General features: G+C 68.4%; 102 protein-coding genes, 1 tRNA gene and 1 pseudogene (2 of these 104 cut by a window edge). 61 read left to right on the forward strand and 43 right to left on the reverse strand.

The genetic code is table 11. From position 1 onward, the window contains the following. The 4 genes from ACT9AS_RS02225 to ACT9AS_RS02240 all read right to left on the reverse strand — a co-directional run. Window positions 1-56, reverse strand: the beginning of a protein-coding gene (locus tag ACT9AS_RS02225) for a DNA topoisomerase I (protein WP_445098486.1). 2,398 nt of this gene lie to the left of the window's left edge; 56 of the gene's 2,454 nt are visible here — the first part of the coding sequence; it begins with the start codon at window positions 54-56; its stop codon lies beyond the left edge, outside the window. 235 nt (window positions 57-291) lie between these two features. Further along, window positions 292-780: a DUF494 family protein gene (locus tag ACT9AS_RS02230; RefSeq protein ID WP_445098487.1), complete on the reverse strand. Its 489-nt coding sequence runs from the start codon at window positions 778-780 to the stop codon at window positions 292-294. 76 nt (window positions 781-856) lie between these two features. Next, complete coding sequence (gene dprA, locus ACT9AS_RS02235; RefSeq protein ID WP_445098488.1) at window positions 857-2,095, reverse strand: DNA-processing protein DprA; 1,239 nt, start codon at window positions 2,093-2,095, stop codon at window positions 857-859. A 140-nt stretch (window positions 2,096-2,235) separates the two neighbouring features. Continuing rightward, entirely contained in the window at window positions 2,236-3,387 is a 1,152-nt protein-coding gene (locus tag ACT9AS_RS02240) for a LysM peptidoglycan-binding domain-containing protein (protein WP_445098489.1), read from the reverse strand. Window positions 3,388-3,561: 174 nt separating this feature from the next. On the opposite strand from ACT9AS_RS02240, the gene def reads away from it, so the two are divergent. The 6 genes from def to ACT9AS_RS02270 all read left to right on the forward strand — a co-directional run bounded on the left by def (window position 3,562) and on the right by ACT9AS_RS02270 (window position 9,429). Then, complete coding sequence (gene def / locus ACT9AS_RS02245; protein WP_445098490.1) at window positions 3,562-4,074, forward strand: peptide deformylase; 513 nt, start codon at window positions 3,562-3,564, stop codon at window positions 4,072-4,074. A gap of 30 nt (window positions 4,075-4,104) precedes the next feature. Continuing rightward, window positions 4,105-5,028, forward strand: a complete 924-nt coding sequence (fmt, locus tag ACT9AS_RS02250) for a methionyl-tRNA formyltransferase (RefSeq protein ID WP_445098491.1) — start codon at window positions 4,105-4,107, stop codon at window positions 5,026-5,028. 126 nt (window positions 5,029-5,154) lie between these two features. After that, window positions 5,155-6,453 (forward strand): 16S rRNA (cytosine(967)-C(5))-methyltransferase RsmB, encoded by a 1,299-nt coding sequence (gene rsmB / locus ACT9AS_RS02255; RefSeq protein WP_445098492.1) that lies wholly within the window; start codon window positions 5,155-5,157, stop codon window positions 6,451-6,453. Window positions 6,454-6,533: 80 nt separating this feature from the next. Next, window positions 6,534-7,349: a glycosyltransferase gene (locus ACT9AS_RS02260; RefSeq protein WP_445098493.1), complete on the forward strand. Its 816-nt coding sequence runs from the start codon at window positions 6,534-6,536 to the stop codon at window positions 7,347-7,349. Then, a complete protein-coding gene (locus tag ACT9AS_RS02265; RefSeq protein WP_445098494.1) occupies window positions 7,346-8,413 on the forward strand; it encodes a CDP-glycerol glycerophosphotransferase family protein in 1,068 nt (355 codons plus the stop codon). Before ACT9AS_RS02260 ends, ACT9AS_RS02265 begins: the two co-directional genes overlap by 4 nt. Continuing rightward, a complete protein-coding gene (locus tag ACT9AS_RS02270; protein WP_445098495.1) occupies window positions 8,413-9,429 on the forward strand; it encodes a glycosyltransferase in 1,017 nt (338 codons plus the stop codon). The genes ACT9AS_RS02265 and ACT9AS_RS02270 overlap by 1 nt, the downstream gene beginning before the upstream one ends. 16 nt (window positions 9,430-9,445) lie before the next feature. On the opposite strand, the gene ACT9AS_RS02275 is transcribed toward ACT9AS_RS02270, so the two are convergent. Genes ACT9AS_RS02275 through ACT9AS_RS02285 form a run of 3 tightly spaced genes read right to left on the reverse strand, consistent with a single transcriptional unit; the run spans window position 9,446 to window position 12,467 of the window. Beyond that, window positions 9,446-10,966, reverse strand: coding sequence for a PH domain-containing protein (locus ACT9AS_RS02275; RefSeq protein ID WP_445098496.1), 1,521 nt, complete (start codon window positions 10,964-10,966; stop codon window positions 9,446-9,448). Beyond that, on the reverse strand, window positions 10,959-11,486 hold the full coding sequence (locus ACT9AS_RS02280; protein ID WP_445098497.1) for a PH domain-containing protein: 528 nt from the start codon (window positions 11,484-11,486) through the stop codon (window positions 10,959-10,961). Before ACT9AS_RS02280 ends, ACT9AS_RS02275 begins: the two co-directional genes overlap by 8 nt. A gap of 39 nt (window positions 11,487-11,525) precedes the next feature. Continuing rightward, window positions 11,526-12,467, reverse strand: a complete 942-nt coding sequence (locus ACT9AS_RS02285; RefSeq protein WP_445098498.1) for a lauroyl acyltransferase — start codon at window positions 12,465-12,467, stop codon at window positions 11,526-11,528. 44 nt (window positions 12,468-12,511) lie between these two features. Between ACT9AS_RS02285 and dtd the strand changes: the two genes are divergently transcribed. The 4 genes from dtd (at window position 12,512) to ACT9AS_RS02305 (ending at window position 15,864) form a co-directional block, all read left to right on the forward strand. Continuing rightward, window positions 12,512-12,952, forward strand: a complete 441-nt coding sequence (gene dtd, locus ACT9AS_RS02290; RefSeq protein ID WP_445098499.1) for a D-aminoacyl-tRNA deacylase — start codon at window positions 12,512-12,514, stop codon at window positions 12,950-12,952. Between the two features lie 103 nt (window positions 12,953-13,055). Then, entirely contained in the window at window positions 13,056-14,951 is a 1,896-nt protein-coding gene (gene rpoD, locus ACT9AS_RS02295) for an RNA polymerase sigma factor RpoD (protein ID WP_445098500.1), read from the forward strand. Window positions 14,952-15,034: 83 nt separating this feature from the next. Then, window positions 15,035-15,107: transfer RNA gene (locus ACT9AS_RS02300), tRNA-Ile, on the forward strand. A gap of 52 nt (window positions 15,108-15,159) precedes the next feature. Then, on the forward strand, window positions 15,160-15,864 hold the full coding sequence (locus ACT9AS_RS02305) for an alpha/beta hydrolase (RefSeq protein WP_445098501.1): 705 nt from the start codon (window positions 15,160-15,162) through the stop codon (window positions 15,862-15,864). A gap of 14 nt (window positions 15,865-15,878) precedes the next feature. Here ACT9AS_RS02305 and ACT9AS_RS02310 read toward each other — a convergent pair whose 3' ends face one another. The 3 genes from ACT9AS_RS02310 to ACT9AS_RS02320 form a co-directional block, all read right to left on the reverse strand. Continuing rightward, on the reverse strand, window positions 15,879-16,895 hold the full coding sequence (locus ACT9AS_RS02310) for a cupin-like domain-containing protein (RefSeq protein WP_445098502.1): 1,017 nt from the start codon (window positions 16,893-16,895) through the stop codon (window positions 15,879-15,881). After that, entirely contained in the window at window positions 16,879-17,601 is a 723-nt protein-coding gene (locus ACT9AS_RS02315) for a SapC family protein (RefSeq protein WP_445098503.1), read from the reverse strand. The genes ACT9AS_RS02310 and ACT9AS_RS02315 overlap by 17 nt, the downstream gene beginning before the upstream one ends. An 85-nt stretch (window positions 17,602-17,686) precedes the next feature. Continuing rightward, the gene (locus ACT9AS_RS02320; RefSeq protein WP_445098504.1) at window positions 17,687-20,758 is read right to left on the reverse strand and encodes a TonB-dependent receptor; all 3,072 of its coding nucleotides are present in this window, start codon (window positions 20,756-20,758) and stop codon (window positions 17,687-17,689) included. Window positions 20,759-20,871: 113 nt separating this feature from the next. On the opposite strand from ACT9AS_RS02320, the gene ACT9AS_RS02325 reads away from it, so the two are divergent. Both ACT9AS_RS02325 and ACT9AS_RS02330 read left to right on the forward strand, forming a co-directional pair. Beyond that, entirely contained in the window at window positions 20,872-21,723 is an 852-nt protein-coding gene (locus ACT9AS_RS02325) for a polysaccharide deacetylase family protein (RefSeq protein ID WP_445098505.1), read from the forward strand. A 50-nt stretch (window positions 21,724-21,773) separates the two neighbouring features. Continuing rightward, window positions 21,774-23,090 (forward strand): glucose/galactose MFS transporter, encoded by a 1,317-nt coding sequence (locus ACT9AS_RS02330; protein ID WP_445098506.1) that lies wholly within the window; start codon window positions 21,774-21,776, stop codon window positions 23,088-23,090. 10 nt (window positions 23,091-23,100) lie between these two features. On the opposite strand, the gene ACT9AS_RS02335 is transcribed toward ACT9AS_RS02330, so the two are convergent. Further along, on the reverse strand, window positions 23,101-24,126 hold the full coding sequence (locus tag ACT9AS_RS02335) for a substrate-binding domain-containing protein (RefSeq protein WP_445098507.1): 1,026 nt from the start codon (window positions 24,124-24,126) through the stop codon (window positions 23,101-23,103). Window positions 24,127-24,394: 268 nt separating this feature from the next. Between ACT9AS_RS02335 and ACT9AS_RS02340 the strand changes: the two genes are divergently transcribed. From ACT9AS_RS02340 to hemC, 3 genes are all read left to right on the forward strand, one after another. After that, window positions 24,395-26,983: a glycoside hydrolase family 3 N-terminal domain-containing protein gene (locus tag ACT9AS_RS02340; RefSeq protein ID WP_445098508.1), complete on the forward strand. Its 2,589-nt coding sequence runs from the start codon at window positions 24,395-24,397 to the stop codon at window positions 26,981-26,983. 126 nt (window positions 26,984-27,109) lie between these two features. Beyond that, on the forward strand, window positions 27,110-27,838 hold the full coding sequence (locus ACT9AS_RS02345) for a response regulator (RefSeq protein WP_445098509.1): 729 nt from the start codon (window positions 27,110-27,112) through the stop codon (window positions 27,836-27,838). A gap of 342 nt (window positions 27,839-28,180) precedes the next feature. Further along, window positions 28,181-29,086 carry a hydroxymethylbilane synthase gene (gene hemC, locus ACT9AS_RS02350; protein ID WP_445098510.1) on the forward strand — a complete coding sequence of 302 codons (906 nt, stop codon included), beginning with the start codon at window positions 28,181-28,183 and terminating at the stop codon, window positions 29,084-29,086. A gap of 234 nt (window positions 29,087-29,320) precedes the next feature. Here the strand turns inward: hemC and ACT9AS_RS02355 are convergent, their stop codons facing one another. The 3 genes from ACT9AS_RS02355 to ACT9AS_RS02365 all read right to left on the reverse strand — a co-directional run bounded on the left by ACT9AS_RS02355 (window position 29,321) and on the right by ACT9AS_RS02365 (window position 31,120). Continuing rightward, window positions 29,321-29,980: a DUF481 domain-containing protein gene (locus ACT9AS_RS02355; protein ID WP_445098511.1), complete on the reverse strand. Its 660-nt coding sequence runs from the start codon at window positions 29,978-29,980 to the stop codon at window positions 29,321-29,323. Between the two features lie 72 nt (window positions 29,981-30,052). Then, complete coding sequence (locus ACT9AS_RS02360; RefSeq protein WP_445098512.1) at window positions 30,053-30,793, reverse strand: DUF481 domain-containing protein; 741 nt, start codon at window positions 30,791-30,793, stop codon at window positions 30,053-30,055. Between the two features lie 105 nt (window positions 30,794-30,898). Continuing rightward, complete coding sequence (locus ACT9AS_RS02365) at window positions 30,899-31,120, reverse strand: hypothetical protein (RefSeq protein WP_445098513.1); 222 nt, start codon at window positions 31,118-31,120, stop codon at window positions 30,899-30,901. A gap of 99 nt (window positions 31,121-31,219) precedes the next feature. Here ACT9AS_RS02365 and ACT9AS_RS02370 point away from each other — a divergent pair, with 99 nt between their 5' ends. From ACT9AS_RS02370 to hslU, 12 genes are all read left to right on the forward strand, one after another. Continuing rightward, complete coding sequence (locus tag ACT9AS_RS02370) at window positions 31,220-32,197, forward strand: WYL domain-containing protein (RefSeq protein ID WP_445098514.1); 978 nt, start codon at window positions 31,220-31,222, stop codon at window positions 32,195-32,197. Further along, window positions 32,197-33,120, forward strand: coding sequence for a patatin-like phospholipase family protein (locus ACT9AS_RS02375; protein WP_445098515.1), 924 nt, complete (start codon window positions 32,197-32,199; stop codon window positions 33,118-33,120). The genes ACT9AS_RS02370 and ACT9AS_RS02375 overlap by 1 nt, the downstream gene beginning before the upstream one ends. A gap of 269 nt (window positions 33,121-33,389) precedes the next feature. Then, the gene (locus tag ACT9AS_RS02380) at window positions 33,390-33,707 is read left to right on the forward strand and encodes a hypothetical protein (protein ID WP_445098516.1); all 318 of its coding nucleotides are present in this window, start codon (window positions 33,390-33,392) and stop codon (window positions 33,705-33,707) included. 303 nt (window positions 33,708-34,010) lie between these two features. Then, a complete protein-coding gene (locus tag ACT9AS_RS02385; protein WP_445098517.1) occupies window positions 34,011-36,122 on the forward strand; it encodes a prolyl oligopeptidase family serine peptidase in 2,112 nt (703 codons plus the stop codon). A 195-nt stretch (window positions 36,123-36,317) separates the two neighbouring features. Then, entirely contained in the window at window positions 36,318-38,456 is a 2,139-nt protein-coding gene (locus tag ACT9AS_RS02390; RefSeq protein WP_445098518.1) for a prolyl oligopeptidase family serine peptidase, read from the forward strand. A 42-nt stretch (window positions 38,457-38,498) separates the two neighbouring features. Then, complete coding sequence (locus ACT9AS_RS02395; RefSeq protein WP_445098519.1) at window positions 38,499-38,897, forward strand: DUF454 family protein; 399 nt, start codon at window positions 38,499-38,501, stop codon at window positions 38,895-38,897. A 37-nt stretch (window positions 38,898-38,934) separates the two neighbouring features. Further along, window positions 38,935-39,285, forward strand: a complete 351-nt coding sequence (gene lptM / locus ACT9AS_RS02400; protein ID WP_445098520.1) for an LPS translocon maturation chaperone LptM — start codon at window positions 38,935-38,937, stop codon at window positions 39,283-39,285. Continuing rightward, the gene (gene dapF / locus ACT9AS_RS02405; RefSeq protein ID WP_445098521.1) at window positions 39,278-40,150 is read left to right on the forward strand and encodes a diaminopimelate epimerase; all 873 of its coding nucleotides are present in this window, start codon (window positions 39,278-39,280) and stop codon (window positions 40,148-40,150) included. The genes lptM and dapF overlap by 8 nt, the downstream gene beginning before the upstream one ends. Continuing rightward, window positions 40,134-40,808, forward strand: a complete 675-nt coding sequence (locus tag ACT9AS_RS02410; protein ID WP_445098522.1) for a DUF484 family protein — start codon at window positions 40,134-40,136, stop codon at window positions 40,806-40,808. The genes dapF and ACT9AS_RS02410 overlap by 17 nt, the downstream gene beginning before the upstream one ends. Window positions 40,809-41,171: 363 nt before the next feature. Continuing rightward, window positions 41,172-41,996 (forward strand): tyrosine recombinase XerC, encoded by an 825-nt coding sequence (gene xerC / locus ACT9AS_RS02415; RefSeq protein WP_445099013.1) that lies wholly within the window; start codon window positions 41,172-41,174, stop codon window positions 41,994-41,996. A gap of 179 nt (window positions 41,997-42,175) precedes the next feature. Further along, window positions 42,176-42,727, forward strand: coding sequence for an ATP-dependent protease subunit HslV (hslV, locus tag ACT9AS_RS02420; protein ID WP_445098523.1), 552 nt, complete (start codon window positions 42,176-42,178; stop codon window positions 42,725-42,727). 2 nt (window positions 42,728-42,729) lie between these two features. After that, window positions 42,730-44,127, forward strand: a complete 1,398-nt coding sequence (gene hslU / locus ACT9AS_RS02425) for an ATP-dependent protease ATPase subunit HslU (RefSeq protein ID WP_445098524.1) — start codon at window positions 42,730-42,732, stop codon at window positions 44,125-44,127. A 48-nt stretch (window positions 44,128-44,175) separates the two neighbouring features. On the opposite strand, the gene ACT9AS_RS02430 is transcribed toward hslU, so the two are convergent. Then, window positions 44,176-46,797 (reverse strand): DEAD/DEAH box helicase family protein, encoded by a 2,622-nt coding sequence (locus ACT9AS_RS02430; RefSeq protein ID WP_445098525.1) that lies wholly within the window; start codon window positions 46,795-46,797, stop codon window positions 44,176-44,178. Window positions 46,798-46,799: 2 nt separating this feature from the next. Beyond that, on the reverse strand, window positions 46,800-48,347 hold the full coding sequence (locus ACT9AS_RS02435; RefSeq protein ID WP_445098526.1) for a DNA methyltransferase: 1,548 nt from the start codon (window positions 48,345-48,347) through the stop codon (window positions 46,800-46,802). Window positions 48,348-48,505: 158 nt separating this feature from the next. Here ACT9AS_RS02435 and ACT9AS_RS02440 point away from each other — a divergent pair, with 158 nt between their 5' ends. The 6 genes from ACT9AS_RS02440 to ACT9AS_RS02465 all read left to right on the forward strand — a co-directional run bounded on the left by ACT9AS_RS02440 (window position 48,506) and on the right by ACT9AS_RS02465 (window position 54,646). Then, entirely contained in the window at window positions 48,506-48,892 is a 387-nt protein-coding gene (locus ACT9AS_RS02440; protein WP_445098527.1) for a helix-turn-helix domain-containing protein, read from the forward strand. A gap of 173 nt (window positions 48,893-49,065) precedes the next feature. Further along, a complete protein-coding gene (locus ACT9AS_RS02445) occupies window positions 49,066-50,118 on the forward strand; it encodes a prolyl oligopeptidase family serine peptidase (protein ID WP_445098528.1) in 1,053 nt (350 codons plus the stop codon). Window positions 50,119-50,174: 56 nt separating this feature from the next. Continuing rightward, window positions 50,175-50,945: a bifunctional demethylmenaquinone methyltransferase/2-methoxy-6-polyprenyl-1,4-benzoquinol methylase UbiE gene (ubiE, locus tag ACT9AS_RS02450; RefSeq protein WP_445098529.1), complete on the forward strand. Its 771-nt coding sequence runs from the start codon at window positions 50,175-50,177 to the stop codon at window positions 50,943-50,945. An 88-nt stretch (window positions 50,946-51,033) separates the two neighbouring features. Beyond that, window positions 51,034-52,977, forward strand: coding sequence for a leukotriene A4 hydrolase C-terminal domain-containing protein (locus ACT9AS_RS02455; protein WP_445098530.1), 1,944 nt, complete (start codon window positions 51,034-51,036; stop codon window positions 52,975-52,977). A gap of 324 nt (window positions 52,978-53,301) precedes the next feature. Further along, complete coding sequence (locus ACT9AS_RS02460; RefSeq protein WP_445098531.1) at window positions 53,302-54,018, forward strand: hypothetical protein; 717 nt, start codon at window positions 53,302-53,304, stop codon at window positions 54,016-54,018. A gap of 160 nt (window positions 54,019-54,178) precedes the next feature. Continuing rightward, window positions 54,179-54,646 (forward strand): YbaK/EbsC family protein, encoded by a 468-nt coding sequence (locus ACT9AS_RS02465; protein WP_445098532.1) that lies wholly within the window; start codon window positions 54,179-54,181, stop codon window positions 54,644-54,646. Between the two features lie 39 nt (window positions 54,647-54,685). On the opposite strand, the gene ACT9AS_RS02470 is transcribed toward ACT9AS_RS02465, so the two are convergent. After that, on the reverse strand, window positions 54,686-56,524 hold the full coding sequence (locus tag ACT9AS_RS02470) for a serine hydrolase (protein ID WP_445098533.1): 1,839 nt from the start codon (window positions 56,522-56,524) through the stop codon (window positions 54,686-54,688). A gap of 126 nt (window positions 56,525-56,650) precedes the next feature. Next, a complete protein-coding gene (locus ACT9AS_RS02475) occupies window positions 56,651-57,583 on the reverse strand; it encodes a PfkB family carbohydrate kinase (protein ID WP_445098534.1) in 933 nt (310 codons plus the stop codon). Between the two features lie 315 nt (window positions 57,584-57,898). Here ACT9AS_RS02475 and ACT9AS_RS02480 point away from each other — a divergent pair, with 315 nt between their 5' ends. The 5 genes from ACT9AS_RS02480 to rodA all read left to right on the forward strand — a co-directional run bounded on the left by ACT9AS_RS02480 (window position 57,899) and on the right by rodA (window position 63,725). Then, window positions 57,899-58,945, forward strand: a complete 1,047-nt coding sequence (locus ACT9AS_RS02480; protein ID WP_445098535.1) for a rod shape-determining protein MreB — start codon at window positions 57,899-57,901, stop codon at window positions 58,943-58,945. Window positions 58,946-59,113: 168 nt separating this feature from the next. After that, window positions 59,114-60,139 (forward strand): rod shape-determining protein MreC, encoded by a 1,026-nt coding sequence (mreC, locus tag ACT9AS_RS02485; RefSeq protein WP_445098536.1) that lies wholly within the window; start codon window positions 59,114-59,116, stop codon window positions 60,137-60,139. Continuing rightward, window positions 60,136-60,621, forward strand: coding sequence for a rod shape-determining protein MreD (mreD, locus tag ACT9AS_RS02490; RefSeq protein WP_445098537.1), 486 nt, complete (start codon window positions 60,136-60,138; stop codon window positions 60,619-60,621). Before mreC ends, mreD begins: the two co-directional genes overlap by 4 nt. Then, a complete protein-coding gene (gene mrdA, locus ACT9AS_RS02495; protein ID WP_445098538.1) occupies window positions 60,622-62,616 on the forward strand; it encodes a penicillin-binding protein 2 in 1,995 nt (664 codons plus the stop codon). Next, window positions 62,613-63,725, forward strand: coding sequence for a rod shape-determining protein RodA (gene rodA, locus ACT9AS_RS02500; RefSeq protein WP_445098539.1), 1,113 nt, complete (start codon window positions 62,613-62,615; stop codon window positions 63,723-63,725). Before mrdA ends, rodA begins: the two co-directional genes overlap by 4 nt. Before the next feature lie 124 nt (window positions 63,726-63,849). Here rodA and ACT9AS_RS02505 read toward each other — a convergent pair whose 3' ends face one another. The 4 genes and pseudogenes from ACT9AS_RS02505 to ACT9AS_RS02520 form a co-directional block, all read right to left on the reverse strand. Next, complete coding sequence (locus ACT9AS_RS02505; RefSeq protein ID WP_445098540.1) at window positions 63,850-65,214, reverse strand: hypothetical protein; 1,365 nt, start codon at window positions 65,212-65,214, stop codon at window positions 63,850-63,852. Window positions 65,215-65,273: 59 nt separating this feature from the next. Next, window positions 65,274-67,127, reverse strand: a complete 1,854-nt coding sequence (locus ACT9AS_RS02510) for a GMC oxidoreductase (protein WP_445098541.1) — start codon at window positions 67,125-67,127, stop codon at window positions 65,274-65,276. After that, window positions 67,124-67,600, reverse strand: a pseudogene (locus ACT9AS_RS02515) (hypothetical protein); the annotation flags it as partial. The pseudogene ACT9AS_RS02515 and the gene ACT9AS_RS02510, both read right to left, overlap by 4 nt. A 33-nt stretch (window positions 67,601-67,633) precedes the next feature. After that, window positions 67,634-69,037, reverse strand: coding sequence for a hypothetical protein (locus tag ACT9AS_RS02520; protein ID WP_445098542.1), 1,404 nt, complete (start codon window positions 69,035-69,037; stop codon window positions 67,634-67,636). Between the two features lie 378 nt (window positions 69,038-69,415). Between ACT9AS_RS02520 and mltB the strand changes: the two genes are divergently transcribed. From mltB to ACT9AS_RS02555, 7 genes are all read left to right on the forward strand, one after another. Beyond that, window positions 69,416-70,543, forward strand: a complete 1,128-nt coding sequence (mltB, locus tag ACT9AS_RS02525; RefSeq protein WP_445098543.1) for a lytic murein transglycosylase B — start codon at window positions 69,416-69,418, stop codon at window positions 70,541-70,543. Continuing rightward, the gene (locus ACT9AS_RS02530) at window positions 70,540-71,652 is read left to right on the forward strand and encodes a septal ring lytic transglycosylase RlpA family protein (RefSeq protein WP_445098544.1); all 1,113 of its coding nucleotides are present in this window, start codon (window positions 70,540-70,542) and stop codon (window positions 71,650-71,652) included. The genes mltB and ACT9AS_RS02530 overlap by 4 nt, the downstream gene beginning before the upstream one ends. 79 nt (window positions 71,653-71,731) lie before the next feature. Continuing rightward, window positions 71,732-72,946: a serine hydrolase gene (locus tag ACT9AS_RS02535; RefSeq protein ID WP_445098545.1), complete on the forward strand. Its 1,215-nt coding sequence runs from the start codon at window positions 71,732-71,734 to the stop codon at window positions 72,944-72,946. Window positions 72,947-73,012: 66 nt separating this feature from the next. Next, window positions 73,013-73,291 carry a DUF493 family protein gene (locus ACT9AS_RS02540; RefSeq protein WP_445098546.1) on the forward strand — a complete coding sequence of 93 codons (279 nt, stop codon included), beginning with the start codon at window positions 73,013-73,015 and terminating at the stop codon, window positions 73,289-73,291. After that, window positions 73,279-73,980, forward strand: coding sequence for a lipoyl(octanoyl) transferase LipB (lipB, locus tag ACT9AS_RS02545; protein WP_445098547.1), 702 nt, complete (start codon window positions 73,279-73,281; stop codon window positions 73,978-73,980). Before ACT9AS_RS02540 ends, lipB begins: the two co-directional genes overlap by 13 nt. A gap of 185 nt (window positions 73,981-74,165) precedes the next feature. Then, window positions 74,166-75,176 carry a lipoyl synthase gene (gene lipA, locus ACT9AS_RS02550; RefSeq protein ID WP_445098548.1) on the forward strand — a complete coding sequence of 337 codons (1,011 nt, stop codon included), beginning with the start codon at window positions 74,166-74,168 and terminating at the stop codon, window positions 75,174-75,176. A gap of 254 nt (window positions 75,177-75,430) precedes the next feature. After that, window positions 75,431-77,731, forward strand: a complete 2,301-nt coding sequence (locus ACT9AS_RS02555; RefSeq protein WP_445098549.1) for a carboxy terminal-processing peptidase — start codon at window positions 75,431-75,433, stop codon at window positions 77,729-77,731. Window positions 77,732-77,945: 214 nt separating this feature from the next. Here the strand turns inward: ACT9AS_RS02555 and ACT9AS_RS02560 are convergent, their stop codons facing one another. The 14 genes from ACT9AS_RS02560 to ACT9AS_RS02625 form a co-directional block, all read right to left on the reverse strand. Beyond that, window positions 77,946-79,307: an ABC transporter permease gene (locus tag ACT9AS_RS02560; protein ID WP_445098550.1), complete on the reverse strand. Its 1,362-nt coding sequence runs from the start codon at window positions 79,305-79,307 to the stop codon at window positions 77,946-77,948. Between the two features lie 10 nt (window positions 79,308-79,317). Continuing rightward, window positions 79,318-80,475, reverse strand: a complete 1,158-nt coding sequence (locus tag ACT9AS_RS02565; protein WP_445098551.1) for an FtsX-like permease family protein — start codon at window positions 80,473-80,475, stop codon at window positions 79,318-79,320. Window positions 80,476-80,498: 23 nt separating this feature from the next. After that, window positions 80,499-81,194 (reverse strand): ATP-binding cassette domain-containing protein, encoded by a 696-nt coding sequence (locus ACT9AS_RS02570; protein WP_445098552.1) that lies wholly within the window; start codon window positions 81,192-81,194, stop codon window positions 80,499-80,501. Between the two features lie 79 nt (window positions 81,195-81,273). Next, the gene (locus tag ACT9AS_RS02575) at window positions 81,274-82,545 is read right to left on the reverse strand and encodes an efflux RND transporter periplasmic adaptor subunit (RefSeq protein WP_445098553.1); all 1,272 of its coding nucleotides are present in this window, start codon (window positions 82,543-82,545) and stop codon (window positions 81,274-81,276) included. An 87-nt stretch (window positions 82,546-82,632) separates the two neighbouring features. Continuing rightward, window positions 82,633-83,214, reverse strand: coding sequence for a hypothetical protein (locus ACT9AS_RS02580; protein WP_445098554.1), 582 nt, complete (start codon window positions 83,212-83,214; stop codon window positions 82,633-82,635). A gap of 32 nt (window positions 83,215-83,246) precedes the next feature. After that, window positions 83,247-83,546, reverse strand: a complete 300-nt coding sequence (locus ACT9AS_RS02585) for a transcriptional regulator (RefSeq protein WP_445098555.1) — start codon at window positions 83,544-83,546, stop codon at window positions 83,247-83,249. Beyond that, a complete protein-coding gene (locus tag ACT9AS_RS02590; RefSeq protein WP_445098556.1) occupies window positions 83,543-84,115 on the reverse strand; it encodes a hypothetical protein in 573 nt (190 codons plus the stop codon). The genes ACT9AS_RS02585 and ACT9AS_RS02590 overlap by 4 nt, the downstream gene beginning before the upstream one ends. 627 nt (window positions 84,116-84,742) lie before the next feature. Beyond that, a complete protein-coding gene (locus ACT9AS_RS02595; protein WP_445098557.1) occupies window positions 84,743-86,113 on the reverse strand; it encodes a leucyl aminopeptidase family protein in 1,371 nt (456 codons plus the stop codon). Further along, window positions 86,110-86,847, reverse strand: coding sequence for an HAD-IA family hydrolase (locus tag ACT9AS_RS02600; protein WP_445098558.1), 738 nt, complete (start codon window positions 86,845-86,847; stop codon window positions 86,110-86,112). Before ACT9AS_RS02600 ends, ACT9AS_RS02595 begins: the two co-directional genes overlap by 4 nt. A 150-nt stretch (window positions 86,848-86,997) precedes the next feature. Further along, window positions 86,998-88,176: an AI-2E family transporter gene (locus tag ACT9AS_RS02605; protein ID WP_445098559.1), complete on the reverse strand. Its 1,179-nt coding sequence runs from the start codon at window positions 88,174-88,176 to the stop codon at window positions 86,998-87,000. Continuing rightward, the gene (locus tag ACT9AS_RS02610) at window positions 88,176-88,625 is read right to left on the reverse strand and encodes a hypothetical protein (protein ID WP_445098560.1); all 450 of its coding nucleotides are present in this window, start codon (window positions 88,623-88,625) and stop codon (window positions 88,176-88,178) included. The genes ACT9AS_RS02605 and ACT9AS_RS02610 overlap by 1 nt, the downstream gene beginning before the upstream one ends. Window positions 88,626-88,695: 70 nt before the next feature. Then, window positions 88,696-89,181 (reverse strand): phage holin family protein, encoded by a 486-nt coding sequence (locus tag ACT9AS_RS02615; protein WP_445099014.1) that lies wholly within the window; start codon window positions 89,179-89,181, stop codon window positions 88,696-88,698. A 153-nt stretch (window positions 89,182-89,334) separates the two neighbouring features. Next, window positions 89,335-89,697 carry a hypothetical protein gene (locus tag ACT9AS_RS02620; RefSeq protein WP_445098561.1) on the reverse strand — a complete coding sequence of 121 codons (363 nt, stop codon included), beginning with the start codon at window positions 89,695-89,697 and terminating at the stop codon, window positions 89,335-89,337. A 46-nt stretch (window positions 89,698-89,743) separates the two neighbouring features. Then, the gene (locus ACT9AS_RS02625) at window positions 89,744-91,174 is read right to left on the reverse strand and encodes a Do family serine endopeptidase (protein WP_445099015.1); all 1,431 of its coding nucleotides are present in this window, start codon (window positions 91,172-91,174) and stop codon (window positions 89,744-89,746) included. Window positions 91,175-91,705: 531 nt separating this feature from the next. Between ACT9AS_RS02625 and ACT9AS_RS02630 the strand changes: the two genes are divergently transcribed. The 4 genes from ACT9AS_RS02630 to ACT9AS_RS02645 all read left to right on the forward strand — a co-directional run bounded on the left by ACT9AS_RS02630 (window position 91,706) and on the right by ACT9AS_RS02645 (window position 96,070). Continuing rightward, window positions 91,706-93,862, forward strand: a complete 2,157-nt coding sequence (locus ACT9AS_RS02630) for an adenosylcobalamin-dependent ribonucleoside-diphosphate reductase (RefSeq protein WP_445098562.1) — start codon at window positions 91,706-91,708, stop codon at window positions 93,860-93,862. A gap of 112 nt (window positions 93,863-93,974) precedes the next feature. Then, entirely contained in the window at window positions 93,975-94,655 is a 681-nt protein-coding gene (locus ACT9AS_RS02635; RefSeq protein ID WP_445098563.1) for a histone H1-like repetitive region-containing protein, read from the forward strand. An 88-nt stretch (window positions 94,656-94,743) separates the two neighbouring features. After that, window positions 94,744-95,541 carry a TSCPD domain-containing protein gene (locus ACT9AS_RS02640; RefSeq protein ID WP_445098564.1) on the forward strand — a complete coding sequence of 266 codons (798 nt, stop codon included), beginning with the start codon at window positions 94,744-94,746 and terminating at the stop codon, window positions 95,539-95,541. A gap of 118 nt (window positions 95,542-95,659) precedes the next feature. After that, window positions 95,660-96,070, forward strand: coding sequence for a hemerythrin domain-containing protein (locus ACT9AS_RS02645; protein WP_445098565.1), 411 nt, complete (start codon window positions 95,660-95,662; stop codon window positions 96,068-96,070). Window positions 96,071-96,073: 3 nt separating this feature from the next. Here ACT9AS_RS02645 and ACT9AS_RS02650 read toward each other — a convergent pair whose 3' ends face one another. After that, window positions 96,074-97,123, reverse strand: a complete 1,050-nt coding sequence (locus ACT9AS_RS02650; protein WP_445098566.1) for an alcohol dehydrogenase catalytic domain-containing protein — start codon at window positions 97,121-97,123, stop codon at window positions 96,074-96,076. Between the two features lie 89 nt (window positions 97,124-97,212). Continuing rightward, complete coding sequence (locus tag ACT9AS_RS02655; RefSeq protein ID WP_445098567.1) at window positions 97,213-98,016, reverse strand: hypothetical protein; 804 nt, start codon at window positions 98,014-98,016, stop codon at window positions 97,213-97,215. Window positions 98,017-98,346: 330 nt separating this feature from the next. Between ACT9AS_RS02655 and ACT9AS_RS02660 the strand changes: the two genes are divergently transcribed. The 3 genes from ACT9AS_RS02660 to ACT9AS_RS02670 all read left to right on the forward strand — a co-directional run bounded on the left by ACT9AS_RS02660 (window position 98,347) and on the right by ACT9AS_RS02670 (window position 100,728). Further along, complete coding sequence (locus ACT9AS_RS02660) at window positions 98,347-99,102, forward strand: TerC family protein (protein WP_445098568.1); 756 nt, start codon at window positions 98,347-98,349, stop codon at window positions 99,100-99,102. Between the two features lie 85 nt (window positions 99,103-99,187). Next, the gene (locus ACT9AS_RS02665) at window positions 99,188-100,075 is read left to right on the forward strand and encodes an FAD-dependent oxidoreductase (RefSeq protein ID WP_445098569.1); all 888 of its coding nucleotides are present in this window, start codon (window positions 99,188-99,190) and stop codon (window positions 100,073-100,075) included. A gap of 128 nt (window positions 100,076-100,203) precedes the next feature. Further along, window positions 100,204-100,728 (forward strand): DUF1993 family protein, encoded by a 525-nt coding sequence (locus tag ACT9AS_RS02670; protein WP_445098570.1) that lies wholly within the window; start codon window positions 100,204-100,206, stop codon window positions 100,726-100,728. A gap of 45 nt (window positions 100,729-100,773) precedes the next feature. On the opposite strand, the gene ACT9AS_RS02675 is transcribed toward ACT9AS_RS02670, so the two are convergent. Continuing rightward, entirely contained in the window at window positions 100,774-102,060 is a 1,287-nt protein-coding gene (locus ACT9AS_RS02675; RefSeq protein ID WP_445099016.1) for an amino acid permease, read from the reverse strand. 190 nt (window positions 102,061-102,250) lie between these two features. Beyond that, the gene (locus ACT9AS_RS02680) at window positions 102,251-102,784 is read right to left on the reverse strand and encodes an outer membrane beta-barrel protein (RefSeq protein WP_445098571.1); all 534 of its coding nucleotides are present in this window, start codon (window positions 102,782-102,784) and stop codon (window positions 102,251-102,253) included. Window positions 102,785-103,014: 230 nt separating this feature from the next. Between ACT9AS_RS02680 and ACT9AS_RS02685 the strand changes: the two genes are divergently transcribed. Further along, window positions 103,015-103,782 (forward strand): N-acetylmuramoyl-L-alanine amidase, encoded by a 768-nt coding sequence (locus ACT9AS_RS02685; RefSeq protein ID WP_445098572.1) that lies wholly within the window; start codon window positions 103,015-103,017, stop codon window positions 103,780-103,782. A gap of 162 nt (window positions 103,783-103,944) precedes the next feature. Here the strand turns inward: ACT9AS_RS02685 and ACT9AS_RS02690 are convergent, their stop codons facing one another. After that, the gene (locus tag ACT9AS_RS02690; protein WP_445098573.1) at window positions 103,945-105,201 is read right to left on the reverse strand and encodes an MFS transporter; all 1,257 of its coding nucleotides are present in this window, start codon (window positions 105,199-105,201) and stop codon (window positions 103,945-103,947) included. Window positions 105,202-105,483: 282 nt separating this feature from the next. On the opposite strand from ACT9AS_RS02690, the gene ACT9AS_RS02695 reads away from it, so the two are divergent. Beyond that, a complete protein-coding gene (locus ACT9AS_RS02695; RefSeq protein ID WP_445098574.1) occupies window positions 105,484-106,062 on the forward strand; it encodes a hypothetical protein in 579 nt (192 codons plus the stop codon). 44 nt (window positions 106,063-106,106) lie between these two features. On the opposite strand, the gene ACT9AS_RS02700 is transcribed toward ACT9AS_RS02695, so the two are convergent. Together ACT9AS_RS02700 and ACT9AS_RS02705 are read right to left on the reverse strand one after the other, a co-directional pair. Then, on the reverse strand, window positions 106,107-107,282 hold the full coding sequence (locus ACT9AS_RS02700) for a PQQ-dependent sugar dehydrogenase (protein WP_445098575.1): 1,176 nt from the start codon (window positions 107,280-107,282) through the stop codon (window positions 106,107-106,109). Between the two features lie 10 nt (window positions 107,283-107,292). Beyond that, window positions 107,293-107,790 (reverse strand): hypothetical protein, encoded by a 498-nt coding sequence (locus tag ACT9AS_RS02705; RefSeq protein WP_445098576.1) that lies wholly within the window; start codon window positions 107,788-107,790, stop codon window positions 107,293-107,295. Window positions 107,791-108,242: 452 nt separating this feature from the next. On the opposite strand from ACT9AS_RS02705, the gene ACT9AS_RS02710 reads away from it, so the two are divergent. From ACT9AS_RS02710 to ACT9AS_RS02740, 7 genes are all read left to right on the forward strand, one after another. Beyond that, window positions 108,243-108,605 (forward strand): EF-hand domain-containing protein, encoded by a 363-nt coding sequence (locus ACT9AS_RS02710; RefSeq protein WP_445098577.1) that lies wholly within the window; start codon window positions 108,243-108,245, stop codon window positions 108,603-108,605. A 169-nt stretch (window positions 108,606-108,774) separates the two neighbouring features. Then, window positions 108,775-109,515, forward strand: coding sequence for an HAD family hydrolase (locus tag ACT9AS_RS02715; RefSeq protein WP_445098578.1), 741 nt, complete (start codon window positions 108,775-108,777; stop codon window positions 109,513-109,515). A 100-nt stretch (window positions 109,516-109,615) separates the two neighbouring features. After that, entirely contained in the window at window positions 109,616-110,074 is a 459-nt protein-coding gene (locus ACT9AS_RS02720; RefSeq protein WP_445098579.1) for a hypothetical protein, read from the forward strand. 139 nt (window positions 110,075-110,213) lie between these two features. Then, a complete protein-coding gene (locus tag ACT9AS_RS02725) occupies window positions 110,214-110,654 on the forward strand; it encodes a hypothetical protein (protein ID WP_445098580.1) in 441 nt (146 codons plus the stop codon). Window positions 110,655-110,778: 124 nt separating this feature from the next. Then, window positions 110,779-111,483, forward strand: coding sequence for a hypothetical protein (locus ACT9AS_RS02730; RefSeq protein WP_445098581.1), 705 nt, complete (start codon window positions 110,779-110,781; stop codon window positions 111,481-111,483). Between the two features lie 404 nt (window positions 111,484-111,887). Beyond that, window positions 111,888-112,106: a hypothetical protein gene (locus tag ACT9AS_RS02735; RefSeq protein ID WP_445098582.1), complete on the forward strand. Its 219-nt coding sequence runs from the start codon at window positions 111,888-111,890 to the stop codon at window positions 112,104-112,106. Further along, window positions 112,078-112,773: the 5' portion of an SDH family Clp fold serine proteinase gene (locus ACT9AS_RS02740; RefSeq protein WP_445098583.1), read on the forward strand. It continues 219 nt past the right edge of the window; 696 of the gene's 915 nt are visible here — the first part of the coding sequence; its start codon is at window positions 112,078-112,080; the stop codon falls past the right edge of the window. The genes ACT9AS_RS02735 and ACT9AS_RS02740 overlap by 29 nt, the downstream gene beginning before the upstream one ends.

The following is a 112,773-nucleotide window of genomic DNA, read 5'->3' on the forward strand; positions in this document are numbered from 1 at the left end:
TTGTTGATCGTCTTGGCCTTGGCCGGCGACTCGACGATGAGGAGGTTCTTGGCCACGCGGCAGAGCCTGTCGTTGGGGGCGAGGGCGCGCCGTGAAGAAGGCGCGCTGTCCAAGCCGGATGGGAGTGCCGGGAATGGCCGGAACCGGACAAGGGCGACGCCCGGGGCGGACCCCGGGCGTTCAGGAATGCTTCTTTAGTGGAATCACGCGGCAGGCGTTGCTGTCAAGCCGATGCGCGGGCGTCCTGCGCGAAACCGGCCGCAAGCCACACATTATTGATGGTCCTGCCGCTCAGTGCACCGGTTCCGGGTCTTCCTCGAACATCTGGGTTTCCATCCAGGCGTAGGCCGCCTCGCTGCCGGGCTGGTTGAACAGCACCATCAGCACCACCCACTTGAGGTCGTCCAGGTCGATGCCGTCCTGGTCCAGCGCCATCGCCCGGTCCAGCACCAGCTCGCGCTGGCCGGCATCGAGGATGCCGTGCTGCTCCAGGAACAGCAGGAAGCCCCGGCAGTCGGTGTCGAGGCGGTCGAGTTCGGGGCCGGCATAGACCCGGACCGGGCCGTCGGCACGCGCAGGCGTCGCCGCCGGCCGCTGCAGGGCCAGCGCGTCGAGCCATTCGAAGGCCTTGTTGATCTCCGCCGGGCTGAACCCGGCCTGGCCCAGCTCCTGGAACAATGGGCCGCTTTGCAGGTTGTCGCGGTCGCGGACGAGGTCCGCATCTTCGGTGAAGTAGTGTTCGAACAGGTACAGCAGGACGTCCAGGATGCTCTCTTTCATTTCCCCTCGGCCTGCGCCGCAAGCGGCGCGGTGGGTCAGGAGTTGCTGAGACCGCCGACCCCGTTCAGGCATGGGTTCAGCGGTTGCGAAAATACCGGCCGTGTTGCACCGCCACGCGACCCTCCAGCTCCATGAGCAGCAGCATGGATGACAGTCGTGCGGCCGTCAATCCGGTGCGTTCGACCAACTGGTCCATACCGGTTGGGTCGTGACCGAGTGCACACCACACGATGTGGTGGTCACCGTCCACACCGTCGTTGGCCTCCGGCTGCCGGTTTGGACCACGGGTAGCGGCCGGCGGTTCAATCCGGGCAGGCCCCGGCGAATCCGTGATCGTTCCGTGGTCAGGATCATGAAGGCCGGCGCTGGCGACGGCATGGCCCTCCGACGTGGGGGCGAGCAGGTGCTGGCGCAAGTCGCCGGCGAGGTTCGCCACGGCCGGGGCGAGCAGGTCGACCACCTCCTGCGGATGTTCGACCAGCGCGGCGCCATCACGGATCAGCCGGTGGCAGCCGCGTGCGAGCGGATTGTGGATCGAGCCCGGCAGGGCCATCACCTCGCGTCCGCAGTCGGCCGCGAGCCGGGCGGTGATCAGCGCGCCGGAGCGGTGCGCGGCCTCGATCACCAGGGTGCCGAGGCTTAGCCCGGCGAGGATGCGGTTGCGGCTCGGGAAATGCTCCTTGCGCGGCCCGGTTCCCGGCAGGTGTTCGCTGACGATGGCGCCATGTTTGGCGATTTTTTCGTGCAACTCGTGGTTGCTGCGGGGGTAGGCCACGTCCGGCCCGGTGCCGAGGACGGCTACGGTCGGCGCATCGCTGGCGAGGGCGGCATGGTGGGCGGCGGTGTCGATGCCCGCGGCCATCCCGCTGGCGACCAGCAGGCCGGCGGCACCCAGTGCGCGGGTGAACGCGACCGTGTTCTCGCGGCCGACCGGAGTTGGCGAGCGACTGCCGACGATCGCCACCGCCGGCCGCCACAGCAGGGCGGGGTCGCCAGTGACGAACAGCGCCAGCGGTGGATTCGGGCTACGCCGCAGCAACGGCGGGTAGTCGGGATGGTGCCAGCCGAGCAGGTGGTGGTCGGCACCCGCGAGCCAGTCGCGGGCGCGGGCCAGTTCGGCCGGGGCCGGACCACGCAATGCGGCGACCTGGCTCGTGGAAAGGCCGCTGGCGCGCCACAGCGCGGCGGCGGCCAGCGCTGCGGCGGGTCGTGCCTGTTCCAGCAGATGCCGCCTCGGCGCCGCGGCGCCCCCGCACGTGATCAGGCGCAGCAGGGCTTCGGCGTCGGCGGGTGTGTCGGCGGCGGATCCAGGCATCCCCGAACGCGTGGGGAAGTCGGTGAAAAGGTCGGTGCGCGTGGCGGAGTCGGGAGTCGGCATCCGCCCAGCATCGGCCGCAAACGACGACGGCGCCCTAGGGCGCCGTCGCGTGCTGCGGTAGGGAAATCCCTACTCGATCAGTAAGGCGCGTCCGGGTGCTTGAGCTCGTGGCCGACCTGGACCGGCCGGATCGCGTCCATCACCAGCGCGTAGCTGACCTTGTCGAAGGTGCGGAACACCATCAGGTGGCCGGCGAACTCGTCCGGCAGGCGCACCTTGCTGTTCTTGCCGAAGGTGTCCTCGCTGCGATCCCACGGCCCGTTCTCGACCCGGTCGACCACCGAGTTGCCGACCTGCCAGCTGGAGAACACGGTGCCGTTGTCGACGCCGTCGCGGGCGCCGACCGAGATCGCCACCACGTCGCGCGGGCCGCCGGTGCTCAGCATGTCGGCGACCGCCATGATGCGGGCGCGACCGAAGTCGAGCTGGCGGCTGGGGGCGTGCGGGAAGAACTGCAGGTCGTACGGCTGGGCCTCGACCGGGATCAGGCGGTCGCCGACCCGGACTTCGCGGCCGCTGTCGTCCAGCAGCAGGGTGGTGACCTCGATCCCGCCGACTTCGCCACGGGTGACGGTGCCGGTGTTCTGCCGCATCAGCTCGTAGCCGAGCAGTTCGTGGCCGTTGTCGGACACCACCGCGTTGGTCCAGTACTGCTCGAAATCGACCGTGCGCTTGCCGCGGAAGTCGAGATCGTCCTTGTGGAAGATGTCGCAGCAGGCTTCGCGGTCGAGCCGGGTGTAGCGCTGGGTCGGGCGGACCACCTGGTAGCGCTGGCCCGGCTGGGCGTTCTCGAGGCCTTCGATGTAGGCGACCTGGCCCTGGGTGCCGCGCAGTCGCTCGCTCTCGAGCGACACCACGTAGGGCAGCTGCTCGAACCCGTCGACCACGCGCAGGTCCTTCAGGAACGGCTCGACGTCCGACAGCGGCACGCCGGTCACCGGGGCGACCTCGCGCGGGCCGGCTTCGGCCACGGTCACGCGGTCGAGGTAGGCCAGCGACAGCACGTCGCCCGGGTAGATGAGGTGTGGATTGGCCACCTGCGGGTTGGCCTGCCAGATTTCCGGCCACAGCCACGGCTTCTCGAGGAAGCGTCCGGCGATATCCCACAAGGTGTCGCCCTTCTGCACCACGTAGGTGTCAGGATGGTCGCCACGGATTTCGGCGGCCAGCGCATGGGCGGCAATCGTCAGCAACGCAGCGGTCATCACCGCACGGATCGGTTTTAGCATGGCAGTTCTACCTGATTCCCCTTGCAGGTGCGCCCGAGCGTCAGTAACTGACGGTGGGGGCTGCCCGCACTATAGCCCAGAAGAACCGCGCGGTTGCAAGCAATCCGGCCCGCCAACGGCGTTACAATCCATCGGCTGCTTGTGGTTGTGACCCACGCCCCCATTTTCAGAGCCATGGCCCTTTTACCGATACTCGAATTCCCCGATCCGCGCCTGCGCACCGTCGCCGCGCCCGTCGACCTGTCGCACGTGGCGTCGCCGGAGTTCCAGCAACTGCTCGACGACATGTTCGAGACCATGTACGCCGCGCCCGGCATCGGCCTGGCGGCGAGCCAGGTCGACGTGCACCAGCGCTTCATGGTGATCGACGTCAGCGAGGAGAAGGACCAGCCGCTGGTGTTCATCAACCCGGAGATCACCGAGCGCGCCGGTGAGCAGGTCTGCCAGGAAGGCTGCCTGTCAGTGCCGGGGATCTTCGCCGACGTGACCCGCTCCGACCGGATCACGGTCAAGGCGATCGGCCGCGATGGCCAGCCGTTCGAGATGCGGGTCGACGACCTGCTGGCGGTCTGCGTGCAGCACGAGATGGACCACCTGCTGGGCAAGCTGTTCGTCGATTACCTGTCGCCGCTGAAGCGCGAGATGGTGCGCAAGAAGCTGGCCAAGGCCAAGCGCAACGCGGCCTGAGTGCCGCGGCGGCGGCTGTAGAATCGCCGCATGAGAATTGTCTTTGCCGGAACCCCCGAGTTCGCCGTGCCGTGCCTGCGCGCGGCGGCCCAGCGCAATGAAGTCGTCGCCGTGTATACCCAGCCCGACCGTCCGGCCGGGCGTGGTCGCACGCTGGCGCCGTCGCCGGTCAAGCGCGAGGCGCTGCTGCGCGGGATCGAGGTGCTGCAGCCGGAGAACTTCAAGACCCCGCTGTCGCGCGAGGCGCTGGCCGCGCTCAAGCCCGACCTGCTGGTGGTGGTCGCCTACGGCCTGATCCTGCCGCAGGCGGTGCTCGACATCCCGACCCACGGTTGCTGGAACGTGCACGCCTCGCTGCTGCCGCGCTGGCGCGGCGCGGCACCGATCCAGCGGGCGATCCAGGCCGGTGACGGGCAGACCGGGGTCTGCCTGATGCAGATGGAGAAGGGCCTCGACACCGGGCCGGTGCTGTTGAAGCAGGCGATCGACATCGGCGCCGACGAGACCGGCGGCCACTTGCACGACCGCCTCGCCACGCTCGGTGCGCAGGTGCTGGCCGATGGCCTCGGGCTGCTGCGCGCCGGCATCCGCCCGGTGCCGCAACCGCAGCCGGGCGAGGGCGTGACCTACGCCCACAAACTCGACAAGGCCGAGGCGCGGCTCGACTGGTCGCGTCCGGCGACCGAGCTGGCCAACACCGTGCGCGCATTCAACCCGTGGCCGATGGCCGAAGCGCAACTGGCCGGCGAACGCGTGCGCCTGCATGGCGCGGTGGCGCTGTCGCTGTCCCACGCCGCTGCGCCGGGGACCGTACTGCTGGCCGGCCGCGACGGCATCGACGTCGCCTGTGGCGAAGGTGCGCTGCGGATCCGCGTGCTGCAACGCGACGGTGGCAAGGCGATGAGCGCCGCCGATTACCTCAACGGCCGGCGCGACCTCGCGGCCGGTGCATAGGGCTTGTTTCGATGACGATGGCCGTTTGCCCGATGGTAGGAGCGACGTGAGTCGCGTCCTGTACATCCTCTTCAGCGTTCGGCGGGTCGCGACTCACGTCGCTCCTGCAAGAACGGAATGCCGCGCATGAAACCCGCCGTCGGAACCCAGCCGCGCCTCATCGCGACCCGTGTGCTCGACGCGGTGTTGCACCGCGGCCGTTCGCTCAAGGCAGAACTGGCGACTTCGCTCGATGCGTTGCCCGATCCGCGCGACCGCGCGCTGGTAGAGGCGATCTGCTTCGCGGTGCTGCGCGAGGGCGCACGCTTCGATGCGGCACTGGCGGCCTGGCTGCCGCGACCGCTGGCCAAGCGCGATCGCGAGCTGCGCGCGTTGCTGCTGGCCGGCTTCGCCCAGCTCGACCCGCTCGGCCTGCCGCCGCACGCGGCCGTGGGCGCGACCGTCGAGGCCGCGCGCGCGCTCGGCCGCCAGCACCAGTCGAGGCTGGTCAATGCGTTGTTGCGCCGCGCCCAGCGCGAAGGCCTGCCGGCCGCCGAAGCGGGAGCGCAGTGGCCGCAATGGCTGCGTGCACGGATCGAACACGACTGGCCCGGCCAAAGCCGGGCGATCTTCGCCGCGAGCGCGCAGGCGCCACCGCTGTGGCTGCGGGTCAACCACCGGCAGGGCACGCGCGATGCCTATCGGGAACAGCTGCGGCATGCCGGCATCGACGCGATATCCAACCCCGACCTCGCCGACGGCCTGCGGCTCGACACCCCGGTGCCGGTCGCCACGCTGCCGGGCTTCGCCGACGGCGCGGTGTCGGTACAGGACGGCGCCGCCCAGCGTGTCGCCGATGCACTCGCGCCGCCCCCGGGGGGCCGTGTGCTGGATGCCTGCGCCGCGCCCGGCGGCAAGTCCGCGCACCTGCTCGAACGCGACCCGGCCCTGCAGCTGACCGCGCTCGACATCGACCCGGCGCGGCTGCGGCAGGTCCGCGAAACCCTCGACCGCCTGCAACTCGCCGGCAACATCGAACTGCGCGCCGCCGACGCCGTCGACCTGGACAACTGGTGGGACGGCACGCCGTTCGACGCGGTGCTGCTGGACGCACCGTGTTCGGCCACCGGCATCGTTCGGCGCCAGCCCGACGTGTTGCTGCACCGGCGCGAGTCGGACCTGTCCGCACTGGTCGCCACCCAGGCCGCGCTGCTCGATGCGCTGTGGCGCACCGTCGCTCCCGGCGGCGTGCTGCTGTACGCGACCTGCTCGATCCTCAAGGCCGAGAACACCGCGCAGGTCGACGCCTTCCTCGCGCGCACGCCCGACGTGAGCGCCGAACCGCTCGATGCCGCGTTCGGCCACGCCAGCGGTGCCGGCCGCCAGCGCCTGCCTGGCGAGGACGGCATGGACGGGTTTTTCTACGCGCGCCTGCGCAAGGCCTGATCCCGGTTGGGGCCAGGCCTGGTGGTGTTTCGGAGTCCGCGATCTCCATCCGGGAGTGCGCGACGGATTACTATCCCGCCATGTCACATCTTCCCATCAGCCTTGTGGTTATCACCCACAACGAGGCAAACAACATCGCGCGCTGCCTGGACAGCGTGCCATTCGCGTCCGAAAAGCTCGTCGTCGACAGCGGCAGCGACGATGACACCGTGGCGGTGGCCCAGGCCCACGGAGCACGCGTGGTCCACCAGGACTGGCTGGGGTTCGGTGCTCAACGCAACTTCGCCAGTACCCAGGCATCCCACGACTGGATACTGGTGCTGGACGCAGACGAATTCCTTGAACCGGCGCTGGTGGCCGAACTGGAAAGCAGGTTGCCGTCGATGCTCCAGAGCGGAGCCGCGGTCGGAATTCTCCGCCGCAGCACCTGGTACATGGGCGCCCCGATGCGCTGGTACCGACCGATGGTGGGCGAGAAGGTGGAGCGCCTTTACCACCGTGGACGTGCGCGCTGGACCGACGCACGGGTCCACGAGTCGCTGCGTTTCGAGGGTGCGGCGGAAATGTTCGAAGCGCCCTTCCATCACCTCCACAACCCGACGCTGCCGCACAAGCAGCTCAAGGTATTGCGTTACGCCGAGTTGAAATGCCGCGACTGGCACGCGCGCGGGCGTGCGCCGCGGATATGGATGGCGCCGCTTGTCTATCTGGCCGCCTTTCTGAAGGACTGGCTGTTGCGCCTGGCGATCCTGGATGGCTGGCGTGGCTTCATCGTCGCCCACGTCGCCGCCAGTTATGCGATCTACAAGCGGTTGCGCTACTACGAGATGCACCGGAACCCCGGGTCGATCGAAAGCGCGCGCGATGTGCTGCTGCGCCACGGGTTGGATCGATGACCGGGCGTCGTGGTACCGGCGCCCCGGCTGATCCGAAGCGCTACCTGCTCTACGGCTCGGTGCGCTACGCGCTCGGCATCCTGCGGCCACTGCAGGCGGCGGCGCGCGCGCGCGGCGACGAGGCGGCGTGGTTCTTCGATGGCGGCGACGGCGCCGACGAGCTGGGCGCCGACGAGCGCCTGCTGACCAGCGTCGAGCAGGTGCGCGACTGGAACCCGACCGCGATCCTCACCTCCAGCAACGCGCTGCCGCACTTCATGCCGGGGGTGAAGGTGCAGACCTTCCACGGCTTCGACGCCGGCAAGCCGCGGCACATCTACATCCGCCCGTTCTTCGACCTGTACTGCACCACCGGTCCGCAGGACACCGCCGCGTTCCAGGCGCTGGCCGACCGCAAGCGTTTCTTCCGCGTGATCGAGACCGGCTGGCCCAAGCTCGACCCGTTCCTGGCCAGCCTCCCGGCCACGCTGCCGCCGGTGCGCGAGCCGCCGGTGATCCTTTACCACTCGACGTTCTCGCCATCGTGGAGCGCGGCGAAGACGCTGCACGACGAGGTCAAGCGGCTCTCGCGCGACGGCCGCTGGCGCTGGATCGTGACCCTGCATCCGAAGATGGATCCGGAGGTGGTCGCAATGTACCGCGCGCTGGAGAACGAATACCTGCGCTTCGCCGACGACGACAACATCCTCGACCTGTTCGGCCAGGTCGACATGATGTGCTCGGACACGTCCTCGGCGCTGAGCGAGTTCCTGCTGACCGGCAAGCCGGTGGTGACGTTCAGGAACCGCCGGCCCGGGCCGCAGCTGATCGACATCGATGACCCGGCCGACTTCGAGCCGGCGATCGAACGCGCGCTGTCGCGACCGCCGGAGTTGATGGCGGCGATCCGCGAGTTCGGCGAACGCATCCATCCATACCGCGACGGCCGTTCGAGCGAGCGCACGCTGGAGGCGGTCGACCGCTTCCTTGTCGAGGGCGGCACCGCGTCGCTCAAGCCCCGGCCGCTCGACCCGTGGCGCAAGTTCAAGCTGCGCCGCCGGCTGAACTACTGGGGACCGGTCTGATGCGGATCGTCCACCTGATCCTGACCAGCCGCTTCGCCGGCAGCGAGCGCCATGCGCTGGAACTGGCCGCGGCGCAGGCCGCCGACCACGACGTGACCGTGGTGCTGCGCCGCGCCGGTACCGCGTCGCGGGCCGATGCGATCGCCCACCGGGTCGACCCGCGGGTCAAGGTCGAGGTGGTCGGGAACCTGTTCACCGCGTGGCAGGCGCGCCGCGTGTTGCGGCGGCTGCGACCGGACGTGGCGCACGCGCACCTCAGCGGCGGCTGCCGCGCGCTGCACGGTCTCGACGTGCCCGGTTGCCTGCGCGTGGCGACCCTGCACATCCACTACAAGCCGCGCCAGCATGATGCGCTGGATGGGCTGATCGCGATCGCGCCGTGGCAGCTCGATTCGATTCCCGCGCCACTGCGCGCGCAAACGGTGCAGATCGACAACTGGACGTTGCCGCGACCGGCCAGCGATGGCGCGCGTGCGCGGTTGCGCGCCGGGCACGGCATCGACGACGGCACCTTCGTGGTCGGTGCGCTGGGCCGGGTAGAGCCGGGCAAGGGGCTGGACGTGCTGGTCGAGGCATTCAAGCGCGCGCAGTTGCCCGATGCGCGGCTGGTGATCGTCGGCCAGGGCAAGGCGTGGAAGACCGTGCGCGAGCAGGCCGGGCCGGAGGTGCTGATGCCGGGGTTCGCCGAGCATCCGCAGGACTGGCTGGCGGCGTTCGACGGTTTTGTCAGCGCGGCGCGGCGCGAGCCGTTCGGGCTGGTGCTGCTGGAGGCGATGCAGGCCGGCCTGCCGATCGTCGCCACCGCCAGCGACGGCGCGCGCCACCTCGCATCGAAACTGCAGGAACCGCTGGTGCCGATCGACGATGCCGCGGCGCTGGCCAAGGCGTTGCAGCGGATGCATGCCGCGGGACAGTGTCGGCTGGCGTACCCGATGGATGCGTTCCGGATCGAGTCGAAGCTGGTGCAGATCGAGGCGTTCTACCGCGACGGCCTGGCGCGGCTGCGCGGCGCCTGAGCCGCGAACCGCCTCGTCACCAGCGCAACGGCCGCCGCGCCACCTCCCGCGACAACGTCGCGTACAGCGCCTGCGCCTCGGCCAGCGGCAGGAACCGCACCCGCAGCGGCGGCGACATCGCCCCGGCGCCGGCGGTGTCCAGCCACACCGTGGCGGTGCCGCAGCGGCGGTCGATCGGGTTGCGGGTCAGTTGCAGCGCCTGCAGCTTGTCGATCTCGGCGAAGCGCCAGTGGCGATTGATCCAGCCCTCGCGCACCGCGACCAGCTCGTCGCCCAGTGCCCATGCCGCGCGGGCGGCACGCCGCCGTGCCTTGAAGGCCGACCACGGCAGCCACGCAAGCACCAGTACGCCCCAGGGTGCGCCGTTCCAGGCCAGCAACGCCGCGAGCCCCAGGGCCCAGGGCAGCGAGGGCAGCCACAGCCGCCACCACGCGGACAGCGGCAGCGGACGCCAGTCCAGCCCCGCCCAGTCGGCGCGCGGCAGCAGGTGGGCGATCAGCGATCCGCATTGGTCGGGCGTCGCGATCGGCGCGATTTCACGCAACGCGCGCTGCTGGTTCTGTTGCTCGCCGACCGCGCTGTCGACCTCCAGCGACTGCCGCCGGAGCCAGCGGTGCAACAGCCCTTCATGCAGGGTCCAGGCCTGGATGCGTCGACGCGAGGCACTGGTGCGCCAGCGCGCCAGCAGCCCGCGTTCGATCGTCAGCCGGCGGCCGTGCTCGCTGAGCCGGAAGCCGTGGTACTGCAGCATCGCCAGCACGATCGACAGCAGCCGCATCAACAGCACCGCCAGCAGCGCCAGGCTGATCGCCGCGGCGGCGTATTCGGCGACGCCGAAGTGGCGCTCGCCGGCCCAGCCGAACAGCGCCTTGCCCCAGTGCTCGAACAGGTTGGGGATCAGCTCGCGATTGAACTGGGAGACGCCACCGAATGCCGCCGCGACGAGGATCAGTCCGCGGTTGGACACCAGTCCGAGCCGCAGCACTTCGCCCGGCGACAGCGCCAGCAAGGTGTCGGACCCCGCCCCCACGCCCGCCATCGCGGCGCCACCAACCGCGCGGCCGCGTTGCCGCACCAGCGTCTCCAGCGCCAGCGCGTCCTCCAGCTTGAGCACGCGCATCTCGGCCTCGGGCTTCTTGCCGCCGGCCGATTCCAGCCGCACCTCGGCGACCCCGAACACGCGGTGCAGCATCGACTGCTGCAGGGCGACGTTGTGGATGCGCGCGAACGGGATCACCCGCAGGCTGCGTTCGAGCAGGCCGCTGCGCACCACCAGCGCGTCGCCGGCCACGCCGTAGCGGTAGGTGAAGTACTGCCACAGCGAGACCAGCGCGAGCACGCCGACGCCGATCAGTGGCCACAGCTCGTTGCGGTCGCCCTGGCCGAACACCAGCAGTGCCAGCAGCGGCAGGATGAACTGCCGTAGCTGGGCCAGCAACACGAACAGCCACGACATCGGGTGCAGGCGGCGCTCGGCGTCGGCGGCGCTGGCGGTCTGCACGGCCGGCGCCGGCGGGTGTGGCCGGGCCTCAGTCATCGTCGTCGTGGTCGATCTGGCGGCCGAGGCGGTCGCGCAGGCGCTCGGCATCGGTGGCGTCGAGGTTGGGCACGGTCACCGCGCCGTGGCGGGTGCCGGCGGTATGCACGATGAGTGTCGCCAGTGCGCGTCCGCGTTGCAGTGGGCCGTGCTTGAGGTCGAGATGCTGGACCCGGCTCGCCGGCACCCGGGTCTCGCGCTGCCACAGCCGGCCGCGGCGCACCGCCAGGCCGTCGTCATCGAGGCGCCAGAAGGTGTGGCGGTACTGCTTGAGGCCCAGCCACAGTCCGAACGCGGCGCCGAGCAGCAATCCAGACGCGGCGGTCGCGACCATCCCGGCTGTCGACGGATCCATCGCCAATGCGCAGACCACGCCGGCGCCGAGGCCGGCCGCGCTTGCCAGCGGCATCGTGCCGATCAGGAACAGGTTGCGCGACCGCGGCGGCAGCGGTTGCCACGCCGACGGGTCGAACGGCTCGGTTGGTTCGACCGGATGGGCTGCCGGAACCGGGTTGTCCACTGCGTTTCCCCTGCTGTTGGTGACGCAACCGTACCGGCATCAACGGCGATAGCAGCTCGGCCAGTACGGGTTGTCCTCGCCTCGTCCCGAGGGGCGCAGCGAGAAGCGCTTGTAGGTCCATTGATACTGCGACGGGTCGCGCCGGGCAACGCGTTCGATCGCCGCGTTGAGTGCGGCCACGCTGGTCCGCGGGTCGGGGTCGGCGACCTCGTCCGGCGTCGGCGCGACATGCAGTGCGTACGCCGGACCGCCGCCGTCGCCACCCTCGATCCGCTCGCACCAGGCCACCAGCACCGCCGCCCCGCTGCGCGCGGCCAGGCGCCCGACCAGGGTCATGGTCAGCGCCTCGACCCCGAAGAACGGGCCGAATTCGCCGTCGCCGCGCTTGGGCTGCTGGTCGGGCAGGATGCCGACCACGCCGCCCGCGGCCAGCCGCTTGAACAGCTGGCGCACCCCGGACGCCCCCTCGGCGCGGACCTGGGTCACCCGCGCGGCGTTGTCGTCGCTGGCGCGGACCCGCTGCAGGAACGCCTCGCCGACCTTCGATTCCGGCGGCGCGTAAAGGATCGCCAGCGGCGTGCGCGCGGCCAGCCACTGGTTCAGCAGCTCCCAGTTGCCGTGGTGCGGGGCGACGATGATCACGCCCTTGCCGGCCGCGATCGCGTCGTCGAGCAGTCCGGTGCCGTGCTGCTCGCGGATCAGCGCGAGGTTCTCCGCATGCGGCCGGGTCCACAGCCGCAGGGTGCCGAGCAACTGCCGCGCGGTGCTGCGAAGGATCGACTGCAGCATCTGCTCGCGCTGTCCCGGCAACAGCTCGGGGTAGGCCAGTTCGAGGTTGCAGCGCACCACCCGCGCCTCGCGGCTGTCGCGCCGCAGCGAGCGCGCCGCCAGCACGTCGGCCAGCCGCATCAGCCAGCGCCACGGCAGTCGCCCGAGCAGGGCGGCGAGGGCATACAGCAGGCGGGCGGCAACGTCGGTCATCGGCCGCAGTGTAGCCGGCCCCCGCGCGCCGTTATCCTGTGTCGATGCTCGCCCTGATCCAGCGCGTCACCCAGGCCTCCGTCCGCATCGACGACGACACCGTCGGCGCGATCGGCCCCGGCCTGCTCGCGCTGGTCGGGATCGAGCCCGGCGACGGCGACGTCCAGGTCGCGCGGATGGCGCAGCGCCTGCTCGGCTACCGCGTGTTCGCCGACGAGGCCGGCCGCATGAACCTCGGCCTGGCCGATACCGGCGGTGGCCTGCTGCTGGTCAGCCAGTTCACCCTCGCTGCCGACACCTCCAGCGGCATGCGCCCCGGCTTCAGCACCGCCGCCGCACCCGCCGCGGCTGAACCGCTGTTCAACCAATTGCTGCGAACCTGCCGCGAAAAGCACGCCCCGGGGGTGGAAACCGGGCGTTTCGGTGCCCATATGGTGATCAACCTGGTCAACGACGGCCCGGTCACCTTCCTTCTACGGGCCTGAGTGCCCGGCCAGCCCCTGTAACCACGCCGTTTCGGGCGTCCGGGCAGGCGGGCTGGTATAATAGACGGTTCATTTCTCCCCAATTACGTGGTGGCGCAGCCGTATGGCCAACGAACGTCAGGCCCCCCAGTCCGACATCAAATCGCTGATCAGCAAGGGTCTGGAGCAGGGCTACCTGACCTATGCCGAAGTCAACGATCACCTCCCGAACGACATTGTCGATCCGGAGCAGATCGAGGACATCATCGGCATGATCAACGGCATGGGCATCGAGGTGCACGAGGTTGCGCCGGATGCCGAGACGCTGCTGCTCGCCGATGGCGGCTCCAACCGCGAGGTCGATGACTCGACCGCCGAGGAAGCCGCCGCCGCGCTGACCGGCATCGACGCCGAGGGTGGCCGCACCACCGACCCGGTGCGCATGTACATGCGCGAGATGGGCACGGTCGAACTGCTGACCCGCGAGGGCGAGATCGCGATCGCCAAGCGCATCGAGGAGGGCCTGAACCAGGTCCAGGCCTCGATCGCGCTGTTCCCGGGCACGATCGAATTGATCCTGCAGGACTACGAACTGCACAAGGCCGGCAAGAAGCGCCTGGCCGAGCTGCTGGTCGGCTTCCTCGACATGCTCGACGAGCCGCCGCCGGCGCCGGCCCCGGCCGCCGAAAAGGATGACAAGAACGACAAGAACGGCAAGGACGCGAAGGGCAAGGACGACGACGACAGCGACGACGATTCCGACGACGACGATGACGACGATTCCAGCGCCGACGAGGGCCCGACCGGTCCCGACCCGCTGATCGTCACCGAGCGCTTCGAGAACCTGACCTCGCTGTACGCCAAGTTCGAGAAGGCCTACGCCAAGCACGGCCCAAGCCACAAGTCGGTGGTCAAGCTGCGCGAGGAGATGGCCGAGATCTTCGTCACCCTCAAGCTGCCGCTGCCGCTGACCGACACGCTGGTGCGCAACATGCGCGACACCGTGGCCGAGCTCAAGCGCCACGAGCGCCGCATCCTCGAGCTGGCCACCCGCGTCGCCAAGATGCCGCGCAAGGACTTCATCCGCTCGTGGGACGGCAACCAGGCCAACCTGGAGTGGGTCGACGAGCTGCTGAAGCGCAAGCAGAAGTGGGCCTCGGGCCTGCGTGACGTCAAGGACCTGATCATCGCCGAGCAGCAGGCGTCGATCGCCACCGAGCAGGCGATGCGCATCACCCTGGGCGACCTCAAGGAGATGAGCCGCACCATGGCCTACGGCGAGACCAAGGCGCGCAAGGCCAAGCGCGAGATGGTCGAGGCCAACCTGCGCCTGGTGATCTCGATCGCCAAGAAGTACACCAATCGCGGCCTGCAGTTCCTCGACCTGATCCAGGAAGGCAACATCGGCCTGATGAAGGCGGTCGACAAGTTCGAGTACCGCCGTGGTTACAAGTTCTCGACGTATGCGACGTGGTGGATCCGCCAGGCGATCACCCGGTCCATTGCCGACCAGGCGCGCACCATCCGCATCCCGGTGCACATGATCGAGACGATCAACAAGCTCAACCGCATCAGCCGCCAGATGCTGCAGCAGTACGGCCGCGAGGCGACGCCGGAAGAGTTGGCGAAAGAGATGGACATGCCCGAGGACAAGATCCGCAAGGTCATGAAGATCGCCAAGGAACCGATCTCGATGGAGACCCCGATCGGCGACGACGAGGACAGCCACCTGGGCGACTTCATCGAGGACACCAACGTGATGTCCCCGGTCGACGCGACCACCGACATCAACCTGTCGGAGACCGTCCGCGACGTGCTCGCCGGGCTCACCCCGCGGGAAGCCAAGGTGCTGCGCATGCGCTTCGGCATCGACATGAACACCGACCACACCCTCGAGGAAGTCGGCAAGCAGTTCGACGTCACCCGCGAGCGGATCCGCCAGATAGAGGCCAAGGCGCTGCGAAAGCTGCGTCACCCGAGCCGCTCGGAGCAGCTGCGCAGCTTCCTCGATATCGAGTGAGTTGATTCGCCAGTCGCGACATTCGAAGCCCCGCCCAGTGCGGGGCTTCGTCGTTTGCGGGCTACAATCGCACTCCGCTCTGCGGGCCTATAGCTCAATGGTTAGAGCAGCGAACTCATAATTCGTCGGTTCCAGGTTCGAGTCCTGGTGGGCCCAGACCATACCGTCGCCGCTGGCCGCATCCGTCCACAGCGGCGACAATGACGCGATGAACGATACCGCGCAGTTCCTCGAAACCGTCGAACATGAAACCGGCCCGTCGCCGACCTGGACCGTCTTGTGGCTGCATGGCCTCGGCGCGGACGGCAACGACTTCGCGCCGATCGTGCCGGAACTGGTCCGCAAGGACTGGCCGGCGCTGCGCTTCGTGTTCCCGCATGCGCCGGTGCGGCCGGTGACGATCAACAACGGCATGTCGATGCGGGCGTGGTACGACATCGTCAGCCTCGATGCCGGGCGCATGGCCGACCGTGCCGACGAGGCCGGGGTCAACCAGTCGGTGGCGCAGGTCGAGGCGCTGATCGCTCGCGAGGGCGAGCGTGGAGTCGCGCCGGAGCGTGTGGTGCTTGCCGGATTCTCGCAGGGCGGCGCGGTTGCGCTGGCGGCGGGGTTGCGGCGTTCGCAGGCGTTGGCCGGGGTGGTCGCGTTGTCGACCTACCTGCCGTTGTCGACGGCGGTTCTGGCTGGCCTGGAGTCTTCGGTGCCGGCCGCGGCGCGCGGGCAGCCGGTGTTCATGGCCCACGGACAGTTCGATCCGGTGGTGCCGTTCGCCGCGGGCGAGGCTGGTGCGGCGCGGCTGCGTTCGCTGGGATTCGAGCTCGAGTGGCACGCCTATCCGATGGCCCACCAGGTCTGCGTCGAGCAGATCCGCGACCTCGGCGACTGGCTCGCCGCGCGCTTCGCCAAGGGCTAGGAAACGCTGCGCAGTCAGCGGTTGAGGCGTTGCAGCAACCGCGCGCGCAACGCCCGCGCGCCGGTCTCGTCCAGCGGTGCGAGCACGCGGCGCGCCGCTTCCGGGATGTGGTCGATGGTCGCTTCGCCGGGTTCGAACACGTAGTGGCGGAACATGTCCTGCCAGATCGCGCGCTGCTCCGGCGGCAGCTCGCGCACGGTCATGATCGCGAGCATCAGCGCGTTCATCGGCGTGTCCATCCACGCCGGGCTTTGCCGCCACCAGTAGTTGACCAGCACGTTGAACCCGTCCAGCGCCTCGATGTGGTGCCACCACATGCTCGGGATGAACACCGCGTCGCCCGGGCCGAGTTCGGCGACCTGCGCATGTCGCAGCGCCTCGGCGAACTTCGGGAAGCGCGCGAGGTCGGGCGCGGCGAAGTCGACCAGGCTGACCGCCTGGCCCGCGGGCGTGAAGTCGAGCGGCCCGATGTACAGGTTGGCGAGCTGGTCGGGCGGGAACAGCGTGAAGCGGCGACGGCCCGCCGCAACGCAGGCGAGATTGTCGGGCAGGTCCTGGTGCGCGGGGATCCGCGAGCGGTTGCCGATCCAGATACTGGCCAGCGCGTCGTGGTCGCCCAGGTCAAGGTCGTTCTCGGCGCGCAGTCCGGGCAGGTAGGTGTCGAGGGTGGTGGCGCCGAGGTAGATCGTCGGCGCGTCGTCGTCGTGCAGGTATTTCAGCAGGGTCTTCAGCGCGACCGCGAGGGGGATCCGCTCGTGGCGGAAGTTGAAGCCCTGCAGGTCGTCGTCGTAGAAGATGCGACCCTTGGCATCCGGTGGCGCGACCGTCGCCACCGCCGGCATCGCGGCACCATCGAACCGTTGCAGGTAGGCGACCGCATCCTCCGCCGAAGCGCGCGCGGCCCGCACCAGTGGCCATGCCTCGACCAGGCCGTGAAGGACCACCGGCGTGGTGGAATGCAGGACGTCGTCCGGCAAAGCGCGTGGATCGACGCCGGCGAGTTCCCGGATCGGGTTATCGACCGCCGGCATGCGCGCGGTTCATCCGCTCGATCAGGATGCGAAGGTTCGAAAGCGAGGCGACGGCCATGTAGGCCGCCTCCAGGTGGCCGTCGCGCGACAGCTGCGCGAGCGCATCGCCATCGAGCGCGCGCAGTCGTTCCTCGGCGATGGTGTGCAGGCCGGCGAGGCGGAGTTGCGAGCCGTCGTCGAGCCTGACGTCCAGTGCGAACGGCTCCAGCAACTCGTGGCGCACAAGCGCATCGATGAATGCCGCCGTACCCCGCATTCCCTCGTACAAAGCCAGCAGCACCGAGTTCATGCGGTCGAGGAAGTCGGTGGTGCCGCCATGTTCGCGGAACAGCGGCTCGCCGGTCGTGGTGCCGACGCGCGGACTGTCGAGGTCGATGTGCATCAGCAGGCCGCCGTCCCCCGACGTGCCGATCAGGAACGGCTCGCGCTCAACCGCGAGCGGCAGGCAGGTCGCGTCCCAATGCCCGCCGTCGTCGCCCGTCAGGAACAGGTTCTCGCCCTCGCGCAGGCCGAACAGCGCGATCGGCTGGAAGCCACCGTCGCCGGTCGCGCGGAACACGATCGGGTAGTGCGCCTGCACGTTGCGGAACTCGGCCGGGAACGTCACCGAGGACATCCCCCGGTCGTCGCCGAAGCGTGCGCCGCGGCGCGGATCGACGCGCAGGTCGCGGTGGTCGATGTTGTTCAGCAGTACCGCATTCACCACGTACCGGTCTCCGTCGGCGGCGGGCGCCCCCGCGGCGGGACGGCCCGCCGCGGAAGACCCCAGTATCGCGCAGCCGCGCCGGTGATCAGAACTTGTAGCGGAACCCGAACATGTAGCGCGGCCCGGTCTGGGTGGCGTAGAACACTTCCCGGTCGTGGCGGCCGTGTGAACGCGTGGTCTCGTCGGTGAGGTTGATCGCCTCGGCCTGCAGCGACAGCTGCTCGGTCACCTGGTAGCCGACGCTCAGGTCGAACTGGCCGTAGGCATCGACGTAGACCGGGTTGGGACGCCAGCTGTCGAACGTCGAGGACAGGAACTCGTCGCGCCAGTTGTACGCCGCGCGGACCTGCCACCGCCCGTTGTCGTAGAAGCCGATCAGGTTGGCCGAGTCGCTCAGGCCGACCAGGGCGAACTGGTCGCCGAGGTTGTAGTCGTCGTAGGTCAGGTCCGAATCGACGATGGTGTAGTTGGCCGATACGCCGAAGCCGCTGCTGCCGAACATGTGCTGGACGTTGAGCTCCCAGCCGTCGATCTGCGAAGACTCCTTGTTCACCGGCACGTTGACGCGGAACAACGCCAGCGGGTCGCCCGGCTGGCCGGCGATGGTGCCGGTCGGCTGGCCATTTGGATCGGTGCCGGTCACGACCACGCCCGGCGTACCGGCGTAGTTGTCGAAGATGTAGCCGCGCACGCAGCCGCGGAAATCGACCGAACCCTCGACGCAGCCGCCGTTCGCGATCGCCTCCAGGAAGTAGGCGCCGCCGACCGGCGTGGTCAGGCCGGGATGGATCTCGCGCTGCGCGGTGCCGATGTAGTTGTCGATGTCCTTGCGGAAATAGCCCACCGACAGGTAGCTGGCGTCGTCGTAGTACCACTCGAACGAGAGGTCGAAGTTCTTCGACTCCAGCGGCTTGAGGCCGGGGTCGCCCTGCGAACCGGTGCCGCCCTCGTAGCCGGCGAACTGGTCGATGGTCTGGCCACCCTGGATGTGGTTCCACTGCGGGCGGCCGATGCTGTGGCCGTAGCTGCCGCGCAGGATCATGCTGTCGGTGAGTTCCCACCCCAGGTCGATGCTGGGCAGCCAGTAGTCGTACTTGCCGCGCAGGGTGGTGAAGTCGTCGGGCCCGAACTGCACCGTGAACTCGTTGTTGCCGGCCCAGACCAGTCCGGTCGGGATCGGCACCAGCGCGCTGGAGGTCACCTCGGTTTCCTCGTAGCGCACGCCGACGGCCACGTTGAGCGGCATGTCCATGCCGAAGGTGTCGCTCCACTGCGCGAACGCGCTCTTCGACTTCTCCGTGGTGCGGCGATCGGTGCTGAAGTTCGGCGGCGGCAGGTAGGACGCCTCGTCGCCGCCACGCGCCGCGATCGCGGCCTCGCGCAGGGCCTCGAAGTCGAACAGGAAGAACTGGCCGAACGCGCCGCCGCTGCCCCCGAACTGGTCGAAGTAGCCGCTGATGTCGTCGGGGATCCAAAGATCATCGGCATAGTCCGCCGCGCCGTTGCCGAAGCCGCCCCAGTCGTCGCGCTGGGTGAAGTTGTAGGCCGTGCGGTTCCGCACCTCGGTGGACGACACGCCGAAATCCAGGCGCGAATAGTCGGCGAAGTCGAAGCTGCCGCGCACCTGCGCCTGTTCGACCTCCGACTTCATGTAGCTGTTGCGGAAGGAGGAGCCGGTCACCATCATCTGGTCGGCGCCGACCGACGACATGCCCGGCGGCAGCAGCACCGACAGCACCGGGAAGTCGCCGCTGAAGTCCACGTTGGTGACGCCGCGCGCGAAGGCGGCGGTGCCGATCACGTTGTTGGAGCCGTACGGGCTGTCCGCGCCCGACTCCGCGCTGGAGCTGTGGTAGTCGAACTCCAGGTCGAGCGCGTCGGTCACTTCCCAGGCCACGTTGAAGCCCAGCGACTTGTTCTCGTTGCGCGTCGCGTTGTACGAGCCGGCCATCGCCAGGTCGCCCCAGCGCGGTTCGAAGCCTGCCGGGCAGACGTTGGCGGCATCGCTCGCGGTCCACTGTTCGGTCGCCGGGTTGAAGCAGCCCGCGTACTCGGTGTAGCTGGTCGGCGCCGCGATCGGACCGTCGGTCCACGAGGTTTCCGAGGCCGCCTGGTTGAACCAGGTGGACAGCTCGTGCCGCTGCGCCTGGATCTTGTTCTCGGAGTAGGTGTAGTCGAGCGTCGTGGTGACCCGGTCCGTCGGCGCCCACTGCAGGGTGACCTGCCCGTTGGAGCGCTGCCGCTGCACGCCGTTGACCGCGTAGATCAGGTTCTGCGGGATCGAGTAGATGTCGCCGGGGCCGGGCGCGTTGGTCGCATTGGCGGCCGGCTCCGCGTTCGCCAGCGGACCCTCTCCGCCCGGGAAGGCGTACCAGCCACCACCCACCGCCGCTTCGTTGTAGCCGAAGTCGCGCTCCTGGTAGCTGCCGCTCAGGGCGATGCCGAATCTGCCGTCGGCGGAGGTGTTGCTGAAGATGCCGGATACCTCGCCGGTGAGGTCGTCGCCCTGCAGCGAATCCGGCAGGTTGCCGGCGCTGGTGTCGTGGACGCCCTTGACGCCGATGTTGGCGAGGAAGCCGGGATTGTCGAGCGGGCGCGCGGTCTTGATGTTGATCGTCGCGCCGATGCCGCCGGTGGGCGTCTCCGCGCGGCTGGTCTTGTAGACCTCGACCGCGGAGATCGACTCGGAGGCGAGGTTGGCGAAATCGAACGCGCGCGAGTTGGAGGCGTTGGTCGCCTCGATGCTCGATGCCGGCATCTGGCGGCCGTTGAGCAGCACCAGGTTGAAGTCGGGGCCGACGCCACGCACGGTGACCTTCGAGCCCTCGCCCATCGAGCGGTCGATCGACACGCCGCTGATGCGCTGCAGCGATTCGGCCAGGTTGGTGTCGGGGAACTTGCCGATGTCCTCGGCGACGATGCCGTCGACCACGCCCTGCGAATCGCGCTTGAGGTTCATCGACGAGGTCAGGCTGCTGCGGATGCCGGTCACCACCACCCGGTCGAGGGTCTGGGCGTCGGCTTCGGCCTGCGCGGTCGTAGTTTCCTGGTCGTCCGGCTCGCCGGTCGCGACCTGCGCCGATACGACCGGCGCCAGCGCCAGCAGCAGCGCGGCGCTCAGCAGGCGGCGCTTTGGTACGAAATGCACACGCTTCATCGAAATTCCCTCCCCGGACCTTCACGAAATTGGTGTCGAGACGCATGGAACGCCCAATTGACAGCGTTGTCAACTCCGGTAACGTCAGGGCAGTTCCGCAAAAAGGGCGCGCGATGAAAGCCATCGGTCCAATGTCGATGCTGCTGTTTGCGACGGTGCTGGCCGCGCCATTCGCCACGGCCGGCGAGCGCGAACCGTTCCATTGGCCCGGTGGCCAACGCGCCGCCGTCAGCCTCGCCTACGATGACGCGCTGGATTCGCAGCTGGACAACGCGATCCCCGCGCTGGAGCGCCACGGGTTCCGGGCCAGCTTCTACCTGCCGCTTTCAGCCGACACGCTGCGCACGCGCCTGCCCGAATGGCGCGCCGCCGCCGCGCGCGGGCACGAACTCGGCAACCACACCCTGTTCCACCAGTGTTCGGGGTCGGGTGAGGGGCGCGACTGGGTCGAGCCACGGCGCGATCTCGACACCACGACGGCCGCACAAATGGCGGACCAGGTGCGGCTGGCCAACGCCATGCTCGGCGCGATCGACGGCCGCTCCGCGCGCACGCTGGCGGTGCCGTGCGGGGATGCCGTGGCCGACGGCGCGGACTACGTCGAGCTGGTCGAGCGGGAGTTCGTGGCGATCAGGCTCGGCCATGGCGCGGTCGTCGAAGACATGGCGATGCTGGATCCGTATGCGGTCAGTGTCGACACGCCGGCGGATGTGACCGGCGCCCAACTGATCGCCATCGTCGAGGACGCCGCGCGCCAAGACACGATGGCCAACCTCACGTTCCACGGTGTCGGCGGCGATTACCTGGCCGTCTCCAACGAGGCCCACGAGGCGTTGCTGGACCACCTTGCGCGCCACCCCGACATGTACTGGGTCGCCCCCTTCATCGAGATCATGCAGTACGTCAGGCGACGGAACGGCATCGATGACAGCGCTGGACAGCGGGACCTGAAGCAGGTTCCATAGGACGATCGCGGACACACGATGCCTGCGCCCACGCGGACCGGAGCAACCCGATGGAACTCGCCACGCCCCAGATTGCAACCGCCGCCGGGTCGCCCCGGCAGACCCACCGCCTGGCCCTGGCGGTGGTCACCTCGATCTTCTTCATGTGGGGCTTCCTCACCTGCCTCAACGACATCCTGATCCCGCACCTGAAGGCGCAGTTCGAGTTGAGCTGGGTGCAAGCGATGCTGATCCAGTTCACCTTCTTCGGCGCGTATTTCCTGATGTCGTTGCCGGCCGGGCGGCTGGTCGCGGCGCTGGGCTACAAGAAGGGCATCGTCGCCGGGCTGGCGATTGCCGGCCTGGGCGCGCTGATGTTCTGGCCGGCCGCGGCCGTGCACAGCTATCCGGTGTTCCTCGCCGCGCTGTTCGTGCTCGCCACCGGCATCACCGTGCTGCAGGTCGCGGCCAATCCGTATGTCGCCCTGCTGGGGCCGGAGAAGACCAGCCACAGCCGGCTGACCCTGGCGCAGTCGATGAACTCGCTGGGCACCACCATCGCGCCGCTGTTCGGCGGGCTGCTGATCCTGTCGGCGGAACCCCGTAGCGCCGAGCAGCTGGCGGCGATGCCGGCGGCGGAAGCGCTGGCCTATCGCGCGGCCGAGGCGCAGGCGGTGCAGGGCCCGTACCTCGGGCTCGCGCTCACGTTGTTCGTGCTCGCCGCGGTGGTGATGGCGTTCCGCCTGCCGGCGATCGGCGGCGTCGAGGATGCCGCGCACGACCACCGCTACAGCATCGGCGACGCGCTGCGCCACAGGCACGTGCTGTTCGGCGTGCTGGCGATCTTCTTCTACGTCGGCGCCGAGGTGTCGGTCGGCAGCGTGCTGGTCAATTACCTGTCGATGCCGCACATCGGCCTGGGCCTGACCGAGCAGCAGGCCACGACCTACGTGTCGATGTACTGGGGTGGCGCGCTGGTCGGCCGGCTGGTCGGTGCGGCGCTGCTGACCAGCGTCGATCCGCGCAGGCTGCTGGGCGTGTTCGCGCTGGTCGCGGCCGCGCTGCTGGCGGTGACGATGGTGAGCACCGGCGAGCTGGCGAAGTGGAGCGTGGTGTCGATCGGCCTGTTCAACTCGATCATGTTCCCGACCATCTTCGCGCTCGGCATCGAGCGGCTCGGGCCGCTGACCAGCAAGGCCTCGAGCCTGCTGGTGATGGCGATCGTCGGCGGCGCGGTCATCCCGCTGGCGATGGGCTGGCTGGCCGACGGGTTCGGCCTGCAGATGGCGTTCCTGCTGCCGATGCTGTGCTACGGCTTCATCCTGTACTACGCGCTGCGCGGCTCGCGCGTGCGCGAGGCCGGGTTGGCGTCCACGGCCCCGGCGTAAACCGTCCGGCCTAGCTGCCGGTCGCGCCCGATGGGCGTGCCGGCCCGGTGGACTCGCGCAACAGCAGGGCATGGCGGACTTCGACCATGCGGCCGGCATCCCCGGCACGGATCCGCTCGAGCAACTGCAGCGTGGCTTCCGCGCCCATCTCCATGGTCGGCTGGCGCACCGTGGTCAGCGCCGGGAAGATGTGGCGCGAGATCGGCGTGTCGTCGAAGCCGCACACCGACAGGTCGCGTGGCACGTGCAGGCCGCGCTCGCCGGCGACCCGGATCACGCCGGCGGCCATGTCGTCGTTGGCGGCGAAGATCGCGGTGGGCGGGTCGTCCAGGTCGAGCAGCCGGTTGGCGGCGCGCACCCCCGACTCGAACACGAACTCGCCGCGCACCACCAGCGCCGGGTCGTAGCTGATCCCGGCCTGTTCCAGCGCCTCGCGATAACCATCGTGGCGCCATTCCCAGGCGCCGTGGTCGCGGTGTCCCTCGATGTGCCCGATGCGCCGGTGCCCGAGTGACACCAGGTGCGCCATCAGGTCGCGCACCGCGGCGCGCTCGTCCATGGTCACGCCGATCCGGTCGGCGAGCGAATGCGGCGAGATGCACGCGAACGGCACCCCGTGTTCCTGCAGGTAGCCCAGCACCACCGGGTCGTCGGTCAGCGGCGGGATCAGCACCACGCCGTCGGGACCGAAATGCTCGAACACGCCGCGGATGCCCGCCGTCGCCCCCGGCGCACTGGCATCGACCGGGGCCAGCACCAGGTTGTAGTGGTGCGAGTAGCACGCGTCGAGCACGCCGGCCTGGATTTCCATCAGGTAGTTGCGCGACGGATTGTCGTAGACCAGGGCGATCGCATACGAACGCTGGCCGGCCAGGCTGCGCGCGGACGGGTTGGGCTTGTACTGCAGCTTCTCGACCGTTTCCAGCACGCGCTGGCGGGTCGCCTCGCGCACGTTGGGCTCGCTGTTGAGCACGCGCGAGACGGTCTTCATCGACACCCCGGCGGCGGCGGCCACGTCTTCGATCCTGATGCGCATGTCGCTCCTCACCGTGCGCCGGGCGACGCCGGGCGGGCGACAGGCGTCGGGGCGTGCGCAATGGAACTGCGGGTATTCATCCTTTCCTCGCGGAGCACGGGCTGGCGCGGCCGGCAATTGAACCACCGCGCTTTGACATATACATTGGGCGCCGGTATGACAACGCTGTCAACCCGGTTGCGGCGATGGTGCGCGCAGCCCCCTATCTTGCCCCGGCCACGATCGCGCATGGCGCGCTGGCCCGCACGGAAGAAATCGAGGAGTCGCCATGAAGCTGCATCCATACGTCCTGTCCGCCAGCCTGCTGGCGACGCTCGCGCTGTACGGCTGCGACGACCGTGCAGCCGGTGACGCCGCGTCCACCGCGCCGGGCGCGCAATCGGCGACGGCGAAGCCGCTGGCCGACTGGCCGCACGTCGATAGCGCAATCAAGTCCGATCCGGCGCTGGAAACACGCGTGCGCGAGATCGTGGCCGGCATGACCCTGGCGCAGAAAGTCGGCCAGATGACCCAGGCCGAGATCAAGTCGATCACGCCGGCGGAAGTGCGCGAGTACTACATCGGCTCGGTGCTCAACGGCGGCGGCTCGTGGCCGGGCCAGGACAAGCACGCCAGCGTCGCCGACTGGGTGGCGGTGGCCGACGGGTTCCATGATGCGTCGATGGCGGTCGACGCCAAGGTGCCGGTGCCGATCATGTGGGGCACCGATGCGATGCACGGCCACAGCAACGTGTACCGGGCGACCATCTTTCCGCACAACATCGGCCTGGGCGCGGCGCACGACGCGGAGCTGGTCGGCCGCATCGCCACGATGACCGGCCGGGCGGTGCGCGCGACCGGCATCGACTGGCTGTTCGCGCCGGCGGTGCCGGTGGTGCTGGACACGCGCTGGGGCCGCAGCTACGAAAGCTGGTCGCAGGACCCGGCGCTGGTGCGCGAGTACGCCGCCAGCTACACCCAGGCCCTGCAGGGTGGCTTCGCCGACGACGCCAACGCGATCGCCAGCGTCAAGCACTTCATCGGCGATGGCGGCACGGAGCACGGCAAGGACCAGGGCGTGACCCGGGCGACCCTCGGCGAGCTGATCAACATCCACGGAGCCGGTTATTACGGCGCGCTCGGCGCCGGCGCGCAGACCGTGATGGCGTCGTACAACAGCTGGGTCGACACCGGCAGCGGCGAGGACCACGGCAAGATGCACGGCGCCAAGGTCCTGCTGACCGGCGCGTTGAAGGAGAAGATGGGCTTCGACGGTTTCGTCGTCTCCGACTACAACGGCATCGGCCAGCTTCCCGGTTGCAGCAACGCGAGCTGCGCCGACGCGATCAACGCCGGCATCGACATGGTGATGGTGCCCGACGACTGGAAGGCCTTCATCGCCAACACCATCGAACAGGTCGAGGCCGGCGACATCCCGATGGCGCGCATCGACGATGCGGTCAGCCGGATCCTGCGGGTCAAGTTGCGCGCCGGCCTGTTCGACGGAAAGAAGCCGTCGCAGCACGCCGGCGCCGGCACGGTCGAGGCGATCCAGGACCGCGAACTGGCGCGCGAGGCAGTGCGCAAAACGCTGGTGCTGCTCAAGAACGAGGGCGGCGCGCTGCCGCTGTCCCGCAACGCCAGGGTGCTGGTGGTCGGCAAGAGCGCCGACAGCATCCCCAACCAGACCGGCGGCTGGTCGCTGACCTGGCAGGGTACCGACAACACCAACGCCGACTTCCCGGATGCCGACAGCATCCTCGACGGCTTGAACGAAGCCCTCGGCGCGGCCAGCGTGACCTTCAGTGAAACCGCCGAGGGCGTGGATGTCGCCGGCTTCGACGCGGTGGTCGCCGTCATCGGCGAGACGCCCTACGCCGAGACCAACGGTGACATCGTCGCGTCCGACACGGTGACCCACAGCCGCCGCCATCCGGAGGACCTCGCGGTGCTGCAGGCCGTGGCCGGCAAGGGCGTGCCGGTGGTGACGGTGTTCCTGTCCGGGCGACCGCTGTACACCAACGACCTGATCAACCTGTCCGATGCCTTCGTCGCCGCGTGGCTTCCCGGCACCGAGGGCAAGGGCGTCACCGACGTACTGGTGGCCGGCGCCGACGGCAAGCCGGCGTACGACTTCGGCGCCACGCTGTCGTTCGCGTGGCCGGCGGTTGCCTGCCCCGGACCGCGCGCGCTGGGACCCGATGGCGCCGCGCCGCAGTTCGCGCTCGGCTATGGGCTGTCCTATGCCAAGGGCGGCACCGTGGCGACGCTGCCGCTGGACGAGGCGACGCAATGCGGCGAGGCGACCGCGCTGCCGGTCTTCAACAACGCCGACGTGGCGCCGTACACCCTGACGATGGGTGCCGGCGCGCAGGAGCAGGCGGTCGGCGCCGACCTCAACGCGACCATCGAGTGGCCGCGCGACGCGCCGGCGCTCCGCGTGCGCACGGTGCAGGTCAACACCCAGCAGGACGCCAAGGAAGTGACCTGGCTGGCACCCGCGCGGCTGTTCTCGCGCAGCGCGGCGCGCAACAACTTCAATGCCTTTGCGCTGAACGACGGCGCGCTGCAGTTCGACGTCGCGCTGGTCCACGCACCGGCCGACCCGGTGGTGCTGTCGATGACCTGCGGGCCGGACTGCGGCGGTTCGATCGACCTGGCGCCGGTGTTCGCCGGGTTGGAGCCTGGTGAGAAACACACGGTCAAGGTGCCGCTGGCATGCTTCGCCGGGCGCGGCGCCAACCTGGGCGCGACCGACGTGCCGTTCCAGGTCGAGGCCGATGTGCCGTTCGCCGCGTCGTTCACCCGCGTCCGGGTGGTGGCGGGAGCCGGCGACGACGAGGATGCGCTTGCCTGCGGGAAGACCGGCGCCGGTTGACCTGCGGCGGAGTCCGAATCCGTGACCCGCGGCGCGCGACCCCGTCGTCCGGGCGCGCGGGTCCGCGCTAAGATCGGGGGCGCCGGCCGCGCCCGTCGCGCGGCTGCACGGACAGGGGGCTGGTCGATGAAGGTGGTCATCGCCGACGACGAACCATTGGCAAGGGAGCGCCTGCGCGGCCTGCTGCGCGAGGCGGAGGGCATCGAGGTGGTGGCCGAGGCCGCCGACGGCACCGAGGCGCTGCACGCCTGTGCCGAACACGCGCCGGACCTGGTGCTGCTGGATATCGCGATGCCGGGCATCGACGGGCTGGAGGCCGCGCGCCACCTGGCCGCGTTCGAGCCGCGCCCGGCGGTGGTGTTCTGCACCGCCTACGACGCCCACGCACTGTCCGCGTTCGAGGCCGAGGCGATCGACTACCTGGTCAAGCCGGTGCGCGCCGAACGCCTGGCCGCGGCGCTGGATCGCGTGCGCACCTTTGCCGCCGGCCGCGAGCGCAGTGCCCGCGATGACGCCCCGGCCGTGCGCAGCCACCTGTGCGCGCGCCTGCGCGGCAGCCTGCGGCTGATTCCGCTGGACGACGTGCACTACCTGCAGGCCGAGGAGAAGTACGTCATCGTCCACCACGCCCATGGCGAGGACCTGATCGAAGAGTCGCTGAAGTCGCTGGAGGAGGAGTTCGGCCAGCGTTTCGTGCGGATCCACCGCAACTGCCTGGTCGCCCGCCACGAGATCACCGGCCTGCGCCGCAACCCCGACGGCCACACCCAGGCCGTGCTGCGCCACGCCCCCCAGCCGCTGGAAGTCAGCCGCCGCTGCGTAGCCGGCCTGCGCGAAACCCTGAAACACCTGTAACAGCCACTGTAGGAGCGACGTAAGTCGCGATTTCACCGCTGTCATGTGCCGCGTGCTGCGCGCGAAATCCCGCCACCGCAACCACTAGTTCCCGCAAACCGCGTCATCGACAAACGGCTACTGGGGAAATCGCGACTTACGTCGCTCCTACAGCCACGCCACCGACGCAGCCACGCCACGTACCACCCCCGCGCCACGGACGTAGCCAAGCCACGGACCACGCCGCGCCACCGACGTAGCCACGCCACGCACCACCCCGTGCCACGGTCGTAGCCATGCCAAGCACATCGCCGCGCCACCGCCATCGCCACGCACATCGCCACGCCCTGCGATAATCCCCGCATGACCACCCTGCGCATCGCCACCCGCAAGAGCCCGCTCGCCCTGTGGCAGAGCGAACACGTTGCCGACGCCCTGCGCGCCGCCCACCCGGGCCTCGCGGTCGAGCTGGTGCCGATGAGCACCCGCGGCGACGAGGTGCTGGACCGCTCGCTGGCCGCGATCGGCGGCAAGGGCCTGTTTCTCAAAGAACTCGAGTTGGCGATGCTGCGCGGCGAGGCCGACTGCGCGGTGCACTCGCTGAAGGACGTGCCGATGGAACTGGAGCCGGGTTTCGCGCTGCCGGCGATCCTGCGGCGCGCCGACTACGCCGATGCCTTCGTCAGCAACCGTTTCGACGACATCGACGCGCTGCCGCCGGGCGCGGTGGTCGGCACCTCCTCGCTGCGCCGCCAGGCCCAGTTGCGCGCGCGGCGCCCGGACCTGCAACTGCGCGACCTGCGCGGCAACGTCAACACCCGGCTGGCGCGGCTCGACGCCGGCGACTACGACGCCATCGTGCTGGCCTGCGCCGGCCTGCAGCGGCTCGGCCTGGACGCCCGCATCCGCTCGCGGCTGCAGGCGCCACAGTGGCTGCCGGCACCGGCGCAGGGTGCCATCGCGATCGAATGCCGCGACGACGATGCCGCCACCATCGCGCTGTGCGGCGCGCTGGACCACCCCGACACCCGCCGCTGCGTCGAGGCCGAGCGTGCGATGAACCGCACTCTGCATGGCAGCTGCCATGTGCCCGTAGCGGCGTTCGCGACGCTCGATGGCGAGCGGCTGCAACTGCATGGACTGGTCGGTTCGGCCGGGGACGGCCGCCTCGTCCGCGCGCAGGCCGAAGGCACGTCGGCCAACACGCTTGGCCGCGAAGTCGCCCAGGCCCTGCTGGCCGACGGCGCCGGCGAGTTGCTGGGCCTCTGACGCCTCCACCGGCCTGGCCCGACCCGACCCGCCGGCCCGATGTAGGAGCGACGTAAGTCGCGATTTCCTCGGCAATCGTCGGTCGATATACGCCCGGATGCGGGGAGTCGCGGATGGCGATGCCGGGAGTTCGCGCGCAGCAAGCAGGACGTGGCCGCGAGGAAATCGCGACTTACGTCGCTCCTACAAAACCGGGGTTCCCCGTAGGCGGGGTTCCCGCAACGCGCCCCCGCCTCAGAACCGCCGGCGCAACTGCAGCGACGACTCCGCCGACTCGCTGCCGCTGCGGCCGTACTCGTCGTGGCGGATGGTGAAGTCCGACTCCAGCGTCCACGCCGGCCACAGCGACACGTCGAGCCCGACCGACTGCTTGACGAACGTCGTGCCCTGGCCGGTCTCGAACTGGATGCGCTGGTTCCATTCGGCGCGCGGGCTGATCCGGTGGCCGATCTCGACCACGCCGCGCATCACCGGCCCGGGCATGTGGATGCCGTCGTCGCTCAGTGGCGCCAGCCGGTAGCCCGCGCCCAGTTGCACGCCGACCCGGGTCGGGCCGTTGCGCACCGCCTGCACCCGGTAGCGGCTGCCGATGCGCCAGTCGTTGGCGTAGCTGGCGGCGCTTTCACGCGGTCGCGCCGGGACATGCAGGCCGATCCACGGCGTGCTGCGCGGCAACGCCGGACTGCGCCGGCCGGGGGCCGCACTGATCAACGGCTCCGTCGGCGACCGCATCCGGCGCCACTCCTCGTCACCGCAGCGGGTCGAGTAGCAGAACAGCCGCAGCTGTGCCGGGTCGCTGCCGAGCGCGGCCAGGGTGGGGTCGGCGGGAAACGCCGGCGACGGCAATGTGACGAACGGAGCGGTCAGCAGGACCAGCCCCAGCAGGGCTGACATCGGTCCCTCCGGCAGCGGCTGGAACGCCGATTATGCCAAGGCCGCGTGGCAGGCGCAGGTCATGGGCGCCGCTCAGAAGCCGTAGCTGACGTTGACCGTGGTGAGGGTGTCGGTCCGGTGGATGCCCGGCAGCACGTCGGTGTTGTGGCGCACCTCGACGCCCGCCTTCAATGCCAGCGCGTCGCTCATCCTGACCTGCACGCCGGCCTCGTTGCGGGCGAAGGTGTTGTCGCGTCCGGCCTCGACCAGCAGGGTGTCGTAGACCGAGGTCGAGTCGTTGAAGCGGTGGCCGAAGTCCATCAGGCCGCGCACGACGCCACCGTTCTCGTGGACCCGCACGCCCTGCAGCTTGGACCAGCGGTAACCCGGGCCGATCTCGAAATCCAGGTGGGTGGCTTCGGTCTTGACCGCGTCGTGGCCGTAGCTGAAGGCGGCGGTCGACTGGTATTCGTAGGCGGCGAAGTGGTCGCGCTCGGTGCGTGCCGAGCCGGACAACCGGCTGCGCTCGCCGAGGCGAAGGCCGGTCTTGCCGAATGCCTCGTAACGATAGGCGCTGTCGATGTCGTCCTGCTGGCCATACTGGAAGGCGAGGCCGGCCTCGTGCTTCCAGCGCTCGTCCTCGCGGGCCAGGCTGAGCCTGCCAAGCAGGGTCTGGCTGTCGGTGTTGCCGCGCGACAACGCCAGGCCGAGTTCACCGTTGCCGCTCCAGTGGGTGCCTTCGGCGTCGGCATCGACGTCGGGAAGTTCGTTGGCGTGGAGGATGCCTGGCGCCATGACCGCGCCGATCGCGGTCGCCAGGAGGAACTTGCGCATGGACAACTCCGGCTGGGAACAAAAAGCGGCCGGATACTGACCGGCCGCCGGCGCATTGTCGATGCCGGGCAATGAACTTGTTCGGAATCCGCGCGATGCCTGCCGTCAGGGTTTGCGCGCGCCCTTGACCAGGACCAGCCCGATGGCGAACACCACCGCCGCGATCAGCACGCTCGGCAACAGTCCCATCAGCGCCGCGCCCATCGTTTCCGGATGGGCGGTCATGTCCATGCCGATCGGGTCGATGAAGCCGTAGCCCAGCATCACGATCAGCGCGAAGGCGATCGCGACGCAGAGGTAACCGGCGTACAGGCGCGTGCGTTTCATGGTGGTCTCCCGAATGACGACGCCCAGTATGCCGTCCTGCAGTGGCGGGGCCGCATCGCTCGGTGCCATGCTTGCGGTCGGACCCAGGAAACGCCGCCCATGGAACGCATCGAACGCATCCACGCCCTGCACCGCATCCTCACCGCCGCGCGCTATCCGGTGACGGTGCAGCGCCTGCAGGAAGAACTCGAGTGCTCGCGCGCGACGGTCTATCGCGACCTCGCCTACCTGCGCGACCAGTTGATGGCGCCGGTGATCGGCAACGGCGAGGCCGGCTTCCGCTACGACCCCGACGACAGCAGCCGCTTCGAACTGCCGGGCCTGTGGTTGAGCTCGGACGAACTGCACTCGCTGCTGGCCGCGCAACAGCTGATGCTGCGCAGCGGTGGCGGGGTGCTGTCGGATGCGCTGGCGCCGCTGCAGCAGCGCATCGAGAAGCTGCTCGACGACCACGCCGGTGGCCGCCGGGTGCCGGTCGAGCGCGTGCGGGTGATCCCGCACCGCACCCGCAAGCTCGACGAGACCGCGTTCCGCCACGTCGCCACCGCAGTGCTCGACCGCAGGCAGCTGGCGTTCGAATACCGCGCGCGCTCGACCGACCAGCACACCCGCCGCACGGTCTCGCCGCAGCGCCTGACCCATTACCGCGACAACTGGTACCTCGACGCCTGGGACCACGAGCGCGATGGCCTGCGCAGCTTCGCGGTCGACCGCATCAGCGCCGCGCGTCAGCTCGACGAGCCCGCCCGCGACGTGCCCGACGAGGAACTCGACCGCCAGCTCGCGTCGAGCTACGGGATCTTCTCCGGTACCCCGAAAGGCTGGGCCACGATCGTGTTCAGCGCCAAGGCTGCGCGCTGGGTCGCCGACGAGCACTGGCATTCACAGCAGCAGGGCCGGTTCCTGCCCGATGGCCGCTATGAACTGAAGCTGCCCTACAGCTCCGGTCGCGAGCTGCTGATGGATGTGCTGCATTACGGCAGCGACGCCGAGATCGTCGAGCCGCCGCCGTTGCGCGAGCAGGCACGCACGCTGCTGCAGCTGGCGATCTCCAACTACGAGCGCACCCCGGGATGATGGCCGGCGCGGACGCTCCGAGGATCGAGCGCGGCGAACCGGTCGCGCTGGTGCTGGGCGCCGGCGGTGCGCGCGGGCTGGCGCAGATCGGCGTGATCGACGCGTTGGTGGCACGCGGGCTGGAGATCGTCGCCGTTGCCGGTTCGTCCAGCGGCGCGCTGGTGGGTGGGTTGTTCGCGGCGGGGCAATTGCCGGTGTTCCGCGACTGGCTGCTGTCGATGAACCGCACCGACATGCTGCGCCTGCTGGACCCGGTGTTCGGCAAGCCGGCGCTGTTCGAGGGCACCCGGCTGATGGCGGCGCTGCGCGAGCGGACCGGCGACCTGCAAATCGAGGATTTGCCGATCGACTTCACCGCGGTCGCGGTCGACCTGATGCGCCAGCGCGAAGTCTGGCTGCGGCAGGGCGACCTGTGGGACGCGGTGCGCGGTTCCATCGCGATCCCCGGCGTGTTCACCCCGCATCGCGTCAACGGCCGCGAACTGGTCGACGGCGGCCTGCTCGCGCCGTTGCCGATCGCCGCCACCCGGCTGTCGGATGCGCATCGACTGATCGCGGTCGACATGAACAGCTGGCCGATGACGCCGCCCGGCGCCCCGGCCGATCCGGAAGCACCGGAACCGCGCAGCGGCGACGAGGCACCGGCGCACTCGCGGCTGCTGGACTGGATCGAGCACCGCTTCCATCGCGGCGGCGATGACGCGGACGCCTCGCCCCATTACGGTTTCACCGAACTCATGGCGCGCTCGCTCGACACCATGCAGGCCCAGATCGCCCGCGTGCAGCTCGCCCTGGATCCACCCGAACTGGTGATCCGGATCCCGCGCGACGCCTGCCAGTTCTACGAGTTCTGGCGTGCGAAGGAACTGATCGCGATCGGTCGCGCCGAGGCCGACAAGGCGCTGGACGAGGCCGGGTACTGACCACAGCCAACAGCCCGCCCCGGTGTAGGAGCGACGTAAGTCGCGATTTCACTGCTACCCGGGATCGCCGTGCGATCGCGACTTACCGGCGGCCACATGCGGCCGCCACTCCTACATCAAAGCGAGGCCAGCTGAACGATACGATTGAGGGCGCCGGGCATACCTTCCCAGCGTCCAGTAACGAAGCTCCGACACGCCACCCCACCAAGTCGCAGCCCCTGAGATACCCCGGCGCAATCCTGCAGCTCCAGCCACCCAGGAGCCGCGCCATGACCCGTTCCGCCCAGACCGCCGAACCGATCGACCCACGCCTCGAAGACGTCCTGCGCTACGCCATCGCGATCGGCGCGACCCTGCTGCTGCTCGTGCCCGCCGCGCGCGGCTCCAGCGAAACCTTCGGCTGGCTGCCGCTGTGGCTACTGGTGATGCCGCTGAGCGCCTGGTGCGTCGTGCACCGTTTTCGCCTGCGTGCTGCGACCGCGACCGCGGACCGTCGTAGCCACACCGCACGTCGCCATCGCAGCGGCCCGCAAGCCCGCCGCCGCGCGCGGCCATTGCCGCGCCCCGCGCTGCCAAAGGCCGCGTAGCTCAACCCAAGGCGCCCATCAAGGCGCCCATGTAGGAGCGACGTAAGTCGCGATTTCACCGATGCCCGGGATCGCCGTGCGATCGCGACTCACGTCGCTCCTACAACCGCCTCACCGGACAGACGATTCGACAAGCCCCGCATTCCAAAGACCGGGTTCCAACGACCCGCACTCCAACGGCTGCCATCCAAAAGGTGGCATCCGCGAGCCGCCCCGCATGACTTCGCGCACGCCACTCGCCAGCCGCCTCCGTGCTAGCTTGCGGGTTTCGCCTTTCCCGCCCCACCGATACCCGGAGCGCCCATGTCCACGCTGTCGCAGGCCGTCCAGGCCGCCATCCTCGCCGCCGGTCTGGCCACTGCCGCGGGCGCCTCCCACGCCCAGGAGCCCACCGTGACCGACCCCTATCTCTGGCTTGAAAACGTCGAAGGCGAAAAGGCCCTCGACTGGGTCAAGGCCCGCAACGCCGTGACCGAAGCCGAACTGGCGGGCACTCCCGGGTTCGAACAGCTGGAATCGCGGATCCGCGCGATCCTCGACTCCGAAGCCAAGATTCCCTACGTCGGCAAGATCGGCGACCACTATTACAACTTCTGGAAGGACGCCCAGCACGAGCGTGGCGTCTGGCGCCGGACCACGCTGGAGTCCTACCGTACCGACGACCCCAAGTGGGAAACCGTGATCGACCTCGACGCGCTGAACAAGGCCGAGGGCGAGAACTGGGTCTGGCACGGCGCCGACTGCCTGCCGCCGGAGTACCAGCGCTGCCTGGTCGCGCTGTCGCGCGGCGGCGCCGATGCCGACGTCACCCGCGAGTTCGACCTGGCCGGCAAACAGTGGGTCGAAGACGGCTTCTTCCGCGACGAGGCCAAGGGTGGCCTCGGCTGGATCGACCGCGACAACGTCTACGTCTTCACCGACTTCGGCGACGGCACCATGACCGAGTCCGGCTACCCGCGCATCGTCAAGCGCTGGACCCGGGGCACCCCGATGGGCGAGGCCGAGGTGGTGTACGAGGGCAAGCCCGACGACATGTACATCGCCGCCATGCACGACCACACCCCGGGGTACGAGCGCGACTTCGTCAGTCGCACCCTCGCGTTCTACAACGACGAGCTGTACCTCAACACCGATGGCGAACTGCGGAAGATCGACGCGCCGAACTCGGCCAACAAGTCGGTGCACAAGGACTGGCTGGTGCTGGAACTGCGCGAGCCGTACGAAGCCGCCGGCAAGACCTTCCCGGCCGGCAGCCTGATCGCGGCCAACTTCGATGCGTTCATGGCCGGCGGCCGCGACTTCACCGCGCTGTTCGAGCCGACCGACACCACCTCGCTGGCCGGCGTCACCGCCACCGCCAACCACCTCGTGCTCAACATCCTCGACGACGTCAAGAACGACCTGCAGGTGTTGACCCCGCCGTCCGATGGCTCGGCCGAGTGGAGCCGCAGCGACTTCACCGGCCAGCCCGAAGGCAGCGTCTCGGTGGGCGCGGTCGACCCCGACCACAGCGACGCGGTGTGGGTCCAGGCCGACGGCTACCTCAGCCCGGCGACACTGGCGATCGCCGAGGTCGGCCAGGCGCCGCAGGTGCTCAAGACCATGCCGGTGTTCTTCGACGCGTCGACCCACGAGGTCGACCAGTTCTTCGCCACCAGCAAGGACGGCACCCGCGTGCCGTATTTCATCGTCAAGCCGAAAGGCCTTGCGCTCGACGGGAGCACCCCGACCCTGCTGTACGGCTACGGCGGCTTCGAGATATCGATGACGCCCGGCTACTCCGGCAGCGTCGGCAAGGGCTGGCTGGAGAAGGGCGGCGTGTACGCGGTCGCCAATATCCGCGGCGGCGGCGAGTACGGCCCGCGCTGGCACCAGGCCGCGCTGAAGCAGAACCGGCACAAGGCCTACGAGGACTTCGCCGCGGTCGCGCAGGACCTGGTCGCACGCAGGATCACTTCGGCCGGCAAGCTCGGCATCCAGGGCGGCAGCAACGGCGGCCTGCTGATGGGGAACATGCTGACCCAGTACCCGGAGCTGTTCGGCGCGATCGTGGTGCAGGTGCCGCTGCTCGACATGCAGCGCTACCACAAGCTGCTGGCCGGCGCGTCGTGGATGGCCGAGTACGGCAACCCGGACAAGCCGGAGGAGTGGGCGTTCATCAAGACCTTCTCGCCGTACCACCTGTACGACCCGGCGAAGGACTACCCGCCGACGCTGTTCATGACCTCCACCCGCGACGACCGCGTGCACCCCGGGCACGCCCGCAAGATGATGGCGAAGATGCTCGAAGGCGGCGAGGACGTGCGCTACTACGAGAACATCGAAGGCGGCCACGGCGGCTCGGCCAACAACAAGCAGGCCGCCCACATGAGCGCGCTGGCCTTCACCTTCCTGTGGAACCAGTTGAACGATTGACCCCGGAGCGGGCCGGCAACCCCGGCCCGCTTTGATGTACCGGCACGTTTTGATGTGCCGGCCGGCTTTGATGTAGGAGCGACGTAAGTCGCGATTTCACTGATGCCCGGTTTCGCCGTGCGATCGCGACTCACGTCGCTCCTACAACGAAGCTCCCCGTACCCGGTTGCACTTCCCACCCCCGGACCCCATCCCATGAAGCCCACCCTGCTGCTGGCTGCCCTGATGACCGTCTCCACCCCGACCCTCGCCCAGGACCTGCCCGCGCCGCCCGACGTCGAGCAGCGCCCGCACACCGTCACCGCGCCGCACGGCGCGCAGCGCCAGGACGAGTACTACTGGCTGCGCGACGACGACCGCAAGAACCCGGAGATGCTGGCCTACCTCAACGCCGAGAACGCCTACGCCGACGCGTACATGGCGCGCCTCGAGCCGCTGGAGGACACGCTGTACGAGGAGATCGTCGGCCGCATCAAGCAGGACGACAGCTCGGTGCCGTATCGCGAGCGCGGCTGGTGGTACTACAGCCGCTTCGAGACCGGCCAGGACTACCCGGTCTACGCGCGCCGCGAAGGCTCGATGGACGCGGCCGAGCAGGTGCTGCTCGACGTCAACGTGATGGCCGCCGGCAAGGACTACTTCAACGTCGGCGACTGGGAAACCAGCCAGGACAACACACTGCTGGCCTGGGCCGAGGACGACGTCGGCCGCCGCCAGTACGTCATCCGAATCAAGGACATCGCGACCGGCAAGGTGTTCGACGACGTGATCCGCGGCGTCTCGCCCAACATTGTCTGGGCCGACGACAACAGGACCCTGTTCTACGTCGAGAACGATCCCGAGACCCTGCTCACCGTCCGCGTGAAAAGGCACGTGCTCGGCACGCCTTCCAGCGAAGACGAACTGGTCTACGAGGAGCACGACGACAGCTTCTACATGGGCATCGGCCGCACCCGCGATGACAAATACATCTGCATCGGCGTCGAGAGCACGGTGTCGAGCGAGTCGCGCTGCGCCCCGGCCGCCGATCCGCGCGAGTTCGTGGTGCTGGCCCCGCGCGAGCGCGACGTCGAGTACGACGCCGACCACCACGACGGCCGCTGGGTGATCCGCACCAATGCCGACGGCGCCGAAAACTTCAAGCTGATGACCGCGCCGAGCGACGCGACCTCGCGCGCGCAGTGGCAGGAGTGGATCGGCCACGACGGGGACGTCTTCATCGACGGCTACGAGCTGTTCGACGGTTTCACCGCGGTCGCCGAGCGGTCCGGTGGCCTCGAGCGCATCCGCCTGCTGCGCGGCGAAGCGGGGCAGCCCGACCCGGCGTCCGAGTACGTCAAGGCCGACGAGTCCGCCTACTCGATGGGCCTGTCGACCAATTCCGAGCCCGACACCGACTGGCTGCGCTACAGCTACACCTCGCTGACCACCCCGGCGACCACCTACGAACTCAACACGAAGACCGGCGAGCGTCGCCAGCTCAAGCAGCAGCCGGTGATCGGCTACGACCCGTCGAAGTACACCACCGAGCGCGTCTGGGCGACCGCCCGCGATGGCGTCAAGGTGCCGGTCACACTGGTCTACCGCAACGGCTTCGAGAAGGACGGCAGCGCGGCGATGCTGCAGTACGCCTATGGCAGCTACGGCAGCTCGACCGACCCCAACTTCAACCTCTCGGTGGTCAGCCTGCTCGACCGCGGCATGGTCTACGCGCTCGCGCACATCCGCGGCGGCCAGGAGATGGGTCGCAAGTGGTACGACGCCGGCAAGCTGCTCAACAAGAAGAACACCTTCACCGATTTCATCGACGTCACCAGGTACCTGGTCGAACAGGGCTACGCCGCGCCCGACCGCGTCGCCGCCTACGGTGGCAGCGCCGGTGGCCTGCTGATGGGCGCGATCGCCAACATGTCGCCCGATACCTACGACGTGATCCTGTCGCAGGTGCCGTTCGTCGACGTCGTCACCACCATGCTCGACGCGTCGATCCCGCTGACCACCAACGAGTACGACGAGTGGGGCAACCCGGAGACCAGCGTCGAGTCGTACGAGTACATGCTCAGCTACTCGCCGTACGACAACCTGTCCAGGCAGGCGTATCCGGCGACCTTCGTCGGTACCGGCTTGTGGGACTCGCAGGTGCAGTACTGGGAGCCGGCCAAGTACGTGGCGCGGCTGCGCGACCTCAACACCGGCAGCGAGCCGGTGCTGTTCCGCACCAACATGGACGCCGGCCACGGTGGCAAGTCCGGGCGATTCCGCCGCTACCGCGAGCAGGCCGAGATGTACGCGTTCATGCTCGACCGCCTGGGCGTCGCCGCGCCCGCGCGGTAGGGCGTTTGTAGGAGCGGCTGAAGCCGCTCCTACAATGGCGGGATGACCGACCCCGCACCCGTGCCGCCACCGTCCCGCTTGCGCTGGGCCTGGTGGCTGCTTGCCTGGCTGAGCCTGGGCCTCGGATTGCTCGGCGTCGTGCTGCCGGGGTTGCCGACGGTGCCCTTCATCCTGCTGTCGGCCTACGCCGCCGCGCGTGGCTCGCAGCGGTTGCATCGCTGGTTGTTGGCCCACCGCCAGTTCGGCCCGATGATCCGCGACTGGCAGCGCCACGGAGCGGTCTCGCGGCGGGCCAAGTGGTTCGCGGTCACGACGATGGCGGCCTGCGCGGTGGTGATGTTCCTGACCGCGCCGCGGCCGTGGATGGCGATGCTCGGCAGCGCGATCATGCTGGTGGTCGGCACCTGGTTGTGGCATCGGCCTGAACCGCCACCGGGCTGAGCTTCGCAGCCGCCATCGGCGCGGCTACACTGCGTCGATGAACGCACGAAACCCATTGCTGCTCGCCGCCCTGGTCGTCTCGCTGCCGCTGGCCATCGCCGGTTGCGGCAACAAGGGCCCGCTGGTCATGCCCGACGAGGCCGAGCCGGTCGAGGCGCCCGAGGTGCCGGCCGGCACGGTGCCCGTCGAGATCGACGACCCCGCTGCCGACGACATCGATGTCGCCGATCCGGCGGCCATGCCGGTCGAGGGGGACGACATCGATGCGACCCCGGAGCAGGGCATGTCGCCTGGCGAGCCGGTTCCGTTCGACCCGATCCCGATCGATCCGGCCACCGTGCCCGACAGCCCGCCCGGGACGGGGACTGCCGACGACGGCAATGGCTGAGGTGCAGTCCGCGCGACCGTCGGACCGTCTGCCTTTCAGCAAGATGCATGGCGCCGGCAACGATTTCGTCGTGCTCGACCTGCGCGGCAAACAGCCCGCCCCCGGCGCAGCGCTGTGCCGCGCGCTCGCCGACCGCCACAGCGGGGTCGGCTGCGACCAGATTCTGACCGTCGAGGACCCGCGCGAGGCCGGCTCCGTCGCCAGCTACCGGATCTGGAACGCCGACGGTTCGTCCTCGCAGCAATGCGGCAACGGTGCCCGCTGCATTGCGGCCTGGGTGGTCCGCGATGGCGCCGCGAAGGACCCGGAGTTCGTCCTCGACAGTCCGGTCGGCAGCCATGCGGTGACCCGGCTCGCCGACGATTTCCGGGTAGTCATGGGCGTGCCCGAATTCGATCCCGAAAAAATCCCGTTGCATGGCTTCGATGGTCCGCGCGATACCTATGTGCTCGGCACGCGCGGCTCGATCATCGGTTTCGGCGCGGTGTCGATGGGCAACCCGCACGCGCTGGTCGAGGTCGACGACATCGATCGCGCGCCGCTCGAAACCACCGGCAGGGTGCTGCAGCAGCACGAGGGTTTCCCGGAGTCGGCCAACATCGGTTTCGCGCAGGTCGAGTCGCGCCAGCGCATCCGCCTGCGCGTGCTCGAGCGCGGCGTCGGCGAGACACTGGCCTGCGGCAGCGGCGCCTGCGCGGCGGCGGCGATACTGATGCGCCGCGGCCGTGTCGACCGCGAGGTCAGCGTCGCGTTGCCGGGCGGCACGCTGCGGATCGGCTGGGCCGCTGAAGATGCACCGGTCACGATGGCGGGACCGGCGACATTCGTATTCGAAGGAGAATGGCTGCATGACCGAGACCACTGAAAAGCTGGGTGCGCACGAGGTCGCGGCGTGGCTGCGGCGCCATCCGAACTTCCTGCAGCAGTTCCCGGACCTGGCGCTGAGCCTGGTGGTGCCGCGCGAGGCGGGGTCGGCCTCGTCGCTGGCGAGTTACCAGTTGGAGGTGCTGCGCGACAAGAACCGCGAGCTCAACCGGCGCCTGCAGGAGTTGTCCGGCAACGCGCAGGACAACGAGCGGCTGGCGGTGCGCACGCAGCAGCTGACGTTGGCGCTGATGCGGCAGGACAACGCGGCCGACACGCTGCGGGCGATGGCGGCGAGCCTGGCGGAGGATTTCAACGGCGACCTGGTGCGGCTGGTGATGTTTGCGCCGGTCGAGGGGCTGGATGATGCGGAGTGGTTGCAGCAGATCGATGCGGATGACGCGCGCCTGCAGCCGTTCCGTGATTGCCTGGCCGATGGCGAGCCGTTGTGCGGGCGGTTGCAGCCGGACAAGCATGCGTTGCTCTATGGGACGCGTGCGGACGAGGTGCAGTCGACGGCGTTGCTGCCGTTGGCGGGCGTGGGGCTGGTGGCGGTGGGCAGTGGCGATCCGAACCGGTTCTTTCCGGGGATGGGGACGTTGTTCCTGCGGATGATGGGCGAGGCGCTGGTTACGGCGTTGGCGAGGTATGGGCGGTAGTTGCGCCAACAGCAAGGTCAACAGCAGGAGCGGGGTCCCGGCTCGGGGTGGGGCGACGACCTGTCCGGGGTTTGCTACCCGGCTCGGTCAGGCCATCCATGGCCTGACTCGCCGCCGCGGACCATCCATGGTCCGCTTTTCGCAAACCCCGGACAGGTCGCTGCTTCGTGGGCGGGGAGGGTTTCGCCCGGCGGAGGTTGGGCTTGTGGGTCTCCGGTCGTGTCGCGACCTTCCCGTTGGTGAAATGGTCGGGCCATGCTCCGGTGGTTTTGGGGTTTCCCTGGGGATCGCGGGGCGGGGGATGGGGGCGTGACTTCGCTTCCTGTCGACGACTTCCTGTCCCATCTTGCGGTGGAGCGGCGGATGTCGCCGCATACGCTCGATGCGTATCGGCGTGACCTCGCGGTGTTGTCGCAGTGGGTGCGGGAGCAGGGTGTCGAGGTGGTAGACGTGAAGGCCGAGCAGTTGCGCGCCTTCGTTGCGGCCGAGCATCGTCGCGGGTTGTCGCCCAAGAGCCTGCAGCGGCGGCTGTCGGCGTGCCGCAGTTTCTATGGCTGGCTGTTGAAGCACGGGCGGATCAGCGCCAGTCCGGCGGCGGCGATCCGTGCGCCGAAGGCGCCGCGCAAGTTGCCGCAGGTGCTGGACCCGGACGAGGCCAAGGCGCTGGTCGAGGTGCCGACGGACGTGCCGCTGGGCCTGCGCGACCGTGCGTTGCTGGAGCTGTTCTATTCGTCGGGCTTGCGGTTGAGCGAGCTGTGCGCGCTGCGCTGGCGCGATCTCGACCTGGATGACGGGCTGGTCACCGTGCTTGGCAAGGGTGGCAAGCAGCGCGCCGTGCCATTGGGGTCGTTCGCCCGTAACGCGCTGCGCGAGTGGCGTGCGTCGACCGGCGCCGGGAACGATGCGCCGGTGTTCCCCGGTCGCAATGGGCCGATCACTCCGCGCGCGGTGCAGTACCGGCTGCGTCAGTTGGCGCAGCGTCAGGGTCTGTTCAAGCGGGTGCATCCGCACCTGCTGCGGCACAGTTTCGCCAGCCACGTGCTGGAGTCCTCCGGCGACCTGCGCGGAGTGCAGGAGCTGCTCGGCCACGCCGACATCTCGACCACGCAGATCTACACGCACCTCGACTTCCAGCACCTCGCGAAGGTCTACGACGCCGCCCACCCGCGCGCCAAGCGCAAGACCTGAAATCCACGGAGCACTGTAGGAGCGACGTAAGTCGCGAATGCACGGCGATCCCGGATGGCGAGGAAATCGCGACTTACGTCGCTCCTACACGAGCCACGCCCGGCCGCGGCAATCCACCCCACCCCTTGCGCCCACCGTTGCCCACCCCCATCCAAGGGGTTCGACCCATGGAGCCTGCAATGGACGCCAGCCGGAACCCCAACGTATTCCACGCCACCACCATCGTCTCGGTGCGCCGCAACGGCCACGTCGCCGTCGCCGGCGATGGCCAGGTGACGCTCGGCAACACGGTGATGAAGGCCAACGCGCGCAAGATCCGCCGGCTCGGCAAGGACGGCCAGGTGATCGCCGGTTTCGCTGGCGCGGCGGCCGATGCGTTCACCCTGTTCGAGCTGTTCGAGGCCAAGCTGCTCAAGCACGGCCAGCTGACCCGCGCAGCGGTGGAGATGGCCAAGGACTGGCGCACCGAGCGCCGCTTCGGAAAGCTCGAAGCACTGCTGGCGGTGGCCGACAGGGAGACCTCGCTGGTGATCAGTGGCACCGGCGACGTGATCGAGCCCGACGACGGCATCATCGCCATTGGTTCTGGCGGCATGTATGCGTTGTCGGCCGCACGCGCGCTGGTCGCGCACACCGAACTGGATGCAAAAACCATCGCCACCGAAGCGATCAACATCGCCGGTGATGTCTGCATATACACCAACCGCAACGTCGTGGTGGAAGAACTGTGAGCATGAAAGCCGATACCTCCAACGCCACCATGACCCCGCGCGAGATCGTGCAGGCGCTCGACACCCACATCGTCGGCCAGCAGGACGCCAAGCGCGCGGTCGCGATCGCGCTGCGCAACCGTTGGCGGCGCGCGCAGCTCGATGACGCGCTGCGCAACGAGGTCATGCCCAAGAACATCCTGATGATCGGCCCGACCGGCGTCGGCAAGACCGAGATCGCGCGGCGGCTGGCGACGCTGGCCAACGCGCCGTTCGTCAAGGTCGAGGCGACCCGCTTCACCGAGGTCGGCTACGTCGGCAAGGACGTCGAGCAGATCATCCGCGACCTCGCCGACACCGCGGTCAAGCTGTACCGCGAACAGGCCAAGCACAAGGTCCGCACGCGCGCCGAGGAGCGTGCCGAGGACCGCATCCTCGATGCGCTGCTGCCGCGCCGCCAGCAGCAGCCGACCGGCTTCGGATTCGGCGCGACGGACCCGTCGACCACCACCGTCGATATCGGTGCCGAGCCGTCGTCGCAGGAGTCCGACACCCGCATCAAGCTGCGCCGGCAACTGCGCGCCGGTGAACTCGACGACCGCGAGATCGACATCGAGACCGCGGTCAACGTCGGCGTCGACATCATGGCGCCGCCGGGCATGGAGGAAATGGGCCAGCAGCTGCGGCAGATGTTCTCCCAGGTCGCCGGCAACAAGACCCACAAGAAAACCCTGTCGATCAAGGCCGCGCGCCCGCAGTTGATCGAGGAGGAAGCCGGCCGCCTGGTCAACGAGGAAGAGGTCCGCGAGGCCGCGATCGAGGCCTGCGAGCAGCACGGCATCGTGTTCATCGACGAGATCGACAAGGTAGCCAAGCGTGGCGAGAACGTCGGCGGTGGCGATGTCTCGCGAGAAGGCGTGCAGCGCGACCTGCTGCCGTTGGTGGAAGGCTCCACCGTCAGCACCAAGTACGGCGTGGTCAGGACCGACCACATCCTGTTCATTGCCTCCGGCGCATTCCACCTGGCCAAGCCGTCGGACCTGATCCCCGAACTGCAGGGCCGCTTCCCGATCCGGGTCGAACTGGGCGCGTTGAGCAAGGACGACTTCGTGCGCATCCTCACCGAGCCCAAGGCCGCACTGACCACCCAGTACGTCGAGTTGCTGAAGACAGAAGGCGTCGAGCTGGCTTTCACCGACGACGCGGTGGAGCGCATCGCCGAGATCGCCGCCACCGTCAACGAGCGCCAGGAAAATATCGGCGCCCGCCGCCTGCACACCGTGCTGGAGCGCCTGCTCGATACGCTGAGCTATGAAGCGCCCGACCGCGACGGTCAGTCGATCAGCATCGACCGCGCCTATGTCGATGAGCACCTGGGTGAGCTGGTGCAGGATCCGGATTTGAGTCGGTACATCCTGTAGCGATCAAGGCAAGTTTCGGCGGATTAACGGCGAAGCACCGGTTCCGGATCAGTGCTTTGCCATTTCCGCCAGCAACTGCTCACGTACGTTGCGGCCGTTGTCGCTTTTCTGCGCCATCAGGTAGATGCCTTTGCCGCTGCTGTGTCGCGCCCAAAGATCGCCGACCAGGCGCTTTTCCTTCTCGTCGTCGCTGCTGAAGCGGTCGCCACCCTTGTACTCGATGACGAACAGGCGGCCGTCCTTCAGCTTCGCAACGAAGTCCGGATAGGTGCGCTGGCGCGACGTGGGCATCCAGAACTGCGTTGGATGCACCAGATTGCGCACCCAGAACTCGACCTCGTCCAGGAGGTCGATGGCACGCGCGCACTCGAACTCCTCACCGGCGTGCTTCATATCCGCGGGCACCGGGTAGTAGTGCTTCCTGAAGCGGTACGCACCCTGGTAGTACGTATGCGCCGGATATCGCGTCATGTCGGCCGGATAGGTGAAGGCATGATCCGGACTGGAGCTGGCAACGATCTCCAGCCCGTCCTTGAACAGGGCCTGCTGGAACCCGTCCCGATAGGCCCGTTCCTTCGCCAGCTGCAGCTGCTCGGCGAGCTTGCGACGCAGGATGAACTGTCCCTTGAGCAACTGCGCCAGCGAGAACCCACGGTCATCCAGTAGCCCGCGGACCGCACGGTGCAGCCATTCGCGGAGAATCGGTTGCCTGATCGACGGCTCGTGGATTTCGTGGTCGAGCCAACCGATCAGGTCGGCTTCGCTGCGGTCCTGCGCGAAACCCGGCAGATAGGTGGCCACGTCATCCTTGACCCGGTGGTAGTTGACCGTCCGTCCTTCAAGATCCACCTCGAAGGTCATGCTTTCGTCGTTGAAGCGGAAGCTGGACAGGTCGGGCGGGCTGGCGAGCAGGTCCCACGCGAAAGTGGCCGCGACCACGCCGCGGTCGACCAGTTCCAGTTCGCCCTGTTCGACCATGCACAGTCGCGGTACGGCGAAGGTGGCGGCCCGCTCGCTGGGCGCTTTTGCGGCGAGGGCGGTCAGCTGGTGACGCTCAACCCGTGCGGCAAGTTCGTCGCGCTTGGCTGGCGGTGCGGTGAGGACGATGGCCTCGATGGTGCTGGCGTCGATCTCGTCGGTGATCTCGACGGTACCGCTTTTTTTGCCTTCGTCAGGGATGAACCTGACCCGGTGCTGGTCACGCTCCGGCACGTCATCCAGCCTCGGCGCCTTGTTGACCTCGATTCGCGTCGTCGGTGGCGCGTACGACGCCAGTTCGCCGCCTTGCAGCGGCAGCTTCGGTTCGGCGGATTCGTCGTTGCGGATGGCCGCCGCGGCTTCCATCGGGTTGAAGCCGATGTTCACCAGGGACTGTGTCAACTCGCCTGCGGCGCGGCCGAAATCGTCGGTGACGACATGGGCATACGCCTTGTTCATCGCTTCCTGCCGACGACGGGCGGCATACGGCATCCGCAGAACGCGGCCGAGCAACTGCTGGATGTCCTTGTCGCTCCTGACCTGGGCCACCGAGCAGAACACATAGGCGAAGGAACAGTCCCAGCCTTCTTTCAGCGCCTGCTTGGTGATGATGATTTCGATCGGACAGTCTTTCGCGAACAGGTCGACGCCATCGATCTCGCGGGTATCACCGGTCGCGATCGCGATGGCCTTTTCATCCACGCCGTCGGTTTCGACCAGGTGGCGCCTGACCTCCTCCACGGTCGCAACGCCGCGCGCATTCTCGGCCTGCACCAGCAGGATCGGTCGGATGTAGTCAGGCTCGCCCAGCGCGATCTGCGCCAGTGACTTGCGCCGTGCGACGGCGCTGCTCAGCGCTACCTGCCATTGGCCGTTGTGCTCCTTCAGCACCACCGGGAACTTGATCATGTTCTCGGCCTTGAGCTCGAAGGCCGAGACGCTGACCAGCACGTTGGAACTGGCGGTGTCGGGCGTGGCGGTGAGCTCGACCACGGCGCGCGGGCCGAGTCTTTCGTAAACGGTGTAGGACAGCGGCGTGGTGGCGTTGTGTGCCTCGTCCATGATCACCAGCGGGCCGTGGAGCTTGAGCAGGTTGGCGAACGAGGCCAGCGCCTTGCCGTCGGCTCCCTTGTCCAGGTAGGCGAGGTCGCGCGTGTTGCCGGCGAAATGCGGTTCCAGGTCCTCGTGGTGCTCGTAGACCTTGCGGCCTTCCCGGTCCGTTACCCGCAACGCCGCCACGGTCGAGATGACGACGCACACCTTGGTGCCGATATCCGCCGGACGGATCAGGGCGAAATCGGCCACGTCGAACACGGCGACCTTCCCGTCGAACGCGTTGTCCAGTTCCTGCCGGTAGGGATGACGCGGATCGCGGAAGGCTTCCAGCGTCTGGGTCTTGATCTGGGTGGTGGGGACCATCCACATCACCAGCGGGAATTCGCGCTCCAGCAATGCACGGCCAGCGCTCTGGATGATGTGCGCACCCATTACCGTCTTGCCACCGCCGGTAGGGATTCGCAGGCAGACATAGGGCACTGCCGGCAGGCCGGGCATGGGCCGGTATTGATCGACCAGCCCCTCGTCGACGCAGGCGGTGAATGCTTCCGCGGCGGCGCCCAGCCGGGCAGCTTCGAAAAACCGCTCGAGGCTTTCGAGCGCGCGTTGCTGGTAGAGCTTGAGCGCAAGGGCCATGGTCAGCGCGCCTTGATGTCGTAAGGGGTCTGCCGGAAGACGATGTCGAGTTCCCGCAGTTGTTCCCCGGACAGGTCGCAGGCTTCGCCGTAGATCACTTTCGGGCCCTCGAACCCGGGCAATGAGCGCAGCACGCGGCGGGTCAGCACGTTGCCGCCCGATTTGCTGGCGTCGCCGAGAATGCCGTTGAACAGCAGGTAGTAGCCGGTGCCGCCGTGTTCGCCGAGGAAGACGTCCTTCTTTGCGCGGGTCGAACGCGCGGTGCCGGTTTCGGCGAACCAGACATGTGCGGCCAGGTGTTCGAACCTGATGCCTTCGCGGATATGGCCGTTCTCGTCGAACACCGGGACTCCGAGCTTGTAGAAGCGGAAGCCGCCGCCGCCATTCCAGTCGACCGCCTCTGAAATGCCGCTGCTCTCTCCTTTCACGACTTCGCCGAGCCGCTTTTGCGCATGAGATCTCGCCTGCTCGCGCATCTCAATGCCAATCCACCTGCGTCCCATTTTGTGGGCGACGGCGGCCGTAGTGCCGGAGCCAAGAAAGCTGTCGAGCACGATGTCACCGGGTGCTGTCGATATGTCGAGGATCCGCCGCAAGAGAGACTCCGGCTTTTTCCCTCGCTTGAAATCGACGCCGCCTTCCTTGTTCAGGTTGATAGTGCTTATGTCTGGCCAGAAATCGCCTAGGTACTCCTCGACATAGGCAGATAGGAACAGCATTTGCTTGCCCTCCCACCACACGTACTCGATTCCTGTGGGGGAGATGACCTTGGCGGTTTCGGTCTCGAATGAAAGCCGCGACAGCAGTGCATTGTTCGTTCGGTAGACAACCCTGTTGGACTCGCGTAGCTGGAATTCGCGGACAGCTTCCCCGGTCGGTCCCGTCCCACGGGCTGTTAGGTAGTCCTTGATGGGCGTGATGATCCAGCTCTCAATTTCATCCTCCGGATTCTCGATCACCTTCGTGTAGTAGCCGAGATACCTCTCGAACTTTTCTGGATCCTTCTGTCTCTTGACGGGCCGCAGCCGACCGGCCGATGTGGCTCGATAGGCGAGAATGTATTCCTTGAGCTTTGGCGGCTTCCTGTCGACGTGCTTCATCTTCACGCCGCTCAGCTCGCTCATTTTGACGGTGATGTTGATCGCTCGATTGGCGCGCCCGAAGACCTCATCCATGATGACTTGCAAGTAGGCCATCTCGTTGTCGTCGATCTGGACGAAGATGTGGCCGTCTGGGGCGAGCAGGTTCTTTAGCAGGTCGAGCCTCGGATACATCATCGACAGCCATTGGCTGTGTTCGATGTTGTCGTCGTAGTGAGGCATGTCCGCCGATAAGGTGTTGTAGGGCGGGTCGATGAAGATGCATTTCACCTGCCCCGCGTAGTACGGCAGCAGGGCCTTGAGCGCATCGAGGTTGTCGCCCTCGATCAGCATGTTCGGCGAGTCCGCCTCCCCGTAGGACAGTCCCGCTACCGGCTCCAGCAGGCGATAGGGCGTGCGTGCCGCGCGGGTCAGGTCTTCGTCGCGGTTGTGCCAGGACAACAGGGGCATCTAGCGCGACCCCGCCTGCCGATGGCCGCGGGCGACGCACTCCGGCAGTTGTTCGGGCTGGGTTCTGGGCACGGACGCCAATTGCTATCAATCAATAATTGATCAAATCATAAATCAATAATTGATAGGCGCGTCAGCCTGCCGCCCACCATCGCGGCATGAAGAGCGAGCAGGCTGGGTTTGGCGCGCGGTTGCGCGAGGCGTTGCAGAGGGCAAAGCTGCCGGAGAGCGCCGCCGAACTGGCACGGCTGGTGCCGCAGTACGGCGGCACCGCCGTGACCACGGCCGCCGCCCATCGCTGGATCAAGGGTCAGTCGATACCGCGGCCGGAGAACATCCGGGCGCTGGCGACGCTTCTACGCGTCCCGCTGGACTGGCTGTACGGGGAAGGTTCCGACGGACGCAAGGTCCGTGAACCCAAGGCGGCCTGGGAAGCCAGCGTGGTCGACCGGCATGCGGTCGATGCCTTCCTGTCGCTGGACGACGGCCATCGCAAGCTGGTGCGGGAACTGATCGCGGCCCTGGCCAAGGTGGCGAGGGGCTGACGGCGGGGTAGGCCCAAGGTCACACGGTCTATCGGCGGATGGCGATGGGCCGCGATGGCCTTACGGTGGTGGTGACCCGCAACGCTGTTGCGAGCCTCGCCACGAAGCGTGGCAATGGACCCTGCCACCGCGTGCCTGCCGGCTACGCACCCGCCTGAAAGGACTCTGCGCTGATGTCTTCGTTCGCCTGTCGGATTCTGTCCGCACTACTGCTGTCCTGCGGCCTGGCGGCCCACGCGCAGGCGGTGGTCCCGCTCGCACCGCTGCCCGCTCCGGCCATCGTGTCGGAAGCCGATTGCTTCTCCATGGGCTCCTACGACGACTGGATGGCCGGTCTCCGCGAGAAGAACGGCTTCCTCAAGTCCCTGCTGATCCGCTGGCGCTTCCCCGAGGGCGAGTTCACCCGCTACCGGCAGAACCTCGACTGTCGCGCCATCACCTATCGAAGCGACCAGTACCTCGTCCATGGCTGGCTGGTGCGTCCCAGACATCGCCCGGCCGTTGGCAAGCAGCCGGTCATCGTCTACAACCGCGGCGGCAACCGCGGATACGGCGCGCTGACCTTCGCGCACCTGTTCACTCATGTGTTTCCGCTTGCGGAGTCGGGCTACCTGGTCGCGGCCAGCCAGTACCGGGGCGTGACGACGGCGCAGGATGCGACGACGTCGCCCGACCAGTTCGGCGGCGACGACATCGCGGATGTCACCAATCTGTTGCGAATCGTGTCCGCCTTGCCCGGCGCCGATCCGGACAACCTCTTCATGATCGGCCAGAGTCGCGGCGCGATCATGACGTTCCGCGCGTTGCGCGAGACTCCGTTGCCGATCCGGGCGGTGGCGATCTACTCGGGCGTGTACGACCTCCACGACCTGCTGGCGATGCGTCCGGCCTTCGAGCAGCTGTTCGAGGCGCTGATTCCCGACTATCGCAAGCAGCGCACGGTCGAGCTGGACCTGCGCTCGGTCACCCGTTGGCCGGGGCAACTGCCGCCGCACACCGGCGTGTTGATGATCCATGGCGACGAGGACGAGCGCGCCCCGCTGGTTTCGCCGCGAAAGCTGGCCGCCGCGTTCGAACGGTCGGGGCACCCGCACCGGCTCGTCGTCCATCCGGGCGAATCGCATTTCCTCGACGGGGTGCGTCCGGAAGTGCAAGCGGAGACCCTGCGATGGTTCGAGCGGTTCCGGCAGCGGCCATCCCGGCAAAGTGCAGCCAGCACCCGGTGAAAGCCGCGCATCGCCCTGCACGCGCCGCGTCATCATGCGGTGCGATAATCCCCCGCATGAGCGAACAGACCCCGCGCGACGGCGCCCCCGGCACCACCCACTTCGGCTTCCGTGACGTCCCCACCGGTGACAAGCAGAAGCTGGTCGGCCAGGTGTTCTCCTCGGTCGCCGGCAACTACGACCTGATGAACGACCTGATGTCGATGGGCGTGCACCGGGTCTGGAAGCGCTTCTTCGTCGCCACCGCGCAGGTCAAGCGCGGCGACCGCGTGCTGGACCTGGCCGGCGGCACCGGCGACATCGCGCTGCTGCTGCGCGACCGGGTCGGCGATGCCGGTTCCATTGTTCTTGGCGACATCAACGGCGACATGCTGCGGGTCGGCCGCGACCGCATGGTCGACAAGGGCAAGGTCGCCGGTTTCGAGTACGTGCAGATGAACGCGCAGGCGCTGCCTTTCCCGGACGCCAGCTTCGACCTGGTCACGATCGCCTTCGGCCTGCGCAACGTCACCGACAAGGACGCCGCGCTGCGTGAGATGCACCGCGTGCTCAAGGTCGGCGGACAGGCGCGGGTGCTGGAGTTCTCCGAGGTCACCCAGGACTGGTTCAAGCCGATCTACGACTTCCACTCGTTCAAGGTGCTGCCGCGGCTGGGCAGGCTGTTCGCCAACGATGCCGACAGCTACCAGTACCTCGCCGAGAGCATCCGCAAGCACCCGCCGCAGGACGAACTGAAGGCGATGATGGCCGACGCCGGCTTCGCCCGTTGCGACTACCGCAACCTGTCGGGCGGCATCGTCGCGATCCACACCGGCTACAAGGTCTGACGGCCGCGCCAACCGGCACGACCGGCACATCGCGCCGCCGCCCGGGCGGCGCTACACTCGGCCGCTCACCCGTAACCGTGGGCCTGCCATGCGTTCCCCGATCCTGACTTTCTGTGTTGCCGCCGCCGTGGTCGCCGGCGGTTGTTCGCGCGATGGCGCGCCGACCGGCGACACCACCGCCACGCCCGATACCGGAGCCGCCGCGTCGGCCGCCGAATACGACTCGCTGTCCTACGCGCAGCCCGACCAGGTCCGCATCAAGGACCTCGCGCTGGAGCTCGCGGTCGACTTTGACAGCAAGCAGATCTCGGGCAGCGCTACCTACCAGCTCGACTGGACCAATCCGGAAGCCACCCAGTTGGTGCTCGACACCCGCGACCTGGCCATCGAGAAGGTGGTGGGCGAGCGCAGCGACGACAAGTGGGTCGACCTCAAGTTCGACCTGGCCGACGCCGACGAGCGCCTCGGCAGCAAGCTCACGATCGAGGCGCCGCAGCAGCCCGAACGCATCCGCGTGACCTACGAGACCTCGCCCGAAGCGTCCGGCCTGCAATGGCTGACCCCGGCGATGACCGAGGGCGGCGAGCAGCCCTTCATGTTCAGCCAGTCGCAGCAGATCCACGCGCGCTCGTGGGTGCCGCTGCAGGACACCCCGCGCGTGCGCTTCACCTACACCGCGCACGTGACCAGCCCGAAGGACGCGATGGTGCTGATGAGCGCCGACAACGATCCGAAGGCGGAGCGCGACGGCGACTACAGCTTCAAGATGCCGCAGGCGATCCCGTCGTACCTGTTGGCGATCGCCGCCGGCGACCTGGTGTTCAAGCCGATCAACGAGCGCAGCGGCGTCTGGGCCGAGCCGGCGATGGTCGACAAGGCCGCCGCCGAGTTCGCCGACACCGGCAAGATGATCGACGCCACCGAGGCGATGTACGGCCCGTACCGCTGGGAGCGCTACGACATGCTGGTGCTGCCGCCGTCGTTCCCGTACGGCGGCATGGAGAACCCGCGCCTGAGCTTCATCACCCCGACCGTGATCGTCGGCGACGGCTCGCTGGTCTCGCTGATCGCCCATGAGCTGGCGCACAGCTGGTCCGGCAACCTGGTGACGTTCTCCAGCCCCAAGGACCAGTGGCTCAACGAGGGCATCACCACCTACGTTGAGAACCGCATCGTCGAGTCGCTGTACGGCAAGGAGCGCGCCGACATGGAGTTCGTGATCGCGCGCAACGAGCTGAGCGAAACCATCGGCGAGATGGAGCCGCACGCGCAGTCGCTGGCGATCCGCCCCGACGTGCAGGTCAAGGCCGGCGACACCCTGACCGCGGTCGCCTACGACAAGGGCGCGTGGTTCATGCAGTTCCTCGAGCAGCGCTTCGGCCGCGAGGTGTTCGACGAGTACCTGCGCGGCTACTTCGACCACTTCGCGTTCCAGTCGATCCCGACCACCACGTTCGTCGAATACACCCAGGCCAACCTGCTCGACAAGAACCCGGGCAAGGTCACCGAGGCCGAACTCGACGAGTGGGTCTATGGCACCGGCATCCCGGCGTCCGCGCCGAAGACCGAGTCGCCGCGGATGGACGCGGTCGACACGGCGCGCAAGGCCTGGATCGATGCGGGCACGCTGCCGGAAGCGTCAGTCACCGAGGCGTGGACCACGCAGGAATGGGTGCACTTCCTCGAAGGCATGCCCGAGACGCTCGACACCGAGCAACTGGCCGCGCTGGACGAGGCGTACGAATTCACCGGCACCCCGAACGGCGAGATCGCGATGCGCTGGTACCCGCTGGCGGTGCGCAGCGGCTACACCCACGCCAACGACGCGATCGCCGCGTTCCTCAAGAAGATCGGCCGTCGCAAGCTGATCATGCCGACCTACGACGCGCTGGTTAAGACGCCGGAAGGCCTGGCGCTGGCCGAGAAGACCTTTGCCGAGGCGCGCCCGGGTTACCACCCGATCACCACCGGCTCGGTCGAGGCGGTGATCGCCGAAGCCAAGGGCGAGGACGCCGCGCCGGTCCGCGACTGACCGGCGGTATCGATGATTGCAACGCGGCCGCCTCCGGGCGGCCGTGTTGTTCTGGGCCGTCGCACCGCGTGGGTGGCCGCATCGCTCGGCCGTCGTGCCGCTTGGGTTGCCGCGTCGTTCGGGTCGCCGCGTCCCGATGTAGGAGCGACATAAGTCGCGACCCTCTGAAGCCGGCCGCAGCAAATGCGGGTTGCACGCTGTACCGCTCCCCGAAGCCTTCTTCGTGAAACCTTCCAGCGCCCGCAACTTCACATCCCCGGCCGCGAAGTGGAAATCGCGACTCACGTCGCTCCTACAATGGGGTGACTTTTTCGAGGGAGCCTCATGAAGATCAAGACCACGCTGTTGTGCGCGACGCTGGCGCTTGCCGCCTGCCAGCCCGCACCCGATCCCGAAGCCGTGCGCGCCCAGCAGGCCGCGGCGATGGAACAGGCCGCCGAAGCGATGGCCAAACAGTTCGACGAGCAATACGCCGCGCAGAACTGGCGGCTGGCCAAGGCCCACGGCGACGTGTTGCTGGCCGAGTATCCGGACAGCCAGGCTGCCGCGCGGATCGAGGCCGCCCATGCCGAAGCGACCGGCAAGGCCGAGGCCGCCGAGAACGCCGCCCGGGTCGCGGCGCTGTGGGCCTACCAGAGCGAGGCGGTCGGCTCGAAGCAGCAGCTGTCGGCCGCGATCTACGCCAAGGACAACCTCGACACCGACGGCAGTGGCCCGCGTCCGGTACGGCTGATCTTCCGCGACCATCCCGAATGGGGCGACAGCGCCTACCTGACCCTGGAAGCCGGTGACTTCGACTGCTACGGCGGTTGCAAGGTCAAGCTCACCGTCGACGACGCGAAGCCGAAGTCGATGGCTGCCAGCCGCCCCGACACCGACGAGGCGATCGCGATGTTCATCGAGGACGAGGCCGCGCTGTGGAAGCTGGCCGACGAGGCCGAGGTGATCTCGATCGAGTTCCCGGTCAAGGCCGGCGGTACCCGCATCGCGGTGTTCGAGGTCGGCGGCCTCGACACTTCGAAACTGCCGGACTGGAACTAGGTTCCGCTGTCGTCATCACGCCGGCCGTCCCGCGGCCGGCGTATGGTTCCGACCTGGCGGCCATGTCGCCATGTCGGCGCCCGCGCAGGGATGCCCGCGCCTTGTCCCTACGATGACGTCCGCCGCAGCGGAACGGACGGCGACGTCGAGCGAGGCGACCATGCTTTCCCCCCGCCTGCACAACTTCCTCGACGAGCACCACGCGCCCTACACGACGCTCCCGCACGACCGCACCGTCACCGCACAGGCTACCGCCCACGCCGCGCATGTCGGTGCCGGCCACTTCGCCAAGACCGTGATGATCAAGGTCGACGGCAAACTGGCGATGATGGTGATGCCGGCGCCCTACCGGGTCGACCTGACCCGGCTGTCGCGCGCGCTCGGCGGACCCGAAGTCGAACTGGCCGAGGAATCGGAGTTCCGCGACGCGTTCCCCGACTGCGAACCCGGCGCGATGCCGCCGTTCGGCCACCTCTACGGCATGCCGGTCTACATCGACTCGCGACTGGCGCAGCAGCCGGACATCGCGTTCAACGCCGGCTCGCACACCGACGCGCTGCGCATGTCGTATGCCGAGTTCGAGCGCCTGGCCGAACCGGAACTGCTATGGCTCGCCCACGTGATGTGATCGCGCGGCCGGGGATCAGTTCCTGCGGTCGAGTTGTGGTCAGCGCCACAGCGCGAACGGCAGCATTCCCCAAGCAGCCAGCACCGCGCACCATTGCAACACCAGCAGGGCCGAGGCCAGGTTGACGGCCCCATGCACCAAGCCTTCACGCCCGCGGGCACTGCGCCAGACCTGCCACAACATCAGCAGCGGCAGCGCGGCGGTCGCGGCGTAGAGCACAACGCTGGCGGCAGTACGCTCTCCGAGTTGCGTGTAGGACTGCAGGAAGAACAGTGGGACGGGCAGCACGAGTAGCGCCGCCGCGCCAACGCCCGGCGCGCGCAGCGGTTCGCGTCCGAAGACGGCGCATATCGGCACGCCCAGCAGGAACCAGGCCAGGCCCAGCGCGCCCAAGGCTAGGCTGGCCACCATCGACCAGTACGCGGCGGGATGTATCTGGCGATACGTCCGCAGGCCGTCGCTGATCAGACGCTCGCCGTTCGCACCAGCAAGAAGGACGTGAGATGCGATGTTGCGATCGTCGGCGACGAAGCTCGCGCCACCACTGGGCGTCAGCGTGCGCACGGGGCGCTGCCCGCGGGCGTAATTCAGGGTGTGGCCATCCCACGCCAGCTTGGCGCTATCGAACAGGAAATCGACGTAGGCAAATTGGGCCATGCGGTTGGGTGCCAGGACATAGCGCCCCTCCCAATCGGCCACGTCGGAGGGTGGTGGCAACGGCAAACGATCCTTGCGTGCACGGGGGAGGCCCAGGGCTTCGATCATGAGCGCATCGAAGCGGCCGGTGTTGCGACCATCGCCGTCGGCGTTCTGCACGGTTACGAACGCGCGCCCGCCGTTTGCTGCGTCGGAGTCCGGGAACAGGCACAACATTGCATGGAAGCCAACCACATCGCCGCCGTGACACAGTCCGACGACGCCATGGCGGTCGCGACGCTCCAGCCCCAATGCATAGCCGCCCCGCAGGCCGGCGCGCGCGGCGTCGGTTGTGTGTGGCTGCCCCATGGCGCGTAGCAGCGATGGTGCCACCAGCAGGCGGCCATCAACGCGCCCGTCACCGAGCAGGAAACTCGCGAACGTCGCCAGGTCACGCGCCGTGGTGGTGAATTGCCCTGCGGGCCGCAGGTAGACCGGCACGGCCGGCGCGGGCGTGGCGATGTCGTGGTGTCCCCACGCCAGCCGCGGGTCCGCATCCGGACCCACCTGTGTGGTGAACCGGAAAGTGCTGTCGCGCATGCCAAGTGGTTGCAGCAGCACCCGATCGAGCCAGGCTTCATAGCGTTCGCGCGTCACCGCCTCGATCACCATGCCCGCCATTGTCCAGCTCATGTTTGAATACGAAAACTGGCTGCCGGGGCGGCTGCGGATTGCCAGTACCGACGGATCGCGGACGAAAGCCTCGTGCAGCGGCGTGTCGGGGGTCGGCTGCGTACTGAACATCTGCCATAGACGGAGGTCATCCAGACCGGCGGTGTGGTCGAGCAAGTGACGGACACGCACCGGATGATCCGGCCACGGGTTGTCGAACCGTAGTGTCGGCAGATAGCGGTTGACCGGTGCGTCCAGGTCAAGCTGTCCGGTGCTGGCCAAGTGCAGGATGCCGGTGGCCAACACGGTCTTGGCGATTGAGCCGACATGCATTTTGCTGTCGGCGCGCAGCGGTTCGCCGGTGACCACGTTCTTAACGCCCGCCGCGCCGGTGCGGATCGTGCCATCACGGTCGATCGTGGCCCAGACGGCGCCTGCTACCTGTTCATCCAGCAACATCCGCTCGGTCTGCGCCCGTAACGATGTCGGCGCGGCATGGACCGCCGAGAACACGCACAGCAACGTTGCCAATGCCGCCGTCGGAAAAACCCGCTGATGATGGTTCCACATCCTGTGACCCTCTGGTCGCCCACGACCGCAGTCATTCAAGCATCGTCGGGAAAGACTGGAGCGGGTCGAAGGTCAGGGGGGCGATCGGCCATGCATGGCCAGTCTGCGCGGTGTAGCCGGCGGGCCCTACAGCGCGTAGCCGAACTGCTGGCGGAACTGCTCGGCGAACTGCGCGTAGTCGAAGCGCTGGTTCTGGGTGCCCGGATGCTCGACCTTCAACGCGCCCATCAGGTTGCCGATGCGGCCGATGGTGAGCCAGTCGTAGCCCTTCTCGATGCCGAAGATCAGCCCGGCGCGGAACGCATCGCCGCAGCCGGTCGGGTCGGTGATGCGACGCTCGTGCGCCGGGGCGACGTCCCAGGTCTTGCCTTCGGCATGGATCACCGCGCCCTTCGGGCCGCGCGTGGTGATGTAGGCCTTGACCTTGCCGGCGATGGTCTTCTCGTCCCAGCCGGTGCGTTCCTGCAGCAGGTTGGACTCGTAGTCGTTGACGGTGACGTAGTCGGCCTGCTCGATGAAGGCGCGCAGCTCGTCGCCGTTGAACAGCGGCATCGCCTGGCCCGGGTCGAAGATGAAGGGGATGCCGGCCTCGGCGAACTCCGCGGCGTTCTGGATCATGCCCTCGTAACCGTCCGGGCTGACGATGCCGATGGTGATGCCGGGCACGTCGCGCACGTGGTTCTCGTAGCTGCGCATCATCGCGCCGGGATGGAACGCGGTGATCTGGTTGTTGTCCAGGTCGGTGGTGATGAAGGCCTGCGGGGTGAACAGTTCCGGGATCTCGCGGACCTGGGTCAGCGGGATCTCCAGTTCCTCGAAGTACTCGCGGTACGGGCCGAAGTCCTGGCCGACGGTCGCCATCGGCACCGGGTCGCCGCCGAGCAGCTTGAGGTTGTAGGCGATGTTGCCGGCGCAGCCGCCGAACTCGCGGCGCATCCGCGGCACCAGGAACGAGACGTTCAGGATGTGCACCTTGTCCGGCAGGATGTGGTTCTTGAACTGGTCCTGGAACACCATGATGGTGTCGTAGGCCAGGGATCCGCAGATCAGGGCAGGCATCGGTGGTCACACTCCGGGTGGGCCGGGCGCGGGATGGCCTGGCGGGTCTGGATGGGGCGGGCTGGATCGTGGTCCCGCGCGGGCGGGACGCGCGTCGCCGGGGCGCACGCAGGCGCTAGGTTAGCGGCTGGACCCGGCGGGGGCCAGCCGGGGCGGATGGCTCGCGGTCGCCGGGGCAGCCGTGACGCACGTCCCATGCGGCCACCGACGACCGCGAAAAGGCCCGCAACCACGGCTTTCCGCCTTGCCCGGGGGTGGGGCGGTTGCTACGCTAGCCGATCGCTCCCGGCACCTCACTAGACGGCCCATTCGACGATGTTCAAGAAGTTTCGCGGCATGTTCTCCAACGACCTGTCCATCGACCTGGGCACGGCAAACACGCTGATCTACGTGCGCGGGCAAGGCATCGTCCTCAATGAGCCATCGGTGGTCGCGGTGCGCCAGGACCGGATCATCGGCGGCAACCGCTCGGTCGCCGCGGTCGGCACCGAGGCCAAGCAGATGCTCGGCCGCACCCCCGGCCACATCACCACGATCCGGCCGATGAAGGACGGCGTCATCGCCGACTTCACCTACACCGAGGAGATGCTCAAGCACTTCATCCGCAAGGTGCACAAGTCGCGCTTCCTGCGGCCGAGCCCGCGGGTGCTGGTGTGCGTGCCCTGCGGCTCGACCCAGGTCGAGCGCCGCGCGATCAAGGAATCGGCCGAGGAGGCCGGCGCGCGCGAGGTGTACCTGATCGAGGAGCCGATGGCCGCGGCGATCGGCGCCGGCATGCCGGTGACCGAGGCGCGCGGCTCGATGGTGGTCGACATCGGCGGCGGCACCACCGAGGTCGCGGTGATCGCGCTCAACGGCATCGTCTATTCGGCCAGCGTGCGGATCGGCGGCGACCGCTTCGACGAGTCGATCATCGGCTACGTGCGCCGCACCTACGGCACCCTGATCGGCGAGGCCACGGCCGAGCGGATCAAGCACGAGATCGGTTGCGCCTACCCGCAGGACGAGCAGCGTTCGATCGAGATCTCCGGCCGCAACCTCGCCGAGGGCGTGCCGAAGATGATCACCCTGCATTCCAATGAAGTGCTCGACGCGCTGCGCGAGCCGTTGGCGGGGATCGTCACCGCGATCCGGCTGGCGCTGGAGCAGACCCCGCCGGAGCTGTGCGCCGACGTCGCCGAGCGCGGCATCGTGCTGACCGGCGGTGGCGCATTGCTGTGCGACTTGGACCGCCTGATCAGCGAGGAGACCGGGCTGCACGTGCAGGTCGCCGACGACCCGCTGACCTGCGTCGCCCGTGGTGGTGGCCGTGCGCTGGAACTGGTCGACATGCACGGCAATGAATTCTTCGCGCCGGAGTGACCGGCTGTCGGGGATCGGCCATCCATGGCCGACCCCGACGCCCCGGACAGGAAGCGTGGTTCCTGCCCGGGGCCGCAATCGGCCTGTGGCCGCCTGCGTTGGCCCATCCATGGGCCAATAACCCCGCTTCGATGACTCCTTCAAGCCGCCAACGACTGACCTGCTGACGTGCCTTCCTACGCCGGTCCCACCACGCCCAACCGAGGCGGCGATGTCGCCGGGACCCTGCGCCTGCTGGCCTACCTGGTCCTGGCGGTGGTGCTGATCGTGCTCGACCACCGCGGCGGCTGGCTCAACCAGGCCCGCCAGCAGGCTTCGCTGGTGGTGCAGCCGCTGTGGATGATCGCCGGCTGGCCGGGTCGGATCGCCAAGACGCTGTACGACGATGCCGGCACCCTCAGCCAGTTGACCGAGGAGAACGAGCGCCTGCGCAACGACCTGCTGGTCAACAGCGCCCGCATCGCCCGCCTGCAGACCCTCGACGCCGACAACGCCCGCCTGCGCGCGCTGCTCGGCGCCGCCCGCCGCGGCAACCTCGACGTGCAGCTGGCGCCGATCCTCGATGTCGACCTCGACCCGACCCGCCAGCGGCTGGTGCTCGACGCCGGCGCCAACGATGGCGTGCGGGTCGGCCAGAGCGTGATCGATGCCGGCGGCGTGGTCGGCCAGGTCACCCAGGTCACGCCGATGCACGCCACCGTGCTGCTGCTGACCGATCCGTCGCACGCGGTGCCGGTCGCGGTCGCGCGCAGCGGCGTACGGCTGGTGGCCTACGGCGACGGCCGCAGCGACGTGCTGCGGTTGCCGAGCATCCCGTTGTCCAGCGACATCCTGGTCGGCGACCGGATCGTCACCTCGGGCCTGGGCGGGCGTTTCCCGGCCGGCTTCCCGGTCGGCACCATCATCTCGCTGCAGCCCGACGACAGCCGCGCGTTCCTGATGGGCGAGGTGCGCCCGGCCGCGCAACTCGACCGCGGCCGCGACGTGCTGCTGCTGCGCACGCTGCCGGCGCGGCCGCCGGTCGGCAATCCCGAGGCCGTGCCGGTCGATGATCCCGCGGACGCGGCGGCCGGCGACGTGCCGGCGGAACCCGCATCGGCGACCCCGACGCCGGCGACTCCCGCACCTGCCGGGACCGTGCCCGAGCAAACGGATCCGGCATCCGCCAGCCCGTCGGCGGGAGGCACGCGATGAGTCGTCCGCGTCCGTCGTGGTTGATGCCGCTCAGCGTGATCGGCGCGCTGATACTCGGCCTGTTGCCGCTGCCGCCGGAACTGCAGTCGCTGCGGCCGTACTGGCTGGCGCTGGTGGTGGCGTACTGGGTGATCGAGGACCCCGACCGCCTCGGGCTGGGATTCGCCTTCATCGTCGGCGTGGTCGCCGACCTCACGTACGGCAGCCTGCTCGGCGAGCAGGCGCTGCGGCTGGTGGTGATGGCCTTCATCCTGCAGCGCTTCCGCGCGCGCCTGCGGTTCTTCCCGCTGCTGCAGCAGTCGCTCGCGATCGGCGGCCTGCTGCTGAACGACCGCATCGTGGTGGTCGCGATCCACGTTGCCCTGGGCATCCCGTCGCTGCCGCCGCTGGCGTGGCTGGCGCCGCTGATCGGGATGCTGCTGTGGGTGCCGGTGTTCCTGTTGCTGGACGCGCTGCGCCTGGGCCACTGGCGGAGGCGCTGAGTGGTCCGCCGCCCGCGCCGCCTGCTGAAGAACACCGCCGCCGAAGCCGACCAGTTCCGCCGACGCGCGCTGCTGGCATTTGCCGGCGTGGTGCTGGCGCTGGGGGGCCTGTCGCTGTGGTATTTCCGGCTGCAGGTCTGGCAGTACGACGACTATGCGCTGCGTTCGGAGCAGAACCGGATCAAGCTGCGCCCGGTGGTGCCCGGGCGCGGGCTGATCTACGACCGCAAGGGCCGGATCCTGGCCGACAACGTGCCGGCGTTCCGGCTCGAGGTGACTCCGAACGAGGCCGGCGACCCCCGCGACTGGTTGCCCTCGCTGGGCAAGCTGGTCGAGCTGTCGCCCGACGAGGTCGCCGAGTTCCAGGAAACCCGCAAGGTCAGCCGCGGCTTCAAGCCGATCCCGCTGAAGATGCGGCTGACCCCCGACGAGGTCGCGCGGTTCGCGGTCGACCGCTGGCGCTACCCCGGGGTCGAAGTGGTGTCGTACCTCAACCGCCGCTACCTGTACGGGCCGTTGCTGGCGCACGAGATCGGTTACGTCGGCCGGGTCGACGCCGATGACGTCGAGAAGATGGGCGAGGACATCGCCAATTTCAGCCACACCGGCAAGACCGGGCTGGAGCGTTCCTACGAGGACGTACTGCGCGGCCGGATCGGTTTCGAGCGGGTCGAGACCAATGTCGACGGGCGGCCGCTGGGCGTGGTCGGGCGGGTGCCGGCGACCCCGGGGGTGGACCTGCGGCTGTCGATCGACCTCGACCTGCAGCGTGCGCTGGTGGCCGCGTTCGGCGACGCCGACGGTTCGGCGGTCGCGATCGATCCGAAGACCGGGCAGGTGCTGGCGATGGTCAGCAAACCGTCGTACGACGCCAACCTGTTCGTCAACGGCATCTCGCACAAGGACTACGACGCGCTGCTGAATGATCCGTCGCGGCCGCTGTACAACCGCAACGTGCTCGGCGGCGGCCCGCCGGGCTCCACCGTCAAGCCGCTGGTCGCGCTGGCCGGGCTCGACAGCGGCCTGCGCGAGGCCAGCGACAAGACCCTGTCGACCGGCGAGTTCTTCATCCCCGGGCAGCGCCGCGGCTATCGCGACTCGCACCGTGGCGGCCATGGCTGGGTGGACCTGCGCCAGTCGATCGCGCAGTCGGTCAACACCTACTACTACAAGCTCGCCCTGGACATGGGCATCGAGACGTTCGCGGAGTACATGCACCGCTACGGCTTCGGCGGGAAGACCGGGATCGACCTGCTCGGCGAGAACACCGGCGTGGTGCCGTCGCGCGACTACAAACGCTCGATCAGCACCGAGCCGTTCTACCCCGGCGAGACCGTGATCGCCGGCATCGGCCAGGGTTACTGGATCGCCACCGCGCTACAGCTGGTGCGCGCGACCGCGGCGGTTGCCAACCGTGGCGACATGCACGAGCTGCGGCTGGTGGAAGCCCGCCGCGACGGCTACCGCGAGCCGTGGCGCGAGTTGCCCGCCACCGCCAGCACCCTCATCAGCGACAACCCCGAGCACCTGCTCGCGGTGCACGAGGGCATGGTGATGACGGTCAACGGCCCGCGTGGCACCGCCCGCGCCGCGCTCGCCAGCGCGCCGTACACCATCGCCGGCAAGACCGGCACCGCGCAGCGCTCCAGCCGCAAGGGCAACATCAGCCACAACCCGCACTCGCTGCCGTACCACCTGCGGCATACCGCGCTGTTCGTCGGCTACGCGCCGGCCGAGGACCCGACGATCGCGGTCGCGGTGGTGGTCGAGCATGGCGGCTATGGCGGCAGCGCGGCGGCCCCGGTCGCGCGCGCCGCGTTCGACGCGTGGCTGCTGGGCAAGATGCCGGAAGGGATCGAGGACGTGGCCGTGACCGCGCTGCCGGCCGCGATGCAGCCCGGCGCGGCGACGCCGGCCGATGCGCCGGCCGAGGCCACGACCGATGCCACGACCGATGCCACGACCGATGCCACGACGCCGGAGCCGGGCCAATGAAGACCATCCTGCGCTGGCTGTTCGACCTGCTGACGCGCTTCATGCGCACGCTGGACCTGCCGCTGCTCGGCGCGCTGGCGGCGTTGATGGGGATCGGCCTGGCGGTGCTCTACAGCGCCGGTGGCCAGTCGATGTCGCTGGTGGTCGCCCAGGGCGCGCGTTTCGGCGTCGGCCTGGCCGCGATGTGGGGCCTGTCGCGGCTGCCGCCGAACCAGCTGCGCAACTGGAGTCCGCTGATCTACGGCCTCTCGCTGCTGCCGCTGCTCGCCGTGCTGTTCGTCGGCGAGGGCCGCCACGGCAACCACTGGATCAACCTGGGCGTGTTCTATTTCCAGCCGTCGGAACTGCTCAAGCTGAGCCTGCCGATGATGGCGGCCTGGTACCTCAACCGGCAGGCGCTGCCGCCGCGGTTCATGAACGTGCTGGCCGCGGCGGCGCTGATCGCGGTGCCGACCGGGTTGATCCTGCTGCAGCCGGATTTCGGCACGGCGATGCTGGTCGGCATCAGCGGCGCGTTCGTGCTGTACCTGGCCGGACTGTCGTGGTGGTGGTTCGGCGCCGCGTTCGCCGGCGTGGCCGCGGCCGCGCCCGCGGCGTGGTTCTGGATGCTGCGCGACTACCAGAAGGACCGCATCCTGACCTTCCTCGACCCCGAGTCCGACCCGCTCGGCGCCGGCTGGAACATCATCCAGTCCAAGATCGCGATCGGCGGCGGCGGCCTGACCGGCAAGGGCTGGGGCGAGGGCACCCAGGCCCACCTCAACTACATCCCCGAACACACCACCGATTTCATCTTCGCCGTGCTCAGCGAGGAGTTCGGCTGGATCGGCGTGGCGGCGACGCTGGCGTTGTACCTGTTCGTGGTCGGCCGCTGCCTGTGGATCGCGGCCTCCGCTCGCGACGGCTATTCGCGGCTGGTCGCCGGCGCGCTGGGGCTGGCGTTCTGCGTCTACGTGGTGGTCAACGGCGGCATGATCGCCGGCCTGCTGCCGGTGGTCGGCGTGCCGATGCCGCTGCTGAGCTACGGCGGGACCTCGGCGGTGTCGTTGCTGGCCGGCCTCGGCGTGGTGATGGCGGTGCGCGCGCACCGGCCGGTGCACGGGCATTGAGCGTGAAACGGAACCGGGACGAAGCTCAAGGCAGGCCCGGTTCCCCCCCCCGGTTCCGTGTCGCTTCCCGGTGGTCGCGACAGACGCCGGCGAGGAAGAGCGCGCCGGCTGGACCGGATGGTTCCTACTTCGCCTTGCCGTTCGCCGTGGTCGCCTCGGGCAGCAGGAACCGTTCGGCGATGTGGCTGACCGTCAACGGCGTCTCCGGCGTATAGCCATGGCAACCGAAGCAGTTGGGGATGGCCGACGTCGGGCCTTGCTCATAGGTCTCCATGGTCATGTTGGTCAGCTCCAGCGAACCGCGCTGCGGGCTGTCCGGATCGCCCGGGCCGCCTGCGCTGGGCACCGGTGAATTGCCGGATGCGGCGCCGTTCTTGGTCCACAACCCGCCGATCATTTCGTAGTTGGCCCACACCGCCATCGGGTCGTCCGCGGGCAGGGTGGTGAGCATGCCGTCGGGGCCGACCAGCGCCGCGTTCAACTGCTGGATCGCGGCGAGGTTGGCGGCGTTGTCGTTGCCGTTGACCGCGGTGCCGGGCTGGTTGCCGTTGGCGAACAGCCGGCAGATGTTGTCGGCCGGGCCGGTCGGCGGGGTCGGGTTCGGCACGTTCTGCGGCGGTGCGTTGAAATCGTACGAGGCGCATGCCGGGCTGATGCTGCCGCCGCCCGGTTGCGGGTTCGCCGCAAGGCAGGCGGCCGCGGCATCGCTGGCCAGCGACCAGCCCGAGCCGGCGTCGGAGCCGTCGCACAGCGGCGCGTTGGCCTTGTGCTCGAAGCTGGCCCAGATGAACTCCGGATGCCGCGACGTCCAGTTCACCAGGTGGAAGCCGACCAGGCCGAGGGTGACCGGTGCGTCGCCCGACGGCAGCGTCGCCTGCATCGTGAAATAGCCCGGATCGGCAGCGGGCAATACCCGCCACGCCGTCTTGATCTCCATCGTGCCGGCGACGAAGCCGGTGCTGGTGGCCTGGCACTCTTCCGGCGAGTACCACATGTTGTAGTAGAGGACGTTGCCGGACTGGTCGTAGAGCGGATTGCCGTCGGCCTGGTCGGTTTCGAAGTCGACCGGCTTGGGGTCGCGCAGGTCGAGCAGCCGGGCGGCGACGGCGCGGCCGGTGAGCGCGGGACCGGTGCACTGGTCGGGGCCGCCCGCGGGATCGACCACCCGGTTGGTTTCGAATACGCGATCGCCCGCGGGGTTGTACGGGTCGGCCGGCGATACCTGGGCGAGGAACCACTGCCAGGAGAACTGGTAGAAATCGCAGAACGTCTCGCTGGATGCGACCTCGGACGGTTCGGTCGGGTCGGTGATCCACGACCTGCTGGCCTGGCAGATCGCGGAGGTGGCGGGCGGCACGTCGGTGCTGGCCGGGGCCGCCGCAGCGGCTGGTTGGATTTCGTCCTGCGGCACCGCTTCGGAACTGGAGCAGCCGGCGATGAGCACCAGCACGGTGGCATGGATCGCGTGGGACAACGGACGGGGTGTCATTGGGGTTCTCCTCGGTGGGAACGACGAGTGATCTCGCATGCAGTCGGGGACCGGGCGCATCAGTCCAGGTCCTTCAGCAACGTGTCGGCCGCGCGCAGCGCGAGGGCCGACAGGGTCAGGGTCGGGTTGCCGGTGGCGATCGTCGGGAACACGCCGCTGCCGACCAGGAACAGGTTGGGGTGGTCCCAGGCGCGCTGGTCGGCGTTGACCACCGAGGTGGTCGGGTCGTCGCCCATGCGGTAGGTGCCGACGATGTGGCCGGAGCCGAAGAACTTGAGCCGCTCGGTCCGGCCGTCGATCTCGACCTCGAACGAGTTGGGCGCGTCCGCCGCCGGCGGCAGGGTGAACTGCTTGGCGCCCATCAGCTTGAACAGGCCGTCGGCGGTCTGTTTGGCGGCGACCATGCCGGCCCTGGTGTAGTCCGACAGGTTGTAGTCGATCTGCGGGCGCGGCAGGCCGAGGTGGTCGGTCTGCGTCGTCGACAGGGTGACCCGGTTGCTGTCCTCGGGCGACTGCTCGACCAGGAAGCCGAAGCGGAACTGCCGCGACAGCGCGCTGTTCATCGCCTTGACCAGTTCCGGCCCCCACAGCGCGGCGTTGCCCGGGTTGAGCTGGCTGCCATTCATGCCGTTGATGAAGTCCAGCGTCGTGGTCCACGGGTCACCGATCGGGAAGTTCCAGCCCTCGTTGCCGATCTCGATACGGAACGCGGCGCGGTCGCGGCGGAACGCGCCGTCGCGGGTGCTTTCGATGCCGGCGGTCGACAGCGGCCCGCGGTAGCCGTGGACCGGCTCCGGCGCGAGCCCCCAGGCCAGGTACAGCGGATGGTCCATGAGGTTGCGGCCGACCTGGCCGCTGCTGTTGGCGACGCCGGCCGGGGTGCGCCCGCCATTGGTCGACATCAGCAGCAGGCGCGGGGTCTCGATGGCATGGCCGGCGATCACGTAGCGCCGCGCGGTCACCGAGCCCTTGTTGGTCACCGGGCCGTGGTTGTCCTGGTACTGCACGTAGTCGATGCCGCCGACCTCGCCGTACTCGTTGACCGCGACGTTGACGGCGACGGTCTGCGGCCACAGGGTCACGTTGCGCTCGCCGTTGGCGTCGACCGTGTTGAGCGCGGCGTTGAGCGTCACGCTGGGGTCGTACTTGGCCTGGATCGGGCAGATCGGGATGCAGTTGGTGTTGCCGGCGCAGGCGCGGCGCCCCTGGTACGGCTCGGAGTTGCGCGCCGCCGGGGTTTCGGTGACGACCAGCGGCATGCCCAGCAGCTGCTGGCCGGTCACGCCCTTGGCCACGGCCTGGTCGACCTGCGACAGCGGGATCGACTTCATCGGGTACTGGTAGCCCGGCGGGAAGCTGATCCCGAGGTAGGCCTGGTTGGCGACGTCGGCGGAGATGCCGATCTCGGCTTCGGCCTTGCCGTACCACGGCTCCAGGTCGTTGTAGCCGATCGGCCAGTCGACCAGCACGCCGTACTCGCTCTTCATGCGGAAGTCGTTGGGGGTGAAGCGCAGGCTGGTGCCGAGCCAGTGCCGGCCGGTGCCGCCGGCGGTGCGCTCGTAGGTGCTGCTGAACGCCAGCGGGCCGTTCTGGATCAGGTAGGCCTGGCTGGGGTCCTGCCAGTTGGAGGCGTCGAGGGTCATGGTGACCGCGCGGCCGACGTTCTGCTTGCCGGGGTTGCTGAGGGTCAGGCTGCCGTCGGGATCGAACACGTTCGGCGTGTACGGGATTTCCGGCACCTTGGCGACGGCGGTGTAGAAACGCTCCATGTAGTCGTTGATGTTGGTCGGGATGCCGGCGCCGGCTTCGAGGATCAGCACTTTCTTGCCGGCCTCGCCGAGCTGTTTGGCGATCAGCGCGCCGGAGACGCCGGCGCCGACGATGATGACGTCGTAATCGGGAACGGTGCTCATGCGCTGGGCCCTCCGACGTAATCGGCCAGGCTCGGCGGGTCGCCGGCCCAGTAGCCGAAGCGCAGGTCGCTGTAACCCATCGGGTGGGCCTGGGCGACGTTCCATGCCCAGCCGTGGGTATAGGCCTTGGAGGAGATCACCCGTGCCGGCGGCATCGGCTGCTTCAGCCCGGCCGGGTCGTACCAGCTGCCCAGGTACCAGGCCAGCATGATCGCGCGGGCGAGGTAGCGGATGTCGTCGCCGGACTGGTTGAGGACGATGTCGGCGACGGTCGCCGGCGGCTGGCTGGCGTTGGCGTCGAAGATCGCGAGCAGTCTGTCGAAGGTGGCGCCACCTTCCTGTTGCGCGCAGTCGAAGTAGGTCTGCTTGATGTCGACGGGGTCGACGGCCGGCGCCAGCTTGTCGGCGGCGATGCCGGTCAGCAGGGCGGACAGTTTGACGAACGAACCCATGGCTGTGTTCATTTGGCTACGGTTCCTTGTGTGCGGTCTGGTCTGTCGCGTCGCTTACTGCGCGCGTTCGAGGATGTAGGTGAAGTCCGACGGCCGGCCGGTGGTGTCGACGGCGTTGCCGTGGCAGGCCATGCAGCTGGACGACGCCTGTGGCACTTCGCCCTGGCTGTAGGTCTCCAGCGTGGTGTTGGCGAGGAAGGTCGGCGCCGGCACGCCGTTGGGGTCGGTCGGGCTGGTGGCGTCGGCCGGCCACTGGGTGCTGATCAGCTCGTAGTGCTGCCAGACGGTGCCGTCGAGGATCTGCCGGAAGCTGTCGTTGAGCTTCACGGTTTCCGGCGTCAGCGGCACCACCCGCGTGACCTGGCTGGTGAAGCCGCCCGGGAACGGCTGCACGTCCGGGTTCCACGGCCGCGGCGGCGGCTCGTTGACGGTGCAGTCGCTGCAGGCCGGGTCGAAGAAGTTGTAGTGGGCATCGACCATCCCGGCGGTCAGCGCGTCGGCGTCGGGCACGTTGTCGACCTGTTCGAAGGTCGACCACAGCCATTGCGGTTCGGCGTCGGTCTTGTGCGCGGCGTGCCAGCCGACCAGGCCGAGGGTCACCGGTTCGCAGCTTTCCTCGACCCTGGGATTGGTCGAGAGCGGGTTGTAGGCCAGCGCATCGACGGTGTGGAAGCGGCTGGCGTCGTCACCGGCGCCCATGACCTTCCAGGCCACCTTGACCATGATCGCGCCGACCGTGCCGGTGCTGCCCGCCTGCACCGCGCCGGCGGGGAAGTCGATGTCGCCGGCGAACGCCTGCTGGCCGCTGCGGCTGTAGAGCCGGTTCTGCAGCAGGTATTCGAACATCGGCCGGTTGACCAGCAGCTCGTAGCGCACGTAGTTGCCGTTCTGGTCGATCAGCGGGCCGGTGTCGAACGGCTGGCCGGTCTCGCTGGCGACGGTCTTGTTGAGCGCCCAGCGGTTGACCACCCGCAGGTCTTCGGCGCCGGCGATGTCGCGGCATGCCGCCGGGATGGTGCGCGGCGCGTCCCAGCCATCCGGCGTCGCGCCGTCGGCGAGGATGAAGTCGGACACCTCCTTCCAGTCTTCCCACAGCGCCGGTGCGTCGCTGCCCGGCGCCGGTGCCTGACCCGGCGCCGGGGCGTTGAGCGCGATGAAAGTCAGCCACGAGTAGTAGTCGAATCCGTGCTGCAGGTTCTCCAGGTTGAACGGCGCCACCAGCGACGCCTCGCAGGGCAGGCCGCTGGTCAGCAGCGCGGGGGTGATCGCGGTGTTGGGCTTGGTGACGTTGCAGGTGTCGACCACGGGGTCGATCGGCACGGCGCCGGCTGGCGCGGCGGCCGTGGCCAGCTTTGCCGCCGGGGGCGGTGGGGATGTCGTCGTCGGCGCCGCGCAGGCGGCCAGCAACGCCGAGGCCAGCACGGTCAGGTGCAGGCGGCGGGGTGGGTTCTTGGTCATGACAAACACTCCTTGTGTCGATGGATGGCCGGTCGGTCAGGTCGACCGGGGCCGGTGCAACCACAACGGTCCCGCGCCGGGTGCCGGGGCAGGTGGTCGTGGAAGAGGGGGGCGCTCCGCGGGCGGAGGCGGCAGGCAGGCGGACGCGGCGGGTCGCAGGCGCGAGGCGCGTCGAGGCGTATCCGTGTTCGACATGTCCATGTCTCCGGGAGGCCGCAATGGCGCCCTGGTGTGCCGGCGCCCGTTCAGGGACGTTAACAGTTCCGCAACCGGTGATATCCCAACCAGTTCACGCAAAAGCAATGCAGCCTGACTCGCGGACGGGTGGTCGCGTCCACGCGGTTTTGACCCTTGCGGACAAGTGCTAACCTCGTCCAGATGACGATCCGACGCCTCGTAAGCCGCGCGCTGGTGTGCGCGCTCCCGCTCGCGCTGGTGGCCTGCGCAACGCAGACCCCGCCACCGCCGACCCCGCAACCGCAGCCCGAGGCGACCGAGCCGGTACCCGCGCCGACGCCACCGCCGGTATCGACCGCCGAGCCGATCGAGCAGGCCCGCGCCGAGTTCGTCCGCACCACCTCCGCGCGCTACGAAATCGAGCCCGCCACCATAGAGTCGGTGCTGGGCCAGGCCGAGATCCGCGACAGCATCATCAGCGCGATGACGCGCCCGGCCGAAGCCAAGCCGTGGAGCGCGTACCGGCCCATCTTCATCAGCCAGGCCCGGATCGACGCCGGCCGGGCCTTCCTCGCCGAGCACCGCGACGCGCTGGCGAAGGTCGAGGCCGACACCGGCGTGCCGGCGGAGATCATCGTCTCGATCATCGGGGTCGAGACCAGTTACGGCGGCAACATGGGTAGCTACCCGGTGGTCGACGCGCTGTACACGCTCGCGTTCGCCTACCCGCGCACCAACGAGCCCGACAAGATCGCCCGCGAGAACCAGCGCGAGGCGTTCTTCCGCGACGAGCTGGCGCAGTTGTTCGCGATGGGCAAGGAAAACGGTTTCGACATCACCACGCTCAAGGGCAGCTACGCCGGGGCGATGGGCTGGGGCCAGTTCATGCCTTCGAGCTACCGCGACTACGCGATCGACGGCGATGGCGATGGCAAGGTCGACCTGTTCGGCAACCTCGACGACGTGTTCGCCTCGGTCGCCAACTACTTCGTCGAGAAGGGCGGCTGGGTCCGCGGCGCCCCGGTGACCGTACGCGCGACCGCCAGCGACGATGCGCAGGATTTCCTGCCCGACAGCCTGGAGCCGCGCTACACGCTCGAGCAGCTGGCCGCGCGCGGCTTCCGCCCGGCGACCCCGGTCTCCGGTGTGGAGAAGGCAACCCTGGTCAACCTCGACGGCGTCGGCGGCAAGGAGTACTGGATCGGTTTCCAGAATTTCTATGCGATCACCCGCTACAACAATTCGCGGCATTACGCGATGGCGGTCTACCAGCTGGCCGAGGCGATCGACGGCCGCGATGTCCCCGCGGTGGACCAACCGGGCGCATGAATCGACGGCTGGCCGCACCACTGGTCTGCGGGCTGCTCCTGGGCCTCGCCGGGTGCGCCGGCTCCCCGCCCAGGTCGGCGCCCGCGCCCGGGGCCGACAACGCGAAGGCCGCAACCGGCGCCCGCAAGGTTTCGCCCTACGCGCCGGCGAAGGAAGACCCCTCCAAGCGCGGCAACTACACCGCCGGCGGCCTGTATGCGCCCGGTGTCGCCGATTCCGCGCCGGACGCCGAGATCGACGTCTCGCTGATCCCCGAGCCGGAGGTCGTCGCCGAGCCGCGCTCGCGCTACGGCAACCGTTCCACCTACAGCGTGCTGGGCAAGAAGTACCACGTGCTCGACGACGCCGAAGGCTATGTCGAAGAGGGGCTCGCGTCGTACTACGGGACCAAGTTCCATGGCCGCAAGACCTCCAACATGGAGGTCTACGACATGTACGCCTTCACCGCCGCGCACAAGACGCTGCCACTGCCGAGCTACGCCCGGGTCACCAACCTCGACAACGGCAAGACGGTGGTGGTCCGCGTCAACGACCGCGGGCCGTTCCACAAGGGCCGGATCATCGACCTGAGCTACGCCGCCGCGATCAAGCTCGGCATCACCCATGCCGGCACCGGCCGGGTCGAGGTGCGTGCGCTGCTGCCGGGCGAGAGCGATGCGGGCTACGCCGGTACGCGTGGCGACGACACGCCGGCGGCGCAGCCTGCCGCCGCCCCGGTCGCCGCCGCATCCGGCATGGACAAGCTGGTCGCCGCCCTGCCGGTATCCGCGGCCGGCGCCCTGCAGTTGCCGCCCGGCGTGCGCATCGCCACCGGAAAGCCCGCCGCGGTCGTGCGGAATCCGGCCCCGCCCACAGCTTCCGCACCGGTGCCTGCCATCGGCGATGTCACCCTCCAGGTCGCCAGCTTCACCGCGCGCGACAACGCCGACCGCGCGCTGGCGACGCTGCGCCAGGCCGGCATCGATGGCGCACAATTGCTGGATGCGACCTCCAACGGCCAGCAGGTCTGGCGCCTGCGGGTCGGTCCGCTGGACGCGGGCACCGCATCGACCCTGACCCACCGTATCGCCGGCCTCGGCTTCGGCGTGCCGCAGCGCGTGCGCGAATGAGCCGCTGTCCGAACCTTTTTCATCCCACCCTGACACCCTGACAGACGCCGGCCCCGCGCCGCCCCGGAGTAGTTGAACAATGAAATTCCCCGCTGTCCTTCGTGCGATCGGCCTGGCCGCGCTGGCCACCTTCACCGTCGGCCTCGCCACCGCGCAGGTCCCGGTGCCCAAGCCGGGCGCGCAGGCACCGGCCAGTGACGCGCTGCCGGTGCCGCCGCCGCCGGACACCGAGGCCGCCGCGTGGATCGTGATGGACGCCGCCAGCGGCAACGTGCTCGCCGGCGAGAACATCGACCAGCCGCTGGAGCCGGCCAGCATCACCAAGGTCATGACCAGCTACGTGATCGCCGCCGAGATGGCCGGCGGCAAGATCAGCGAGGACGACCCGGTGATGATGACCGAGCACGCCTGGCGCACCGGCGGCGCCGGCACCGACGGCAGCTACTCGGGCTTCGAGGTGAACAAGACCGCGCCGCTGGTGCAGATGGAGAAGGGCATGGTGGTGCAGTCCGGCAACGACGCCGCGATCGCCCTGGCCCAGCACGTCGCCGGCAGCGTCGATGCGTTCGCCGCGCTGATGAACCAGTACGCCACCCGCATCGGCATGAAGAACAGCCATTTCGTCAATCCGACCGGTCTGCCGGCCGAGGGCCACGTATCGACTGCCCGCGACCTCGCCCTGCTCGGCCGTGCGCTGATCCACAACTTCCCCAAGGCCTACTCCTACAACAAGATCAAGGAGTTCACGGTCGGCCCGATCACCCAGCCCAACCGCAACGTGCTGCTGTGGCGCGACAAGAGCGTCGACGGCATCAAGACCGGCCACACTTCCGGCGCCGGCTACTGCCTGATGGCCTCGGCCCAGCGCGGCGACCAGCGCCTGATCACGGTGGTGCTGGGCTCGGGCTCGGAGAAGCAGCGCGCCGACCAGAGCCAGGCCCTGCTCAACTGGGGCTTCCGCTTCTACGAGACCCACAAGCTGTACGACGCCGGCAAGGAGATCGCCGAGCAGAAAGTCTGGAAGGGCGCGGCCGACCTGGTCCGGCTCGGGGTTGCCGAGCCGCTGCTGGTCACCGTGCCGCGCGGTCGCTACGACCAGCTGAAGCCGATGATGGACGTGCCGAAGAACCTCGTCGCGCCGATCACCAAGGGCCAGGAGATCGGCATGGTCAAGGTCATGCTCGACGACAAGGTGGTCGCCCAGCGGCCGCTGGTGGCGCTCGATGCGGTCGAGGAGGGCGGCTTCTTCAAGCGCCTGTGGGACGAGTTCTGGATGTGGTGGGAGTCGGTCTGACCGGCCCGGGCTGACGACCCGTCCGGACCGCTTGGGTTGGCCCGGTGGCGGACCCATAATTGATCGATGGAAATCAGATCCGACAACCCAGACCACGGCTTCCAGTTCCCCGGCGAGTTCCAGCTCAGTGCCATGGGGCCGGCCGGAATCGGCCTTGAAAGCGAGCTTTCGCAGCGGCTGATCGACGCCGGCATCGACGTCATGACCGAGCGGGTCGAGTGGAAGCATTCGTCCAACGGCAAGTACGTATCGGTGCGGATCGCGTTCCGCGCCGACAGCCGCGAGCAGTACGACCTCGCCCACCAGGTGCTGCGCGACCATCCGGAAGTAAAGTGGACGCTGTAACCGCGTGCCCCCACCCCAACCCTCTTCCGCAGGCGGAGGAGGGGGCAAGGCGGCCGGCGCTGCTGCGCGACCTCGGCCGCCAGCCGTACGAGCCGGTCTGGCGGGCGATGCAGGCGTTCACCGACGCCCGCGACGAGGCCACGCCCGACGAGTTGTGGCTGGTCGAGCACGAGCCGGTGTTCACCCTCGGCCAGGCCGGCAAGCCCGAGCACGTGCTGGCGCCCGGCGAGATCCCGGTGATCCACGTCGACCGAGGCGGCCAGGTGACCTACCACGGCCCCGGCCAGATCGTGCTGTACCCGCTGCTCGACCTGCGCCGGCTCAAGCTCGGCGTGCGCGAGTACGTGTGCCGGATCGAGCAGGCGATCATCGACACCCTCGGCGACTGGAACATCGAGGCGGTGCGCCGCGAAGGCGCGCCCGGCGTTTACGTGGCTGGCGCCAAGATCGCCGCGCTCGGTATCCGCGTGCGCCGCGGCTGCACCTTCCACGGCCTGGCCTTCAACATCGACATGGACCTGTCGCCGTTCCTGCGGATCAACCCCTGTGGCTACGAGGGGTTGCGGGTGACCTCGATGGTAGACTTGGGCGGCCCCTCGGGGATCGAAGCGGTCAAGCCGGCGCTGGTCGGGCACGTGGCCGCGCAGTTTGGTTTGAGCGTCGAAAGCGCACCGCCGCCGGCGTTCTGATTTTCCGTCCTCGCCTGCGGAAGCCGTATTGTTTTCCCTTCTCCCGCTTGCGGGAGAAGGTGCCCGAAGGGCGGATGAGGGCACGCAACACCGCGACAGCCGACGCAAGCCGGTTTCGCGCGCCCCCACCCCAGCCCTCTCCCGCAAACGGGGGAGGGAGCCAACATCAAGAGCTCTGCGACGCCATGACGGATACCGCCACCAAGACCATCCCGCTCGCGGTTGTGGGCAGCGACGCCCCGGCGCCGCTCCAGCCAGGTGTCAAACAGGTCGCCGGCGACAAGATCAGCCGCTCGCCGGTGCAGTTCGCCGACGCCCCGGTGCTGCGCAAGCCGTCGTGGATCCGGGTCCGGATCCCGTCGGGCAACGCCGTCGCCCGGCTCAAGGAAAAGCTTCGCGAGAACCGCCTGGTCACGGTCTGCGAGGAAGCCAGCTGCCCCAACATCCACGAGTGCTTCAGCCACGGCACCGCGACCTTCATGATCCTCGGCGAGGTCTGCACGCGCCGCTGCAGCTTCTGCGATGTCGCCCACGGCCGGCCCAAGCCGCCCGACCCGGCCGAGCCGTTGCACCTGGCGCAGACGGTCAAGGACATGGGTCTGAAGTACGTGGTGGTGACCTCGGTCGACCGCGACGACCTGCGCGACGGCGGCGCCGGCCATTTCGTCGACTGCATCAAGGCGATCCGCGAGTTCAGCCCGCGCACCAAGATCGAGATCCTGACCCCGGACTTCCGCGGCAAGGGCCGGATGGAGCGCGCGCTGGAGATCCTCGCCAACAGCCCGCCGGACGTGTTCAACCACAACCTCGAAACCGTGCCGCACCTGTACCGCAACGTGCGCCCCGGCGCCGACTACCAGTGGTCGTTGACCCTGCTGCAGAAGTTCAAGGCCCAGCACCCGGAAGTCGCGACCAAGTCCGGCATCATGCTCGGCCTCGGCGAGACCATGGAACAGGTGCGCGAGACCCTGCGCGACCTGCGCGCGCACGACGTCGACATGATCACCATCGGCCAGTACCTGCAGCCCAGCGCCCACCACCACCCGGTGATGCGCTACTGGACGCCGGAGGAATACAAGGAGCTGGAGGTGTTCGGCATGGCGCTCGGGTTCAGCCATGTCGCCTCCGGGCCGCTGGTGCGCTCGTCGTACCACGCCGACCGTTCCGCGATCGAGGCCGGCTACGCGACCGCCTGACGCCCGCCCGGTGACCGTCTTGGCATGGTCTTCGCGTCGTGCATGGTGTGATGGGGACGCGTCAACCGTGGGCGAATGCACGCGCTTCGACGCGCCAGCTGAACCGCGACCCGCGTGATATCGCCGGACCGTGCCGTTTGTGAGCTGTCGACGTGACAGCCGCCGCAACTTTCGGCACTGTCGGGTGGTCCCAGCGTGTTGCAACCCTGTGATCCACGCACCCCTCTCCCACGCGAGCTGACGCGAAGTCCCCCATGATCAAGAATCCCCTGTTCGCGCTCCTGTTGACCGCCCCGCTGGCGCTGCTGGCACGCGCCGACACCGGCGCGCCGCAAACCGCCCAGGCCGGGCCGGAGACACGCGGCGATACGACGCTGTTGCAGTCGCCGCAGGCCGCCCCGCCGCCGACCCTGGCGGAGCCGGTCGAGCCGGCGGCGGCGAAGAAGGTGGCGGCCGAACTCCCGACCGGGCCGACCGAGTACCAGACCACCGCCGCCAAGCTGGTCTACGGATTGCTGTCGGACAGCCGTTACGCCTACCGCCCGCAGGCCCTCGACGATGCACTGTCGGCCGACATGTACACGCGCTATCTCGAAGCGCTGGACGGTGGCAAGCAGTTCTTCACCGCGGCCGACGTCGCCCGCTTCGACCGCTACAAGACCCTGCTCGATGACGCGATCAAGAGCGGCGAGCTGGAGCCGGCGTATGCGATCTTCGCGACCTACCGCGAGCGCGTGAACGACCGCGTGGCGTATGCGCGCGGCCTGCTCAAGCAGGACATCTTCGACTTCACCGGCACTGACGAATTCCGCTACGACCGCGAGGACGCGCCCTGGGCCGCCGACGCCGCCGAGCTCGACCAGCTGTGGAAGCAGTCGGTGCGCAACGACTGGCTGCGCCTGAAGCTGGCCGGCAAGGAGCCGGAGAAGATCCGCGAGACGCTCGACAAGCGCTACGCCAACCTCGCCGAGAACGTCGCCGAGCTGGAAGGGCAGGACGTGTTCCAGACCTTCCTCAATGCCTATGCCGGCGCGATCGATCCGCATACCAACTACTTCACCCCGCGCTCGGCGGAGAACTTCAACCTGTCGATGTCGCTGTCGCTGGAAGGCATCGGTGCGGTGCTGCAGAAGCAGGACGACATCGTCGCGATCCGCGAGATCGTGCCCGGTGGCCCGGCCGACAAGTCCGAGATCCTCGCCCCCGGTGACCGCGTGGTCGGCGTCGGGCAGGGCAGGAGCGGCCCGGTCGAGGACGTGATCGGCTGGCGCATCGACAACGTGGTCGAGCTGATCCGCGGCCCGAAGGACTCGCAGGTGCGGCTCGACATCATCCCGGCCGAGGCCGGGCTGGACAGCAAGCCGGTGCGCGTGACCATCACCCGCGACGAGGTGCGGCTGGAAGACCAGGCCGCCAAGTCCGAGATCCTGACCATCCCGGGCCAGGGCGACGCGCCCGAGCAGAAGATCGGCGTGATCGAGCTGCCCGGGTTCTACCAGGACTTCGAGGCCCGGCGCCTCAACAAAGACAACTACGCGTCGGCCACGCGCGATGTCGCGCGGCTGCTGAAGGAACTCAAGGCCAAGGACGTCGATGGCGTGGTGCTCGACCTGCGCAATAACGGCGGCGGCTCGCTGACCGAGGCGATCGAGCTGACCGGCCTGTTCATTGACCAGGGCCCGGTGGTGCAGGTGCGCGAATCCGGCGGCCGGGTCAGCGTCGAGGGCGACCGCGACGACGGCGTCGCCTGGGACGGCCCGCTGGCGGTGCTGGTCAACCGCGGCTCGGCGTCGGCGTCGGAGATCTTCGCCGGCGCGATCCAGGATTACGGCCGCGGCCTGATCATCGGCGAGACCACCTTCGGCAAGGGCACGGTGCAGAACCTGGTCGACCTCGACCGCTGGCCGGCCAACGAGGAAGAGCGCTTCGGCCAGGTCAAGCTGACCATCGCCCAGTTCTTCCGCGTCGCCGGCGGCTCGACCCAGAACAAGGGCGTGGTGCCGGACATCAACTTCCCGGCCTCGGTCGATGCCAGCGAGTACGGCGAAAGCACGTACGACAACGCGTTGCCGTGGACCAAGATCGCGGCGGTGCCGCACGTCAATTACGGCAACTTCGAGCCGCTGCTGCCCAAGCTGGAGACGCTGCATACCGAACGGGTGGCCGACAACCGCGAGTTCCAGTGGTGGAAGGAGGACGTGGCGCGGTACCGCAAGGAGGCGGCGAAGACCTCGATTTCGCTCAACGAGGCCGAGCGCCGCACCGAGCGCGATGCCAACGAGGCCCGCCGCAAACAGCGCCAGGAAACCCGCAAGGAACTCGGCCTGGCCCTCGACCCGCTGGCCGCGGCCCAGCTCGACGACGGCCTGACCGCCAACGAGCGCGACATCGTCGAGGACGCCGCCCGCGAGAAGGCCGCCGAGGACCGCCCCGACCCGCTGCTGCGCGAATCGGCCGCGATCCTGGCCGATGCGCTGTGGCTGCTGAGCAACGACGACCAGCTGTCGGCGGTGGTGCTGCCGGGGTCGGGCACGGCGGGGCATTGGGCTGATTGAGCGCCGGGAACAGCCGGGGCTGTAAACCGGTTGTGGATAAAAGAACGGGCGCCCGGAGGCGCCCGTTCTTTGTTGTCTGAAGCTGCAACCCCGCCCCGTGTAGGAGCGACGTAAGTCGCGATTTCACCGATACCCGGAATCGCCGTGCAATCGCGACTTACGTCGCTCCTACATCAGCGCGACCGCTGCTCGGACATCAGCTGCCACGTCATTGCTACGCCGCCCGCAGCGCCGTCGTCACCGGCAGCCTTGCCGCCCGCAACGCCGGGAACAGCCCGCCGACCAGCCCGATCCCCAGCGCCCACTTCAACCCCTGCCACAACAGTTCCGGCGAGACCTTGAACTGGAACACCACCTGGCTGAAGTTGTTGCCCAGGGTCGACACCGTGTAGCCGTTGAACACCAGCCAGGCCAGCCCGGCGCCGACCAGGCCGCCCAGCAGCGCCAGCAGCATCGTCTCCAGCATCACCGCCACCACCACCGGCAGCCCGCGGAAGCCGAGCGCGCGCATGGTCGCGATCTCGCGCGCGCGGCCGGCAACCGCCGCGTACATCGTGTTGAGCGCGCCGAACACCGCGCCGATCGCCATGATCGTGCCGATCACCGTGCCCAGGATCGTGATCAGCTTGGTCAGGCCCTCGGACTGCTTGGCGTAGTAGTCGTGGGTGGTCAGCACGTCGAGCTTGAGCCGCGGGTCGGCGGCGAGCGCGGCCTTGAGCTGGTCGAAGCCGTCCTTGCCGGCCAGCTTGACCGTCACCGACTGGTAGGCCGAGCGGTTGTAGCTGGAGCCGACCACTTCGGCGTCGGCCCACAGTTCCGAGTCGTGCGAGTTGCCGCTGGCGAACTTGCCGACCACCGACCAGACCTGGTTGCCCAGCTCGACCTGCTCGCCGACCTCGAGCCCGGCGAACTGTTCCTGCGCGCCCTTGCCGACCACCAGCTCGCGCAGGCCCGGCTCGAACCGGCGACCCTCGACGAGTTCCACGTCCGGTCGCAACTGCCACGCCCGCGGCCCGACCCCGCGCAGCTGCACGTTGGCGTCGTTGCCGTCGGCCTTGGTCGGCAGGTTGACCACCTGCGACAGCTCCGGCGACACCAGCGGCCGGCCTTCCTCGCCGGTCGCGATGCCGGCCAGCGCCGAGATCAACGGCACCTGGTCGCGGCTGATCACCGAATTGGTCTCGGCCTGCGAGCCGCCGCGCAGGATGATCGCGGTGTCCTCGCCGCCGGTCTGGTTGAGGGTGGCCTGGAAGCCCTTGCCCATCGCCAGCATCGCGACCAGCACCGCGACCACGCCGGCGATGCCGATGATGATGACCATCGATGCGCCCCAGCGTTGCGGCAGCCCGGCAATGCCGACCGCGGTGACCGCCAGCGTCTGCCGGCCGCGCCGGCTCAGGCCGAGCCAGGCCGCCACCACCAGCGCCAGCGCCAGTACCCCGTACCACGGCAGCACGATCCAGGCCGCCAGCATCACGGCCACCAGCAGCACGATGCCGAGGTTGCCGAGCCAGCGCTTCAGGCGGCCGCCGGATCGACGGGCGGAGCGCGGTTGCTTGTTGTTCGAAGTCTTCATCGTGTTGTCCTCAGCGTCCCGCCAGCGCATCAACGATCTTCAGCCGCATCGCGCGCAGCGCCGGCAACAGGCCGACCACCACGCCCAGGCCGAGGATCATCACCGCGGCGATGCCCCAGGTTTCGGCCGGGATCCCGGCGGTGGGCAACATGCCCTGGCTGTAGGCGCTGACCGCGCCGACCACCACCTGCGCCAACCCCATCCCGATCAGGCCGCCGAGGCCGATCAGCAGCACCGATTCGGCCAGCACCAGCAGCAGCACGCTGCGGTCGGTGAATCCGATCGTCTTGAGCACCGCCAGCTCCGGGATGCGCTCGCGCACCGCCTGCGCCATGGTGTTGCCGGTCAGCAACAGCAGGGTGAAGAACACCGCGCCCATGATCGCGGTGACGATCAGGCCGATGTCGGCGAACTGCTTCATGAAGGCCTGCTGCCACGCCGACTCGGTCTGGGTCTTGGTCTCGTGGTCGGAGTTCTCCGACAGCGCGTCGATCGCCTGTGCGACCCGGCTGGCCTGGTCGGCGTTTTCCAGCTCGATCATGAACCAGCCGATCTGGTCCTGCATGTAGTCGTTGGACTCGTCGAAGTACTTCCAGTGGAACATCAACTGGCGTTCCTGCTGCTCCATCGCCGGGTCATCGACGTGGAAGATGCCGCGCAGGGTGAACGCCCAGTCGTTGCTGCCGTCCTTGGGGAAGATCGTCGCCTGCAGCGGGATGGTGTCGCCGATCTTCCAGCCGTGCTGCTCGGCCAGCGCGGCGCCGACGATCGCGCCGGTGCGGTCGGTCTGGTAGGCCTCCAGCTGCTCGGCGGGGATCTTGAACTCGGGATAGACGTCGAAATAGCCCGGGCCGATCGCGAAGTTGGGGAAGAAGTTCTTCGGGTCGCGGTAGATGCCGCCGAACCAGTTGGCGTAGGCGACCTTGTCGACCCCGGGCACCGCCTCGATCTGTGCCAGCAGGCGGAACGGCAGGGTCTGGGTGATCGACAGCTTCGAGGCGACCACCAGCCGGTTGGCGCCGGCGACGCTGTTGCCCGAGGTGAACGCGACGCGGACCGAGTCGAGCATGCCGAACAGCAGGAACGCCGCCACCACCGACAACAGCGTCAGCGCGGTGCGGGTCTTGCTGCGGAACAGCGACGCCCAGATCAGGTGCAGGTATTTCATGTCTGCCTCCTCTACGTGCCGGGTCAGGAACTGGCGACGGCCAGCTCGCGGTCGACCAGGGTGCCCTTGTCGAGGTGGATCGTGCGCTGCGCGTGGTCGGCGGCCTTGGGGTCGTGGGTGACCATGACGATGGTCTTGCCGTGGTCGCGGTTGAGCGACTGCAGCAGCGCCAGGATCTCCTCGGCGGACTGGCGGTCGAGGTCGCCGGTCGGCTCGTCGCAGATCAGCAGGGTCGGGTCGGAGACGATCGCGCGGGCGATCGCGACGCGCTGCTGCTGGCCGCCGGACAGCTCGTTGGGGCGGTGCTTGCCGCGCTCCTCCAACCCGACCAGCTTCAGCGCGATCTCGGCATTGCGCTTGCGCTGCGCGCCCGACAGCTTGGTCAGCAGCAGCGGCAGCTCGACGTTCTTCTGCGCGCTCAACGTCGGCATCAGGTTGTAGAACTGGAACACGAAGCCGACGTGCTGGCTGCGCCAGTGCGACAGCTGGCCGGAGCTCATCTGGTCGATGCGCTGGCCGCTGATCTCGATCTCGCCGCCGCTGGGCGAATCGAGGCCGCCGATCAGGTTGAGCAGGGTGGTCTTGCCGGAGCCCGACGGACCCATCAGGGCGACGAAATCACCCTCGGCGATGTCGAGATCGACGCCATGCAGCACCTCGACCTTCTCGGGGCCGCGCTGGTAGGTCTTGGTGAGGTTGCGGATCGATACCAGTGCCATGGGGACGTCCTCGTTGTGCGTTGTTCGGTGATCGACGGATCCGGCAATCGCCATGGATCCGTCCTGCCAATGTCCGGTACTACTCGTCGTCGCCGGTGCCGGCCTCGGCGATGCGCACGCGGGCGCCATCGACGAGGTCCTGCGGCGGATCCAGCACCACTTCGTCGCCGCCATCGAGGCCGGCGGTGACTTCGCGGTCGTCGCCGAGGCTGCGGCCGACGGTGACCACGTGTTGTTCGACCTCGCTTTCGTCGGCGTCGGCCTCGCCCAGCACGAACGCGACCTGCTTGCCGTCGCGATCGACGATCGCCGCCGCCGGCACCAGCACGCCGGGTTTGGACTTCGGCGCGTCGGCCGGTGCGGCCTTCTCGAGGAAGCTCACCCGCACGCCCATTTCCGGCACGATCCGCTCGTCCTTCTCGTTCAGCGCGATGCGCACCTTGACCGTGGCCTTGCCGCGGTCCGCCGTGGGGATGATCGCGATCACCTCGCCGGGGATCTGCCAGTCCGGGTAGGCATTCAGGGTCGCCTCGATCGGCATGCCCGGCTTGACCCGGCCGATATAGGACTCGCCGACGTCTACCTCGACCTCGAGCGAATCCATGTCGACGATCGTGCCGATGCCGGTGCGGGTGAAGCCGCCGCCGGCCGACAGCGGCGAAATCATCTCGCCCGGCTGCGCGGCCTTGGCGATCACCACCCCGGCGAACGGCGCGCGCACCACGGTGTTGTCGACGCCGTTGTCGGCGACCTCGAGCTGGTCCTGCGCCACCTGCGCCTGGCGCTTGGCGGTCAGCAACTGCGCGCGCAAGGCATCGCGCTCGGCGACGGCCTGGTCGTACTGCGCCTGCGATACCAACTGTTGTTTGACCAGCGGACCGAGTCGCGCGGCATTGGCCTCGGCCTCGTCGAGCCGGGCCTGGGCGCCGCCGATCTGGCTGCGCGCGGCGGCGAGCTGGGCCGCGGCGAGGTCGCGCTGGGCCGCGGCGTCGACCGGGTCGAGCGTCGCCATCACCTCGCCGGCCTCGACATGCTGGCCTTCCTCGATCAGCACTTCGCGGACCTTGCCGGTGACCTTGGCCGACACCGTCGCCATGCGCCGGGCGACCACGTAGCCGGTGGCGTCGAGCACCGAGGCGCTGCCGCCGCTGCCGCCGCCGATCGCGACCACCGAGGCGGTCTGCACCACCGGCCCGTCGTCGCGGCCGAACAGGGCCCAGCCGGCCAGCGCCAGCAGCACCACCGCTGCGGCGATGGCCAGCCCGATCCACAGGCCGCGCCGTGAAGGCGCGGGGGGCGGGGCGCTGCGGTCGATGCGGAGTTCCTTCAACAGGTCGGTTTGTGCAGTCATATGCAACCCTGGACGCAGGACAGCGCCGAGTGTGACGGCAGATGGCGGTGATCGCCAACCTGCCGGAAGTCAGCCTGTGCGGCGGCGCTAGCCGGGATCGACCGCCCCGGCAGCGGGCCAGTCGGTATCGCCGATCCGGGTCAGGTCCATCCTGAAGAACCGCATCGGCGGCTGGCCCTCGACGATGCGCTCGCCGGTCTCGATGAAGCTGTCGCCGTCGATCACCGCGGTGTAGCGGATCGTCGCCGGGCCGGCCGGGATCTCCCAGTGGTATCCGTTCGCGGTGGGGGTGAACGCGAAGTCGCCGACCATGCCGCGGGCGTGCGAGTGCATCGTGTAGGCCTGCGTCGCCGGGTCGTAGCTGACGATCGCGAACGCGTTGAACACGGTTTCACCGTTGGCGTCGTAGCCGCGGCCTTCGATCACCCGGATCGATCCATCCAGCAGCGGCCCGATGCGCTCGGTCTGGGTGAACTCGTGCACCGTGCCGTCGGGCAGGGTCATGCTCGCGGGGCCACGCCAATCGCCGTCGAGCATGGCCAGCGGTTCGAGCGCCTTCTTCTGCGCGGCAATGGTCGCGGCGGGGTCGTGCTGCTGGGCGGCGACCGGGGTGCTGGCGAAGGACGCCAGAGCGAATGCGATCGAGCTGATGAGGATTGCTGTTTTCATGGACAGGCTCCTGCGGGTGGGGTGTGGCGCGGTCAATCGGTGGCCGTTGCGATCACCGCCTGCAACGCCTGCAGATGGCGGTCGAGCGCCTTGCGGCCATCCTTGGTCAGGCGATACCAAGTCACCGGCTTGCGCTCGACGAAATCGCGGCGCAGATCGATGCAGCCGGCTTCCTCGAGCTTGCGCAGTTGCGCGCCGAGGTTGCCGTCGGTCAGTTCGAGCTGCTGCTTGAAGCGGGCGAAGCTGATCTCGCCGTGGCGCGCCAGCAACACGCTGATCGCCAGCCGCGCGCGGTGCTCGAACACCGGGTCGAGGCCATCGAGCGCCTTCACTGGTGGATGGCCGGCTGCCGGCTGCGGCTGACCGAGATGCCGGCCCAGGCCAGCGCGATGCCGATCGCGATGCCGGTGAGTGTCCAGGTGTAGGGCAGCGCGAACAGGTTCAACACCGCGTAGGCGGCCAGCATGATCAACCCGCTCCACAGCATCGGCCGTTCCAGGTGCACGCCGGCCAGCGCGTAGGAGAGGCCGGCGACCAGCAGGAAGTTGCCGACCGCCGCTTCGATCGGGGCGCCGCGCATGACCGGCAGCCAGCAGATCAGGAACGCGATGCCGGTGATCAGCCAGTGCAGCCCGTGGCGGCGTCCCTCGGCGCGATCGATGGTGCCGTGGCGGCGCTCGTCGCGCGCGGCCAGCCACCAGCTGAGCAGGCCGCCACCGATGCCGGCGACCAGCCAGAACGGCGCGGCCAGGGTCGGCGCGAAGTCGGGCAGGGCGAAGCCGACGGCGATGACCGCCGCCCACATGAAGTAGATCGACGGCACCCCGCTGCAGCGGTCGTGGCGACGGACCGCGCTGGCGACGTAGTCGAGGTCCTGTCGGAGGTTGTCGGTGGTGGTCATGGGGCGGCTCCGTGGAAGATAGTTTGCAAAGTACTCTAAAAAACAGAGTTGTCAATGGGTGAGTCCAGGAGAGGGCAAAAGCGCCCAGTGTTGGGAGTGGGGTGATCGGGTTGTTCTGGGGCGTTCGAACCGTCTCGGGCGTCCGAGCTGTCCTGGACGTGAGAGCTGTCCCGGGCATTCGAGCTCTCAGGCCCGAAGGGATCGTTCGCCTGCACCGACCGGCTGGCGCCATTTGGCGCTGCGGCTATCCGGCGGCGCCGCCCACGCCGGGTGCATCACTGCTCCACGCGCCGACTGTAGGAGCGACGTAAGTCGCGAACGCACGGCGATTGCGGATGGCGAGAGCGGTTCCTTCGATGGATATCCGGACAGGTTCCTGCGGAAACTTCGGATGTGCAGGCCAGCGGGTTCCGTGGAGATCAGTGAAATCGCGACTTACGTCGCTCCTACATACGGGGAGTCACGCGCCCATGAAGCCACGTGTCCCGTGGTCTGGCAGCCGGAACCCCGGAACCCGGGACCCCGGAGCCCGGAGCCATACATCTCCAGTGGACACGGAGTTCCGCAAACGCAGTCGCAGCTACCGCAGGGCGACGCCTGGAGCGGTCCGGGTCGGGCAATCGGCGCTCAGCCCCCGGCGCGCGCCTGCAACATCGCAAACGCCGCGCGCAGGCCCTGCGCTTCGCCGCCGCAGGGGCGGCCGGGGCGGTCGGCGTCGTTCCAGCTGTAGACGTCCAGGTGGGCCCACTTCTGCGCCGCGGGCACGAAGCGCTCCAGGTACAGCGCGGCGGTGACGCTGCCGGCCATCTTCGACGGACCGCCATTGGCGATGTCGGCGATGTTGCTGGTCAGGTAGCGCCAGTACGGACGCCACAGCGGCATGCGCCACACCGGGTCACGCTGCTGCTGGCCGGCGGCGAGCCAGTCGGCGGCGAGGGCTTCGTCGTTGCTGTACAGCGCCGGCAGGTCGGGGCCGAGCGCGATGCGGGCGGCGCCGGTCAGGGTCGCGAAGTCGAGGATGAATTCCGGCGACTGTTCGCCGGCATAGGCCAGCGCGTCGCACAGCACCAGGCGGCCTTCGGCATCGGTGTTGTCGATCTCCACGCTGATGCCGGCGCGGGTGTCGATGACCTCGCCGGGGCGGAACGCGTTGGGGCCGACCGCATTCTCGACTGCGGCCACCAGCAGGGTGATCCGCAGCGGCAGTTTGCGCGCCATCACCCATTCGGCCAGCGCGATCGCGTGGGCGCTGCCGCCCATGTCCTTCTTCATGTTGCGCATGCCGTCGGCGCCCTTCAGGTCGAGCCCGCCGGTGTCGAAGCACACGCCCTTGCCGACCAGGGCGACGTGCGGGTGCGCGTCGTCGCCCCACTGCAGCGAGATCAGGCGCGGGGCGCGATGGCTGGCCCGCCCGACCGCGTGGATCGCCGGGAAGTTGCGCGCCAGCAGGTCGTCGCCGCTGATGACTTCGATCTTCGCGCCGTGACGCTCGGCGATCTCGCAGGCGACCTGTTCCAACTGGTCCGGTCCCATGTGCTCGGTCGGGGTGTTGACCAGGTCGCGCACGCGCACGCAGGCGGCGAGCGCATCGCGGACTTCGGCGTCGTCTTCGACCTGCAACGTCGCCGGTGCACGCGGCGGCTGCCGGTAACGGCTGAACCGGTAGGCGCCCAGGCCCCAGCCGAGCTGCAGCGCGGCGACGACCGCGGCGTCGTGCTCGCCCACCAGCCGGAACGCACGCGCCGGCAATGCGAACGGGGCGTGGCCGTAGCTGTAGGGATCGAGCGGGTCGCCGACGCCGATCACCGCGCCGCTGGCGCCATCGTCGCCGGGGAGCAGCAATGCGCTGCCGGGGGCGCCATCGAAGGCGTGTGCATCGAGCCAGGCGACGTTCGCGGCGGACTGGCCGGCGCGCCAGCCGGACAGGCGCAAGCGGTCGACCACGTGCAGCGGCAGCGCATCGGTGGTGGTATCGGTGAAACCGGTCGGCAGGTTCATGCGGACAGCGACTCCTCGGGATCGGGGTGCGCCGCGTCGAGCCAGTCGGCCAATGCGGCGAGGGTGGGGAATTCGAGGTCGGGACGGACCTCGGTATGCGGCCAGCGCCGGGTCGCGCCGGATTCGTCGGGGCGGTTGATCCAGCAGGTGCGCAGGCCCGCGCGGTGTGCGCCGAGCACGTCGGTGCGGGTGTCGTCGCCGACGTGCAGTACCTGCGACGGATCGCAGTCCAGCCGCGCGCAGGCGGCATGGAAGATGCCGGCGGCGGGCTTGGCCGCGCCGTGTTCGCGCGCGCCGAGCTGGAAGCGGAACAGGTGCATCAGCCCGATCGTGTGCAGGCAGGCGTTGCCGTTGCTGAGCGCGGCCAGCGGCACCCGTGCCGCGAGGCGCTGCAACGCGCCGAGGCTGTCGTCGTAGTGTTCGACTTCGCAGCGTGCGGCGAAGTAGGCGTCGTAGGCCGTCTGCGCGAGCGCGACGTCGTCGCCGGCCTGTTCGAGCATGCGCTCGATCATCCACTGGCGTTGCACGGTCATGTCGTGGGCCAGGTGCGGACGGTCGCGATCGACCTGTTCGCGCAGCTTCTGCCGTGCGTCCAGCGGCCAGCGTTCCGCGCTGCGTGGCGCGTGTTGCCGCAACCAGTCGCCCAGCGCCTGCTCGGCACGTTCGATCGCCGGGGCGACCGGCCAGATCGTGTCGTCGAGATCGAGGGTGATGGCGTGGACCCGGAACTGCACCGCGCCATTCTACCGCCGCGATTGACGGTACGTGTCATGGGACTGTCTGCGTAGGAGCGACGTAAGTCGCGATCGGAAACCGGGCGGGCGACCGACTGTCCGATCGCGACTTACGTCGCTCCTACAGGAGCCGATTTCCGGTGCGGCGGCTCATTCGAACAGGGTCGCCCAGCCTTCCAGGCCCTCGATCCGCGCCAGTACGATCTTCACGCAGACCAGCAGCGGCACCGCCAGCAGCAGGCCGATGATTCCCCACAGCCAGCCGAACAGCATCAGCGCCAGGATCAGCACCAGCGGCGACAGCCGCATCTGCCGGCCCAGCAGGATCGGGGTGAGTATCTGTCCCTCGAGCGTGTGCAGGCCCAGGTAGATGCCCGCGGGCAGCAGCGACATCCACAGTTCGTCGAATGCGACGAATCCCATCATCAGCATGATGACGATGCCGATCAGCGGGCCGACATACGGCGCGAAGTTGAGGATCATCGCCATCGTGCCCCACAGCAGCGCCTCCGCCAGCGGCACGCCGAGCAGGTAGAAGATGCCGGCCAGCGCCAGCCCGACCACCGCGTTGATCACGCTGATGGTCAGCACGTAGCGCGATATCTCGCGCTCGATCGACTGCATGATCTCGACCGTCACCCGCTTCTGCTGGCGTGTCGGCAACAACGCAAGCGCGTTGCGCTGCAGGTTCTCGCCGTAGACCATGAAGAAGAACGTCAGCAGCACCACCGCCAGCACCGAGGCGATCATCATCGGCGTGGTGGTCAGCGACTTGTACGGGTCGTTGACCTCGGTACGGACCACCTCCACCGGCTTGCCGTCCTCGCCATCGGTGGCGCGGGCGAAATCCTGGGCGGCCTCGTTGGCGGCCTTCATCGGCTTGGTCAGTTCGCGCAGCTTGGGCGCGAGGTCGCGCATCTCGCGCGGAACCTGGCGGGCCCATTCCGAGGCCGGTTCGACCAGCTGGCCGCCGAGCGCGACGGTGCCGGCCAGGCCGAGCAGCAGCACCAGCATCGCGCCGATCGCGCGCGGGATGAACATGCGTTGCAGGCCGCGGATGATCGGGTTGCCGATCAAAGCGAAAAACACCGCCAGCAGGATCGGCAGGATCACGTCCTGCGCCGCCCACAGCGTGTAGCCGATGGCGAGCGTGGCCAGCACCACCAGCGCGGTGGAGGCGCGCGGGCGCAATGGCGAAAGCGGCGGCTCCGCGCCGGAATCGGCATCCGGCAGCGGTGTCGCGGGGACGGCGGGTCCGGATGGCGTGTCCGGCAGGGCGTCGCCGGGCGACGGGCCGCCACCGGAATCGTCCGGGGTGCCCGGGGCCATCAGTCGACCGGCTCCGCGTTGGTCTGGCGGGCCGCGGCCGCGTGGCGCAGCAGGCGTTCGTGGGCGATGCGCTCGCTGGCCGCGGTGGCGGCTGCGGCGTGCGCGGTGGCGGACCCTGCCGCGGGCGCCGCGGCGGCGGCGACATCGCTGGCGCTGTCGGCGGCCTGCTCGGCCTCGCTGGCGGCCTGGCTTGCGGTGGTACTGGCGAACAGCCCGCTCAGCAACGAGACGATCCGCACCACGCTGCCGCCGCGGGCGGCACTGCGCAGTGGCTCGGCCCGGCCGACGAGGAAGCCGGTGACCACGCCGGCGACCATGATCCGGGTCGGCGTCCAGCTCGATCTCCACGACTGCCTGAGCTGCCGCAGGTCGGCGGCGACGCGGCGCTCGTTCGCTTCCAGCGCGTCCTCGGCCTGCGCGACCTTGGCGATGAGTTTGTCGAAGCTCATGGCGTGGTGGTTCTCCCCTGGTTTGCGCGTGGTTTGCACGCAATGGTGGCCGGACGGGCGATGGCGGCCGTCAGGGCGGTGTCACATCGACGCCGCGCTCGTCCTTCACCGGTCGTTCTTCGGTTTCGCTGGCGGGCCCGTGGCGGGAGGCGGAGCGGGCCGACTCGGGCGAGTCGGGAGATGGCATGAAGTCGGCCAGCTCGCCGATGCCGAGCCGCGCCAACTGGCGACGGGTCGCCTGCAGGCGGGTGTGCTCGAAGTAGCGCATCGCGATCCACGCGGCCGCCAGCGTGGCGGCCACGCTGAGCACGGCCGGGATCAGCAGGGCGGCCGACCACGGCAACCCCGCCTGGCGACTCAGGAAGACCACCAGCGTCGCCATCAGCAGCAGCCAGGCCGATGCGCCGAACGCGATTGCGAAGCCGGTCAGTGCGAGTGACCGGCCCAGCGCGCTGCGGGCCAGCGACACGTCCGCGACCACGAGGGAACGCAATGCCTTGGCGGTGTCGCCGGCAGCGCCGAGGCTGGCGCGCCCGGTGGCGCCGATCTGGCGCATGGCTTCATGCAAATCCGGCGGCAGCGCGTCGAAACCGTCGCCGCCGGGGGGGCTGCCGCCATCGCCGCTTGCGCGATCCCCGGGGTCGCGGCGACCCCGGGGATCGTGCTCGTCGCCAGTGCCGTTCGCGCCGTGTGCGGGCATTGCGATGGCTTACTTGTCGCCGCTGCGGGCGAGCTTGGCGATGATCCAGCCGGCCGCGAACGCGGCGCCGAACGAGGCGATCGGGCGCTCGCGGATCAGTTCGGCGGCGCTGTCGATGAGGTCGCGTCCCTTGTCCATCAGCACGTCGGCCTGTTCGCGGGCGGCGCTGCCGGCTTCCTCGGCGGCGCTGATCCCGGCCAGCGCGCTCTCGGCCAGGTCGGACTTGACCTGGGCCTTGCCGATCCGGAGCTCATCGCCGGCCGCGCCGGTCGCGCCCTTGATCGCGTCGCCGGCATCGCGCGCCGCCTGCTTGAGGTGGCCACCGGCTTCGCCGAGGCTGTTCTTGAGGGGGCTGGTGTCGGTGGGGCTCATGCGCGGTTACTCCTGGCGTGTGGACGAAGGGGTGAGCTGCACCGCGTCACTGCATCGGCAGGACGCCCTGCCGGTTGCCGCGCACGATACGCAGGACCAACTGTGCCGGAGACTGTGTGAAGCCCGCGCGGAAGTCGGGCAGGTCCTCGACCGGGTCGTTGCCGGTCGCCACCACCCGGTCACCCACGCGCAGGCCGTTGCGGTCGGCGCGGCTGCCGCGGGCGACCGACTCGACCACCACGCCGTTGGCCCCGGACTGGCGCACGGCCTCGGGCAGTTCGGCGAAGGTCGCGCCGGTCAGGCGCGGGTCGAGCTGGCCGCCGGGGAACACCCGCGGCTGTTCGCGCACTTCCAGTACCTGCTGCAGCGCCTCGCCGTCGCGGCGGATGTCGAGCGTGACCTTGCCGCCGACCGGCTGCAGGCCCTCGAAATTGTGCAGGTCCTGCGGGCCGTCGATGCGTTCGCCGTTGGCCGCCACCACCACGTCGCCGGGCTGCAGTCCTGCCGCCGCCGCGGCCGAGCCGTCGTAGACCCGGGTCACCACCGCGCCGCGGGCCGCGTCCAGCTTGAGCGCCTCGGCCAGCCGCGGATTGACCTGCTGCGATTCGAGTCCCAGCGTGCCCCGGCGTACTTCGCCGGTGGTGATCAGCTGCGCCATCACGTTGCGCGCCAGGTTCGCCGGAATCGCGAAGCCCAGGCCGATGTTGCCGGCCATCGAGCCGCGCGGGTTGAAGCTGGCGGTGTTGATGCCGACCAACTGGCCGTCGAGATTGACCAGCGCGCCGCCGGAGTTACCCGGGTTGATCGAGGCGTCGGTCTGGATGAAGTTCTGGAAGCCGAGCCCGCGCAGGCCGCTGCGTCCCACCGCGGAGACGATGCCGCTGGTGACGGTCTGGCCGATCCCGAACGGGTTGCCGACCGCGACCACGAAGTCGCCGACCCGCAGCGCGCCCGAGTCGGCCAGCGGAATCTCGTGCAGGTCCTGCGCCGGGATCTTCATCACCGCCACGTCGGTGTCGGGGTCGGAGCCGACGAACTCGGCGCTGAGCGTGCGTCCGTCGCTGAGCGTCACCGTGACCTCGTCGGCGCCCTCGATCACGTGGTGGTTGGTCAGCACCAGCCCGCGCCCGGCGTCGACGATGACGCCGGAACCGAGCGACTGCTCGATCCGTTCCTGCGGCACGTTGGGGAACATCCGGCGGAAGATCGGATCGTTCGCGAACGGGTTGCGGATGCGCACCCGCGATTTGGTCTGCACGCTGACCACCGCCGGGGTGACCCGCGCCAGCATCGGCGCCAGCGACGGCATCGGCTGGCTGGCGACCGCGGCCGGCAACTGGCCCACGGCCGGCGTCACGGCGGCCACCGCGGGCGATGCCTGCGCCGGTTGCAGGCCGTCGCGGATCGCGGTCGCGGCAAAACCGCCGAATGCGGCGGCGAGGACCAGGGCGAGCAGGGTCTTGGTCGGGGTCGACATCGGATTCATGCGGGCTCCGGGTTGAACCGTGCCAGTGTGCGTGATGGCCGTTCAATCGTCGATGAAGCGCCACGATCGCGCCCGCAAAACGCATTCCGCCAACGATGCCGGCCACGACTTCAACCGTACCTTCGGCCCGCCGCTTCGAAGCCAAAAATGCGTTGACTTCCCCCGGCGCCGACGGTAGCTTGACCACCTGCCTCGCACACAAGATGTTGTGGTTCGCGAGGCCTTCGAAGCCCAAGCAGTGGGGTTCGCCTGGGCAAGTTAAGCGCTTTGGACCGCAAGGACCGCGGCCCCTGGCGTCTGACGGAGCAGGGCCCTGGCGACCGCTCGAACCACCACCAAGCCCATGCCTGACGCGGTGCGCGCGACGCAGCTGCGGGCCTCGGTGTCGGTGCGTGCGCACGGCTTCGACCGCGGCACCCGGCAACACCCACAACCAGAACAGACAACGAACCGGGCCACACCCGGTCCAGCACAACCCGGCCGCGACCCCATGCGCGGCCATCACGAGGAGAAAGGGCAGGCATGAGTACGGTGCGCCTCGAGGCAGTGAACAACAGCGACAAGGCAGGCATGGACATCCCGATGCAGCCCGCGTCCCAGGACATCTGGGACAAGAAGTACCGGCTCAAGAGCAAGCGCGGCGACGCGGTCGATGCCGACATCGACGCGACCTACCAGCGCGTCGCCAAGGCGCTGGCCGAGGCCGAGCCGACCCCCGAGCTGCAGCAGTACTGGAACGAGCGCTTCACCTGGGCGCTGCGCCGCGGGGCGATCCCGGCCGGCCGCATCACCTCCAATGCCGGCGCGCTCGAGCACAAGCCGGCGACCAGCACGATCAACTGCACCGTGTCCGGCACCATCGAGGACTCGATGGACGGCATCCTCGAGAAGGTCCACGAGGCCGGCCTGACCCTGAAGGCCGGCTGCGGCATCGGCTACGAGTTCTCGACGCTGCGCCCGCGCGGCGCGTTCGTCGCCGGCGCCGGTGCGTACACGTCGGGGCCGATGTCGTTCATGGATATCTACGACAAGATGTGTTTCACCGTGTCGTCGGCCGGCGGGCGCCGCGGCGCGCAGATGGGCACGTTCGACGTGTCGCACCCGGACGTGAAGGACTTCATCCGCGCCAAGCGCGAAGACGGGCGGCTGCGCCAGTTCAACCTGTCGCTGCTGATCACCGACGGCTTCATGGAAGCGGTCGCCGACGACGCCGACTGGCCGCTGGTGTTCCCGATCAACATCAAGGAAAAGGGCGACGCCGACCTTGATGACGCCGAGTCGGTGGTCTGGCGCGACTGGCCGACCCACAAGAACTACATCGCCCGCGACGACGGCCTGGTCGCCTGCAAGGTCTACGGCCACATCAAGGCCCGGCACCTGTGGGACATGATCATGGTCTCGACCTACGACTACGCCGAGCCGGGCTTCATCCTGATCGACCGCGTCAACGAGATGAACAACAACTGGTGGTGCGAGAACATCCGCGCGACCAACCCCTGTGGCGAGCAGCCGCTACCGGCCTACGGCGCCTGCCTGCTGGGCTCGGTCAACCTGACCAAGTTCGTGCGCGACCCGTTCACCGACAAGGCCGCGTTCGACTGGGACGAGTACCGCGAGGTCGTGCGCGTGTTCACCCGCATGCTCGACAACGTGGTCGAGATCAACGGCCTGCCCTTGCAGCAGCAGCGCGACGAAATCATGCGCAAGCGCCGCCACGGCATGGGCTTCCTCGGCCTCGGCAGCACCGTGACCATGCTGCGCATGCAGTACGGCTCCAAGGCGTCGTGCGAATTCACCGAGCGCGTCGCCCGCGAGATGGCCGTGGCCGGCTGGGAAACCGGGCTGGAACTGGCCCGCGAGAAGGGCCCGGCGCCGATCATGGTCGAGAACTTCCAGGTCGACGCCGAGATGCTGCGCAAGCGCCCGGAGATGGTCAAGGACGGCTGGAAGATCGGCCAGAAGATCCCCGGCAAGACCCTGCATGCGAAGTATTCGCGCTACATGCAGCGCATCGCCGAAGTCGCCCCGCAACTGGTCAAGGAACTGGCCGAGACCGGTGCCCGCTTCACCCACCACAGCTCGATCGCGCCGACCGGAACCATCTCGCTGTCGCTGGCCAACAACGCCTCCAACGGCATCGAGCCGTCGTTCGCCCACCACTACAGCCGCAACGTGATCCGCGAGGGCAAGAAGACCAAGGAGAAGGTCGACGTGTTCTCGTTCGAGCTGCTGGCCTACCGCGCGCTGGTCAACCCGCGGGCGATGCCGTTCTCCGAGGACGACGCCGAGAAGCTGCCCGACTACTTCATCGCCGCCGACGACGTCACCCCGAAGCAGCACGTCGACGTCCAGGCCGCCGCCCAGAAGTGGGTCGACAGCTCGATCTCCAAGACCGCCAACGTCCCGACCGACTACCCGTACGAGGACTTCAAGGACATCTACACCTACGCCCACTCCAAGGGGCTCAAGGGCTGCACCACCTTCCGCTTCAACCCCGCCGCGTTCCAGGGCGTGCTGGTCAAGGAAACCGACCTGGAGAACACCACCTACCGCTTCGAGCTGGAGGATGGGCAGGTGGTGGAGGTCAAGGGCAACGAGCAGATCGAGTACGACGGCGAGATGCACACCGCCGCCAACCTGTTCGACGCCCTCAAGGAAGGGTATTACGGCAAGTTCTGACGGCACGATTTCATGGTGTGTTGCGCGCGACTCGGGTATACGATCGCCTCGGTGACACAACGGTTTCACCGCGTTACCCGCATCGCCAACAAGACGCCCGTCAGGAGGGCACATGAGCAACGGTAATGGAGTGACGGCAACCCTTTCCCAGGCCGCCGACAGCATCAAGGAAACCGCCGGCAACATCGGCAGCAGCATCGCGTCGACCGCCGAGGGCGCCGCCACCACGGTCCTCAGCAGCGCCAGCCGCGTCCGCAAGGCCGCCGCCAAGAAGGTCAGCAGCACCAAGAAGAAGCTGGCCAAGGCCAGCGCCGACGGCAAGAAGGAAGCCGACACCCTGGTCCGCAAGAGCGCCGCCAGGAAGACGGCGGCCGCCAAGAAGACTTCGGCGAAGAAGGCCGCGACCAAGAAGGCGACTGCGAAGAAGGCGACCGCCAAGAAGGCTCCGGCCAAGAAGGCGACTGCGAAGAAAGCCACCGCGAAGAAAGCCACCGCCAGGAAGGCGCCGGTGAAGAAGGCGGCCACGAAGAAGGCGACGGCCAAGAAGGCGTCCAGCAAGAAGGTCGCAAGCAAGAAGGTCGCAAGCAAGAAGACTGCGGCCCGCAAGGCGCCGGCCCGCAAGGTCGCCGGCAAGAAGGCAGTAGCCCGCAAGCCGGTCGCCAAAAAGGCGTCGGTGAAGAAGGCGACCGCCAAGAAGGCCGCTCCGAAGAAGGCAGCGCCGAAGAAGGCCGCCGCCCGCAAGGCGCCAGCCAAAAAAGCCGCCGCCCGCAAGACCGCAGCGCGAAAGAAGTAGCCGCGCGCATTCCTCCCTCTCCCGCTTGCGGGAGAGGGCTGGGGTGAGGGCGCTCCAGAACACGCACCACCGAACAGGACCGGAACCGATGGCCGTCAAGATCGACAAGAAAATCAAGGGTTACAGCGTCGTCAGCCAGGAGGACCGCGCCCGCGAGGCAAAGGCCGACGCCGTTGCGCGCGACGCCGCCGACGCGGCCGCCAAGCCCGGCGCCAACGTCATCCAGATGCACGAGAAGATCGAGCGTCCCGAGACCCTGATCGGCTCCACCTACAAGCTCAAGACCCCGCTGTTCGAGCACGCCCTGTACGTGACCATCAACGACATCGTGCTCAACGCCGGCAGCGAGCACGAGCAGCGCCGGCCGTTCGAGATCTTCATCAACTCCAAGAACATGGACCACTTCCAGTGGATCGTGGCGCTGACGCGCATCATGTCCGCGGTGTTCCGCAAGGGCGGCGACGTGACCTTCCTGGTCGACGAGATGAAGGCCGTGTTCGACCCCAAGGGCGGCTACTTCAAGGCCGGCGGCGTCTACATGCCGTCGCTGGTGGCCGAGCTGGGCAGCATCGTCGAGGACCACCTCAAGGCGATCGGCCTGCTGCACGACCCCGAAATGAGCGCCGAGCAGCGCGCCCTGATCGCCGAGAAGCGCGCCGCCTATGCCGCGCTCGACTCAAAAAAAAACAGTGAAGTAAGCGCAGGCGACCTGTTCGCCGAGCCGAAGATCCGCGACACCCCGCGCAGCGAAGACGTCGAAGTCACCGGCGACGGCGCCTCGTTCCCGCCGTCGGCGACCATGTGCCACAAGTGCAGCACCAAGGCCGTGGTGATCATGGACGGCTGTGCGACGTGCCTGAACTGCGGTTACAGCAAGTGCGGATGATTGCAGTCCTGGCGCTACGGTAGGCGACGCCGCGGGCGGATCGCCGCGCCGCTCGCCTCAAGTGCAGCGATCGTCGGCCGATAAGCCTTTCGCCGTCCCCACGACGGCGGGAGCCCATGTGAATATCGATCGCTACAGGAACGACCACGCCACCATCCTGGGGCAGGTCGAGGAATTGCGGCAGTTGATCCGGTCCGGCATCGAGGCGCAGGCCGATGCGATTGCCGAACACCTCGTCCGCGTCAGCAGCGGGATCAAGTTCCATCTGCTGGCGGAGGACTCGGTTCTCTATCCCGCGATGGAAAAGGCCGACGCCGCCGAGGTCGTTGCCCTCAGCCGGCGCTATCGGGCCGAGATGGCCGGCATCGCGCAAAGGTTCCGCGAGTTCGTTGCCCGTTGGCGCGTGGGTGCGCGCATCGGTGCCGAGCCGGAAACCTTCCGGCACGAGGCCAACGAGATATTCCGCGCGCTGTACGAGCGGCTGCAGCGGGAGGACCGGGAGCTCTACCCGGCCGCCGAGCAGCTGTAGCCGTCACCCCGCCAGCGACGCGTTGTCGATGACGAACCGGTACTTCACGTCGCCGTTGAGCATGCGTTCGTAGGCGGCGTTGATTTCATCGGCGCGGATCATCTCGATGTCGGCCACGATGCCGTGTTCGGCGCAGAAATCCAGCATTTCCTGCGTCTCGGGAATGCCGCCGATCAGCGAGCCGGCGAGGCTGCGGCGCTTCATGATCAGGTTGAATACCTGCGGCGAGGGATGCGGCGTGGCCGGCGCGCCGACCAGCGTCATCGTGCCGTCGCGCTTGAGCAGCGCCAGGAACGCATCCAGGTCGTGCGGCGCGGCCACGGTGTTGAGGATGAAGTCCAGGCTCCCGGCCTGCGCCGCCATCTCATCGGGATTGCGCGAGACCACGACCTCGTCCGCGCCAAGCGCCCGGGCTGCGTCACGCTTGGATTCCGAGGTGGTGAAGGCCACCACGTGCGTGCCGAGGGCATGCGCCAGCTTGATGCCCATGTGGCCCAGTCCGCCGATGCCGACCACGCCGACCTTCTTTCCCGGCCCGACCTTCCAGTGGCGCAACGGCGACCAGGTGGTGATGCCCGCGCACAGCAGCGGTGCCACGGCGGCGAGCTGGTCCTCGGCATGGCGGATGCGCAGCACGTAGCGCTCGTCCACCACGATCTGCTGCGAGTAGCCGCCCAGGGTGTGGCCGGGCGCGTCCGCGGTGCGGCCGTTGTAGGTGCCGACCATGTGGTTGCAATAGTTCTCCAGCCCGTCGGCGCACTCCGCGCACTCCCTGCAGCTGTCGACGATGCAGCCCACGCCGACCAGGTCGCCGGGCTTGAAGCCGGACACGTCGCCGCCGACCGCGGACACGCGACCGACGATCTCGTGGCCCGGCACGCAGGGGAACAGGGTGCCGGCCCATTCCGCGCGGACCTGGTGGATGTCCGAATGGCACACGCCGCAGAAGGCGATGTCGATCAGCACGTCGCTCGCACCCGGCGTGCGGCGGGTGATGGACATCGCTTCGAGTGGCTTGTCGCCGGCGTGGGCGCCGTAGGCTTGGATGGTCATTGCAATGTCCTGTGAGTCGGGTTGCGCGCCCGTGGTGGGCCGCAGGGGAAGAATATCCCGACGCCGCGGGCCATCCACGGACACCGGTATCAGAACGCCAGGGTGATGCCCGCGACCGGTCCCTTGAACTCCTGTCGAAGCCCGATCATGCCGTCGCTGCCATGGCGGTCGACGTCGAGCCGGAACCAGTCGTAGCCGACGTGGACCCCGAAGTTGTCGCTGAATCGATATTCGACCAGCGCGTTGGCGCGGGCGAGGTCGCCTTCGTAGTCGTCGAAGTTGCCCCAGTCGGCGTCGAGGTACTGGCCCTGTGCGATGACCCGCCAGTTCTCGGCCGGCGCGAAGGTCACGCGCGTGCCCACCACCGGGGCGTAGCCGTCGGATACTTCGTTGGCCCGGTAGCTCTCGATGTCGAGCTCGGCGCGGGCATCGGCTTCGAACCTGGCGTACTCGACGCCCAGTTGCAGGCCCCAGCTCAGGGTGTCGGTCTCGACCACCGCGAAGTCGTAGGCGAGGCTGGCGACCTCGAACTGCACGTCGGTTTCCAGGAAGCTGCCGGCCGGGATGGTCACGTCCTCGTAGGTGACGTCGTCGCTCAGGGTCCAGCGGCGGTCCTTGTCGTAGCTGAAATAGTTGAACAGCAGGCGGTTGCGCTCGCTGAAGCGGAACTGGCCTTCGATCCGCGGCCCGGTTTCCGTGCCGCCGAAGTCGAAACCCTCGTTGAATTCGATCGTCTCGCCGGACACCACGGTGCGGCCGCGCAGCTCGCTCTCGGCATCCACCGACATCGCGCCCAGGCGGAGCACGAGGCGGTCATCGTCTATCGCTTGCGCGGGAGCGGCGAACGCGGCTGCGACGCCCAGAATTGCGAGTTGAAACGGGAAGTGCTTCATCGTCCATCCATGTCGTCGTGGGGGGCACCATGAAAGGGTGAACAGGGTTGTCTGCGCGTGAAATGCGCGCAGGTAAACCGGTCGCCGCGTGCTAGGATCGGCGCCGAAGGGGAGTAGCTCCCGATCGCTGTCGCCGTCATTACGGGCCGTTGTCATTCAGACGCAGCCCCGGTGCAGCAGCAGGTCCGCCGTACCGCGGCCTGCGAGCAAGACCTTCGCCGTTCCACGGCGAAGGCGCGTCTGTTCGATGCATCTGGCCATGGCCCGCCCCGCAACGCGCCGTGACGGCTGCGCTGTGGGTCCTCACAGTCCGACTCGAAGAGACACCTAATGGAAACCCTGGCCAACCCCGAAATCTGGATCGCACTCGCCACGCTGACCGCGCTGGAACTGGTGCTCGGCATCGACAACATCATTTTCATCTCGATCCTGGCGGGCAAGCTGCCACCCGAGCAACGCGATAAAGCCCGGCGGGTGGGCATCACCCTGGCGGCGGTCACGCGGCTGGGCCTGTTGCTGGCAATCGCGTGGATCATCGGCCTGACCGCGCCGCTGTTCTCGCTGTTCGGCCATGCGTTTTCATGGCGCGACCTGATCCTCATCGGCGGCGGACTGTTCCTGATCGGCAAGGCCACCCACGAGATCCACCAGAAGCTGGAAGGCGCCACCGAGCAGGTCACCGTGGGCGCCGCGACGGCCACGTTCGGCAGCGTGATCGCGCAGATCATGCTGCTCGACATCGTGTTCTCGCTCGATTCGATCATCACCGCCGTCGGCATGGTCGACGAGCGCTGGGTGATGGTCACCGCGATCCTGGTCTCGATCGGCTTCATGCTGGCGTTCGCTAGGCCCATCGGCGACTTCGTCGAGCGCCACCCGACGGTCAAGGTACTCGCCCTGAGCTTCCTGATCATGATCGGCCTGGTGCTGATCGCCGACGGCTTCGGCCAGCACATCCCGAAGGGCTACATCTACGCGGCGATGGCGTTCTCGGTGTTCGTCGAGCTGATCAACCTGTGGATCCGGCGGCGCTCGCAGCCGCAGGTCGAGCCGGTCGCGCTGCACGAGAAATACTCGGACGGGTGATCGGGGGAGGCGCGGCGCGGCCGTCGTGCCGCGCCGTTGACATGCCCGCGGCGAGAATCCGCCGATCCCGACGGAGGCGAACGCGATGGTGGAACCGCTCGACTGCGCGATCATCGGCGGTGGCCCCGGCGGGTTGACCGCGGCGATCTACCTGGCCCGCTTCCGCCGCAGCAGCGTGGTGGTGGACGCGGCCGCCAGCCGCGCGCGCTGGATCCCGGAGAGCCACAATTGCCCCGGCTTCCCGACCGGCGTCAGCGGGCGCGACTACCTCGCCCGGCTGAAGCTGCAGGCACGCGCTTGCAATGCGCGGTTCGAGTCGGGCGAAGTGACGGCGATCCATCGCGACGGCGACCTTTTCCGGCTAGCCGGCGTCGACGGGCTCAGCGCCCGCAAGGTGATCCTCGCCACCGGTTGCGAGGACGTCATGCCGCCGGTCGCCGGACTGGCGGACGCGATCGACTGCGGCGCGATCCGGCTGTGCCCGGTGTGCGACGGCTTCGAGGCGATCGACCGCGACATCGCGGTGTATGGCCCGCTGGCCCAGGCCGCCGACCATGCGTTGTTCATCCGTACCTTTTCCCGTCGCGTCGTGCTGGTCCCGAGCGACGACCACGACGACCCGGGGGCGCGTTCGCGACTGCGCGATGCCGGGGTGGCGATCACCGGGGCCGGCCGTGACATGCGGTTCGACGGTTCGCGTTGCAGCTTCATGCTGGGCGACCGGCGTCGCGCGTTCGACGTGGTCTATTCGATGCTGGGCACGCGCCAGAACGCCGACCTGGCCACCACGCTTGGCGCGGCGACCGACGACGAGGGCGCGTTGCTGGTCGACCACGACCTGCTGACCAGCGTGCCTGGCCTGTACGCGATCGGCGACGTGGTCAGCGCACTCAACCAGATCGCGGTGGCAACCGGTCACGCGGCCATCGCGGCCACCCACGTGCACAACGCGCTACCGCGCAATCACGCATAGCGCATGGCGCTGGCAACGCGCCCGGGTGATCGCTGTCGCACGGCACGGGATACGCCATCCCGCCAGCGTGGCTTTTCCACGCGGGTCCCGGCGCTTAGCCTTTGGCTCCCGTGTCGAGCGAGTCCGCCATGTCCAGCCGCATTTCGATGTATTCCGCGTCCATTCCCGTCTTCATCCGCGCCCTTCGTGGCCTGGACCATGTATTGCGGCTCGGCGAGGCGCACGCGCTTGAGCGTGGCATCGATCCCCGCAGCCTGCTGCAGGCCCGCCTGGTGGAAGACATGCACCCCTTGGTGCGGCAGGCGCAGATCGCCACCGACATGGCCCGCAACGGTGCCTCGCGGCTGGCCGGTCGCGACGTGGTGTCGGTGTCGGACGACGAGACGGACTTCGACCAGTTGCACGTGCGGATCGCACGAACGATCGCGCACCTGGAAGCCTTCACCCCGGCCCGGATCGACGGCTCGGAATCGCGGCCGGTCACCCTCCGCGTCGGTGATGCCGAGATGGCGTTCGAGGGCCACGACTACCTGCTGGGATTCGTGCTTCCCAACCTGTATTTCCACGTGACCACGGCCTACGCGATCCTGCGCCAGGCCGGGGTGCCGCTGGGCAAGCCGGACTTCTTCGGCCGGGCGATGCCGACCCGGTGAGTCGATCCCCCCCCCGGCTCCAGCGGGTCGATCCAGTGGGTCGACCTAGCCGGCGGTAGCGACCGGCTTGCGCCGGAAGCGATAGATCACCGCACCGATCAGCAGCGCGATCGCCCCGGCAACCAGGTTCTCCAGCTTCGCGCTGGCCAACAGGCCGATCGACAGCAACAACGCGACCACCGGAATCAGCGGCCCGCCCGGCAGGCGCATCGCCCCGGGCTGGTTGCCGTAGCGCTTGTGCAGCATCAGCACCGAGGTGGCGGTGCCGATGTAGGTGAACAACCGCGCCACCACCGACAGCAACGCCAGTTGCACGAACGAGCCGGTCAGCGCCAGTGCCAGCGACAGTGCGCCGAGCGTGAGGATCGCGACCGTGGGCGTGCGGAAGCGCGGGTGGATGTCCGCCAGTGCGCGCGGCCCGTAGCCGTCCATCGCCAGCGCGTGCAGGTAACGCGGCCCGAGCATGATGGTGTTGCTGTTGGTGCCGAGGATCGACACCGTCGCGCCGACCGTCAGCACCAGCGCCAGCCAGCCGCCACCGAAGCGTGCCGCGGCGTCGGCCAATGGTGTGTGCGACTCGGCCAGCCCCGGCAGCGTGCCCAGCGCGACCCACTGCACCGCGAAGTAGACCGCGGTAACGGTGGCGATCATCGCCAGTAGTGCGAACGGAACATCGCGGCGCGGGTTGCGGTACTCGCCGGCCGCGGCCGGCAGGTTCTCGAAGCCGGCATAGGCGAACAGCAGCAGCAACGCCGCCTGGCCGAGGTCGCCCAGCGGCAGGTCGAACACCGAGCCGGCCGCCAGCGGCGCCGCCATCGCGGCGTCGACGAACATCGCGCCGATGCCGATGAACATCAGCAGCGGCACCAGCTTGGCGATCGCAAGGAACACACCGGTGCGTGCGGCGGCGCGCACACCGACCACGTTGACTCCGACCAGAAATGCCAGCGAGCCGATCACGATCGCGATCCGGATCGCCCCGCTGGCGGCACTGGGCCAGAAATGGGTGACCGCCTCGGCCAGGCCGTTGCTCAGCGCGGCGGCGCTGGCGATGCGGGTCAGGAACAGCATCCAGCCGACCTCGAAGCCGATGAACGAGCCGAAGGCCTCGCGGGCGTAGAGATAGCCGCCACCCGGATCGTCGAAGTAACTCGAGGCCTGCGCGTAGCACAGCACCAGCAGGCTCACCGCCAACCCCGCCAGCAGCACCGCCCACAGGCTGGACGGCCCGAGCAGCGCGGCCGCCGCGGCCGGCAGCAGGTAGATGCCGCTGCCGATCACGTCGTTGAGTGCGAGGCCGAACAGCTGCCAGCGGCTGACCGCACGGAGCATGCCGGGCTCGCCGGCGGGAACGGGTGCGGGCGCGGCGGGCGCGGTGGACGATGTCGATGGGCTCACGCATTTCCCCGGGCGAGTGGCTGCGGGCCAGATTGCATGATCGGGCGGCCAGCGTCCAACCATCCAGCAAAAAGCCACCGGGAGTGCCGGTGGCTTCGGGTCGTGTTGCAGGGCAGGTGCGCGATCAGAAGTCGAAGCGGACCTGCAGCTGGGCCAGGTCGACCTCGCTGTCGTCGATCTCGAAGCGGCTGTACTCGCCACGCAGCGCGACGTTGTCGGTGAACCGGTACTGCAGGCCCAGGCCATAGGTCGGGTCGTTGCCGCTGTCGTCGGCGAGCAGGCCCGGGACCGAGGCGTCGACGTTCCAGTCGTTGATGCCGGCCTTGGCGTAGCCGGAGAAGCTGTCGGTGAACGGCACGGTGCCGACCGCGACCAGATAGGCCGCGTCACCTTCCAGCTTCGGGCCGGCCGAACCGAGCGGCTCGATCTCGCCGAAGTCGGCATAACCGGCCTCGAGGCCGAAGTACGGGGTGAACTGGTAGCCACCGAACGCCGAGAACGCGGTGTCCTCGTCGTCCAGCGCACCGTCGTCGATCATCGCCTGGCCGGCGCCGCCACCGACGTAGAAGCCGGGACGCTCGTCGGCCTGGGCGCCGAGCGCGACGGCGCCAAGGGCGACGGCGAGGATGCTGCGGGTGAGGATGTTGCGCTTGCTCATGTTGAACTCCTGGTTCGACATCGCTGCGTGGGGGAGGGAGCGGCGATGTTGGCGACGGGTCCCGGCGACATGCCTGGACAGCCGTTGCTGCAGACAAGACGTGGGGTCGCGATGGCGTTGGCAAAGCCCGGAATGCGGGGATGCAGCGTCCCGCGGCTGGAACATTCGGCGCGGGCTGCAGGGCTTGCCTGATTGGCTTAACGTGTGCGCAGGCCGACAGACCCGTGACCATGAAGCCATTGAAACTCGCCGTCGCCGCGTTGCTCCTCGCCGTGTTGTCCGGCTGCGCCAGCACCCTGCCGCGCAACACGCTGGCGGATTGGCAGGCATCGCCCAACTTCCAGCCGCGACGCGCGCGCGTGATCGTGTTGCACCACACCGCGATGGACAACGCGCAGGCAGCGTTGCATGTACTGCAGACGGAGAACTCCGGCGGCCCGGTCAGCTCGCACTACCTGATCGGCGACGACGGGCACCTGTACCAGCTGGTGTCCGAGCAGTCGCGCGCCTGGCATGCCGGTGGCAGCCGCTGGGCCGGCATCAGCGACCTCAACTCGTATTCGATCGGGATCGAACTCGACAACAACGGTCACGAGCCTTTCAGCGAGGCGCAGCTGCAATCGTTGCTGGTGCTGCTGGAGGACATCGTCGAACGCAACGGCATCCAGCCACACCTGGTGGTCGGCCACGGCGACATCGCGCCGACCAAGAAGGACGACCCCAGCGTGCTGTTCCCGTGGCGGCGGCTGGCCGAAGCCGGCTTCGGGCTGTGGCCGCGCGACGTTCGCGCCGCGCCGCCGCCGGGCTTCGACCCGTGGGCGGCGATGCGGCTGGTGGGTTACGACCTGCGCGAACCGTCGGTGGCACTGGCCGCGTTCCACCGGCACTTCCGCGGCAGCGAGGAAACCACCTGGCTGCCCGGCGATGCCGAAATCCTCTACGACCTGCAGTTGCAGTTGATGGAGTTGCCGGCAACCGCACCCCAGCCGCCGCCGTGATTTTTGTAGGAGCGACGTAAGTCGCGATTTCCCTGGTAACCGTCCGTTTGCGCACGCTCGGTGCGCGAGAAACTGCGACGGCGATACCGGGATTTCGCGCGCAACACGAGGTGCGCGACAGCAGGGAAATCGCGACTTACGTCGCTCCTACAGCTGGCGCTTTCAGCTCTCCGGCACGACCACGGCAGCCTGTTCCGCGCGTCCCGCTCGCTTTGCCACCGTCCAGCCGATCAACGCCGCGCACAGCAGCACCACCGCGGCAATCAGCAGCGATGTCCCCGAATAGGCCACCCACGCGTCCGGCCCGACCGTGACCGAGTACACCGCGCCGAAGAACAGCGGCGACAGCACGCCGGCGATGCTCGCCACGCTCATGTTTGCGCCCTGCAACTGGCCCTGTTCCGACTCCGACACCCGCCGCGTCATCAGCGACTGCAGCGTCGGCATTGCCAGCCCCCACAGTGCGTTGGGCAGCATCGCCAGGGTGAACCACCAGCCGTTCGGCGCCAGGCCCATGCAGGCGACGCCGAAGGCGCCGCCGAACAGGCCGAACACCATCGTCCTGCGATCGCCCAGCCGCTTCACCACCGGCCCGGTCAGCACGCCCTGCACGACCATGTCGAGCGCGCCGACCAGCGCCAGCAGCAGCCCGACCTCCCACGCGCCCCAGCCGTAGCGGTAGCCGGCATACAGCACGAACACCGCACTGAACACGTGGTGGGCGAAGTACAGCAGGAAGTTGACCACCGCCAGTCCGGACAGCTCCGGGTGCGAGCGCAGCAGGCGCAAGGCACCGAACGGATTGGCGCGCCTCCACGAGAACCCCATGCGCTTCTCCGGCGGCAGCGATTCGGGCAGCACGAACGCGCCGTACAGGAACGCCACGCCACTCAGCGCGCCCGCGACCCAGAACGGCAGGCGCGGCGAGATTTCGCCGAGTACGCCGCCCAGCAGCGGCCCGGCCACGAACCCGGCGCTGAATGCCGCGCCGATCAGGCCGTAGCCGCGTGCGCGATCCTCCGGCGCGGTGATGTCGGCCATGTAGGCGTAGACGGTGGTGAAGCTCGACGAGGTGATGCCGGCGATGATCCGCGCCAACGCCAGCCACCACAGGTTCGGCGCCAGCGCCATCAGCGCGCCGTCGATCGCGAGGCCTGCCGCCGAAATCAGGATCACCGGGCGCCGGCCGTAGTGATCCGACAGCGAGCCGATCACCGGCGAGACCAGGAACTGCATCCCCGCCCACAGCGCCACGAACACGCCGTTGATGACGCCCGCCTGCGCGTTGGACCCGGTGAACTCCTCGATCAACGCCGGCAACACCGGGATCACGATGCCCATCGACAGGATGTCGAGCATCGCGGTGACGAGGATGAAGGCGATCGCGGCCTGGTGGCCGTGGAATGGACGCGATTGCATGCGCGTTCCCGCTCGGTAAAGAGGCGCGATTGTGCACGTTTGCGGCCCGGGTTGCTGCGCTCCACGGCGGAAAACCGGCCGCGCGGGAACGTGCCGCATGGCAACACGGGATTGCCCGCGACAGCGGTCAAAAGGCGGATGAACGGGCGGAACCGCTAAACCCGCGGCACGGCGGAGTGAAGCGGCTGTTAGATGCGGAAACGGTCATCACCGGTACAGCCATCGCGGACCACTTTCCAGTCGCTGCGCTCGCGCACGCAATGGCCCGCCCAGGAGGCACCCATGAAAACCCGGACCCGCAACCTGTTGATGCTTGCACTCGCCACCGCACTGGCTGCGCCGGTCGCGGTTGCGCAAACCGAAACCACCCAGCAGCAGCTCGACCGGCAGGAATCCGCCGAGCAGTTGCCGCCGCAGGTCAATCCGAACGAAGCCGCCGATCAATCGGTCGACCCGCGCCTGCCGGTTGCAGACGAGGCCGAGGATCCAATGAGCGCGGTTCCGCCGCCGGCGCGCAGCGACGCGCAGTCGACCCTGCGCACGAAGGTCGCGCCCGATCGCTGGACCCGGCTGGATGCCGATGCCGACGGCCGGATCAGCAAGGCGGAGAGCGCCGCCGATGCGGGGTTGAGCACCGGGTTCGCGGCGATGGACAGCGACGGCGACGGCTTCGTCAGCCGGGCCGAGTTCGATGCCGACCAGGGCAATGACCGCGACAGTGTGGGCGACGACAGCATGGATCACGACGGCATGGACCACGAAGGCATGCACGACCGCGATCGCATGGACGACGACGGCACGGGTAACGACCGTGTCGAACCCGCCGGCGCCGGGTCGATCGACAACCGCGACGGAGGCTGAGCCGCGCCCGCGCCTCGATCCCTCGGGTTGTCGGAGGCCGTCCCTCAGCCGGGTCGGGTCAGGCGCAACAGGCGGCCGTCTTCGCCATCCTCCAGCAACCAGATGTCGCCGTCGGGTCCCTGCTCGACCTCGCGGATGCGTGCGTCCATGTCGAAGCGCTCGGCTTCACGCGCGTTCTTGCCTTCGAATTCGACCCGCACCAGCGCCTGCGATGACAGTCCGGCGATCAGGCCATCGCCCCGCCAGTCCGGGAAGGTGTCGCCGGAATAGATGATGAAGCCACCGGGCGAGATCACCGGGTTCCAGCTCAACGCGGGCGCGTTGAATTCCGGCCGGGTGTCGTGGTCGGGGATCGGACGGCCGTCGTAGTGGTCGCCATTGGACACGATCGGATAGCCGTAGTTGCCGCCGCGCTCAACGCGGTTGAGTTCGTCGCCGCCCTTCGGTCCCATCTCGATGTTCCACAACTGGCCCTTGGCGTCGAACGCGATGCCGAGCGGATTGCGGTGGCCGAGCGACCAGACCTGCGCGGCGACCTCGCCGTCGTCGACGAACGGGTTGTCCGCGGGCACGCTGCCGTCGTCGTCGAGCCGCACGATCTTGCCGAGGTTGGATTGCATGTCCTGCGCCGGGTCGAACTTCTGGCGCTCGCCGGAACTGATCCACAGGTGCCCGTCCGGCCCGAACGCGATGCGATGGCCGAAGTGTCCGCGGCCGGCCACCTTCGGCACCTGCCGCCAGATCACCCCCAGGTCCGACAGCGCGCCGCCGCCCTGCTTGTCGAACGTCAGCCGCGCACGCGCGACGGCGGCGCCGCGGATGTCGCCGTCGCCGGCTTCCGCATAGCTGAGGTAGACCAGCCCGTTGTCGGCGAAGTCAGGGTGCGGCACCACGTCGCCGAGGCCGCCCTGGCCGCCGTAATCCACCGCCGGAACGCCGCTGACCTCGCCGGTCTTGCCGTCGGTGCCGACCAGCTTCAACGTGCCCCCGCGCTCGGTCACCAGCAGGCGGCCGTCGGGCAGGAAGCTCATCGCCCACGGTTCGTCGAAGCTCGCCACTTCGGTGGCGATGAACGGCCGGCCATCGGGTGCGAGCGTCGCGGCAGCGCCCTCCACTTCGGCGGCGACCTGCGGGCCGGCGTTCTCGCTGCCGTTGCCATTGCCGCACGCGCACAACAGGGTCAGTGATACCGCCGCAAACAGCAGGGAACGATTTTTCACGCTGAGATCCTCAGGACATGGTCTTGCTGGTCTCGTACGGTAGCGTTGTTGCGCCGGCGGCGACAATCCGCGGCTCGATCGCGGTCAGCGTGTCCTTCGAGGCGTCGACCACCACCAGGATGTTGCCGGCCTCGATCTCGTCGTGGAAGTTGCGCCGGATCGGGTCGGGCAGGGACGAGCCGACCAGCGCCGAGGCCCAGCAGCCCACCACCGCGCCCGCGACCGTCGTGGCGGCGGCGCCGGCAAGGGTCACGCCCAGTGGCGGGATGGCAACCGCGACCAGCCCTGCAAGCAAACCGGCACCGGCCCCGTAGCCGGCACCGCGCGCGGCGGCCGGCATCAGGTCGGTGTCGGCCTCCTTGCGCTCGTCTGGAATCGATTCGACCTCGATATCGGAACGCGCGACCAGCAGGATGTCGTCATCGTTCACGCCACCGGTACGGGCCGCCTCCATCGCGAGTTCGGCGGTGGCGAGGTCGGGCGTGCTGAATACGTGTCGCAGCTTCATGGGATCGCTCCTGTGTCGGTCGCGGCGTGGCATGCCCGGGAGCCGGCGAGGCATGACGTTGAGCCGCGCAGGCAGGGCGTCGGGATCAGCTTTGTCCCGTTGGGGTTATTCACGCGTGACGATATGCGGACGGGCCGCAGGGCGCGGCTCAGGGGTCAGTCGCGAAGGCGCCTGCGTGAAGGTTTTGTTTCCGTTCACCGTTGCCCGCCGCGCCGAGTCCGCAGCCGGTCACGTTTTGTCACCGATACGGCACGCGCCTAGCGTCATCGGCCGGCGGGTTGGTTAAACCAACGTTGCCTTAACGGTTCGCGACCGGCGTCCGTTCATGGCACCGGCCGCAAGGTGCGAACCGTGCGGTGGCCCTCCCCCACGGCGGACCGTGCAGCAGTGCATACCCATGAGTTCCACCCTGTCCCAATTTGTTCCAGTAGCGGAACTTCAGGAGATTCCAGATGACCAAGCATTCCCCCAAGTTGATCGCCCTCGCCCTGACCGCTGCGATGGCCGCGCCGCTCGCGTTCGCCCAGGACGCCGGCACCGAAACCGATGCCGCGGCCACCGCGCCGACCGCCCAGGCGGCCCCCGCCGCCCAGGCCGGCGCCCCGGCGAAGCAGAGCTGGGCCGATGTCGACACCGACAAGGACGGTGCCCTGAGCCAGGCCGAAGCGGCCGCGGTGCCGTCGCTGGTGCAGGTGTTCGGCGAGGCCGACACCGACGCCGATGGCTCGCTGACCGCCGACGAGTACAAGGCCTATGTCGCCAAGGTGCAGGCCGAGGGTGCCGCCGGTGGCAGCGCCGGTGCCTCGGGCGAGTAAGCGTTCCACCCGTCAGGCGTGACGGAGGGAGGACGGCTTCGGCCGTCCTCTCTGTCTGTGGATCGGAGCGATGTGGATCGGAGCGGCCTTGGCTGCTCTTTTTCTATGCGGTCGGATTTATGCGACCGGAGCGACCTCGGCCCACCACATCGTTTTCTATACTGCCCCGATGGATGACAACCGCAGCCTCGCGATGGTCGGCTTCGACGCCGACGACACCCTCTGGCGCAGCCAGGACTATTTCGATGCCGCACAGCTGGAGTTCGAGCGCATCGTCGGCGCCTACGTCGACCTTGCCGACAGCCGCGCGCAACAGCGCCTGTACGAGGTCGAGACCCGCAACATCGCTGTGTTCGGCTACGGCGTCAAAGGCATGGTGCTGTCGATGATCGAGGCCGCGGTCGAACTGACCGCGGAACGCATCAGCGCCGCCGACCTGCACCGCATCGTCGGGCTCGGCAAGGAGCTGCTGCGGCACCCGGTCGAGTTGCTGCCCGGCATCCGCGAGGCGGTCGAGGCGGTCGCGCGCGACTTCGAAGTGGTGCTGATCACCAAGGGCGACCTGTTCCACCAGGAGGCCAAGGTGCGCGACTGCGGTTTCGCCGACCTGTTCCGCCGGATCGAGATCGTCAGCGAGAAGGACACCGCGACCTACGCGCGCCTGCTCGCGGAATTCGAACTGCCGGCGGACCGCTTCCTGATGGTCGGCAACTCGCTGCGCTCGGACATCGCGCCGGTGCTGGCGCTGGGCGGGTGGGGCATCCACGTGCCGTACCACACCACCTGGGCGCACGAGGCCCAGGCCGAACTCGACGTCGATCCGCCGAGGCTGCGCACCGTGGTGCGGGCCGCGGACCTGCCGGGCGCGGTCGCCGAACTTGCCGCGCTGGCCACGCACAACCGCGGCTGACCGTGATCGCGGCATGACGCCGCCATTAAAAACACATTCACACGGGCTGACGCATGGTCGGGGCGTGCCTGCACACAGCGGGCGAACCGAGGAGAAGCCCATGACCACGACCCTGTCCCGCTGGCTCGCCCCCGTCGTCCTGGCCGCCGGCTTTGGCGGTATGGCGATGATGCCGGCCCCGGCCCACGCCCAGAGCGGCGATGACCTGGTCCGCGTGCTGGTCGATGTCGCCGACGTGATGTTCCGCAGCGGCACGCCTTACTACCGTCATGGCAACTACGGTCGCAATGATCGCTTGGTGGTGGTGCGCGACCGCTACGGCCGGCCCGTGTACTACCGGCAGGTGCGTCGTGGCCACGACAACCACGACCGCTATCGCAACTACGGCCAGTACCGCAGCAGCCAGGTCCGGCGGAACGTCAAATGCAACAAGCACGGCAAGTGCACGGCCAAGTACTACGATCCGCGTTACGACCGCGACCGTTACAACCGCTATGACCGCCACGACCGCAACGATCGCTATCGCTGGGAGGCCCGCCGCTACCGCGATCGCGATTGAGGCATCGCAGCGACGCTCCCCCTCGAAGGCACCGCATCCGCGGTGCCTTTGTCGTTCCGACGTTCCCGCGCCGCAACATGAACCCCGGCGGCCGGATCGGGTAGCCTTCGGCGCTACGACAACCACCGGGTCCGCCGCCATGAACCTCCGTACGATCCTGCTGTCCCCCGTCCTGGTCGCCGGGCTGCTGGCGGTCGCATCGCCGGCACGCGCCGACGACCTCATCGACTGCGAGCTCGAGTTCGACCTGTCGGGCTGGTCGGTGTTCTACAAGACCGGCTCGGGCAGCGGCACGGTCACCTGCGACAACGGCCAGAGCATGCCGGTGAAGATCCAGACCAAGGGCGGTGGCCTGAGTTTCGGCAAGACCCGCATCGAGAACGGACTCGGCGAGTTTTCCGGCATCCACGACATCGAGGATGTCCTCGGTACCTATGCCACCGCCGAGGCCCACGCCAGCGCGGGCAAGTCGGCCAAGGCCCAGGTCATGACCAAGGGCGAGGTGTCCCTCGCGCTGGCGGGCAAGGGCGAAGGCTGGAGCCTTGGGGTGGCGTTCGGCAAGTTCGTGATCTCGCGCTGACCCTCGGATGCGGCGCGCCCGAGGTCTCTTGCTGAACGGTCCGCGGTCGGGTTCGGCAGGTATTCACCGCGCCCGCGTGACGATGGCGATGTAACCCATGGCGGCACCGCACGCAGGAGAGACCATGTCAGGCCCCACCCCCGATCAACGCATGCCCAACGCGCGCCTGCTCAAGAGCCGGGTGTTCGCATTCGCCGCCGCGATTGCCGCACTCACCGGCACCGGCAACGTCGCCGCGCAGGATTTCAGTTTCGGCTGGAACCCGCGCAGTGGCGACATCTGGATCGACACCCAGCTGGATGACGTCAACCGCTACGGCAGCCGTTACCGCCAGCCGTTCGTCGACGAGATGGTGCGCTACTACGGCGCGCCGCGGGAGCTGGTCAGCACCCTGCTGGTGGAGCGCAACTGGGCGCCGGGCGACGTCTACTACGCCTGCGCGATCGCCCAGATCCTCGGCCGGCCGTGCCGCTACGTGGTCGACATCTGGGAGCGCGACCACGGGCAGGGCTGGGGCAACGTCGCCAGGCAACTTGGCATCAAGCCCGGTTCGGCCGAATTCCACCGGCTCAAGCGCGGTTTCGTGCCGACCTACGACCGCTGGGCCCGCCCCATCCAGATCGACGAGGATCTGTACCGCGATTATCCCGACCGTGCCCGCAAGATCCGTTCGCGCGACGAGGCGAAGCGCGGCAACGAAAAACGGCATGCCGACAATGGACGTGGCAACAACGGCAATGGCAACAATGGCAACGGCAAGGCCAGTCGCGGCAAGAAGGCCGGCGACAAGGGGAACAACGGGAACGGAAAGGCGCGCGGCGACCACTAGCCTTTCGGAGGCTGCGGCCATCAACAGCGGTTCACCCGTCGCGATGTCCGTTGGTTAGACCTGCCGGCACCCAGCGGCGAGAATGGCGTGTCCGGATACCGGCCCGTTCCCTGCGATTCCCATGAGTCTTTCCCCGTCCACCACCGGCTCTCCACCGATCGATCCCGACGCGCTGCGCCTGTCGGTCGCCCCGATGATGGACTGGGCGGAAATCCTGTAATTTCAATGCCATACAAGTCACTGGTGCGACATTGATCCACATGCGTCCCAGAATTCACTCGCAATTCGTGTCAGAGTTGCTATATACAGAACAGCTTATAGGGACGTGTGGCCGGTGCTTGGCCGCTTTACGTAGTACTAGGGGGACGTCCCTAAAGCGCCACTTACGACGAGAGGGGTCCAAGATGAGCGCTCAGATGACACTGGCGGAAATCAATGAAGTCTTCGTGGCGTTGGGAGTCAATCCTATCGAGCGAGACATGCGTGAGCTCAGAGATTTGATGGCGCCAGCGGCGTATAGAGGTAGTCACGGCATTGTCTATCGGACAGTGTTGGCAAATGGCACGGGGAAGCTGCCAAACACGGAACGAATGCATGCCGAACTGGAACGAGACGCTATCTGAACTACAGGCCAACTCGAAGGGGCCTCATGATCGGCTGAGACTCAAGTACCTGAGGCTGCTGAAGAAGCACACAGGTAGAAATGTTCTTGTCTACTACTCTGGGTGGCTTCAGAAGGGCGGTATGCAGGGCGTTGACTTTGGGATCAATGACGCCGACAAGATCGGATTCATGACGTGCTCCAAGGGCCTCGATCGAGCGAAGGGGCTTGATCTCTTGTTGCACACGCCAGGTGGTGATGTCGCGGCAACCGAATCGATCATCGATTATTTGCACTCACTATACGATGGCGACTTGCGCGCTATCGTGCCCCAGATTTCGATGTCAGGCGGGACTTTGATGGCGGTCTCCTGCAAGGAGATCCTCATGGGTCGGCAGTCCAGTATCGGACCTGTCGATCCGCAAATTCAGGGAATGCCCGCGCAAGGCATCGTCGAGGAGTTCAGACGTGCAGTTGGCGAGGTCCAAGCCAATCCTGCAGCTATCCCGGTGTGGCAACCGATCATTAGCAAGTACTGGCCAACCCTGCTCACCTCATGCGAGCACGCGATAAACTGGTCGGATGAGCTGCTACGCGGCTACCTAAAGAGCTGCATGCTGGCGGAGGATGAGGAAGCCACTCGCGAGGACAAGCTCAACCAGATTGCAAATCTACTCGGAAAGCAGTCG

The sequence above is a fragment of the Lysobacter sp. F60174L2 genome (genome assembly GCF_052547135.1).

Bases quoted from the DNA above. Each gene is read 5' to 3' on its own strand.
- ACT9AS_RS02230 (WP_445098487.1), bottom strand. From the start codon at position 780: ATGAAAGAGAGCATCCTGGACGTCCTGCTGTACCTGTTCGAACACTAC.
- dprA (WP_445098488.1), bottom strand. From the start codon at position 2,095: ATGCCTGGATCCGCCGCCGACACACCCGCCGACGCCGAAGCCCTGCTG.
- ACT9AS_RS02240 (WP_445098489.1), bottom strand. From the start codon at position 3,387: ATGCTAAAACCGATCCGTGCGGTGATGACCGCTGCGTTGCTGACGATT.
- def (WP_445098490.1), top strand. From the start codon at position 3,562: ATGGCCCTTTTACCGATACTCGAATTCCCCGATCCGCGCCTGCGCACC.
- fmt (WP_445098491.1), top strand. From the start codon at position 4,105: ATGAGAATTGTCTTTGCCGGAACCCCCGAGTTCGCCGTGCCGTGCCTG.
- rsmB (WP_445098492.1), top strand. From the start codon at position 5,155: ATGAAACCCGCCGTCGGAACCCAGCCGCGCCTCATCGCGACCCGTGTG.
- ACT9AS_RS02260 (WP_445098493.1), top strand. From the start codon at position 6,534: ATGTCACATCTTCCCATCAGCCTTGTGGTTATCACCCACAACGAGGCA.
- ACT9AS_RS02265 (WP_445098494.1), top strand. From the start codon at position 7,346: ATGACCGGGCGTCGTGGTACCGGCGCCCCGGCTGATCCGAAGCGCTAC.
- ACT9AS_RS02270 (WP_445098495.1), top strand. From the start codon at position 8,413: ATGCGGATCGTCCACCTGATCCTGACCAGCCGCTTCGCCGGCAGCGAG.
- ACT9AS_RS02275 (WP_445098496.1), bottom strand. From the start codon at position 10,966: ATGACTGAGGCCCGGCCACACCCGCCGGCGCCGGCCGTGCAGACCGCC.
- ACT9AS_RS02285 (WP_445098498.1), bottom strand. From the start codon at position 12,467: ATGACCGACGTTGCCGCCCGCCTGCTGTATGCCCTCGCCGCCCTGCTC.
- dtd (WP_445098499.1), top strand. From the start codon at position 12,512: ATGCTCGCCCTGATCCAGCGCGTCACCCAGGCCTCCGTCCGCATCGAC.
- rpoD (WP_445098500.1), top strand. From the start codon at position 13,056: ATGGCCAACGAACGTCAGGCCCCCCAGTCCGACATCAAATCGCTGATC.
- ACT9AS_RS02305 (WP_445098501.1), top strand. From the start codon at position 15,160: ATGAACGATACCGCGCAGTTCCTCGAAACCGTCGAACATGAAACCGGC.
- ACT9AS_RS02310 (WP_445098502.1), bottom strand. From the start codon at position 16,895: ATGCCGGCGGTCGATAACCCGATCCGGGAACTCGCCGGCGTCGATCCA.
- ACT9AS_RS02320 (WP_445098504.1), bottom strand. From the start codon at position 20,758: ATGAAGCGTGTGCATTTCGTACCAAAGCGCCGCCTGCTGAGCGCCGCG.
- ACT9AS_RS02325 (WP_445098505.1), top strand. From the start codon at position 20,872: ATGAAAGCCATCGGTCCAATGTCGATGCTGCTGTTTGCGACGGTGCTG.
- ACT9AS_RS02330 (WP_445098506.1), top strand. From the start codon at position 21,774: ATGGAACTCGCCACGCCCCAGATTGCAACCGCCGCCGGGTCGCCCCGG.
- ACT9AS_RS02335 (WP_445098507.1), bottom strand. From the start codon at position 24,126: ATGCGCATCAGGATCGAAGACGTGGCCGCCGCCGCCGGGGTGTCGATG.
- ACT9AS_RS02340 (WP_445098508.1), top strand. From the start codon at position 24,395: ATGAAGCTGCATCCATACGTCCTGTCCGCCAGCCTGCTGGCGACGCTC.
- ACT9AS_RS02345 (WP_445098509.1), top strand. From the start codon at position 27,110: ATGAAGGTGGTCATCGCCGACGACGAACCATTGGCAAGGGAGCGCCTG.
- hemC (WP_445098510.1), top strand. From the start codon at position 28,181: ATGACCACCCTGCGCATCGCCACCCGCAAGAGCCCGCTCGCCCTGTGG.
- ACT9AS_RS02355 (WP_445098511.1), bottom strand. From the start codon at position 29,980: ATGTCAGCCCTGCTGGGGCTGGTCCTGCTGACCGCTCCGTTCGTCACA.
- ACT9AS_RS02360 (WP_445098512.1), bottom strand. From the start codon at position 30,793: ATGCGCAAGTTCCTCCTGGCGACCGCGATCGGCGCGGTCATGGCGCCA.
- ACT9AS_RS02365 (WP_445098513.1), bottom strand. From the start codon at position 31,120: ATGAAACGCACGCGCCTGTACGCCGGTTACCTCTGCGTCGCGATCGCC.
- ACT9AS_RS02370 (WP_445098514.1), top strand. From the start codon at position 31,220: ATGGAACGCATCGAACGCATCCACGCCCTGCACCGCATCCTCACCGCC.
- ACT9AS_RS02375 (WP_445098515.1), top strand. From the start codon at position 32,197: ATGGCCGGCGCGGACGCTCCGAGGATCGAGCGCGGCGAACCGGTCGCG.
- ACT9AS_RS02380 (WP_445098516.1), top strand. From the start codon at position 33,390: ATGACCCGTTCCGCCCAGACCGCCGAACCGATCGACCCACGCCTCGAA.
- ACT9AS_RS02385 (WP_445098517.1), top strand. From the start codon at position 34,011: ATGTCCACGCTGTCGCAGGCCGTCCAGGCCGCCATCCTCGCCGCCGGT.
- ACT9AS_RS02390 (WP_445098518.1), top strand. From the start codon at position 36,318: ATGAAGCCCACCCTGCTGCTGGCTGCCCTGATGACCGTCTCCACCCCG.
- ACT9AS_RS02395 (WP_445098519.1), top strand. From the start codon at position 38,499: ATGACCGACCCCGCACCCGTGCCGCCACCGTCCCGCTTGCGCTGGGCC.
- lptM (WP_445098520.1), top strand. From the start codon at position 38,935: ATGAACGCACGAAACCCATTGCTGCTCGCCGCCCTGGTCGTCTCGCTG.
- dapF (WP_445098521.1), top strand. From the start codon at position 39,278: ATGGCTGAGGTGCAGTCCGCGCGACCGTCGGACCGTCTGCCTTTCAGC.
- ACT9AS_RS02410 (WP_445098522.1), top strand. From the start codon at position 40,134: ATGACCGAGACCACTGAAAAGCTGGGTGCGCACGAGGTCGCGGCGTGG.
- xerC (WP_445099013.1), top strand. From the start codon at position 41,172: ATGTCGCCGCATACGCTCGATGCGTATCGGCGTGACCTCGCGGTGTTG.
- hslV (WP_445098523.1), top strand. From the start codon at position 42,176: ATGGACGCCAGCCGGAACCCCAACGTATTCCACGCCACCACCATCGTC.
- hslU (WP_445098524.1), top strand. From the start codon at position 42,730: ATGAAAGCCGATACCTCCAACGCCACCATGACCCCGCGCGAGATCGTG.
- ACT9AS_RS02430 (WP_445098525.1), bottom strand. From the start codon at position 46,797: ATGGCCCTTGCGCTCAAGCTCTACCAGCAACGCGCGCTCGAAAGCCTC.
- ACT9AS_RS02435 (WP_445098526.1), bottom strand. From the start codon at position 48,347: ATGCCCCTGTTGTCCTGGCACAACCGCGACGAAGACCTGACCCGCGCG.
- ACT9AS_RS02440 (WP_445098527.1), top strand. From the start codon at position 48,506: ATGAAGAGCGAGCAGGCTGGGTTTGGCGCGCGGTTGCGCGAGGCGTTG.
- ACT9AS_RS02445 (WP_445098528.1), top strand. From the start codon at position 49,066: ATGTCTTCGTTCGCCTGTCGGATTCTGTCCGCACTACTGCTGTCCTGC.
- ubiE (WP_445098529.1), top strand. From the start codon at position 50,175: ATGAGCGAACAGACCCCGCGCGACGGCGCCCCCGGCACCACCCACTTC.
- ACT9AS_RS02455 (WP_445098530.1), top strand. From the start codon at position 51,034: ATGCGTTCCCCGATCCTGACTTTCTGTGTTGCCGCCGCCGTGGTCGCC.
- ACT9AS_RS02460 (WP_445098531.1), top strand. From the start codon at position 53,302: ATGAAGATCAAGACCACGCTGTTGTGCGCGACGCTGGCGCTTGCCGCC.
- ACT9AS_RS02465 (WP_445098532.1), top strand. From the start codon at position 54,179: ATGCTTTCCCCCCGCCTGCACAACTTCCTCGACGAGCACCACGCGCCC.
- ACT9AS_RS02470 (WP_445098533.1), bottom strand. From the start codon at position 56,524: ATGTGGAACCATCATCAGCGGGTTTTTCCGACGGCGGCATTGGCAACG.
- ACT9AS_RS02475 (WP_445098534.1), bottom strand. From the start codon at position 57,583: ATGCCTGCCCTGATCTGCGGATCCCTGGCCTACGACACCATCATGGTG.
- ACT9AS_RS02480 (WP_445098535.1), top strand. From the start codon at position 57,899: ATGTTCAAGAAGTTTCGCGGCATGTTCTCCAACGACCTGTCCATCGAC.
- mreD (WP_445098537.1), top strand. From the start codon at position 60,136: ATGAGTCGTCCGCGTCCGTCGTGGTTGATGCCGCTCAGCGTGATCGGC.
- rodA (WP_445098539.1), top strand. From the start codon at position 62,613: ATGAAGACCATCCTGCGCTGGCTGTTCGACCTGCTGACGCGCTTCATG.
- ACT9AS_RS02505 (WP_445098540.1), bottom strand. From the start codon at position 65,214: ATGACACCCCGTCCGTTGTCCCACGCGATCCATGCCACCGTGCTGGTG.
- ACT9AS_RS02510 (WP_445098541.1), bottom strand. From the start codon at position 67,127: ATGAGCACCGTTCCCGATTACGACGTCATCATCGTCGGCGCCGGCGTC.
- ACT9AS_RS02520 (WP_445098542.1), bottom strand. From the start codon at position 69,037: ATGACCAAGAACCCACCCCGCCGCCTGCACCTGACCGTGCTGGCCTCG.
- mltB (WP_445098543.1), top strand. From the start codon at position 69,416: ATGACGATCCGACGCCTCGTAAGCCGCGCGCTGGTGTGCGCGCTCCCG.
- ACT9AS_RS02530 (WP_445098544.1), top strand. From the start codon at position 70,540: ATGAATCGACGGCTGGCCGCACCACTGGTCTGCGGGCTGCTCCTGGGC.
- ACT9AS_RS02535 (WP_445098545.1), top strand. From the start codon at position 71,732: ATGAAATTCCCCGCTGTCCTTCGTGCGATCGGCCTGGCCGCGCTGGCC.
- ACT9AS_RS02540 (WP_445098546.1), top strand. From the start codon at position 73,013: ATGGAAATCAGATCCGACAACCCAGACCACGGCTTCCAGTTCCCCGGC.
- lipA (WP_445098548.1), top strand. From the start codon at position 74,166: ATGACGGATACCGCCACCAAGACCATCCCGCTCGCGGTTGTGGGCAGC.
- ACT9AS_RS02555 (WP_445098549.1), top strand. From the start codon at position 75,431: ATGATCAAGAATCCCCTGTTCGCGCTCCTGTTGACCGCCCCGCTGGCG.
- ACT9AS_RS02560 (WP_445098550.1), bottom strand. From the start codon at position 79,307: ATGAAGACTTCGAACAACAAGCAACCGCGCTCCGCCCGTCGATCCGGC.
- ACT9AS_RS02565 (WP_445098551.1), bottom strand. From the start codon at position 80,475: ATGAAATACCTGCACCTGATCTGGGCGTCGCTGTTCCGCAGCAAGACC.
- ACT9AS_RS02570 (WP_445098552.1), bottom strand. From the start codon at position 81,194: ATGGCACTGGTATCGATCCGCAACCTCACCAAGACCTACCAGCGCGGC.
- ACT9AS_RS02575 (WP_445098553.1), bottom strand. From the start codon at position 82,545: ATGACTGCACAAACCGACCTGTTGAAGGAACTCCGCATCGACCGCAGC.
- ACT9AS_RS02580 (WP_445098554.1), bottom strand. From the start codon at position 83,214: ATGAAAACAGCAATCCTCATCAGCTCGATCGCATTCGCTCTGGCGTCC.
- ACT9AS_RS02590 (WP_445098556.1), bottom strand. From the start codon at position 84,115: ATGACCACCACCGACAACCTCCGACAGGACCTCGACTACGTCGCCAGC.
- ACT9AS_RS02595 (WP_445098557.1), bottom strand. From the start codon at position 86,113: ATGAACCTGCCGACCGGTTTCACCGATACCACCACCGATGCGCTGCCG.
- ACT9AS_RS02605 (WP_445098559.1), bottom strand. From the start codon at position 88,176: ATGGCCCCGGGCACCCCGGACGATTCCGGTGGCGGCCCGTCGCCCGGC.
- ACT9AS_RS02610 (WP_445098560.1), bottom strand. From the start codon at position 88,625: ATGAGCTTCGACAAACTCATCGCCAAGGTCGCGCAGGCCGAGGACGCG.
- ACT9AS_RS02615 (WP_445099014.1), bottom strand. From the start codon at position 89,181: ATGCGCCAGATCGGCGCCACCGGGCGCGCCAGCCTCGGCGCTGCCGGC.
- ACT9AS_RS02620 (WP_445098561.1), bottom strand. From the start codon at position 89,697: ATGAGCCCCACCGACACCAGCCCCCTCAAGAACAGCCTCGGCGAAGCC.
- ACT9AS_RS02625 (WP_445099015.1), bottom strand. From the start codon at position 91,174: ATGTCGACCCCGACCAAGACCCTGCTCGCCCTGGTCCTCGCCGCCGCA.
- ACT9AS_RS02630 (WP_445098562.1), top strand. From the start codon at position 91,706: ATGAGTACGGTGCGCCTCGAGGCAGTGAACAACAGCGACAAGGCAGGC.
- ACT9AS_RS02635 (WP_445098563.1), top strand. From the start codon at position 93,975: ATGAGCAACGGTAATGGAGTGACGGCAACCCTTTCCCAGGCCGCCGAC.
- ACT9AS_RS02640 (WP_445098564.1), top strand. From the start codon at position 94,744: ATGGCCGTCAAGATCGACAAGAAAATCAAGGGTTACAGCGTCGTCAGC.
- ACT9AS_RS02650 (WP_445098566.1), bottom strand. From the start codon at position 97,123: ATGACCATCCAAGCCTACGGCGCCCACGCCGGCGACAAGCCACTCGAA.
- ACT9AS_RS02655 (WP_445098567.1), bottom strand. From the start codon at position 98,016: ATGAAGCACTTCCCGTTTCAACTCGCAATTCTGGGCGTCGCAGCCGCG.
- ACT9AS_RS02660 (WP_445098568.1), top strand. From the start codon at position 98,347: ATGGAAACCCTGGCCAACCCCGAAATCTGGATCGCACTCGCCACGCTG.
- ACT9AS_RS02665 (WP_445098569.1), top strand. From the start codon at position 99,188: ATGGTGGAACCGCTCGACTGCGCGATCATCGGCGGTGGCCCCGGCGGG.
- ACT9AS_RS02670 (WP_445098570.1), top strand. From the start codon at position 100,204: ATGTCCAGCCGCATTTCGATGTATTCCGCGTCCATTCCCGTCTTCATC.
- ACT9AS_RS02675 (WP_445099016.1), bottom strand. From the start codon at position 102,060: ATGCTCCGTGCGGTCAGCCGCTGGCAGCTGTTCGGCCTCGCACTCAAC.
- ACT9AS_RS02680 (WP_445098571.1), bottom strand. From the start codon at position 102,784: ATGAGCAAGCGCAACATCCTCACCCGCAGCATCCTCGCCGTCGCCCTT.
- ACT9AS_RS02685 (WP_445098572.1), top strand. From the start codon at position 103,015: ATGAAGCCATTGAAACTCGCCGTCGCCGCGTTGCTCCTCGCCGTGTTG.
- ACT9AS_RS02690 (WP_445098573.1), bottom strand. From the start codon at position 105,201: ATGCAATCGCGTCCATTCCACGGCCACCAGGCCGCGATCGCCTTCATC.
- ACT9AS_RS02695 (WP_445098574.1), top strand. From the start codon at position 105,484: ATGAAAACCCGGACCCGCAACCTGTTGATGCTTGCACTCGCCACCGCA.
- ACT9AS_RS02705 (WP_445098576.1), bottom strand. From the start codon at position 107,790: ATGAAGCTGCGACACGTATTCAGCACGCCCGACCTCGCCACCGCCGAA.
- ACT9AS_RS02710 (WP_445098577.1), top strand. From the start codon at position 108,243: ATGACCAAGCATTCCCCCAAGTTGATCGCCCTCGCCCTGACCGCTGCG.
- ACT9AS_RS02715 (WP_445098578.1), top strand. From the start codon at position 108,775: ATGGATGACAACCGCAGCCTCGCGATGGTCGGCTTCGACGCCGACGAC.
- ACT9AS_RS02720 (WP_445098579.1), top strand. From the start codon at position 109,616: ATGACCACGACCCTGTCCCGCTGGCTCGCCCCCGTCGTCCTGGCCGCC.
- ACT9AS_RS02725 (WP_445098580.1), top strand. From the start codon at position 110,214: ATGAACCTCCGTACGATCCTGCTGTCCCCCGTCCTGGTCGCCGGGCTG.
- ACT9AS_RS02730 (WP_445098581.1), top strand. From the start codon at position 110,779: ATGTCAGGCCCCACCCCCGATCAACGCATGCCCAACGCGCGCCTGCTC.
- ACT9AS_RS02735 (WP_445098582.1), top strand. From the start codon at position 111,888: ATGAGCGCTCAGATGACACTGGCGGAAATCAATGAAGTCTTCGTGGCG.